The sequence below is a fragment of the Pseudomonas sp. LAMO17WK12:I5 genome, from assembly GCF_900215165.1.
Taxonomy (GTDB): Bacteria; Pseudomonadota; Gammaproteobacteria; order Pseudomonadales; family Pseudomonadaceae; genus Aquipseudomonas; species Aquipseudomonas putida_A.
In genome coordinates, this window is sequence record NZ_OBDS01000010.1 from 240,349 (window position 1) to 322,914 (window position 82,566).

An 82,566-nucleotide genomic window follows, 5' to 3' on the forward strand; every position below is an offset into this window, starting at 1 on the left:
GGCAACATCATCGTGCGTCAGCGCGGCACCCAATTCCACGCTGGCTACGGCGTTGGCATGGGTAAGGATCACACCCTCTTCGCGAAAATCGAAGGCGTGATCAAGTTTGAAGTAAAAGGCGCCTTCGGTCGTCGTTACGTGAGCGTTGTCGCGGCTTAATCGCGAGATCGCTGGAAGAGCCCTGTCTTGCGACGGGGCTTTTTCGTTTGTGGGGTGAGTCTCTTGCAAAACTGTTTGTATGGGCTGTCGGCGTGCGATGCAGGTCGTGTTTTGGGGTCGCTGCGCTCATTTTTGCAAGAGTCTTATGTCTTGATTGTTTTTCGGCTCGTCCGTATGGCGAGAGGCGTTGAGTTATGAAGTTTGTAGACGAAGTATCGATCCGCGTAAAAGCTGGCGACGGCGGCAATGGCTGCATGAGTTTCCGTCGGGAAAAATTCATTGAAAACGGCGGCCCGAACGGCGGTGACGGCGGTGACGGCGGTTCCATCTACATGATGGCCGACGAAAACCTCAACACCCTGGTCGACTACCGTTACACCCGGCACTTCGATGCCGAGCGTGGCTCCAACGGCGGCAGCACCGATTGCACCGGCAAGAAGGGTGAAGACCTGATCCTGCGCGTGCCGGTCGGTACCACCGTGATCGACTCGGCCACCCAGGAAGTAATTGGCGACCTGACCAAGGCCGGCCAGAAGCTGATGGTGGTGCAGGGCGGTTGGCACGGTCTGGGCAATACCCGTTTCAAATCCAGTACCAACCGTGCGCCGCGCCAGACCACTCCGGGTAAGCCGGGTGAGCAGCGTGACCTGAAACTGGAAATGAAAGTGCTGGCTGACGTCGGTCTGCTGGGCTTGCCGAACGCCGGTAAAAGTACCTTTATCCGTTCGGTGTCGGCGGCCAAGCCGAAAGTCGCCGACTACCCGTTCACCACGCTGGTGCCGAACCTGGGTGTGGTCAGCGTTGATCGCTGGAAAAGCTTCGTCATCGCCGACATTCCGGGGCTGATCGAAGGTGCGTCCGACGGTGCCGGACTTGGCATTCGCTTCCTCAAGCATTTGGCGCGTACGCGTCTGTTGCTGCACCTTGTCGACATGGCGCCGCTGGATGACACCAGCGCACCGGACGCGGCTGAAGTGATCGTCAACGAGCTGGTCAAATTCAGTCCGTCGCTGGCCGAGCGTGATCGCTGGCTGGTGCTGAACAAGTGCGACCAGATTCTCGAGGAAGAGCACGAAGAGCGCGTCAAGGAAATCGTTGATCGCCTGCAGTGGGAGGGTCCGGTCTACGTGATCTCGGCCATCGCCAAAGAAGGCACCGAGCGCCTGACGCGCGACATCATGCGTTATCTGGAAGATCGTGCCGATCGCCTGGCTAACGACCCGGTGTACAAGGAAGAGCTTGCCGATCTCGATCAGCGCATCGAAGACGAAGCCCGTGCACAGTTGCAGGCGCTGGATGACAAGCGTGCTCTGCGTCGCAGCGGCGTGAAGTCGGTCCACGACATCGGCGACGATGACTGGGACGAAGAAGATGTGGATGATGAAGACGGTCCGGAAATCATTTACGTGCGCGACTGATTCGTTGCAGTAAACTTAAGCGCCGCTCAATCGAGCGGCGTTTTAGTATCTGGAAATCGATCGTTGGTCACCAATAGCCACGATTAACGTCACGGGCAGCGCTGGGTCGCGCTGTCCTCAAGCTAAGGTTGAAGATGATGCGGAGCAAAGTGACAGGTGCGCAGCGTTGGGTCGTGAAGATCGGCAGCGCTTTGCTGACAGCTGATGGCAAAGGGCTGGATCGTGCGGCAATGAGTGTATGGGTCGAGCAGATGGTCGCCCTGCATGAGGCGGGTGTCGAGTTGGTGCTGGTGTCCTCCGGGGCAGTGGCTGCCGGCATGAGCCGCCTGGGCTGGACCGCACGACCCAGTGCGATGCACGAGCTCCAGGCCGCTGCTGCAATCGGCCAGATGGGCTTGGTGCAGGCCTGGGAGTCGAGCTTTGCCGAGCATGGCCGGCACACCGCGCAGATTCTCCTGACTCACGATGACCTGTCCGACCGCAAGCGCTACCTCAACGCCCGCAGCACCCTGCGTGCGCTGGTCGAGCTGAAAGTCATCCCGGTGATCAACGAAAACGACACCGTGGTCACCGACGAAATCCGTTTCGGCGACAACGATACGCTGGCGGCGCTGGTGGCCAATCTGGTCGAGGCTGATCTGCTGGTGATCCTCACCGATCGCGACGGCATGTTCGACGCCGATCCGCGCAACAATCCTGATGCGCAACTGATTTACGAAGCGCGCGCCGATGATCCGACCCTGGATGCGGTGGCGGGCGGCACCGGTGGCGCACTGGGGCGCGGTGGTATGCAGACCAAGCTGCGTGCGGCGCGGCTGGCGGCGCGCTCCGGGGCGCACACGATCATCGTTGGTGGGCGTCTGGAGCGAGTACTCGATCGCCTGAAGGCTGGCGAGCGCATCGGTACGCTGCTGTCGCCTGAGCGCGGCATGCTGGCGGCGCGCAAGCAGTGGCTGGCCGGGCATCTGCAGACTCGCGGCACGCTGGTGCTGGACGAAGGCGCGGTGTCGGCGTTGTCGCAGGGCAACAAGAGTCTGTTGCCGGTCGGCGTCAAATTGGTCCAGGGCAGCTTCCGGCGTGGCGAGATGGTGGTCTGCGTGGCGCCGGACGGTCGTGAGATTGCCCGTGGCCTGGCCAACTACAGTGCGCTTGAGGCGCAAAAAATCATTGGTCAGTCGTCAGATGCAATTGTCGGCGTGCTGGGCTACATGGCTGAGCCGGAACTGGTTCACCGTGACAACCTGATTCTGGTCTAAGGGAAAATACGCATGCGCATGGCTAAAGGATTGTTGGGTCTGCTGATGGCGCTGCCATTGCTGGCCTCGGCCGAGGAAATCGGTCAGGTGTCGACGGTGTTCAAGTTCGTCGGCCCGAATGACCGGATCGTGGTCGAGGCTTTCGATGATCCGAAGGTCGACGGTGTGACCTGCTACCTGTCTCGCGCCAAGACGGGAGGGGTGAAGGGTGGTCTGGGTCTGGCCGAGGATCGCGCCGAGGCGTCGATCGCCTGTCGTCAGGTCGGTCCGATCAAGTTCAAGGGCGAACTGAAGGATGGTGATGAGGTGTTCAAGGAGCGCACATCGCTGGTGTTCAAGACCATGCAGGTGGTGCGTTTCCTCGACAAGAAGCGCAATACGCTGGTGTACCTGGTTTACAGCGATCGCGTGATCGAAGGCAGCCCGCAGAATGCGGTAACCGCGATTCCGATCGTGCCGTGGGTACCCGTCCAGCAGTAACAACGCAAATCCGGAATGTGGGAGCGGGCTTGCTCGCGAAGAGGTCGTGTCAGTTGCTAGAGATGTCGGCTGACAGATTGCATTCGCGAGCAAGCCCGCTCCCACTTTTTTGAGTGCGGGATTCACCAAATCGCAGGCAATAAAAAACCGACCCTAAGGTCGGTTTTTTAATGACTACGTCGATTAAGCAGCTTCTTTCAGTGCCTTGACGTGGCCATTCAGACGGCTCTTATGACGAGCAGCCTTGTTCTTGTGGATGATGCCTTTATCGGCCATACGGTCGATAACTGGCACAGCCAGAACGTATGCAGCTTGAGCTTTTTCAGCGTCTTTTGCGTCGATGGCCTTAACTACATTCTTGATGTAGGTACGAACCATGGAACGCAGGCTGGCGTTGTGGCTGCGACGCTTCTCAGCCTGTTTTGCACGTTTTTTGGCGGAAGGTGAGTTGGCCACCGTCGAGCTCCTCGAAAGACTTTTTAGGAAATAGCAAACAAAATAGGCCGCGAATCATGCCGATGAAGAGAAGTCTTGTCAAGGGCGCTTGAAACGTTCCGCTAAGTGGTAGGTGTAAAGAGGCGGGATATTTATTTCCGGCGCTTGACCTGTAAACTCGCGAGCTTTGGCTCTGTGCTGTTGCGGCGCAGAGTATCGCACAAGTAGGCGCATTGTTCGCCTGCTGTTTATCGACAGGCACACATTCCCTCAATGAATCTGCTCAAATCGTTGGCCGCCGTCAGCTCTATCACCATGCTTTCCCGGGTTCTCGGGTTCGTCCGTGACACGCTCATCGCTCGCACGTTCGGCGCCGGAATGGCCACGGACGCCTTCTTCATTGCCTTCAAATTGCCCAACCTGCTGCGGCGAATCTTCGCCGAGGGCGCGTTCTCGCAGGCCTTCGTACCGATTCTGGCGGAATACAAGAGTCAGCAGGGTGAAGAGGCGACCCGTACCTTTATTGCTTATGTATCGGGCCTGCTGACGCTGGTGCTGGCGCTGGTTACCGCGCTGGGCATGATCGCCGCACCGTGGGTGATCTGGGCCACGGCGCCGGGTTTTGCCGACACGCCGGAAAAATTCCAGCTCACCTCCGACCTGCTGCGGGTGACGTTCCCTTATATATTGCTGATCTCTCTGTCCTCGCTGGCCGGGGCGATCCTCAATACCTGGAACCGCTTTTCGGTGCCGGCGTTCGTGCCGACCCTGCTCAACGTCAGCATGATTGTGTTCTCGCTGTTCCTCACGCCGTATTTCGATCCGCCGGTGATGGCCCTCGGCTGGGCGGTACTGGTCGGTGGTCTGGCGCAGTTGCTCTATCAACTGCCGCACCTGAAAAAGATCGGCATGCTGGTGCTGCCGCGCTTGAATCTGCGCGATAGCGGCGTCTGGCGAGTGATGAAGCAAATGCTGCCGGCGATCATCGGTGTCTCGGTCAGCCAGATTTCGCTGATCATCAACACCATTTTTGCCTCGTTTCTGGTCGCCGGCTCGGTGTCGTGGATGTATTACGCCGACCGTTTGATGGAATTGCCGTCCGGTGTGCTCGGCGTAGCGTTGGGCACCATTTTGCTGCCGACGCTGGCCAAGACTTATGCGAGCAAGGATCGCCACGAATATTCGCGGATCCTCGACTGGGGGCTGCGCCTGTGCTTCGTGCTGGTGTTGCCGTGTGCACTGGCTCTGGGAATTCTCGCCGAGCCACTGACCGTCTCATTGTTCCAGTACGGTCAATTCAGCGCGTTTGATGCGTCCATGACCCAGCGTGCGCTGATTGCCTATTCTGTCGGTCTGCTCGGAATTATCGTGATCAAAGTGCTGGCGCCGGGCTTTTACGCGCAACAGAACATCCGCACCCCGGTAAAAATCGCAATCTTCACACTGGTGTGCACACAGCTGTTCAACCTGATGCTGATCGGCCCGCTGGCTCACGCCGGGCTGGCGCTGGCGATCAGTGCCGGTGCCTGTCTGAATGCCGGGCTGTTGTTCTATCAACTGCGCAAGCAAAAGATGTATCAGCCGCAACCAGGCTGGTACACATTTGGCTTCAAACTGGTGGTGGCAGTGGCGGTGATGTCGGCGGTATTGCTGCTGGGCATGCATTTCATGCCGGCCTGGGATCAGGGGCACATGCTGGAGCGCTTTCTGCGTCTGGGGGCGCTGGTGGTTGCTGGTGTGGTGGCGTATTTCGGTATGTTGCTGCTGCTCGGTTTCCGTCTGCGCGACTTCAATCGCAAGGCTTTGAGCTGAGGTTTCAGCCTTTATAACCGGGCACGGGCCGGCAGTTTTGTCGGCTCGATCACTTTGCGTTACGGTGTTGCCTGTCGTCGACCGTCGGGTGTGGTTATAATCGACCACTTTATGAGCAAGAAGCGCGTTATGCAGCTGGTTCGAGGCCTCCACAACTTGCGCCCCCAGCATCGGGGCTGCGTCGCCACTATTGGCAACTTTGACGGTGTTCACCGTGGTCACCAGGCTATCCTGGCCCGGCTGCGTGAGCGTGCGCTCGAGTTGGGCGTACCCAGCTGCGTGGTGATTTTCGAGCCGCAGCCACGGGAATTCTTTGCCCCGGAGACCGCTCCGGCGCGTCTGGCCCGCTTGCGTGACAAGCTGCAGCTGCTGGCCGCCGAAGGCGTCGACCGGGTGTTGTGCCTGGCTTTCAATCAGCGCCTGAGCAAGCTCAGCGCCAGTGAATTCGTCGATACCATCCTCGTGGACGGTCTCGGCGTGCAGCATCTGGAGGTCGGTGACGATTTCCGCTTCGGCTGCGATCGCCTCGGCGATTTCGATTTTCTGCTGCAGGCCGGCCAGGTCCACGGGTTTACCGTGGAAGCCGCGCAAACCGTCGAGCTGGACGGCATTCGCGTCAGCAGCACTCAGGTGCGCAACGCGTTGGCCGCGGCCGATTTTGCCTTGGCCGAACGCTTGCTCGGCCGCCCGTACCGGATCGCCGGTCGCGTGCTGCACGGTCAGAAACTGGCCCGGCAACTGGGTACGCCCACTGCCAACATTCAACTCAAGCGCCGTCGCGTACCGTTCACCGGGGTTTACCTGGTGGATGTGGACATCGACGGCAAGACCTGGCCTGGCGTCGCCAACATCGGCGTGCGGCCTACGGTCCAAGGTGATGGCAAAGCCCACCTTGAAGTTCATCTACTGGATTTTGCCGGCGATCTGTATGACCGGCGTCTGACGGTGGTTTTCCACCAAAAGCTGCGTGAAGAGCAGCGTTTCGCCTCCCTGGAGGCACTGAAAACGGCGATCAACGCGGATGTCGCCGCCGCCCGTGCACTAGCCGCACCTAGCGCCCATCGCTAATGAAGAGCCTTAAATGACCGACTATAAAGCCACGCTAAACCTTCCGGACACCGCCTTCCCAATGAAGGCCGGCCTGCCACAGCGCGAACCGCAGATCCTGCAGCGCTGGGACAGTATTGGCCTGTACGGAAAGTTGCGCGAGATTGGCAAGGATCGTCCGAAGTTCGTCCTGCACGACGGCCCTCCGTATGCCAACGGCACGATCCACATCGGTCACGCACTGAACAAGATTCTCAAGGACATGATCATCCGCTCGAAGACCCTGTCGGGCTTCGACGCGCCGTATGTCCCGGGCTGGGACTGCCACGGCCTGCCGATCGAGCACAAGGTTGAAGTGACCCACGGCAAGAACCTGGGCGCGGACAAGACCCGCGAGCTGTGCCGTGCCTATGCCACCGAGCAGATCGAAGGGCAGAAGAGCGAATTCATCCGTCTCGGCGTGCTGGGTGACTTCGCCAACCCGTACAAGACCATGGACTTCAAGAACGAGGCCGGTGAAATCCGCGCCCTCGCCGAAATCGTCAAGGGCGGTTTCGTGTTCAAGGGTCTGAAGCCGGTGAACTGGTGCTTCGATTGCGGTTCGGCGCTGGCCGAAGCCGAAGTCGAGTACGAGAACAAGAAGTCCTCGACCATCGACGTGGCGTTCCCGATCGCCGACGAAGCCAAACTGGCCGCCGCGTTCGGTCTGCCGTCGCTGAGCAAACCCGCTTCGATCGTGATCTGGACCACCACCCCGTGGACCATCCCGGCCAACCAGGCATTGAACGTTCACCCTGAGTTCAATTACGCCCTGGTTGATATCGGCGACAAGCTGCTGGTGCTGGCTGAGGAGCTGGTTGAATCCTGCCTGTCGCGTTACGGCGTTGAAGGCTCGGTCATCGCGACCACCACCGGTAAAGAGCTGGAACTGATCAACTTCCGTCACCCGTTCTACGACCGCCTGTCGCCGGTGTACCTGGCCGACTACGTCGAACTGGGCGCCGGCACCGGTGTGGTTCACTCCGCCCCGGCCTACGGTGTGGACGACTTCGTGACCTGCAAGAAGTACGGCATGGTCAACGATGACATCCTCAATCCGGTACAAAGCAACGGCGTGTACGTGCCGTCGCTGGAGTTCTTTGGCGGCCAGTTCATCTGGAAGGCCAACCCGGCCATCGTCGAAAAACTCACCGAAGTCGGTGCGCTGCTGCACACCACCGTCATCGAACACAGCTACATGCATTGCTGGCGCCACAAAACCCCGCTGATCTACCGCGCCACCGCGCAGTGGTTCATCGGCATGGACAAGGAGCCGGTCAGCGGCGACACCCTGCGCGTGCGCTCGCTCAAAGCCATCGAAGACACCAAGTTCGTTCCGGCCTGGGGCCAGGCGCGCCTGCACTCGATGATCGCCAACCGTCCGGACTGGTGCATCTCCCGTCAGCGCAACTGGGGCGTGCCGATCCCGTTCTTCCTGAACAAGGAAAGCGGCGAACTGCACCCACGCACCGTCGAGCTGATGGAAGAAGTCGCCAAGCGCGTTGAAGTCGAAGGCATCGAAGCCTGGTTCAAGCTCGACGCCGCCGAACTGCTGGGCGACGAAGCGCCGCTGTACGACAAGATCAGCGACACCCTCGACGTGTGGTTCGACTCGGGCACCACCCACTGGCACGTGCTGCGCGGTTCGCACCCGATGGGTCACGAAACCGGCCCGCGCGCCGACCTGTACCTGGAAGGTTCCGACCAGCACCGCGGCTGGTTCCACTCGTCGCTGTTGACCGGTTGCGCTATCGACAACCACGCGCCGTACCGCGAGTTGCTGACACACGGTTTCACCGTCGATGAGTCCGGCCGCAAGATGTCCAAATCCTTGGGCAACGTGATTGCGCCGCAGAAAGTCAACGACACCCTGGGCGCCGACATCATGCGTCTGTGGGTCGCGTCGACCGACTACTCCGGCGAAATGGCCGTGTCCGAGCAGATCCTGCAGCGCAGCGCGGACGCCTATCGTCGCATCCGTAACACCGCGCGCTTCCTGCTTTCCAACCTGACCGGTTTCAACCCGGCCACCGACCTGCTGCCGGCTGAAGACATGCTCGCACTGGATCGCTGGGCGGTGGATCGCACGCTGCTGCTGCAACGCGAATTGCAAGAGCACTACGGCGAATACCGTTTCTGGAACGTCTACTCGAAGATCCACAACTTCTGCGTGCAGGAGCTGGGTGGTTTCTACCTCGACATCATCAAGGATCGCCAGTACACCACCGGCGCCGACAGCAAGGCTCGTCGCTCGTGCCAGACCGCGCTGTTCCATATCTCCGAAGCGCTGGTACGCTGGATCGCGCCGATCCTCGCGTTCACCGCCGACGAGCTGTGGCAGTACCTGCCGGGCGAGCGCAACGAATCGGTGATGCTCAACACCTGGTACGAAGGTCTGACCGAGCTGCCGGAAGGCTTCGAGCTGGGTCGCGCGTACTGGGATCGCATCATGGAAGTGAAGGTAGCGGTCAACAAAGAGATGGAAATCCAGCGTGCGGCCAAAGCCGTCGGTGGCAACCTGCAAGCCGAAGTGACGCTGTTCGCCGAAGAAGCGCTGAGCGCCGACCTGGCCAAGCTGAGCAACGAACTGCGCTTTGTCCTGATCACTTCGACTGCCAGCGTGGCACCTTTCGTTCAGGCACCTGCGGACGCGGTAGCCACCGAAGTCAGCGGCCTGAAACTGAAGATCGTCAAATCGGCCTTCCCGAAATGCGCGCGTTGCTGGCATTGCCGCGAAGACGTCGGCGTGAACCCGGAGCATCCGGAAATCTGCGGCCGTTGCGTCGACAACATCAGCGGCGCCGGCGAGGTTCGTCACTATGCCTAACGCCGTTGGCCGTTTCGGACGGCTGAGCTGGCTCTGGTTGAGTTTGCTGGTTCTGGTCATCGACCAGGCCAGCAAGTTCTACTTCGAAGGCAAGCTCGAAATGTTCCAGCAGATCGTGATCATTCCCGATTACTTCAGCTGGACCCTGGCCTACAACACCGGTGCGGCGTTCAGCTTCCTGGCCGACAGCTCCGGCTGGCAACGCTGGCTGTTCGCCCTGATCGCGATTGTGGTCAGTGCGGTGCTGGTGGTCTGGCTCAAGCGTCTGGGGCGCAACGATACCTGGCTGGCTGTCGCTTTGGCGCTGGTGCTGGGCGGCGCGCTGGGCAATCTGTATGACCGCATTGCCCTGGGCCATGTGATCGACTTCATTCTGGTGCACTGGCAGAACCGCTGGTACTTCCCGGCGTTCAACTTTGCCGACAGCGCCATCACCGTCGGTGCGGTGATGCTGGCACTGGACATGTTCAAAAGTAAGAAAACCGGAGAAGCCGTTCATGACTGAACAGGTATTGGCTGAGCAACGCATCGGCCAGAACACGGAAGTCACTTTGCACTTTGCATTGCGCCTGGAGAACGGCGACACGGTCGACAGCACGTTCGACAAGGCTCCGGCGACCTTCAAGGTCGGCGACGGCAACCTGCTGCCGGGTTTCGAAGCGGCATTGTTCGGCTTCAAGGCCGGCGACAAGCGTACGCTGACCGTCGAGCCGGAAAACGCTTTCGGCCAGCCGAACCCGCAAAACGTACAGATCATCCCGCGTTCGCAGTTCGTCGACATGGAGTTGTCGCCGGGTTTGCTGGTGATCTTCAATGATGCGGCCAATACTGAGCTGCCGGGTGTGGTGAAAGAGTTCGATGACGCGCAAGTGACCATCGACTTCAACCACCCGCTGGCCGGCAAGACGCTGACCTTTGACGTCGAGATCATCAACGTCAAAGCGATCTGAGTAACACTGCAAAACCACTGTGGGAGCGGGCTTTTGTGGTGAGGGGATTTATCCCCGATGGGGTGCGAAGCGCCCCCGAATCTGATCACCGCGATTCAGAACCGGAAAGCGTTGACTGTTTTGACGATTGCTTCGCAATCGATCGGGGATAAATCCCCTCGCCACAACAGGCTCGCTCCCACAATGTTTTCAACCGTTTTCGCTATTTCTTGCGCGCAAGACACGAGGCACAGCATGCAAATCAAACTCGCCAACCCCCGTGGCTTCTGCGCCGGTGTGGACCGGGCGATCGAAATCGTCAACCGCGCCCTGGAAGTTTTCGGGCCGCCGATCTACGTGCGTCATGAAGTGGTGCACAACAAGTTCGTGGTCGAAGACCTGCGCAGCCGTGGCGCGATTTTCGTCGAGGAACTGGATCAGGTGCCGGACGACGTCATCGTGATCTTCAGTGCCCACGGCGTTTCTCAAGCCGTACGCAGCGAAGCCGCCGGCCGTGGCCTGAAAGTTTTCGACGCCACTTGCCCGCTGGTGACCAAGGTGCACATCGAAGTCGCGAAATACAGCCGCGACGGACGTGAGTGCATCCTGATCGGCCACGCCGGTCACCCGGAAGTCGAAGGCACCATGGGCCAGTACGACGCCAGCAATGGCGGCGCGATCTACCTCGTCGAAGACGAGAAAGACGTCGCCGAACTGCAAGTGCGTGACCCGGAAAGACTGGCGTTCGTGACCCAGACCACCCTGTCGATGGACGACACCAGTCGGGTGATCGATGCCCTGCGCACACGTTTCCCGGCCATCGGTGGCCCGCGCAAGGACGACATCTGCTACGCCACGCAAAACCGTCAGGATGCGGTCAAGCAACTGGCTGACGAATGCGACGTGGTGTTGGTGGTGGGCAGTCCGAACAGCTCCAACTCCAACCGTCTGCGCGAACTGGCCGAACGCATGGCCACGCCGGCCTACCTGATCGACGGCGCCGAAGACCTGCAGAAGAGCTGGTTCGAGGGTGTCGAGCGCATCGGCATCACCGCCGGTGCTTCCGCGCCGGAAGTGCTGGTGCGCGGCGTGATCCAGCAATTGCAAGCCTGGGGCGCGACCGGTGCCGATGAACTGGCCGGCCGCGAAGAGAACATCACCTTCTCGATGCCGAAAGAGCTGCGCGTCCGCTCGATCTGACGCTCTTCGCCTTCAGGCACAGCGCCTGCTCAGCCTTCGCGCTGGTCAGGCGCACCCGGCCGGTTGCCGCCAGCACCACCTGGCGCTGGCTGACCGGCTCGTGTACCGAGCAGATATGTAACGTCCCTGCCTGAAACGCCCGCCCGGGCATCAGCGGTTGTCCAAGACTGCTGAAGCGCACGTAACGACTGACCAGCCAATTGCCGACGATCGGTGTCCGCCCGTCACTCGCATGTTCCACCAGCAGCGGATTGCTGCTGTCCAGCGACCCCTTGCCGCTGATATCCAGAATGATCCGCCAGCCCTGACTCCAGTCGCCGTTGATGCCATGGATAACCACGCTCTGATTGCGGGTGATGGCCAGGGTGCGGGCGTTGCGAATTCCGTCGAGCAGCGACTGCGCTGCCTGGTCGCGCTGAGTCGACTCGGTGAAGGTGGCGAACGCCGGGCTGACCAGCGACAGAACAATTGCGCCAATCGCCAGTCCCATAAGCAATTCGATCAGGCAGAAACCCTGTTGCGGCATGACAACTCCCTCCGTGGAGCATGAAGCCCGGCGCGATCCTTTTCGCCGGGCAGGGCAAATCAACCGACGCGGGCCGGTTGAATGTTCTAGTTTGTAGAAGCAGGTATAGCCGACGGCAACGGAGGGCATCGATGGATCATCATACAAAAGGTTTCACGCTGCCCGAGTTGTTGGCTGCGGTAGCGGTGATGGTGATCCTCATCACCCTGGCGGTGCCGGGCTTCACCCGCTCGATCCAGAGCAGCAAGGCCGACACCGAAATGGGCGACCTGCAGCGCGCCATCAACTATGCCCGGCTGGAGGCGATTGATCGCGGCGTGACCACGCGCTTGCGCCCGAGCGCCGGCGGCAGCGTGTGGACCGGCGAATTGTCGGTCTACGACAGTACTGGCACACCGGCCAATGTATTGCGGGTTGTTCCAGCGATGAGCAGCGGCGCGACTCTGACGCTACCCTCAGGAGTGACCGCACTGGATTTCAATAATCTGGGTGGCCTGGCGGCGCCGTCGACAGCGGTGGTCATCAGTTACGTACTGGGAACGCAAAGCAGGACGCTGAACGTGTGTCTGAATGGACGAATTCAATTGGGTGGAAGTTGCGGATGAGGGCAGGGAGCACACAGGCACAGGAGGGCATGTCGCTGATCGAGGTGCTGGTCGCGTTGCTGATTCTGACCGTCGGGATATTGGGCGCGGCAGCTGTTCAAGTGAATGCGCTGAAGTACACCGACAGTTCGCGGATGACCAGTCAGGCGAGCTTTATCGCCTACGACATGATGGACCGCATCCGCGCCAACGCCGCCGCCGATTACACGGTGACACCGCCGACCTCGGGCAACCTCAGTGTCGCCCGCGATCAGGATCTCTACGATTTTACCACCAACATCGTCAATTTCGGCGGGCCAACCGCCACCGGCACGATCACCCGCAATCAGCGGGTGTACACCATCACCATCAACTGGAATGACTCACGGGCCGCGAATGCCACCGGTACCACGCGCAGTTTCGTCCTGACCAGCCGTGCAACGGTCGATCCGGTGGCCACGCCATGAAGCACTCCAATCGTGGTTTCGGCCTGATCGAAATGCTTATCGCCCTGGCCCTTGGGCTGATCATCGTGCTGGGGGTGGTGCAGACGTTTCTCGCCGCTAAAAACACTTACGTCAGTCAGAACACCGCTGCAGCGATGCAGGAAGATGCGCGCTTCGTATTGAGCAAGATGATTCAGGAACTGCGCATGGTCGGCATGTTCGGCTGTCTGGGCACGATTACTGACGCGAGCTCGGCGGGGGATTTCAACGCGGCGCAGATCATCCCGATCAGTTGGGACAACAGCAACCTCAAGCTGACTCTGGTTACCGCCGATGTCGGCGGCAGTGGTGGCACGCCGACCTGGACGGTGGTCTCCGATTGCCGCAACAGTGCCACGGCCTATACCGGATTGCGTGCGGCGGCGAGCGGGCAGATCGCCTTTCCGATCCGCCGCTTGATCTACAGCTTCAGCAACAACCAGATTCTCATGGGCACCGGCAGCGGTACCCCGACCCAGCAGGTGTTGGTGAACAACGTCAGCGCGTTCACTGTCATGTTCGGTCTGGCGACGTCCGCCACTGATGTCGCGGCGTCCTCCTACAGCGCCAACCCCAGCGATCCGGCGCGCATCCGCAGTGTGCGCCTGAGCCTGACTCTCACCGACCCGAACAACCGGGTGGCCAATCAAACCTTCAACGTGGTTGCCGCGTTGCGCAACCGCTTGCAATGAGGGCCGGGCCGATGAAGATGACTTTCAACCAGCGGCAAAACCAGCGCGGCATGGTGTTGCTGGTCAGTCTGGTGTTTCTGTTGCTGCTGACCTTGATCGGGCTATCGTCGATGCAGAGCGCCAACCTGCAGGAAAAAATGGCCGGCAGTGTCAGCCTGCGCAATCAGTCGTTCCAAACCGCCGAGGCGGCGTTGCGTATCGGCGAGAGTGCGGTGCAACTCGACAGTTATTCGCTGGCGGTGTGCGCCAGTACCACGCAATGTGCGCCGCCGGCGGAGTCTTCTGTGGTCAGCGCGGCGGGGTTCAATTCGACTTCCGGAGTTACGTGGATCGCTGCCGGTAACGGCTTTTATGGTGTGCAGAACATTGGCACCACCCTGACCGCGGTCAACGTGCCGAGCAACACTTCGGCGACGCTGTATCGAGTTACGGCAGTCGGCATCGCCGGTACTTCGCGCAGTGTGGTGGAGAGCGTCTATGCGAAGTATTAAGCGCTGCTGGACGTTATTGACCGGCATGCTGCTGAGCTTGTATCTGGCGGCACCGGCCTACGCGTTCACGCCGTCCGACTCGCCACTGTTGAGCGCTGCAGCGGTGCCGCCCAACGTGATGTTGCTGATCGATGATTCCGGCAGTATGAACAGCATTATTTATGCGCCAGGATTCGACCCCGGCGTTGATCGCACACCCGCCCGGCAGTGCAACGCGTTGCTCGGACTGTGCCTGAGTTCTACTGCCATCACTGGTGATTCGGTGTTTCTCTCGAGCCTGCCGACCTCGGGTTGTTCCGGTGGGGCCTATGCCTTTTACAACAACAGTATCGCGCCGCTATGCCTGAAACTGCCGGATCCGGTGGGTGGCGGCAACACCCGCTACACCGGGGACTACATCGCCTACGTTGTCGGGCTGGCGATCAACAACGGCACCCGCGACTTCACCAACGGGGCAATTCCCAACGACTATCGGATCAACGTCGCGCGCAATGTGTCCACCGCGCTGGTCACCAGCAACCGTACCTTGCGCATGGGCCTGTCGACCTTCAATCCGGCCACCAGTAACAATTCGGGCAATGGCGGATATATCGCGCGATCGATCAGCGACCTGTCCCCGGTCTCCGGCAGCGTGACCCAGGCGCAGGCCGACGCCAACTACAACGCGCTGATTTCTTCGATCAACGGTTTGAGCGCCGTGGCCAATACGCCGCTGGCAGAAACCTATTACGAAATCACCCGCTACATGCGTGGCATGGCGCCTTACTACAACAGTACGCCGGCGACCTACACCAGCCCGATTCAGTACCGCTGCCAAAAGAACTACGGCGTGGTGATCACCGACGGTTTGCCGACCTACGACCGCACGTTTCCCACCAATGATCCGTTGGGTGGCAGTCGCCTGCCGAACTGGGACGGTATCAACAATGACGGCAACAACCTCAATGGCGATAACGAGGGTGACACGCTGTATCTGGATGACATTGCCAAATTCGCCTTCGACATCGACATGCGTTCCACGGGGACTGACGCCGCTGGCAAAAGCTGGAATGCCGTGGATTTTCCCAAACAGAACATGAACACCTACACCGTGGGTTTTACCGCCGACAACGACATGCTGTCGGACGCCGCCGCTTACGGGCAGGGCAGGTATTACCAAGCCACCGACAGCGCCGGTCTCAACACCGCGCTGTCCTCGGCGTTGAGCGACATCACTTCCAAGGCCGGTTCCGGCGGCAGCGGGGTCACCAGCGGTACCACGCTGGCCAGTGGCACCAGTTATTTCCAGACCAGCTACGATCCCAAGGACTGGCGCGGGACGATCAAGTCTTTCGGCTTCACCTCGGCCGGCGCGGTGAATACTTCGACAGCCCTGTGGACCACCGATACCACGATCGTGCCGGGCGCGACCGCTCCAACCTATCAATCGTGGAACACCTCCAGTAACGCCGCCGTCACCCTGGCCTATGGCAACTTTTCCGCAGCCCAACAGACGACGCTCAGCCAGAGCCTGCCCACCGGTATCAGCGGCAGCGATCTGGTGGAGTGGAGCAAGGGCACCAACAAGACCGGGCTGAAAGTGCGCAGCGTATTGCTCGGCGACATCATCAACTCGCCGCTGGTGCTGGCCTCGCCCAGCGACAAAACCGCCTCCGACCTTTCGGGTGACACCACCTACACTACGTACCTGACCACCAAAGCGGCGAACATGAATTCGAATCTGGTGGTGAATGCCAACGACGGTTTCGTCAACGTGATCAACTCGGCTAACGGCACCCGGCGTTATGCCTACATGCCGTCCAGCGTGTTGCCGTCGCTGCGGCTGATTGCCGACCCGGCTTACATCAATGGCGTCAGCCACAAGTTTCTGGTGGACGGTCAGGTCGGTGTGTATGACGCGCAAATCAACAGCGCCTGGAAAACCCTGGCCATCGGCGGTACCGGTGCTGGCGGCAAGACTTTCTATGCGCTGCAACTGTTCGACGCGTCGGCGGGCAATGTGCTCAATGCCCTGTGGGAAGTCAGTGCACCTGCCACGGCTAACACCGCCAACGCATTCAATGATCTGGGTTACGCCTATGCCCGGCCGGAAGTGGCACGCTTGGCCGATGGTCGCTGGGCGGCGTTCATTGCCAATGGTTATGGCAGCAGCTCCGGGGTGGCGGCGTTGTATGTGCTGGATGTGCGTGACGGTTCGTTGATCAAGAAGATCGTGATCGACAGCACCGAAACCACCAATGGCCTGTCGTCGGTGAAGCTCAAGGTCAATTCGTCGAACGTGGTGCAGGCCGCTTACGGCGGTGACTTGAAGGGTCGCTTGTGGAAATTCGATCTGAGCGCGACATCGACCGACAGTTGGGGCGTGGCGTTTTCCGGTAAGCCGCTGTTCACCACGGCGGGCGGGGCGACTCAACCGATCACCGCGCAGCCGCTGCTGGCGGACAATTCGCTGGGGGGCAAACAGATCTTCGTCGGCACCGGCAAATTCAACGAGACCGCCGACAAGACCAACAAGGATCTGCAGGCATTTTATTCGGTGTGGGATGCCGACGGCGGTTCCGGGCAACTGACGGTCAGCAGCCTGCAGGCGCAGGCAGTGACTGGAGTGTTCTCCGGCAGCACCGGGCAGTTCATCACCACCAGCCAGAACGACACGACCTATCCGGGGGAGAAGGGCTGGTACCTGCCATTGGTGTACAACAACGTGCTGACCGGCGAGCGGGTGATCAATCAGGCCAGTCTGGTGCTCGGACGCATCGTGTTTACCACCGCCAGTGTCGACACCACCGACCCGTGTGCCAGTTTCGGCACCGGCAAACTGGTCGAACTCGATGCGTTCAGCGGTAAGATGCTCAACTACGCGGTGCTCGACACCAACGCCGATGGCGTGGTCGACAGCAACGACACGTTTTCCAGCGGCGTGGTGTTCACCGGCGGGATCCCCACCCTGAACGCCATCGTCAATGGCGCGACGCGCAAGATCGTCAACGATTCCAGTGGCACTGTCACCACACTGGTGGAAAAATCCGGCGGCGGCAGCCGGCGTATCATGTGGCGACAAATACAGTAAGTGAGAGTTTGAGGCATGCGCAGATTCAACCGAGGTTTCACCCTGATCGAAATCATGATCGTGATTGCGATCATCGGGATCATCATCACCATCGCCGCACCGAGCTACACCGAATACCTGAAAAAGGGCCGACGTGCCGAAGTGGTGTCGCTGCTCTCGGAGCAGGCGCAGAGCCTCGAGCGTTTCTATACCAAAAACAACGTCTACACCGGTATCACTGGTCTGAGCGCGGGCAATGATTTCTATACCATCACCCCGACGATCGCTGATCAGACCTTCCTGCTGACGGCCACCCGCAAGGCCGGCACTGCCATGGCCACCGACAAGTGCGGGGACTTCACCCTGACCAACACCGGCGTCAGAAGCATGAACAACGCTACCACCGGGCTGACCACCAAGGATTGCTGGGGCCGCTGAGGTACCTTCTTAAGGGCGCCTTTTTGCGCCCACTGTCTTTTTTACGGTTGGATCAAACATGACCAGGCAACAGCAAGTGGTGATTGTCGGTGGCGGGGTGATTGGCCTGCTGACCGCCTACAACCTCGCCTCCGAAGTGCGCAGCGTGGTGCTGCTGGATCGCTCGAACGTCGGCCAGGAATCGTCCTGGGCGGGCGGCGGTATCGTTTCACCGCTGTACCCGTGGCGCTACAGCCCGGCAGTCACCGCGCTGGCGCATTGGTCGCAGGATTTTTATCCACAGCTGGGCGAGCGGCTGTTTGCCGATACCGGGGTTGATCCCGAAGTGCACACCACCGGCCTGTATTGGCTGGATCTGGAGGATGAAGCCGAGGCGCTGGCTTGGGCCGAGCGGAAAAACCGTCCGCTGCGGGCTGTGGATATCTCGGCGGCGCACGACGCAGTGCCGGTGTTGGGCGGCGGGTTCTCCCGGGCGATCTACATGGCCGATGTGGCCAATGTGCGTAACCCGCGTCTGGTCAAATCATTGAAAGCCGCTTTGCTGGCGCTGCCGAACGTGACGATTCACGAGCAATGCGAAGTCAGCGGGTTTGTTCGCGAAGGCGAGCGGGTGGTTGGCGTCGAGACGTCCAAAGGCGTGATCAGTGGCGATCAGGTGGTGCTGACGGCCGGGGCATGGAGCGGTGATCTGCTCAAGACGCTGGACCTGACGCTGCCGGTGGAGCCGGTCAAGGGCCAGATGATTCTCTACAAATGCGCAGCGGATTTCCTGTCGAGCATGGTGCTGGCCAAGGGGCGTTATGCGATTCCGCGTCGCGACGGGCACATTCTGATCGGCAGTACGCTGGAGCACGAAGGCTACGACAAGACGCCGACCGATGTCGCGTTGCAGAGCCTCAAGGCTTCGGCCGTCGAGCTGCTGCCGGCGCTGGCGGAGGCCGAAGTGGTGGGGCACTGGGCCGGTTTGCGCCCGGGCTCGCCTGAGGGAATCCCGTATATCGGCCGCGTGCCGGGGTTTGAGGGGGTGTGGCTGAACTGCGGGCATTACCGCAATGGCCTGGTGCTGGCGCCGGCGTCGTGTCAGTTGTTTGCCGATATGATGTTGGGGCGTGCGCCGATTATCGATCCGGCGCCGTATGCGCCTGCAGGTCGCATTTAGTCAGATATTTCTCTGTAGCCTGGCAGATCGCTTTCGCGAGCAGGCTCGCTCCCACAGTTGATCTTTGTCGATCACAAAATCCAATGTGGGAGCGGGCTTGCTCGCGAAGGGGCCCTCAATCCAGACCGAGTTTCTTCAGCCGATAACGCATCGACCTGAACGACAAACTCAAGCGCTGCGCCGCCGCCGTGCGATTCCAGCGCGTTTCCTCCAGCGCCTGCAGGATCAGCTTGCGCTCGACGTTCTCCAGATAATCCTCAAGGTTGTCGATTTGCGTCAGGTCGGCAATACCGTCCTCGACTGCGCAATTGCCTTCGCTCAAGCGCAAATCCGCAGCCTCGATCACCTGGTTTTCGCACAGCGTGTGCGCGCGTTCGAGGACATTCTCCAGTTCTCGCACATTTCCGGGAAAACGATAACGCTTCAGTGCTTCAAGCGCTTGCGGGTGCAATTGGGCTGCCGGCTGGCCACTGTTGCTGGCCAGACGCTGGAGCATGTGCGTGGCCAGCACTTCGATGTCGTCGCGCCGTTCGCGCAGGGACGGCACGCGCAGTTCGATCACATTCAAGCGGTAATACAGGTCCTGGCGAAAGCGCCCGGCGGCGACTTCCGCTTCCAGGTCTTTGTGTGTGGCGCACAGAATGCGCACATCGACCACGGTTTCTTGCTGGCCGCCGACGCTGCGCACGGCTTTTTCCTGAATCGCCCGCAGCAGCTTGACTTGCATCGACAGCGGCAGATCCGCCACTTCATCGAGAAACAGGGTGCCGCCGTGCGCGGCCTGAAACAGCCCCGGTTTGTCGTCCACCGCGCCGGTAAAGCTGCCTTTGCGATGGCCAAAAAATTCGCTCTCCATCAGCTCTGAAGGGATCGCCCCGCAGTTGACCGGTACAAACGGCTGTTGCGCGCGCGGCCCTTGTTCGTGGATCAACCGCGCGACCAGCTCTTTGCCGCTGCCCGATTCGCCGCTGATGTAGACCGGTGCCTGACTGCGCGCCAATTTGTCGATCTGTTTGCGAAGGTCGCGCATGGGCTGCGAGTCGCCAAGCAGGCGCCGATCTATCGACGATACAGCGCCACCCGCCGCCGGCATGCGCAGTGCGGTGCTGACCAGTTCACGCAGGCGCGTGAGATCAACCGGTTTGGTGAGGAAGTCGAAGGCCCCGGCCTTCAACGCATTAATCGCGGTTTCCAGGCTGCCATACGCGGTGATCATCGCCACCGGCAGTTGTGGATAACGTTGCTGGATGTGCTGCACCAGGTCCAGCCCCGTGCCGTCGGGCAGGCGCATGTCGGTCAGGCACAGGTCGAACGCATTGCGCTGCAACAGTGCCTGGGCTTCGCCGAGGTTGCGAGCACTGAAGGTGTCGAGTTTCATCCGTCCCAGGGTGATTTCCAGGAGTTCGCGGATATCCGGTTCGTCGTCGACGATGAGGATTTTTTGCCGTGGGCTCGTGTTCAACTTTGTTTCCGTCCGTGAGCAAAGGTGATGCGAAAGCAGCCGCCGCCTTGGCGTGGTTTGAAGTCTAGGCGCGCCTGGTTGCTTTCGCACAGCTCACGGGACAGATAAAGCCCAAGGCCGGTGCCTTGGCTGCTGGTGGTGAAGAACGGTTCGAACAGATGCGCCTGCTGATCGGACGGGACACCGGGGCCGTTGTCCTGCACTTCGAGCACCGCCAGCTGGCTGTCGGGGTCGACGAACAGCGCCAGCCAGACTTCGGCCTGCTGGTGCAGCAGGGCGCTGTGCCGCCAGCCGTTGCGTAACAGATTGTCGAGAATCTGCGTGAGCTGGTCGGGATCCATCAACGTGATGAAGTCCCCGGAATTGATCCGCAAATGAATCGACTGGCGCTCGCTCGCCTGCTCGCGGCTCTCGGCAACAAAGTGTTCCAGCCACGGTTTGAGATCCAGCCGTTGCGGAGCGCTTTGCTGGCGGCGCGACAGTTGTAGGACGTTTTCGATGACTCGGTTCATGCGCTGGGAGTGGTCTTGAATGATCTGCGTCAGACGCCGATCGGCGCTATCGAGTTCCTCGGACTCCGCCAATAGCTGCGCGGCATGACTGATGGCGCCCAGTGGATTGCGGATTTCATGGGAGATGCCGGCAGTCAGACGCCCCAGTGCGGCGAGTTTGAGCTGCTGGGCTTGCTGAGCGATTTGCGCCAGATCTTCGAGGAACACCAGGGTTTGCTGGTTGGGACTCTGGTCGAGGGCGATGAAGCTGGGTTGCAGTTCCAGGCCGTTGCCGGGGATCTTCAGGCTCTGCGGGCGCAGGGTCGGGTTGCTCAGCCACAGCTGCAGACGCTCGACCAATGCCGGCGAGTAGTCGCTGATCAAATGCCCTTCAAGATGCGACTGGGCCAACAGATTTTTCGCGCTGTGATTGGCCAGCTGTACCCGGCGCTGTTCGTCGAGCACCAGGATGCCGGTGCGCATGCGTTGCAGAATCAGGGCGTTGAGGGCTTCAAGACTGGTGACTTCGCTGGCACGCTGTTCGGCGAGATTTTCGCTGACTTCCAGACGCCGGATCAGGCCCTGGACCAGCAACGATGCGGCAAAACACAAAGCGCCGAGGGTCCCGGCTTGCAGATAGTCATTGGCGCTCAGGGGGTGACTGAAGCCCAGCAGAAAGCTGGAGCCGACAATGCCGAGTGCGCCGATGGCGGCAATCAGCAGGCCGATGCGCCGGCGCAGCAGGGTGTTGGCGATCGCCACCGAGACAATCAACAGGTTGCCGATGGCGCTGGCCACGCCGCCCGCCGCGTAGAACAGGCCGCACAGCAACAGCACATCGACCAAGGCCAGGGTGAACAACTGCGCCGGGCGGCGGGTGTTCTCCAGGAACACCACCAGCAGAATGTTCAGCACCAGATACAACCAACTGCCGCTGCGCAGCAGATCGTCGTCGGCCGACGTCAGCAGGCGGTTGTCCATGTTGCTGGAGATCAGCAACACCAGGGTGATGCCGACGCTTAAACGGTAGAGGTGATAAAGGCGCAGCAGGCGCTGCGCCTGTTTACTGTCGGCGTTGGCGGCCTCAGCGATCACTGGTGCCCGGGCCTTGCTCAAGGTGAGCCTGGCTGCAATACCACTGTTGTTGAAGGTTCAGCGCGCGGTCGCGCGGCAGGTGCACGCCGCAATGGGCGCAGCGCACCATCGGCGCGGCGTCATGCTCGCGGGGCGACTGGGCGGAAGCGGCGGGCGCCTTGAATTTGCGCCACAGCCATACCGCAGCGAAAATCAGGACAATCCAGAACAGTAAACGAAGCATGATGGGCGGCTTTTCGGCTAATGATTCGGCAGTTTAGCCAAGGCGCCGGCAAGCGCACAGACTATTAATGCGCAGCCATGAAAAAGGGAGATCCGCAGATCTCCCTTTTTTGTAACGTCCGGTGTGATCAGTCGAACACGCCGAAGGTCATGTAGCTGAACCACGAACGGTCATCGTTGTTGCCTTCAGCCTCGTGATGTTCTTCCTCGATCACGTCACCGTTTTCGTCTTTAGGCTTGAGCTCGTTCGGGATTGCGTCTTTCGCGTCCTGGAACTGCTTCTGCACGTCCTGGTTGGCGCGGGTTTCTCCCGGCGGCAGCGGTGGACGCGATTCGATCAGGCCCAGCGTCGCCTTGCTCAGGAACGAACGGTTGTCGGCTTCGGCGACCGATGGCACGAACTGACCGTCCTGCAGGCTTGGGTGGTTCGGGTAGTTGAGCTTCAGGGTTTCCAGACTGGTGGCGGCCAGATCGTCCAGGTGCAGACGCTGGTAAGCCTCGGTCATCACCGCCAGGCCGTCGCCGACCGATGGGGTTTCCTGGAAGTTTTCCACTACATAACGGCCACGGTTGGCGGCGGCGACGTAGGCCTGACGAGTCAGGTAGTAGTCGGCTACGTGGATTTCGTAGGCCGCCAGCAGGTTGCGCAGGTAGATCATGCGCTGCTTGGCGTCCGGCGCGTAGCGGCTGTTCGGGTAGCGGCTGGTCAGCTGTGCGAACTCGTTGTACGAGTCGCGGGCAGCGCCGGGGTCACGCTTGGTCATGTCCAGCGGCAGGAAGCGCGCCAGCAGGCCGACGTCCTGGTCGAAAGAGGTCAGACCTTTCAAGTAGTACGCGTAATCCACGTTCGGATGCTGCGGATGCAAACGAATGAAACGCTCGGCGGCGGACTTTGCAGCTTCCGGCTCGGCGTTCTTGTAGTTGGCGTAGATCAACTCCAGCTGTGCCTGATCGGCGTAGCGACCGAACGGATAACGCGACTCCAGGGCCTTCAGCTTGGCTGTGGCGCTGGTGTAGCTGTTGTTGTCCAGGTCAGTCTGAGCCTGCTGATACAGCTCGGCTTCGCTGAGGTTTTCGTCTACGACTTCCTTCGATGAGCAAGCAGCGGTCAATGCGAGGATGGCGATCAGCAGCAGGTGTTTCACTTGCATGGCGGCTTGCGTCCCTATGACGGCCGCTGTCTTGGGCGGGGCCGTCCTGTTATGATGAGCGCCCCGTTGAAAAGCCTCGGGGCAAAAGACGCCGTATTTAACCACAAGCGCGCAGCCGAAACCAAAGGCTGTGCCGACGCCAGTCAGAGCATGTCCGATAAAATTGAACTTCGCGCAGAGGTGCCGTCCGATTTGGGCGGCCAACGCCTCGATCAAGTCGCCGCCCAACTCTTCGCTGAGCACTCACGCTCGCGCCTTTCCGCCTGGATCAAAGAAGGTCGCCTGACTGTGGACGGGGCGGTCATCCGCCCGCGCGACATCGTGCATGGCGGTGCCATTCTTGAGCTGACTGCCGAGCAGGAAGCCCAGGGCGAGTGGATCGCCCAGGACATCGAGCTCGACATCGTTTATGAAGACGACGACATCCTGGTGATCAACAAGCCTGCGGGCCTGGTGGTGCACCCGGCTGCCGGCCACGCTGATGGCACCTTGCTCAATGCCTTGCTGCACCACGTGCCGGACATCATCAATGTCCCGCGCGCCGGTATCGTGCACCGCCTGGACAAGGACACCACCGGTCTGATGGTGGTGGCCAAGACCATTCAGGCGCAGACCAAGCTCGTTGCCCAGTTGCAAAGCCGCAGTGTCAGCCGGATCTACGAGTGCATCGTGATCGGTGTCGTGACCGCCGGGGGCAAGATCAACGCCCCGATCGGCCGTCATGGTCAGCAGCGCCAGCGCATGGCAGTGATGGAAGGCGGCAAGCCGGCCGTCAGTCATTACCGCGTGCTGGAGCGTTTCCGGTCCCACACGCATGTGCGGGTCAAACTGGAAACCGGCCGGACCCACCAGATTCGTGTGCACATGTCGCACATCAACTTCCCGTTGGTCGGCGACCCGGCGTACGGCGGTCGTTTCCGCATTCCGCCTGCCGCGAACCCGACCATGGTCGAGTCGCTCAAGCACTTCCCGCGTCAGGCCCTGCACGCGCGCTTCCTTGAGCTGGATCATCCGACCACCGGTGAGCGCATGAGCTGGGAATCGCCGCTGCCGGAAGACTTCGTCTGGCTGCTGACCCTGCTCAAGCAGGATCGCGAGGCATTCGTCGGATGAACTGGCTGACGCCGGACTGGCCTGCGCCGGCCAGCGTCAGCGCCTGTGTCACCACCCGCGAGGGAGGTGTCAGCGAGGCGCCGTTCGACAGCCTCAATCTGGGCGATCATGTCGATGATCGCCCGGAAGCAGTCGCCGAGAATCGTCGGCGTCTGACCGAACACTTCTCGATAAAGCCTGCCTGGTTGCAGCAAGTACACGGGACTGCCGTGGCTCATGCTGATCCGGGCGTGGTTGCCACCGCCGATGCCAGTTGGACGGCGACTCCCGGGATTGCCTGCACGGCGATGACCGCAGATTGCCTGCCGGCGTTGTTCTGCAACCGTGCCGGTACTCGCGTCGCGGCGGCTCACGCTGGTTGGCGCGGTTTGGCGGCGGGCGTACTGGAAGCCACTCTCGATCATCTCGACACCGCTGCGGCGGACGTACTGGTCTGGCTCGGTCCGGCCATTGGCCCGAAGGCCTTTGAAGTCGGCCCGGAAGTCCGCGAAGTCTTCGTCAATCAATTGCCGGAAGCGGCATCCGCCTTCGCCCCCAGCCACAATGCTGGCAAGTTCATGGCTGACATCTATCTGCTGGCGCGCCTGCGTCTGGCTGAACGGGGTGTCACTGCGGTTTATGGCGGCGGTTTCTGCACTGTGACCGATCCACGCTTCTTTTCTTACCGCCGTGCGTCGCGCACTGGCCGTTTCGCCTCCCTTGTCTGGCTCACCCGCTAGACTTGCCTGACCTGAATCAACTCGCTGACGCTTGAATCTCCCAGAATCGACCGCATCTACAGTGGTATCTGGCAGGTTTCTTTATTCAGGATGGTTTTTAGGTCCGGCCTGCTCAAAAGGAAGGTGACCCATGCGTATAGACCGTTTAACCAGCAAATTACAGTTGGCGTTGTCCGACGCCCAATCCCTGGCCGTTGGCCACGATCATCCGGCCATCGAGCCGGCGCATTTGATGCAAGCCATGCTTGAACAGCAGGGTGGTTCGATCAAACCCCTGTTGATGCAAGTCGGCTTCGACGTCAACAGCTTGCGCAAAGAGCTGACCAAAGAGCTCGACCAATTACCGAAAATCCAGAACCCGACCGGCGACGTCAACATGTCGCAGGATCTGGCGCGCCTGCTCAATCAGGCTGATCGTCTGGCCCAGCAGAAGGGCGACCAGTTCATTTCCAGCGAGCTGGTGCTGCTCGCCGCGATGGACGAGAACAGCAAACTCGGCAAATTGCTGCTCGGCCAGGGCGTGAGCAAAAAAGCCCTGGAAAACGCGATCAACAACCTGCGCGGTGGTGAGGCGGTAAATGACGCCAACCACGAAGAGTCGCGTCAGGCGCTGGATAAATACACCGTCGACCTGACCAAGCGTGCCGAAGACGGCAAGCTCGATCCGGTGATCGGCCGTGACGACGAAATTCGCCGCACCATTCAGGTTCTGCAGCGCCGCACCAAGAACAACCCGGTGCTGATCGGTGAACCTGGCGTGGGTAAAACCGCGATTGCCGAAGGTCTGGCCCAGCGCATCATCAACGGCGAAGTGCCGGACGGCCTCAAGGGCAAACGTCTGCTGTCGCTGGACATGGGCGCGCTGATTGCCGGTGCCAAGTATCGCGGTGAGTTCGAGGAGCGCCTGAAAGCGCTGCTCAACGAGCTGTCGAAGCAGGAAGGGCAGATCATTCTGTTCATCGACGAACTGCACACCATGGTCGGCGCCGGTAAAGGCGAAGGCTCGATGGATGCCGGCAACATGCTCAAACCGGCACTGGCGCGCGGTGAGCTGCACTGTGTCGGCGCAACCACGCTCAACGAGTACCGCCAATATATAGAGAAGGATGCGGCGCTTGAGCGGCGTTTCCAGAAAGTCCTGGTGGACGAGCCGAGCGAAGAAGACACCATCGCCATCCTGCGTGGCCTCAAGGAACGTTATGAGGTTCACCATAAAGTGGCGATCACCGACGGTGCGATCATCGCCGCGGCCAAGCTCAGCCATCGTTACATCACTGACCGGCAGTTGCCGGACAAGGCCATCGACCTGATTGACGAGGCCGCCAGCCGTATTCGCATGGAGATCGACTCCAAGCCGGAAGTGCTGGATCGTCTGGAGCGTCGCCTGATTCAGCTCAAGGTTGAATCTCAGGCCCTGAAGAAAGAAAGCGATGAAGCGGCGATGAAACGCCTGGAAAAACTCCAGGAAGAAATCGTTCGCCTCGAGCGTGAGTATTCGGATCTGGAAGAAATCTGGAACTCGGAAAAAGCCGAGGTACAGGGTTCGGCGCAGATTCAGCAGAAGATCGAGCAGTCGCGTCAGGAACTGGAAGCGGCGCGCCGTAAAGGCGACCTCAACCGCATGGCCGAATTGCAGTACGGGGTGATCCCGGATCTGGAGCGCAGCCTGCAAATGGTCGACCAGCACGGCAAGAGCGAAAACCAGTTGCTGCGCAGCAAGGTGACCGAAGAGGAAATCGCCGAAGTCGTTTCGAAGTGGACCGGTATTCCGGTGTCGAAAATGCTCGAAGGCGAGCGCGACAAGCTGATGAAGATGGAAAGCCTGTTGCATCAGCGTGTGATTGGTCAGGACGAGGCGGTGGTCGCGGTCGCCAACGCGGTACGGCGCTCGCGTGCCGGACTGGCGGATCCGAATCGTCCGAGCGGCTCGTTCATGTTCCTCGGCCCGACCGGTGTCGGTAAAACCGAGCTGTGCAAGGCGCTGGCCGAATTCCTCTTTGATACCGAAGAGGCAATGGTGCGGATCGACATGTCCGAGTTCATGGAGAAACATTCCGTGGCGCGGCTGATCGGGGCGCCACCAGGCTACGTGGGTTACGAGGAGGGCGGTTACCTGACCGAAGCGGTGCGCCGCAAGCCTTACTCGGTGATCCTGCTGGACGAGGTCGAGAAGGCGCATCCGGATGTATTCAACATCCTGCTGCAAGTGCTTGAGGATGGACGGCTGACCGACAGCCACGGACGCACGGTGGATTTCCGCAATACCGTGATCGTCATGACCTCGAACCTCGGTTCGTCGCAGATCCAGGAACTGGTCGGTGATCGTGAGGCCCAGCGTGCAGCGGTGATGGACGCGCTGACGTCGCACTTCCGTCCCGAGTTCATCAACCGGGTCGACGAAGTGGTGATCTTCGAGCCACTGGCGCGGGATCAGATCGCGGGGATTACCGAGATCCAGTTGGGCCGTCTGCGCAGTCGTCTGGCCGAGCGCGAGCTGAAGCTGGAACTGAGCCCGGAAGCGATGGACAAGCTGATTGCCGTGGGTTACGACCCGGTTTATGGCGCACGTCCTCTCAAGCGTGCGATCCAGCGCTGGATCGAAAACCCGTTGGCGCAGTTGATCCTGTCGGGGCATTTCCTGCCGGGCGATACAGCAACCGGCAATGTCGTGAACGACGAAATCGTTTTCGACTGAGCGGCAACGCCAATGAAATAAGGAAGGCCTCGCTTTGCGAGGCCTTTTTTTCGTTAGGCTGTTGAAGTCTAAGGAAAAGGCTTGTAAAGTGCGCCCCGCAGTCAGTCACCCGCAGCATCTCAGCTCACTGAGCTGAAATCTGAAATAAGTTGCAAATCATTAACTTGAAAGCGATTTAGGGGGTTGACAGAGGTGTTCTAGGTTGTAGAATAGCGCGCCTCAGACACACGAACGCAGCGATGCGAACGGAAGTCTAAGAGCTGTAAGTTTCACCGTTGTAAATTGAAATATGTAGTTCCGTGATAGCTCAGTCGGTAGAGCAAATGACTGTTAATCATTGGGTCCCAGGTTCGAGTCCTGGTCACGGAGCCAATTTCAAACCGGGGTATAGCGCAGTCCGGTAGCGCGCCTGCTTTGGGAGCAGGATGTCAGGAGTTCGAATCCCCTTACCCCGACCATTTTTGGGTCGTTAGCTCAGTTGGTAGAGCAGTTGGCTTTTAACCAATTGGTCGTAGGTTCGAATCCCACACGACCCACCATTTTTGAAACCAGGTAACACTGGGATCGAATCTTAAGATCAGAGGCCAAAAGCGCTGATCGAAGAAGGCGATCTTTGAAAGGTCGCCTTTTTTTTACCGGGGTATAGCGCAGTCCGGTAGCGCGCCTGCTTTGGGAGCAGGATGTCAGGAGTTCGAATCCCCTTACCCCGACCATATTAAAAATCCTCGTATCGAAAGATACGGGGATTTTTTTTGTCCCCGCGAAAGACAATTCCCTTCAAGTCATCGTACAACTTGCCGATAGCCCGCTAACGAGAGGGGACTGCCGCTGTTCGCCCCTTCACTCTGGCCAATACAAGAATAAGGGCGTCCGTCATGTTGCTTCGTCAGTTGAATATTGCTCCCCGTGCCGCACTGGGTTTTGCCCTGATCGCGGTCCTGGTGGCGTTGCTTGGGGTATTCGCCTTGGGGCAGATGTCGAGCATCCGTGACAGTGAGGTCGCGGTCGAGAGTCAGTGGCTGCCAAGCATTCGCGGTGGTGACGAGATTCGCGAGCTGATGCTGCGGATCCGCACGATTTCCCTGCGCATGGCGCTTGATCAGGATCCGAAGAACGTCGCGACTTACCGCAGCCAGATGGATACCCGCGACAAGGAGCTGAGCGAGAAGATCGCCGCCTACGACAAACTGGTCACCACGGCTGAAGGCCAGCAGCTCTATGACCAGTTCAAAACAACCTTCGCCGCGTACCGCACCGGCATCGCGCAATCCTTCACCCTGGCCAATCAAGGCAAGCGTGACGAACTGACCAAATTGTTGCTGGTTGATATGAAAACCGTGGTCGACGGCTCCGGCAAGCAGCTCAATGACCTGGCGGATCTGTTCGCCAAACAGGTTGCTGCGGAGAGCCAGAAATCCGCTGACCACTACCAGACCTCACGCACCATCGTCAGTCTGTTCATCGCGCTGGCGGCGCTGGCCACGGTGGCGCTGGCGATGTTGCTCACCCGCAGCATCGTCCGTCCGCTGAGCAGCGCCGTCAGCGCTGCCGAAAGTGTGGCCCAAGGCGACCTGACCCGACCGATCGAAACCCACGGTAACGATGAAGTCAGCCGTTTGCTCAAGGCGCTGGCAACCATGCAGCAGAACCTGCGGGAAACGCTGCAAGGCATCAGCGGTTCGGCCACGCAACTGGCGACCGCTGCCGATGAGCTCAACGCGGTGACGCTCGACAGCACACAAGGCCTGCAGCAGCAGAACAACGAAATCGAACAGGCCGCCACGGCGGTCAATGAAATGACCACGGCGGTTGAAGAAGTCGCGCGCAACGCGGTGTCGACGTCCGATGCCACCCGTCAATCCAGTGAGTCGGCGCAACTGGGGCAGGCGCGGGTCGGTGACACCGCGTCGGCCATCAATGCGCTGGCCAGCGACGTGCAGCACACCGGCGAGTTGGTGCAATCGCTGGCCAACCAGTCACAGGACATCGGCAAAGTGCTGGATGTGATCCGTGCGATTGCCGAGCAGACCAACCTGCTTGCGCTCAACGCGGCCATTGAGGCAGCACGCGCAGGGGAGAGCGGACGCGGTTTTGCGGTGGTTGCCGATGAGGTGCGGGCGCTGGCCTATCGCACTCAGCAATCGACGCAGGAGATCGAGCAGATGGTGCAGGGCATGCGCAGTGGCTCAAGCCTGGCGCTGGACTCTATGCAGGCCAGCGCTGCACGGGCCACGACCACGCTGGCGTTGGCCGAGCGCGCGGGGGAGGCGCTGGAAACCATCACCGCGTCAGTGCATGAGATTCATGAGCGCAATCTGGTGATTGCCAGTGCGGCGGAGGAGCAGGCGCAAGTCGCGCGGGAAGTGGATCGTAATCTGGTGAATATTCGCGACCTGTCGGTGCGTTCGGCAGCGGGAGCCGATCAGACCAGCGCGTCGAGTCACCAACTGTCGCAACTGGCCAACGCGCTGCAAGGCATGGTGCGGCGCTTCCAGCTCTGATGTGCAGAGATCGATTGCTGGATTTTTGAGCTGCGCAAAACAATGTGGGAGCGGGCTTGCTCGCGAAAGCGGTGTATCAGTCGACATGAATGTTGAATGACACGGCCTCTTCGTGAGCAAGCCCGCTCCCACAGTTTTAGATCAGTGCAGCTTCAAGCGTGGCTCGGTGCCGCGACCGATCTTGCTGCCCAGCATCAGCATCGCCGTGCGGAACGGTCCGTACAGTGCCATCTGGTGCATGCGGTACAGCGACACGTAGAACATCCGCGCGAGCCAGCCCTCGAGCATCACACTGCCGGTCAGGTTACCCATCAAGTTACCCACAGCCGAAAAACGCGACAGCGAAATCAGCGAGCCGTAGTCGGTGTACTTGTACTCCGGCAGGGTTTTGCCCTCGATGCGCAGCTTCAGCGACTTGGCCAGCAACGAAGCTTGTTGGTGCGCGGCTTGCGCACGCGGCGGCACGTTGCGATCCGAACCCGGTTGCGGGCAGGCGGCGCAGTCACCGAAGGCGAAAATGTTTTCGTCGCGGGTGGTCTGCAACGTCGGCAGCACTTGCAGTTGATTGATACGGTTGGTTTCCAGACCGTCGATGTCCTTGAGGAAACCCGGCGCGCGAATCCCGGCAGCCCAGACTTTCAGGCTGGCCTTGATCACGTTGCCATCGGCGGTGATCAGGCTGTCGGCGGTCACTTCGCTGACCGAAGCGTTGGTCATCACGTTGACCCCGAGTTTCTCCAGAGTCTTGTGCACCGGGCCGCTGATGCGCTCCGGCAGGGCTGGCAACACCCGTGGGCCGGCTTCGATCAGGGTGATGTGCATGTTCTCCGGTTTGATCCGGTCGAGGCCGTAAGCGGCCAGCTCATGCGCCGCGTTGTGCAATTCTGCCGCCAGCTCGACGCCTGTGGCGCCGGCACCGACGATGGCCACGCTGATCTGCTCGACCACATCGGTCTGCCCGGCATGCGCGCGCAGGTAGTGGTTGAGCAACTGCTGGTGGAAGCGTTCGGCCTGTTTGCGGGTGTCGAGGAACAGGCAGTGCTGCGCTGCGCCCTGGGTGCCGAAATCGTTGGTGGTGCTGCCGACGCTGATCACCAGCGAGTCGTAGGCCACTTCACGCGCGGGAACCAGTTCCACGCCGTTCTCGTCGTAGGTGGCCGCCAGCTGGATTTTCTTCTGCGCGCGATCAAGCCCGCTCATGCGCCCCAGCTGGAACTCGAAGTGGTTCCATTTCGCCTGGGCAACATAGTTGAGTTCGTCTTCGGAAGAGTTCAGCGATCCGGCGGCCACTTCGTGCAGCAGGGGCTTCCAGATGTGCGTGAGGTTCGCGTCGACCAGCATCACACTGGCCGTGCCGCGCTTGCCCAGAGTCTTACCCAGACGGGTAGCCAACTCCAGACCGCCGGCGCCGCCGCCGACAATGACAATACGATGGGACATAGGGATCACTCGCAAGGTTTTTAAAGGAAATCGGTGCAATCACCTTCGCGAGCGCAATGCTGCTCATAGCGTCAGGTAACTGATAAGTCGGCTCAGCAGGCCCAGACCAATGGTCACTGCCAGCACCAGCACCAGGAGCATCCACGGCCGAAAAGGCCGGCGCTCGACACGGTGTTGGGACAGTTGCAGGTACTCTTCGACATGCTTTTGGTCTTCGGGGTTCAGGCGGCTGGTCATAAAGGCCTCGTCAGGTAGACGTTGCTGAATGTGCAGAAGCTACAGCGGTTTTCAACCGGGGTTGAACGCAGCATAGCCGCTGTCCGGAACCGGTTCGACAGACACACCGTCGTCGAGGCGAATGATCCCGCTTTGTAACACCCGCGCGGTTATTCCGCCATGCCCGCGCACCGCTTGAAAGGTGCCGGGACCGAGGTTGTTTTGCAGGCGCGCGCAGGGCTGGCACCAACCGGTGGTCTCGAATATGGCCTGACCGATACGAAAGCGCCGACCCTTCAGACTAAACAGATTGATACCGCTGATGACCAGATTGCGCCGCAGGTCTTCAGGCCGCACGGGTTGATCTTCAGGTCGGCCCATCAGCGCGCTGATGACCGCCAGGTGTTCGAACTGAATCAACGTTACTTGCCGCGCGTTGCGCACGCCGGGGCGGGCGTGGTCACCGGTCAATCCGGCTTCGAGCCGTGCCTCGACGGCGTCGAGCTCGATCATCGGGCCGCGAGACTCGGGGCGCACGCCGATCCAGCGTACGCGGCCAGTCTGCGGGACGTCGGCAATCAACTGCTGCAGCGGCGTCACAGGCTGATCCCGACATCGAAGACGATACTGCGACCGAGGTTGCTGCGCAGAAAGTCCGGCGCATCGGGATGGGCGAACAGCACCCGGGCGAAGGTCGGGCCGACCAGCGACAGCGAGCGCCAACCCTGACGCAGATATTCGGTGGGCGGAGGGAAGTGGCTGTTGAGGTCCAGCACCTCGCGCTTGAGGCTGGCGAAGGCAATGATGTCCAGTTCGCCCAGGTCCATGCCGCGTTCCTTGTAGTTGTGCGCTTTTTTGCGCAAGGTCGGCGCCAGTCGCAACAGGAACTCATTGGCCGGGATCCGCCGTGGCTTGGCTTCACGGCGCACCAATTGGCTGAGGGAAAACGCACTGCGCCGGCGTTGCAGTTCGTCGCGCCATTCGTCGTTGAGTCGGCGCCCTTCATCAAGAACGAAGAACACCTCGAAATTGGCGTCGCGAAACAGCACGTCCGGCGGCTCGCCGGCGGGGGCGAACTCATCGACACGGTAGGGAATGTTCAAGCCTTGCAGCAGGCGCTGGCAGACCCAACGCTCACGCTCCCATTTGCGGGCATTGGACAGGAACGCGTTGGCTTGCTCGGCCGCAATGGTCAGCAGGCGTAAGTAATCTGAGTCATCCATAGGCCAAGCTTAGCGTTCAAATGCGACAAGCAGAAAGCTTTGCATCGGCTGATGCCCGGAAGAGGGCGGTGTAGACTCCGATGAAGGAATTAAACCCATGGAGAAGGTAAGGGATTCATGATCGGTGCAGAACTGCTGTCGTCGACGAGCCTGACACTCGGCTGGCTGATTTACCTGCCGGTGTTGTTGTGGGCGATCTGTCGTACGCCGTGGGTCGAGTTGTTCACTGACAGTCGCCGCCAGCATCTGCTGTTCGGCACGGTGTTCGCCTTGTTTCTGCTGTGGATGGTGCGCAGGGATTTCGACACCGGGGTTTCTTATCACTTCATCGGTATGACCGCCGTGACGTTGCTGCTCGACTGGCCGCTGGCGATCATCGGAGGGCTGGTGGCGCAGCTCGGGCTGGTGTTGCTCGGACGTCAGGATCTGGCGGCGGTCGGGGTCAACGGTACGTCGCTGATCCTGTTGCCGGTTTTGATCACCGAGTGTGTGGCGATCCTCGTCGAGCGTGCCCAGCCGCGTAATCCGTTTGTGTATATCTTCTGTTCCGGGTTCTTTGCCGCAGCGTTGTCCGCATTGCTGTGTCTGACGCTGAGTCTGGGCCTGCTGTGGTACGACGGTCTGTTCGCCATGCCGGAATGGCTGGAAGACTTCATCGGCTACCTGTGGCTGCTGATTTTCCCCGAAGCCTTTATCAACGGCATGGTGATCAGCGCGCTGGTGGTGTTCAGCCCCGAGTGGCTGGAAACCTTCAACCGCACCCGCTACCTTTCGGCGCCGTGGAAGGACGACGATCCCAAGTCTTGATCCACATCAAATCCGTCATCCACGCGGCATTTCATGCTCGGCCAAATTCCTTCAGGAGCAGCGGCATGAGTGTTTACGAGTGGGCGAGGCAGGAGACGCGGCAGAGTCTGGACATGGCGCTGGAGGTGGGCTTCGATCCGGGCCTGAGTTTGCGCGCCTTGCTCAGCGCGGTGGTGCAACAGAGCAAGACGGTGCGCAACGCCGAAGACCTGGCCGACGAGTTGCGCTTTCTCGCGGAAAACCTCGACGACGATCAGGACTACGGCTTCATGCGGCCCTGATCGCGATCAGTGACGCGGGTCGAAATCGCCGGAGAACATTTCGTCTTCGGCATCCGGGGCGACCGGAATCTTGTGCTCTTCGGACGCCCAGGCGCCGAGGTCGATCAGCTTGCAGCGATCGGAGCAGAACGGGCGGAATTTGTTCTCGGGGGTAAATTCCACGGGGGCGCCGCAGGTTGGGCATTCGACGGTGGTAGGGCTCATGACTGGCCTCCGGATAAAGTCAGGTAAAAGTGATGCAGGCGCTCGACTTCGCTGTGCAACCAGGCGAGGTCGCGGTCGTTGACGACCACATCATCGGCACGGCTCACGCGGTCTTCACGGCTTGACTGGGCCTTGAGGATCGCCTGGACCTGCTGTTCGCTGGTCTGGTCACGCTGCAAGGTGCGTTCGATCTGCAGTTGTTGCGGGGCGTCGATCACCAGGATGCGCTGGGTCATCGCGTATTGCCCGGATTCGATCAGCAGCGGCGACACCAGAATCGCATAAGGCGATTTTGCCAGCGCCAGATGGTGAGCGATTTCCTCGGCGATCAATGGATGCAGCAAGGCTTCGAGCCAGCGGCGTTCTTCAGGCACTTCAAAGATCAATTTGCGCAGGGCCGCACGGTCCAGCGTGCCATCGGCTTGCAGGACGCCGGGGCCGAAGTGTTCGGCAATTTTCGCCAGTGCCGGACGCCCCGGCTCGACCACCCAGCGCGCCGCGTGGTCGGCGTCGACCACATGGATCCCGAGATCGATGAAGTGCTGGGCCGCGGCGCTTTTACCGCTGCCGATGCCGCCGGTCAGGCCGAGAATCCAGGGTTTTTCCACAGGGGTATTCATTTCAAACCGACAAACTGCCAATAGAAGTCGGTTATTTGACCACCCCAGAGCAAGGCAATCCAGCCGGCAATTGCCAGATACGGGCCGAAGGGCATCGGCGTCGAGGTTTTCTGCTCACGCAGACGCAGCAGAATCACTCCGACAATCGCCCCCACCAGCGATGACAGCAGGATCGTCAGCGGCAGAATCTGCCAGCCGCCCCAGGCCCCGAGCAGCGCCAGCAGCTTGAAATCGCCGTAGCCGATGCCGTCCTTGCCGGTCAGCAGCTTGAACAGCCAGAACACTGACCACAGCGCCATGTAACCGGCCACCGCACCCCACAACGCCGCGTGCAGCGAGACGAACAGCCCGAAACTGTTGACGATCAGCCCCAGCCACAACAACGGCAACACCAGCACATCGGGCAGCAGTTGATGTTCGGTGTCGATCAGGCTCATCGCCAGCAGCCCCCAGGTAAGGACGATCAACAGGCCCGCCGGCCAGCCGAAACCCAAATGCCAGGCAACAAATGCCGAGAGCAGGCCGCAGGCCAGTTCGGTCAGGGGATAACGTTTGCTGATGGGCGCGGCACACGCCGAACAGCGTCCGCGCAGCACCAGGTAACTGAGCAGCGGAATGTTTTCCCAAGCCCGAATCCGGTGGCCGCAGTGTGGGCACTGGGAGTGCGGCAGCATCAGGTTGTAGGTCGGCAGTGGTGTTTCGCTCGGCAGGCCGAGGACATCCTGCGCCTGCTGGCGCCAATCGCGCTCGAGCATTTTCGGCAGGCGCCAGACCAGTACGTTGAGGAAACTGCCGACCACCAGACCCAACAGCAGGGCGGTGCACACAAAGGCCAGCGGATACAGACTGAAGAGTTCGTCGATAGGCATGTCAGATCGCTGAGCCAAGCTGGAAGATCGGCAGGTACATGGCCACGACCAGCCCGCCGACGATGACCCCGAGCACCACCATGACGAACGGCTCCATCAGGCTGGTGAGGTTGTCGACCATGTTATCCACTTCCTCTTCATAAAAACCGGCGACGTTGTCGAGCATGTCATCCAGCGCGCCCGATTCCTCACCGATGGCGGTCATCTGCACCGCCATGTTGGGGAAGACTCCAGTGCTGCGCATTGAGAAATTCAGCTGCATGCCGGTGGCGACGTCCTGACGGATGCGCAGCACCGCGCGTTTGAACACCACGTTACCGGTGGCACCCGCCACCGAATCCAGTGCCTCCACCAGCGGTACGCCAGCGGCAAAGGTAGTCGACAGAGTGCGGGCGAATCGCGCCACCGCCGATTTGTACATCAGCGTGCCCACCAGCGGCAGCTTCAGCAGCCAGGTGTCTTTGCGGTCGCGCAATGCCTGGGACTTCTTCAGCGCATGGCGGATGCCGAACACCGCCGCGATCAGCGCACCAAGCACCGCCCACCACCATTGCTGCATGAACTCCGAGAGACTGATCACCATCAGGGTGAAGGCCGGCAATTCGGCGCCGAAGCCGGAAAATACCGATTGAAACTGCGGCACCACTTTTACCAGCAGAATCCCGGTGACGACCATTGCCACCAGCACCACGGCGCTGGGGTAGGTCAGGGCTTTCTTGATCTTGGCCTTGAGTGCTTCGCTTTTTTCCTTATAGGTCGCGACCCGTTCGAGCAACGTATCGAGGGCGCCGGATTGCTCGCCGGCATCCACCAGGTTGCAATACAGCTCATCGAAATACTGCGGCTTCTTGCGCAGTGCGGCGGCGAAGCTGTTGCCGGCGGCCACTTCCTGCTTCACCTCGTCTACCAGTTTGCGCATCGCCGGGTTGTCGAAGCCTTCGCCAATGATGTCGAACGACTGCAGCAGCGGTACGCCGGCTTTCATCATGGTTGCCATCTGCCGGGTGAACAGGGCGATGTCCTGGGCCTTGATGCGTTTGCCGAGGCTGAGCAGGGAGGTGGATTTCTTCCGTACCTTGCCCGGATTGATTCCTTGCTTGCGCAGTTGAGCCTTGATCAGCGCGGGGTTCTGCCCGCTCAACTCGCCCGTGACTTTGCTGCCTTTGCGATCCGTGCCTTCCCAGGCGTAGATGCTGATTTTCGCTGCCTTGACCGCCATGTTCAGTCCTTGGTGACCCGGTTGATTTCTTCCAGGCTGGTGATGCCTTGCATGGCCTTGTGCAGGCCCGAGGTGCGCAGGTCGTCGAAGCCGTCGCGACGCATCTGGCTGTCGATTTCCAGCGAATTGCCTTCGGCCATGATCAGCCGTTGCAGGTCAGGAGTGTTTTTCACCACTTCGTAAATCCCCACGCGTCCCTTGTAGCCGCCGTTGCAGAGGTCGCAACCGACCGGCTCATAGATCGTGAAACTGCCGATCTGTTCCGGCGGGAAACCTTCCTTGATCAGTGTTTCGCGGGGGATCTCGATCGGTTTCTTGCAGTGGCTGCACAGCTTGCGCGCCAGGCGCTGGGCGATGATCAGGCTGACCGAGGTGGCGATGTTGAACCCGGGAATGCCCATGTTGTGCAGACGGGTCAGGGTTTCGGCGGCGCTGTTGGTGTGCAGCGTGGACAGCACCAGGTGGCCGGTCTGCGCGGCCTTGATCGCGATTTCGGCGGTTTCCAGGTCGCGGATTTCCCCGACCATGATCACGTCCGGATCCTGCCGCAGAAACGAACGCAGGGCCTGAGCAAAATCCAGCCCCTGTTTCGGATTGACGTTGACCTGGTTGATGCCTTCCATGTTGATTTCCACCGGGTCTTCGGCGGTGGAAATGTTGATGTCGACGGTGTTGAGAATATTCAGGCCGGTGTACAGCGATACGGTTTTCCCCGAACCCGTAGGCCCGGTAACCAGAATCATCCCTTGAGGCTGCTTGAGCGCTGCCATGTACAGCTCTTTCTGCGCCGGTTCGTAGCCCAATGCATCGATGCCGATCTGCGCGCTGGACGGATCGAGGATCCGGATCACCACTTTTTCGCCCCATAGGGTCGGCAAAGTGTTGACCCGGAAGTCGATGGACTTGGTCTTCGACAGGCGCATCTTGATCCGCCCGTCCTGGGGTTTGCGCCGTTCCGAGATGTCGAGGCTAGCCATGACTTTCAGGCGTGCGGCGATTCGCCCGGCCAACTGGATCGGCGGTTTGGCCACCTCGCGCAGGATGCCATCGGTGCGCACCCGCACCCGGAAGGTCTTTTCGTAAGGTTCGAAGTGCAGGTCAGAGGAGCCACTCTTGATCGCGTCGAGCAGCATCTTGTGCACGAAACGCACGACCGGCGCGTCATCGGCGTCGAGTCCGCCGATGGCGTCCTGGCGGCTGTCGTCGACGGACTCGACATCCACGCCGTCGAGATCGACGTCGGCCATTTCTTCGAGGCCGCTGGCGTGGGTGTCGAAGAATTTCTCGATGGCCTCGGTGAGCTTGTCGTCCTCCACCAGAATGGCTTCGGTGCTCAGCCCGGTGCTGAACTGAATGTCATTGATCGCCTGATGATTGCTCGGGTCGGAAATGCCCACGAACAGCTTGTTGCCACGGCGCCACAAGGGCAGGGCGTGATGCTGGCGCACCAGTTTTTCACTGACCAGGCCTTTGGGCTGGGTTTCCTTGTCCAGGCAATTGAGGTCCATGAAGGCCATACCGAAATGCTCGGAAGCGATCTCGGCCACCTGTGAGCTCTTCACCAGTTTGTTCTGCACCAGGTAGCTGACCAGCGACAGCCGATTGCGCTGCGCCTGTTGCCAGGCCTGCTGGGCGCTTTTTTCCGTAAGCAGTTCGGCCTGCACCAATTGCTTGGCCAGACCGCTCAGAGCGATGTCATTCATGGGGATTCCGGATGCTGACAGTTCATGACTTATAGCCTAGTCAAGTGACAGCGCCAAACACGCCCGGTACAGGTGACAAAAAGTGTCAGATAGTGCGGTTACGGGTTGTAGGAAAGCGCGACACGGCACCTTTATGCCGAGCGCATGGGGTCTGCAAGCGGTTGGCACGGCCTATGCTGAGCCCTTTGCAGATCATGAGATTCCGACTCATGCATGGAGAGCCTGTCTATGAACAACCAAAAAGGTTTCACTCTGATCGAGCTGCTGATCGTGGTGGCGATCATCGGGATTCTGGCGACGATTGCCTTGCCGCAGTATTCGAAGTATCAGGCGCGATCAAAAGTGACTGCGGGGCTGGCGGAGATCAGTGCGATGAAGGTGCCGTTTGAGGACACCATCAATCAAGGTACCGCTCCGGATATAACCGCTGTGAATGGCGGTACAACCACCACCTCCAACTGTACGGTGGCGGTTACAGGCACAGCGGCGACGGGGGCGGGCAGCATCAGTTGCACGCTGCTCAACGCGCCGGGACCGGTGCTGGGCAAAACCATCACGCTTACTCGTTCGGGCGCTGCTACGGGTAATACCTCTGGTGTGTGGACCTGTGCCACGACAGTCAATCCCGATTACTCGCCAAAAGGCTGCACTGCCAGCGGCACTTGATGCGATGGCCTGATTGGCAAGTGCCCCGCTTTGCGGGGCATTTTTTTGTCTTTTGACGCTGGAAAAAAGCTTCAAGCATTTCAGCGTGTTAGGAACTTTCCGAAAAGCCGCAACTTGCATGTCGATAATGCACTTGTCATGCAAATTGCATGATTTCGAAAATTTACTGAATTCGTAACTATTTGATTTACAACGATTTATTGTCTTTCGAAAAGTTGGCACAGCCTTCGCAATATACCCAGTAACCCTGCTGACAAGACAACCAGCAGACTTTCCAGAAAAACAGGAGTTACTCGTATGAAGAAGTTCGCTATCACTGCCGCTGCTGCTACCGCGCTGACCCTGACCATGGCTTCCGGTGCTTTCGCACAATCCACCCAGGCTACTCAGGCTCCAATGACTCTGGCTGCTGGTGAAATGACCAAGGCTAAAGAAGCTACTTCCGATACCTGGATCACTACCAAAGTCAAAAGCGACCTGGTAACCGAAAAAGGCATTCCTGGTACCGACATCAAAGTCGAAACCAACAAAGGTGTGGTTTCCCTGTCTTCTGACGTCGCTGTCACCGAAGCTCAGAAAACCACCGCTGTGAACATCACCAAGAAAATCAAAGGCGTCAAAGCGGTCTCCGCTGACGGCCTGAAAGCCGAGTAAGGCATGACTTCTCGCCTGGACCGGGAGAAGGCGCGACAGACGGGCCGAGCAATACGTCTGCCGCAACTTTAGAGTTCATGCGAACGGTCACACGGATGTGACCATTACGGGCCCCGGCACTTGTGTCGGGGCCTGTTCTATTTTCAGGTGATAAAAAACGAAATGTGGGAGCGGGCTTGCTCGCGAATGCGGTTTGTCAGCAGGCATATTCATTAACTGACCCACCGCATTCGCGAGCAAGCCCGCTCCCACAGGGATATAGGTTTTGGTTCAATTACCGCGCTTGCTGTTGATCTGCCGCAGGCGATTGCCTTCAAAGCGCAGGTATTGATACATGCCGTTGCTCGGGCCGTAGGTCCATTCCTCGACCTGAAATTCTTCGCGGCGGTTGGCGCTGCGCTTGTAGCCGAGGACATCGCGGCTGACCGGTTCGCCACACTTCTGCAGTACTTCGCTGGCGCGGTCACCGAGGCTGACCAACTGACTGCCACAACGCAGCGTGTCAGAGGCCAGAGCCGGGCTGGCGGCGAGCACCAGCATCAGCGCAAGCAGCCACTTGTGGTTCATCATTCGGCGTCCAGGTGCATTTGCGTCACCACTCGGCCATCGCTCTCGGCTTCGCCCAGATTGGCATCGATGAAGTACACCCGATCATCGGCCAGTTGACCTTTGTCGACCAGATAGTCCTTGATGCTGCTGGCGCGTTCCTGACCCAACTGCCGCAGCAGTACATCGCTGGAACTCCAGAACTTGATCACACCATCACGCATTTTCGCCGTGCGTTCTTCCTTGCCCAGATCTTTCCATTCGGCCGGTGGCTGGGTTTTCAGTCGAGTACGGTAAATGCCTTCGAGCAGCGGGCCTTTCTCGTTCTCCGGCACTTGCAACAGGGAAGCCTGGGCCGGCACCTTGTCGCCACGGCGCTGGAGCATCTTGTAGTAGTTGTACTGGTATTCGCGCTCCAGACGCTGCTCGGCAATCAACGGGCCGTCGCTGCTCTGTGCGGCAGTGCCTTCGATTTCCAGACGCAGGGCCGGACGTTCCTTGAGGGCCTTGGACAGTTTATCCAGCGCCGACTCGGCATCCTTGCTCAGGTCGCTCGAACCCGGGGCAAAGGACACGGTACCGAGGTCTTCGGAGCCGCCACCGTTGATCAGCCCGCCAATCATCTTGAACGGTGCGGCGGCGGCCTTGACGATCAGGTTGCGCAGGGTCTGCCAGACAATCGGCATCACGCTGAACTGCGGGTTGTTGAGGTCGCCGGTCACTGGTAGTTCGATGGAGATCTTGCCGTCTACGTCCTTGAGCAGGGCAATCGCCAGTTTCAGCGGCAGGCTCACGGCATCCGGGCTGTCGACTTTTTCACCGAGTTGCAGTTGCTCGACCACCACTTTGTTTTCAGCCTTCAACTGGCCCTTGGTGATCAGGTAATGCAGGTCGAGGTTGAGCCGGCCCTTGCGGATGCGGTAACCGGCGAACTTGCCGGAGTACGGGGTCAGGGTGGTCAGCTCGACGCGTTTGAAACTGGTGGCGATGTCGAGGCTGGCCATCGGGTCGAATGGATTGACCGCGCCTTTGATGGTCACCGGGGCATAGCGGTCGACCTTGCCCTTGATGTCGACGCTGGCCGGTTTCGCCTGACGACTGTCGATGGTGCCGATCTGGCCGTTGAGCTGTTGGACCGCCGTAGCGAAATTCGGCGTCAGGCTGAAATCGGCGAAGTTGGCCGAGCCATCGTTGATTGCAATCGCGCCGATGTGAATGCCCAGTGGTTTGTCTTTGCTGGCCGGTTTCGCCGCAGCGGTTTTCGCACCATTGTCGGCGGGCTGCGGGATCAGCAGGTCGTCGATGTTGGTGGTGCGGTCGTCGTTGATCATGAATCGCGCGTACGGCTGGAACAGGATCACTTTGTCGATCGACAGGCTGTCACCGTGTTGATAGTTGATGCCTTCAACCACCACTTGCTGCCACTTGAGGAAGTCGCGGGTTTTCAGGGTGTCGAGGGTGTGCAGTTGATCGATCTGCGCGCGCCCGGTCACGCCGAGTGCGAGCGGTTCGGTGCTCTTGAGGTTGACCTTGAGGTCGCTGCCAAGCATGCCGCTGCGCAGTTCCAGGCGAATGAACGGATTGATGTAGGACTGCGCGACACGCAGGTCGATGTCCTGGGTTTTCACATTGAGCTGGGCGGTGACCGGCGCGAGGTTGACCACGCCGTCGGCGTTGATCTTGCCTTGCTTGCCCAGGCCGCTGTCGAGCCTGACCTTGAAGGGCGAACCGTTGAGGCTGTCGAAATCCTGCAGATCAATGTTCAGCGGCGTCACATCCAGCGCCACCGGCGGGTTGGCCGAACGGTCGGCGAGATGCACGGTGTAGTTGCGTAGCTGGACGTCTTTGAGCAGCACTTGCCAGGGCTTGCTCGGCGCGGCCGGCGCTTTTGGCGAGTCGGCGGCGGCCGGAGTGGTCTTGGGTTCGGCGGCGGCCTTGGCGGCAGGTTTCGATGGCTGGCTGGCGAACAGTTTCTGCCAGTCAAGCTGGCCGTCGGCTTCGAGCGCAGCCCAGGTTTCCAGTTTGTTGCTGCGGATCTTGCCGACTACCACTTGCTGTTTGGCCAGGTCCAGCGAGGTTTCGCTGACGTCCAGTCGTTCAAGTTTCGCCAATTGGCGTCCGTCCGGCGCCTTGATCGCGAACGGCGCAATGCTCACCGCGACGTTGTTCAGCTGTAGTTCGGTTTCTTTCGACAGATTCAGTTTGTACTCGGTGCTGAGATTCAGCACGCCGTCTTCGAGCACCAGCGGCACCGCGTCACGCACATAGGGCCAGAAGGATTTCATCTTGCCGTCGGTGACTTTCAGTGTGCCTTCGGAGGTGAACGGGATCAGGCTGAAGTTGCCCTTCCAGTCGATCTGCCCACCGGCCGGGCCGGCGGCGACCAGTGTCATGTCGGCGTTGTCGTCGGGCAGAGTGCTGAGGTTTTTCAGCTCGAAGTCGAGCTTGTCGTAGATGAACTCGATCGGTTCACTCGGACGGGCGTCCTGGAAATGTACATTGCCACCGGCCAGCTGGATGCGATCGATGCGCAGCGGGAACGGCTTGGCATTCGGATCGGCCGGGGTCGGTTCGCTGGCGGGAATTTTGAACAGGCCCAGCAGATTGAGCTGGCCGTCCTTGGCGAAGAGGATTTCGGTCTTGGGCTTGTCCAGCTCGATATCGGCCAAGTGCAGCGCTTTGGTCCACAGGCTGTCGAGTTGCAGGTTGGCGTACAGCCGCTCGAAGCCGACTTGCTCCTTGCCCGGCTCACCGACGACCAGCCCCCACAGGGTGACTTCAAGGCTGAACGGATTGAGTTCGATGCGCTGGATATGCGCGGGCACCGTGGCGTAGTTGGCCAGTTGCTGGTTGGCGATACGCAGGGCGATGCCCGGCAAAATCAGAAACCCCAGCAGGCTGTAGAGGGCCAGAGCAGTCAACAAGGCGCCAATCGCGCGAATCAATCCTTTGGGCATGTGCGGCGTCATCTCTGAATCGGAGTGCCTTGGAGTATGGCACGCGATTCTGGTTCCGAAGTACCTCGTGGGGGGCAGGATTGTTCAGATTGTTCTGCAGCAACACAAAACCCTGTGGGAGCGAGCCTGCTCGCGAAGGCGTTCTATCAGTCACCCTGTCTGGTGGCTGATACACCGCTTTCGCGAGCAGGCTCGCTCCCACAGTGGGCAGCTGTCAGCCACAGAGGAGGGTTACAACTGCAGGATCAGGGTTTTCAGCGGTGGCTGTTGGTCCAGCGACGGGAAATCCGCGCCCGGAGTCATCACGCTCCATTCGCGCACCGGTCGCCCGGCTTTCTCGGCACAACGCAGGACCTGTTCGCGCCAGTCGTCCATGCTGACTTTTGCCAGGTTGTTGCAGCAGATCAGCACGCCGTTGTCAGCGGTGGTCAGCAGCGCCGGCTTGAGCAGGCTCTGATAGTCGCGCAGCAGGTCGACGGTGCCGAAGGCGCTCTTGGCCCAGGCCGGTGGATCGAGCAGCACCAGATCGTATTGGCGCTGGTCGAGGCGCTGATAGCTCGGCAGTTTCTGCCCGCGCCGCTGGCTGATCGGCAGGCCGGCGAGCTGACGGATCGCCGGGAAGTAATCGGACTGGATGAATTGCATCTCGGGCAATTGCGGGTTGAGCAGGCCGTTTTCTCGGCCGACTGCCAGATTGCCTTCGGCGAAGTCGAGGTTACACACCTCACGCGCACCACCGGCAGCGGCGCTCAGGCCGACGCCACAGGTGTAGGCAAACAGGTTGAGCACGCTTTTGCCCTTGGCGTGGTCCTTGACCCAGCCACGGGTGTTGCGCAGGTCGAGGAACAGCAGCGGATCCTGCCCGGCATGCCGCCCGCGCACGCGATAGTTCAGGCCCCATTCGTGGCCGACCAGATCCGCCAGCGCGGCGTCGTCGGCCTTGTAGACGCTGTCTTCGCGATCGATGCGCGAGTTGCCGCGGGAGCGGTCGTTGTAGACCAGCAGAGTTTCAAAGCCCAGGGTCTGATTGACCATGGCGTGCAGTTGCAGCAGGTCGTCACGCTCCAGTGTCTGGTGAAAACTCTGCACCAGCAATTGCGGACCGTAGCAGTCGACGGTCAGGCCACCGGCGCCTTCCTGGCTGCCGTGGAACAGCCGATAGCAATCGGTGCCCTGGCTGTGCAGCTCAGCGAGCAGGTCCTGGCGTTTATCGAGGGCGGCGCGCAGCGCCTGATTCAAGGAAGACATGCGTGCGCCTTGCTGGTGAGAATGGGGGCGCGGGAGTTTAGCAGCTTGGCGGGCAATCGAGTTGCGCCCTTCGCGAGCAGGCTCGCTCCCACACAGGATCTATGCTGCAAATCAAATCTCCTGTGGGAGCGAGCCTGCTCGCGAAGCTTTTAGGTCAGCAGTCCCATTCGGCGTTTGGCCCGTTGCACCGACCCGTTGCGCATCGCCCAGCGCAGCATCGGCGCGCTGCGCTTCACGCTGGCTCGGATCAACTGGCGTTGCAGCGGATTCTGCCGTATGCCGAACATGGCGCTTGCCCAGTCCGGCAGCAGGTCGATGCCGGCCTTCATCATCAGATCGCCAAACGGGCGGGCCAGCACGCTCGGGGCTGGCGCGTCGAGCAGCAGGCGCAGAACTTCGCGGCTGCGGTCATCACAGAGCAATTGCGGGCGCATGCGTTGCAGATAGTCGGCCACGGCCTGCCGCGATTTCGGCACGTCCCGCGCACCCAGGCGCTCGGCGACCACGGCGATTTCCGCGTAGTAACGATCCTGATCCGCCGCCGACAAATGCGGGTTGCGGTAACGCAGATGCGCGGTGAGGAAGTTGCTGACCTCGGCCACATGCACCCAGGTCAGCAGGTCCGGATCGCTGGCGGCATACGGCCGGCCATCCGGTGCGGTACCGACCACTTGCAGGTGAATGGTGCGCACTTTGTCGATCAGCCATTCGGCGTCGCGGCGCGAGCCGAAGGTGGTGCCGGAGACAAACTGACTGGTGCGGCGCAAACGTCCGAGCATGTCCTGACGAAAATTCGAATGATCCCACACCCCGGCCAGCGCCAGCGGATGCAGGGCTTGCAGCAACAACGCGCTGATGCCGCCGATCAGCATGCTGCTGAAATCGCCATGCACTTGCCAACTGACCGAGTTCGGCCCGAACAGCCCGGGATCGCCCTTGGGGTTTTCCAGGTCGAGCTGACCGAGGGACAGCCCGGTCAGGCTCATGAGTTGGTTTTCGATGCGGCTGCGGATGAATTCCATGACAACTCATTGGTGGTGGACGGGCGCGGCCGGTTGACCGCGCCGGGGACGTTACTGATTCAGGCGTTTGTCGATCAACCCTTGTACTACGCTCGGGTCGGCCAGGGTCGAGGTGTCGCCGAGGCTGTCGAGTTCGTTGCAGGCGATTTTGCGCAGGATCCGCCGCATGATCTTGCCTGAACGGGTTTTCGGCAAGGCCGGCGCCCACTGGATCAGGTCCGGTTTGGCGAAGCTGCCGATCTCCTTGCTGACGTGGGCGAGCAGTTGTTTCTTCAGCTCATCGCTCGGCTCGACGCCGTTCATGGGCGTGACGAAGGCGTAGATGCCCTGGCCTTTGACGTCGTGCGGGTAACCGACCACGGCGGCCTCGGCAATGCTGTCGTGCAGCACCAGCGCGCTTTCCACTTCGGCGGTGCCGATGCGGTGGCCGGAGACGTTGATCACGTCGTCGATGCGCCCGGTGATCCAGTAATCGCCGTCCTCGTCGCGGCGTGCGCCGTCACCGGTGAAGTAGTAGCCGGGGTAGGGCTTGAAGTAGGTGTCGACCATCCGTTGCGGGTCGCCGTAGACGCTGCGGATCTGCGCCGGCCAACTGGATTTGATCGCCAGCACGCCGCTGCCGGCGCCTTTGATCTCCTTGCCGTGTTCATCGAGCAGCACCGGTTGCACGCCGAACATCGGCTGCGTGGCGCAACCCGGTTTGATGCGTTGTGCACTGACCAAGGGGCTGAGCATGATCCCGCCGGTCTCGGTCTGCCACCAGGTATCGACAATCGGGCAGCGCTGCTCGCCGACCACGTTGAAGTACCATTCCCACGCTTCCGGGTTGATCGGCTCACCGACGCTGCCGAGCAATCTGAGGCTCGCGCGCGAAGTTTCCTGCAGCGGCCCGGCACCTTCGCGCATCAGCGCACGTAGGGCGGTCGGTGCGGTGTAGAAAATGTTCACTTTATGTTTGTCGATCACCTGCCAAAAGCGCGAGGTGCTCGGGTAACTCGGCACGCCTTCGAAGATCAGGGTGGTCGCGCCGTTGGCCAGCGGGCCGTAGACGATGTAACTGTGGCCGGTCACCCAGCCGACGTCGGCGGTGCACCAGAACACTTCGCCATCGCGGTAATCGAGCACGTATTTGAAGGTCATCGCCGCCTGCAGCAGGTAGCCGCCGGTGGTGTGCAGCACGCCTTTGGGTTTGCCGGTGCTGCCGGAGGTGTAGAGGATGAACAGCGGATCCTCGGCGTCCATCGGCTCAGGCGGGCAATCATCGCTGACGTCGCGCACGGCCTGGTGATACCAGAGGTCACGGCCTTCGACCCAATCGACTTTGCCTTGGCTGCGCTCGACTACAACGACGGTGCTGACGTCCGGGCAGTTTTGCAGGGCCTTGTCGACGTTGTGCTTGAGCGGCACGAATTTGCCGCCGCGCACGCCTTCATCGGCAGTGATCACCGTGCGGCAGTCGGCGTCGAGGATGCGGTCACGCAATGAATCCGGGGAGAAACCGCCGAACACCACCGAATGAATCGCGCCGATCCGCGCGCAGGCGAGCATGGCGTAGGCCGCCTCGGGGATCATCGGCATGTAGATGCACACCCGATCACCTTTTTTCACCCCACGGCTTTTCAGCACATTGGCCAGGCGGCAGACGTGATGGTGGAGTTTTTTGTAGGTGATCTGTGCTGATTCGGCCGGGTCGTCGCCTTCCCAAAGGATCGCGGTCTGCTCGCCGCGCTGGGCGAGGTGGCGGTCGATGCAGTTGTAACTGACGTTCAGTTGGCCGCCGGCAAACCAGGCCGCTTCACCGGTTTTCAGGTCGTAGCGCTGAACGGTCTGCCACGGTGTGCTCCAGTCGAGGAAGCGCGTGGCCTGTTCGGCCCAGAAGGCGCTGGGGTGTTCAATCGATTCGCGGTACAGGCGCTTGTAGTCGTCCTGACTCAACTGCGCAGCCCGGCGGACGGCATCGGCTTTGGGGAACGTGCTGATATCGAACATGACGGTTCCTTATTCTTGTTGTGCGAAGAATAAAGATGCGCCGAGAGGACCAAGGGTTCAAGCCGCATCAGGAATCTGATGGCTGGTATTGAATTCAGATGTACCCAAAACAACTGTAGGAGTGAGCCTGCTCGCGATAGCGGGGTGTCAGTCAACATCAATGCTTAAAGACATACCGCTATCGCGAGCAGGCTCACTCCTACAAGGGAATTTGCTTGCCCACAGGATTCTGGTTGATCCAAATCCTGTGGGTTTTGCTTTCAAATCAACCGCGGTGACGACCGCGGAAGTAGTTGATCAGGCCCTGGGTAGAAGCATCGTCAGCAACGGTTTCATCGCTGCCGACCAGACGGTTGTAAACGCCTTTGCCCAGTTCCTTGCCCAGTTCCACGCCCCACTGGTCGAAGGCGTTGATGCCCCAGACCACGCTCTGCACGAACACTTTGTGCTCATACATGGCGACCAGCGCGCCGAGACGCCGTGGGCTGATGCGCTCGACCACAATGGTGTTGCTCGGACGGTTGCCCGGGATCACCTTGTGCGGTGCGAGTTTGTGCACCTGCTCTTCGCTCATGCCTTTTTCGCGCAGTTCGGCTTCGGCTTCCGGCAGGGTCTTGCCGAGCATCAGCGCCTGGCTCTGCGACAGGCAGTTGGCGTACAGCCACTGATGGTGGTCGGAGACCGGGTTGAAGCTGACGATCGGCACGATGAAATCGGCCGGGATCAGCTGGGTGCCCTGGTGCAGCAACTGGTGATACGCGTGTTGACCGTTGCAGCCGACGCCACCCCAGATCACCGGGCCGGTATCGGTCGACACCGAGGTGCCGTCCTGACGCACGCTCTTGCCGTTGGATTCCATGTCCAGCTGTTGCAAGTGCTTGGTGATGTTACGCAGGTAGTGGTCGTACGGCAGGATCGCGTGGCTTTGCGCGCCCCAGAAGTTGCCGTACCAGACGCCGAGCAGGGCCAGCAGCACCGGCATGTTCTGTTCGAACGGTGCGCTCTGGAAATGCTGGTCCATGGTGTAGGCACCGGACAGCAGTTCCTTGAAGTTGGACATGCCGATGGCCAAAGCAATCGGCAGACCGATGGCCGACCACAGCGAGTAACGACCGCCTACCCAGTCCCACATCGGGAAGATGTTTTCTTCACGGATGCCGAACGCAACGGCCGCAGCGTTGTTGCTCGATACCGCGATGAAGTGGCGATACAGCTCGGCTTCCGAACCACCCTGAGCCAGATACCAGGCGCGGGCGGCCTGAGCGTTCTTCAGGGTTTCGAGGGTGTTGAAGGATTTCGACGAAACAATGAACAGTGTGGTTTCGGCGCGCAACTTTTGCGTCAGTTCGTGGAACTCACTGCCGTCGATGTTCGCCAGGTAATGGCAACGCACGCCTTTCTGCGCGTAGGACAACAGCGCTTCGGAGACCAGCTCCGGGCCGAGGAACGAACCACCGATGCCGATGTTGACCACGTCAGTGATCGGCTTCTCGGTGTAACCACGCCACAGACCGTCGTGGATGCGGCCGACCAGATCCGTGATCTGGTTCAGCACCTTGTGCACTTCCGGCATCACGTTGACGCCGTTGACCGACAGCTTGTCGCCGACCGGACGGCGCAGGGCTGTGTGCAGCGCCGGGCGGCCTTCGGAGGCGTTGACGATTTCGCCGTCGAACAGCGCTTTGATCGCGCCTTTCAGATCGACTTCATTGGCCAGACCCACCAGCAGGTTGCGGGTTTCGGCGTTGATCAGGTTCTTCGAATAATCGAGAAACAGTCCGCAGCTGCTGAGCGTGAATTGATTGAAGCGCTGCGGATCGGCGTTGAAGGCTTCGCGCATGCTGAAATCCTGCATGGCTTGGCGGTGATCTTTCAACGCTTGCCAGGCAGGCAGAGCGGTAACGTCATGAGGAGTGCGGTAGTACGCCATCGCTGCGGTTTTCCTTTTTACTTGAACGGCCTTTTGAACACAGAACAGACCGATACGCCATGTTTGGGCGAGGGTCAAATGCGTCGACACGATTTTTCAACGCAGGGCGAATACAGTAAACCTCGCGCTGCGATCTGTCTTGACTTCTTCTGACCTGTTCCCTGTACTTTTTTAACATCAATACCGGGAACGGGCCGACCAACGGAAGGGGAGTGACGCGTCGAAGCGGCTCAGGCCACCTGAACCGGAATGGCGTTGCTGGTGTGGCTGAGCTCATTGCCCGGTGCCATGTACAGCATGCGCGGCTTGAAATTGACCAGTTCCGCTTCGCTGTAATGGGCGTAGGCGCAAATGATCACGCGGTCGCCGACCTTGGCTTTGTGCGCGGCTGCGCCATTGACCGAAATCATCCGCGAACCTTCTTCGCCACGAATCGCGTAGGTGGTGAAGCGCTCGCCATTGTCGACGTTATAGATCTGGATCTGCTCGTACTCACGGATGCCGGACAAGTCCAGCCACTCGCCATCGATGGCGCAGGAACCTTCGTAATCGAGTACCGCGTGAGTGACTTCGGCGCGGTGCAGTTTGGCCTTGAGCATGATGGCGTGCATGAGGGATTTCCCGGGTTGGAAGCAAACGGCGGGCAGTGTGCCCGAAGGCTTTGGGGGCGGCAATATGGTCTGTGTGGACACCAGAAACCACTGTGGGAGCGAGCCTGCTCGCGAAAGCGTCGGAACAGTCGACATCGTTGTCAGCTGACAGATCGCATTCGCGAGCAGGCTCGCTCCCACAGGGGTATTGCGCTGTTTTTTAAGTCGGGCTATCGAGGTTCAGGTGCAGGTTGTCGATCAACCGCGTGGTGCCGAGGAACGCCGCCACCAGAATCACCAGATCGCGGTCTTCTGCCGTCGCCGGACGCAAGGTCAGGGCATGACGGATTTCCAGGTAATCCGGACGCAGGCCGGCGGCTTCCAGCTGTTGCACCTGGGCTGCGATCAGCGCCGGGTAGTCGCGCTCACCGTGTTTGATCGACTCGGCAATCGTGCTCAGGGTGCGGTAGACCACTGGCGCCACCGCGCGTTGATCTTCGCTGAGGAAGCCGTTGCGCGACGACAGCGCCAGGCCATCGGCCGCACGCACGGTGGGTTCGCCGATGATCTGGATCGGCATGTTCAGGTCATGCACCAGCGCGCGGATTACCGCCAGTTGCTGGAAGTCTTTCTGGCCGAAGATCGCCAGATCCGGCTGAACCATGTTGAACAGCTTGCTGACCACCGTCGCCACGCCCTCGAAGTGCCCCGGGCGGCTGGCGCCGCACAGGCCTTCGGACAGTTGCGGAACGCTGACCCGGGTCTGCCCGGCCATGCCGTCGGGGTACATCTCTTCGACGGTCGGGGCGAACAGCAAGTGGCAGCCGGCTTGCAGCAGCTTTTCCTGATCCGCCGCCAGGGTGCGCGGGTACTTGTCGAGGTCTTCACCGGCGCCGAACTGCAGCGGGTTGACGAAAATGCTCGCGACCACGAAATCCACGCGCTGAGTGGCTTTGGTGATCAGCGCGATATGGCCGCTGTGCAGGTTGCCCATGGTCGGCACGAAGCCGATGCGCTTGCCTTCACTGCGGGCGCGCGCCACGGCGGCGCGAAGTTCGCGTACGGTTTTAACGGTGTTCATGCAGAGAATCCGTGTTCGATCCCAGGGAAAGTAACGCCTTTGACTTCGTTGACGTAGGCCTTCAGTGCGGACTGGATGCTGTCCTGACCCTGCATGAAGTTCTTGACAAATTTCGGTACGCGGCCAGTGATCGACAGGCCGAGCATGTCGTGCAGCACCAGTACCTGGCCGTCGGTATCGCTACCGGCGCCGATGCCGATGACCGGAATCTTCACCGCCTGGCTGATTTCGGCGGCCAGTTCGCTCGGCACGCATTCGAGCAGCAGCATGGCGACGCCAGCCTGCTCGAGCGAGATCGCGTCGGCACGCATCTGCCGCGCCTGGTTCTCGTTGCGGCCCTGCACTTTGTAGCCACCAAGAATGTTCACCGCTTGTGGCGTCAGGCCCATGTGCGCGCAGACCGGCACACCGCGCTCGGCCAGCAGGCGGATCGACTCCGCCAGCCACAGCGCACCTTCGACCTTGATCATGTGCGCGCCGGCCTGCATCAGCGTGGCGCTGTTGGTCAGGGTTTGCTCAATAGTGGCGTTGGCCATGAACGGCAGGTCGGCCAGGATCAGGGCGTCGGTGTTGCCGCGTTTGACGCAGGCGGTGTGGTAGGCCATTTCTGCGATGGTCACCGGCAAGGTGCTGTCGTGCCCTTGCAGAACCATGCCGAGGGAGTCGCCCACCAGCAGCACTTCGACACCGGCCTCGTTGCAGGCGTGGGCGAAGGTCGCGTCATAGCAGGTCAGCATGGTGATCTTTTCACCTTTCTGCTTGAGGCTCTGGAGCGTGGTCAGGGTGATGGCTGGCATGTAAAAAATCCTCGTTCAGGCGCTCTGGAAACTACTGCGAGTAACGCGCGTGATTCTTCGTCTACTCAGGCGCACGCTCTTTTGTCGTGCTTATAAGGCCTGGATTGCGCCCGTATGTGCCGGGTTGGCGGCAGCGGGACGCCTATAGTCGTGAGGAGCCAAGCGGAAGTCAATTGCGTGTGTTACCGCATTGTTACGAGGGGAGTGTTACCGGCGTTACTGATGCGATTCAGCGGCGCGGCGGGGCTGATTGGCGGGTTTTTTGTCCGACAAAAAATAAGAATTGGAATACTCGATGTGGGAGCGGGCTTGCTCGCGAAAGCGGTGGGTCTGTTGACTGATTGAGTGACTGACACGACGCTTTCGCGAGCAAGCCCGCTCCCACAGGAGGTGTGGTTTCAAGCGTGCGCGAGGCGTTCGAGGCCTACGAACGGGCAGGCGGCGAGCAGATCGGACAGCGCGCGGCCATCGGCCAGGCGCAGGTCTGCGGGAGCCAGTTCGGCCAGCGGATACAGAACGAACGCCCGTTCTTGAATCTGATAATGCGGGACTTTCAGGCGTGGCTCGTCGATCAGGCGATCGCCGAACAACAGGATGTCCAGATCAAGCGTGCGCGGGCCCCAGCGTTCGAGGCGTTCGCGGCCCTGGTCGTTCTCGATGGCTTGCAGCGCATCGAGCAAATCGAGCGGCGCGAGATCACTGTCGAGGGCGGCGACCGCGTTGGTGTAACGCGGTTGTCCCGGCAGCAGTGAATCGCTTTGATAGAACGCCGAAACACCAGCAAGGGAAGTCTGCGGCAAATGCCCCAGCGCGCTGAGCGCGCTGCGCAATTGTTCGGCCGGGTCAGCGAGGTTGCTGCCCAGGCCAATATAGATGCGTTCCATGCCTTATTCGCCCGATGCGCTCGGAGCTCCGGCGCGCTTGCGCTTGGAACCGCTGCTGCGGCGACGTTTGCGCGGCGCGCCGCTGGCGTCATCACCCTTGCCGCTGAGTTCGCGAATCATCTCGCGACGCTCGCTGTCGTTGGCGTCCTGATAATCCGTCCACCATTCGCCCAAGCCATCGGTCTGCTCGCCAGCGCTTTCACGTAACAGCAGGAAGTCGTAACCGGCGCGGAAACGTGGATTGTCCAGCAGCAGGTCGGCGCGCTTGCCGCTGCGGCGTGGCAGGCGTTCCTGCATGTCCCAGATCTCGCGGATCGGCATGGTGAAGCGCTTTGGAATGGCGATGCGCTGGCACTGTTCGGCGATCAGCTCGTGCGCACCTTCCTGCATCGCCGGAATCGGCGGCATGCCACGCTCTTGCAGACGCAACACGCGGGCCGGCAGGGCAGGCCAGAGCAGGGCGGCAAACAGGAATGCCGGGGTTACCGGTTTGTTCTGCTTGATGCGCAGGTCGGTGTTGGTCAGCGCTTCGCTGATCAGCGTGTGGGTGTATTCCGGGTTGTGCTCCAGTGCGTCGGCACTGGCCGGGAACAGCGGGGCGAACAGTTGCAGATCGACCAGCATCTCGAACGTGATCGCGCCGTGGCCGGAGAGGAACAGCTTGAGCACTTCCTCGAACAGACGGGCCGACGGGATCTCGCGCAGCATCGGCGCCAGTTCGCGAATTGGCTGCACGGTGTGTTTTTCGATGCCGAAATTCAGCTTGGCGGCGAAACGCACGGCACGCAGCATGCGCACCGGGTCTTCCTGGTAACGCTGCTTCGGATCGCCGATCAGGCGGATCAGGTGATTGCGGATGTCGTGTACGCCGTTGGCGTAATCGAGAATGCGCTCGCTGACCGGATCGTAATACAAGGCGTTGATGGTGAAGTCGCGGCGTTGCGCGTCTTCTTCCAGGGTGCCGTAGACGTTGTCGCGCAGAATCCGCCCGCTCTCGTTGCGCGAAGACTGGTTGCTGTCCTCGTCGTCTTCATTGACCGGGTGATTGGCGCGGAAGGTCGCGACTTCGATGATTTCGCGACCGAAATGAATGTGCACCAGTTTGAAGCGGCGACCGATGATCCGCGCATTGCGGAATTCGGCACGGACTTGCTCGGGGGTGGCGCTGGTGGCGACGTCGAAGTCCTTGGGCGTGATGCCCAACAGCATGTCACGCACGCAACCACCGACCAGATAGGCTTGGTAGCCGGCGCCCTGCAAGCGTTCGACGATATTGACCGCATAGCGGCTGAATTGCCCCTTCTGCAGCGAATGTTGGCCGCTGTTGAGCACTTCAGGGGTGCTGCGGATGTGTTGCGTACGACGCACGGGAGTTCGGAATGACTGGAACAGCTTCTTCAGCATGGGATGCACTGTTTGAAGGAATGTTCGGCCATACCAAAGAATGACCGCATGATGGGCGCAGATTCTAGCATTTAGTCGGGGGATGGTGTAGGACGCAGCGGATTTGCGCTGTAAGTCGCAGGCTAAAGGCTTTGGGGGCGGGTTTTTGCGGGGGGGAAGAAACTACAAGGGGAGCCGAAGCTCCCCCAGAAGTAGTTGCGTGCTCTTTTTATTATTGATTCGGGCTTCTTGTTTTTGTTGAGTGCCCTCGCCATGAAGCTTTTCCTTCATGACCCTCCCAATCGGGAGCCAAGAGCAAACGGATTGCTTTGGTCGCTGTGTTGCAGTGATCTTGCGATCCAACCAGTACAGGCTCTGTCTTAGGACAGTTTTTGTTGTTCTCGGCCTGGTCGTGGGGCTAGCCCCAAATACAACGCCTCTCCAAAAGAATCAGTTAGCTGCGCCTCTCGCCGTCTTGTTTTTATTGTGCGTGAGTCGATTCGTCTTATTTTTATTGTCTTGTGCATTGCTTGTTATTGTTCTTGTACCAAACATATAGCAGGTGCCGTGCCAACTTTTGCGAAGCCCAATAAAACAAGGGGTTAGGTCGATATAACGGTTTTCTCGGGGCGAAAAAAAGCCGGGGTTTCGTTACCGATAACCCCGGCTTCTGTTACGTGAAAGGACTGAGGTAACAGTTTTTTCACATCTTCAAGCGTTACGCGCGCACTCGACAGGTAACGTTCAGCTCTCGCTGGCGACCCCGGTCTTGCGCCGTGGAATGCCCAGGCGCTGACGGCGTTCCCACAGGCACTTGCGGCTGACGCCCAGTTTGCGCGCCAGTTCGGTCTCGGTCATGTGGTCCTGGTGTTCGAGGACGAAGTGCTGGAAGTAGTCCTCCAGCGACAGGTCTTCGGTCGGCTCATGGCTGCTGTTGCTGGCGTTACCGGCCGTTTGTGGCGGCAGGCCGATGAACTCGTCGTCCTCCAGATCGCTCAGCTCGATATCGATGCCCAACAGGTCGGCGGAGATTTCCGGGCTTTCGCTCAGGATCACTGCACGCTCCACCGCGTTTTCCAGCTCGCGCACGTTGCCCGGCCAGGAATAATGCCGGATGGCCTGTTCGGCATCGGCGGCAAATTTCAGGTCGGTACGGTTGATGCGCGCACTCTGGCGAGCGAGGAACGCCGTGGCGATTTCGTTGACGTCGGCGCCACGTTCACGCAGGGCCGGCAATTTCAGGGCAATTACGTGCAGGCGGTAATACAGGTCTTCACGGAACTGGCCGATTTTCGCCAGGCTCTTGAGGTCACGGTGGGTCGCGGCGATCAAACGCACATCGACCTTTTGCGACTGCACCGACCCCACGCGGCGAATCTCGCCTTCCTGCAGCACGCGCAGCAGACGGGCCTGGGCTTCGAGCGGCAGTTCGCCGATCTCGTCGAGGAACAGCGTGCCGCCGTCCGCCGCTTCCACCAGACCGGCGCGACCGGCGCTGGCGCCAGTGAACGCGCCTTTTTCGTGGCCGAACAGTTCGGACTCGATCAGGCTTTCCGGAATGGCAGCGCAGTTCACCGAAATCATCGGTGCCTTGGCACGCTTGGACAGGTTATGCAGGGCGCGGGCCACCAGCTCTTTACCGGTGCCGGACTCGCCCTGGATCAGGACATTGGAATCGGTCGGTGCGACCTTGCGGATCTTGCTGTACAGATCCTGCATCGGCGGGCACGAGCCAATGATGCCGATCTCGCCGTTGCTGTTGTCGACAGACGACTTGCCGCTGCCATTGGCTGCTTTGCCGGCAGGCACTTCGCTGGCGGCAGGCGCCGACTGGTGATCACGCAGGATTCGCGCGACCGCCTGGAGCATTTCATCGTGATCGAAAGGCTTGGCGATGTAGTCCACCGCGCCCATCTTCATCGAGTCGACCGCCGAGCGCAGGCTGGCGTAGCTGGTCATGATCAGCACCGGTTTGCCCTGGCCAAGCTTGATCAGCTCGGTGCCGGGGGCGCCAGGCAGGCGCAGGTCGCTGACGATCAGATCGAATGTGGGAATACTGAAGCGTTCTTGTGCTTCCTGCACAGAACCGGCTTCGCTGACCTGATACTGGTTGCGTTCCAGCAGGCGGCGCAAGGCGGAGCGGATAATGGTTTCGTCTTCGACGATCAAAATGTGCGGCATTGATTCGATACTCTCGACGGTCTCAGTTCACAGCGGACGTCGCTTCGACATGACGCGGTAAGGTCACCCGGATACGGGTGCCGCGCTGGCTTTGTACATCAGCCGGGCTGTCGATGGTGATTTGTCCATAATGCTCTTCAACGATGGAATAGACCAGTGCAAGGCCCAGACCGGTACCTTCACCCGGATCCTTGGTGGTGAAGAAAGGTTCGAACAATCGGTCCATGATGTTCTGCGGAATACCACTGCCTTCGTCTTCGACGATCAGATCGACCGTGTGTTCGCCGGCTTCACTCTTGACCCGTACGGCACTGTGCGGCGGCGAGGCGTCGCGGGCATTGGAGAGCAGATTGATCAGCACCTGGGCGAGGCGCTGCGGATCGCCTTCGACCCAGTGATCGGGGTCGCACAGGTTGTAGAACTGCACTTCGAAGTTGCGCCGGTTCAGCGCCAGCAGGCCAATCGCGTCCTGCGCGACTTCGGCCAGACAGACGGGTTCGTCGCTGTGCTGGTGGCTGCCGGCATGGGCGAAGCTCATCAGCGATTGCACGATGCGCGACACGCGCTTGGTCTGTTCGAGAATCTGCCCGCTGATCTCCGTCAGCTCGCCATCTTCTTCACGCTCTTCGCGCAGGTTCTGCGCCAGACAGGCGATGCCGGTGATCGGGTTGCCGATTTCATGAGCCACACCTGCCGCCAGTCGACCGATGCTCGCCAGACGTTCTGAGTGCACCAGTTTGTCTTCGAGCATCTGCGTTTCGGTCAGGTCTTCCACCAGCAGCACCAGGCCGCTGTTGCCCGGGGCCAACGGTTCATCGATCGCCGCTTTGTGCAGATTGAGCCAGCGGGTCTGGCCGTCGAGGGCCAGGTGCTGTTTGTGCAAGTGTTCGTCGGGCAGGTTGATGAAGCCTTGCAGCAATTGCTTCCACGGATTGGCGATGGTGCTCAGGCGCGAACCCACCACCCGTTGCGCGGCGATGCCGGTGAGTTCTTCCATGGCCTTGTTCCACATCAGGATCTCTTGATCCTTGGCCAGCGAGCAGACGCCCATGGGCAATTCCTGCAAGGTCTGGCGGTGGTAGCGGCGCAGGGCATCGAGTTCGGCGGCCAGCCCGGTGAGGCGCGAGTGGTAATCCTCGAGGCGGCTTTCGATGAAGTGGATGTCTTCGGTCACATAGTTTTCGCCGCCGGCCTTGTACGGCAGGAAGGTTTCGACCATGTCCTGCGCCACACTCGGGCCCATCAGGCCGGAGAGGTTGGCTTCGATCCGGTCGCGCAAGCGGCGCAGCGCATAAGGACGGCGTTCGTCGAACGGCAGATAGAGATCGCGCAGGGCCTGTTCGACTTCTTTCTGCGCTGCCTTGGCGCCCAGCGGTTTGGCCAGTTGCGTGGCGAATTCCTGGGGTGAAGCAGCGTGCAGTTCGCGGCGTTGCGGGCGACGCACGTTATCCACCGCGCAGGCTTCGGCGGCGCTGGCTTCTTCAGGGCTGGCGTTGGTGAACAGCGAGATCAGGGTGAACATCAGCACGTTGGCCGCCAGCGAGGCGATGGCCGCCATGTGCCAACTGGTGTCGTCCAGCACGTAAATCATGTTCAGCAGCGGAATGTAGAAACCCTGCAGATTGCCGACCAGCGGCAATAGCATGGTCACCACCCACACCAGAATCCCCGCCAGCAGGCCGGCGATAAAGCCGCGCCGGTTGGCGGTCGGCCAGTACAGCACTGAGAGCACGCCGGGCAGGAACTGCAAGGTGGCGACGAAGGCGACGATGCCGAGGTTGGCCAGATCCTGCCCGGCGCCGAGCATCAGGTAAAAGCAGAAACCGGCCATGATGATCGCGACGATCAGCGCCCGGCGGGTCCACTTCAGCCAGCGGTAGATATTGCCTTCGGCCGGTGGCTGGTACAGCGGCAGCACCAAGTGGTTCAGCGCCATGCCCGACAGTGCCAGGGTGGTGACGATGATCAGGCCACTGGCCGCCGACAAACCGCCGACGTATGCCAGCAAGGCCAGCGGTTTGCTGTTGGCGGCAATGCCGATGCCGAGGGTGAAGTATTCCGGATCGGTGGTGGCGCCGAGTTTCAAGCCGGCCCAGAGAATCAGCGGCACCGCCAGGCTCATCAGCAGCAGGAACAGCGGCAGGCCCCAGCTGGCGCTGACCAGCGAGCGCGGGTTGAGGTTTTCGGTGAAGGTCATGTGGTACATGTGCGGCATCACGATCGCCGAGGCGAAGAACACCAGCAACAGCGTGCGCCACGGCCCTTCCTGCAGCGGCGTGTGCAACGCGGCGAGGGCGGTCTGGTTTTGCAGCAGCCACAGTTCAAGCTGTTGCGGGCCGTCGAACACGCCGTACAGCGCATAGAGGCCGACGCCGCCGAGGGCTATCAGTTTGATCACCGATTCGAAGGCAATCGCGAACACCAGCCCTTCGTGTTTCTCGCGGGTGGCGATATGCCGGGAGCCGAAAAAGATCGTGAACAGAATGATCAGCGCACAGAACGCCAGCGCGACGCGGCTCTGGATCGGCTCGCCGGTCAGGATGCCGATGGAGTCGGCCACGGCCTGAATCTGCAACGCCAGCAGCGGCAGTACGCCGATCAGCATGAAGATCGTGGTCAGCGCGCCGGCCCAGGTGCTGCGGAAGCGGAAGGCGAACAGATCCGCCAGCGACGACAATTGATAAGTGCGGGTGATTTTCAGGATCGGATACAGCAGCACCGGCGCCAGCAGAAACGCGCCGGACACCCCGAGGTAGCTGGAGAGAAAGCCGTAGCCGTACTGATAGGCCAGGCCCACGGTGCCGTAAAATGCCCACGCACTGGCGTAGACCCCCAGCGACAGGGTGTAGGTCAACGGGTGGCGAATGATCGCTCGCGGGATCATGCCCCGTTCGCTGATCCAGGCGACGCCGAACAGCACCGTCAGGTACGCGGCGCTGACCAGGATCATCTGGGTCAGGCTAAAGCTCATCGGCATCTTTTTGGCTCTGCAGGATGAAGGTCACGACAATCAGGATCAACCAGAGCAGATACGGCCGATACCAGGCGCCCGTGGCGTCGATCCACCAATCCATGATGGCTGGTGAAAACAGATAGATTCCCACGACCAGAAGCAGGACCAAGCGATAGATGTACATCCCGGCCTCTCTTTTTTATGCGCGTGCCCGAAAACGTGCGGCGATGGTAACGGATGGGCGCGCCACTGCAAGTGTCGTCATTGCAGTTGCGCTTCGGGCAGGGTCAGTGTGCGCGGGATCTTCGATGCATCCCAGTGGGCTGCGCCCCATTTCAGCAATTCCTCGGGTGTGGCATGGGCCAGTTCGGCACCGGGGTTTTGTCCCAGCGCTCGCAGGGCCCGCAGCAGCAAAGGAGTGGCCTGATCCGCCTCAAGCGGCGGCGAACGGTAGGATTTGCCGAGCTTGTTGCCGTCCGGCTGCGTGATCAATGGCAAGTGCAGATAGCGCGGCTGACGCAGGCCCAACAGTTCTTGCAGGTAGAGCTGGCGTGGCGTGGAGTCGAGCAGGTCGGCACCGCGCACGATGTCGGTGATGCCTTGCCAGGCGTCATCCAGCACCACGGCCAGTTGATAGGCGTAGAGGCCGTCGCGGCGGCGAATCACGAAATCGCCGACGTCGCGCCCCAGATGCTGGCGGAACTCGCCCTGCACGCGGTCGATGAAGTGGTATTCCAGTTCCGGCACGCGCAGGCGGATCGCCGCGTCTTGCTGCTCATGCCCGGCATTGCGGCACAAGCCCGGGTAAATGCCGTGATACGGCTCCAGTTGCTTGCGCGAACAGGTGCAGGCGTAGGCCAGGCCGTGATTGAACAGACTGTTGAGGACTTCGGCGTAGGCGTCGTGCCGGTCACTCTGGCGCACCATTTCGCCGTCCCATTCGAAACCGTAGCTTTCCAGCGCTTTGAGAATGGCCGCCTGCGCGCCGGGCTCTTCCCGGGGTGGATCGAGATCTTCCATACGCACCAGCCAGCGCCCGCCGACCGCGCGTGCGTCGAGATAAGAGGCGAGGGCGGCAACCAGCGAACCGAAGTGCAGGTGGCCACTGGGGGTCGGGGCGAAGCGGCCGATGTAGGCGGAAGCGGTTTTGGCAGTCATGTGGACAATATAACTTTTCAGGATTCGCGCAGATTACCCCTGTGGGAGCGGGCTTGCTCGCGAAAGCGTCGGCTCAGACATCTTTGATGTTGAATGACACACCGAATTCGGGAGCAAGCCCCCTCCCACCAAAAGCGCAAACAGGGCAAAAGGTAGAAGCATTACCCTTGTGGGAGCGGGCTTGCTCGCGAAAGCGTCAGTTCAGACAACCTGGATGTTGAATGGCCGGCCGCATTCGGGAGCAAGCCCCCTCCCACAAAAGCAAGGCATAAAGGGCAAAAGGCAAAAGGCAGAAACAAAAACGGAGCGTTCGCACGCTCCGTTTTTCGTTCAGGTCGAGATTACTTGCCGACCTGCTTTTCCTTGATTTCCGCCAGGGTCTTGCAGTCGATGCACAGATCCGCAGTAGGACGGGCCTCGAGGCGCTTGACGCCGATTTCGATGCCGCAGGACTCGCACCAGCCGTACTCTTCGTCCTGGATCAGTTCGAGGGTCTTGTCGATCTTCTTGATCAGTTTGCGCTCGCGATCGCGGGCGCGCAGCTCGAGGGCGAATTCTTCTTCCTGGCTGGCACGGTCGGCCGGGTCAGGGAAGTTGGCCGCTTCGTCTTTCATGTGATCAACAGTACGGTCGACTTCCTGCATCAAGTCCTGTTTCCACTTGTTCAGGATCTTGGTGAAGTGCGCGCGCATCGGGGCGCCCATGTACTCCTCGCCTTCCTTCGGAACGTAAGGTTCGAAGCCGCTGATCGTCACTTGCTGCTGTTGCTTTGCTTGGGTGGGCATGAAATGGACCGCCTCTACTCTTGTAATCCATTGCGCAGGATTGCTCCATCACCGACACCTGCCGGCCCTGCGGCTGCAAGCGGGCGAACTTACCAGATCAATTCGGCCTGCGCTACTCCCGGATGTCGAGGCCCCGGCGGGTGGCGCTTGCAGAAGTCTGGCAAGCCATGTCTGACAGTGATGGAGACCTGATCAATCTCTGATTTTAGTCAATCCTGGAGCGTACGCGCATATCGTTACAGTCCAGCGTTCTTGAGGCTGTGACCGCGACGGGTTCTCGCTCGTTCCGGCAGATGGGTAGAATCGTCTCTTTTTCCCCGTCGAAGGAAAACCAATGGCTCAGCCTTACAGTGCGCGCAGTCGTGCGATCGAACCGTTCCATGTGATGGCGCTGCTGGCGCGGGCCAACGAACTGCAGGCCGAAGGTCACGACGTGATCCACCTGGAAATCGGCGAGCCGGACTTCACCACGGCCGAGCCGATCATCCGTGCCGGGCAGGCTGCGCTGACGGCGGGCAAGACCCGCTACACCGCCGCGCGGGGTATTCCCGAGTTGCGCGAGGCGATTTCCGGGTTCTATCAGACACGTTACGGTTTGAACATCGATCCACGACGGATCCTGATCACGCCGGGTGGCTCCGGTGCGCTGTTGCTGGCCAGTGCCTTGCTTGTCGATCCCGGCAAACACTGGCTGCTGGCGGATCCGGGCTACCCGTGCAACCGGCACTTCCTGCGTCTGGTCGAAGGCGCGGCACAACTGGTGCCGGTCGGGCCGGACGTGCGTTACCAACTGACTCCGGATCTGGTGGCGCGGCACTGGGACCACGACAGCGTTGGTGCCTTGGTGGCGTCGCCAGCCAACCCCACCGGGACTATCCTGACCCGCGATGAACTGGCCGGGTTATCCACAGCGATCAAGGCGCGGCACGGGCATCTGGTGGTGGACGAGATCTACCACGGCCTGACTTACGGCACCGATGCCGCCAGCGTGCTGGAAGTCGATGACAGCGCCTTTGTCCTCAATAGTTTCTCCAAATATTTCGGCATGACCGGTTGGCGTCTCGGCTGGCTGGTGGCGCCGGATGCGGCCGTCAGTGAGCTGGAAAAACTCGCGCAGAATCTCTATATCAGCGCGCCGAGCATGGCGCAGCATGCCGCACTGGCCTGTTTCGAGCCGGACACCATCAGCATTCTCGAAGAGCGCCGCGCCGAATTTGGCCGCCGCCGCGACTTCCTGCTGCCGGCGTTGCGCGAGTTGGGTTTCAATATCGCCGTCGAGCCTGAAGGGGCGTTTTACTTGTACGCCGATATCAGCCAGTTCGGCGGTGATGCCTTCGCGTTCTGCCGGCATTTCCTCGAAACCGAGCACGTCGCCTTTACCCCGGGGCTGGATTTCGGTCGTTATCAAGCGGGCCATCATGTGCGTTTTGCCTACACGCAAAACCTCCCTCGCTTACAGGAAGCGGTGGAACGCATCGCTCGCGGTTTGAAGAGCTGGCAAGCCTGATGCGTTTTTATCCGGCTCTGGAAGAGGCGCGGCTGATTCGCCGCTATAAACGTTTTCTGGCTGATGTTGAAACGGTCAATGGCGAGCTGTTGACCCTTCACTGCCCGAACACCGGTTCGATGCTCAACTGCCAGGTCGAGGGCGGGCAGGTGTGGTTCAGTCGCTCAAACGACCCGAAGCGCAAACTGCCCGGCACTTGGGAAATCGGGGAAACGCCGCAGGGCCGGCTGTTCTGCGTGAATACCGGCCGCGCCAACGCCTTGGTTGAGGAGGCGCTGCAAGCCGGAGTCATCAGCGAGTTGAACGGCTTTACGACGCTTAAGCGTGAAGTGGCGTACGGTCAGGAAAAGAGCCGTATCGATTTTCGCCTCGAATACCCGAGTGGCCCGACCTACGTGGAAGTAAAAAGCGTCACGTTAGGCTTCGAGGGAACCAACGTGGCCGCGTTTCCCGATGCGGTCACCCAGCGCGGTGCCAAGCACCTGCGTGAACTGGCGCATTTGGCCCGTGACGGTATTCGTGCGGTGCAGTTGTATTGCGTCAATCTCAGCGGGATCGAGGCGGTGCGGCCGGCCGAGGAAATCGATTCGGCCTACGCCGATGCCCTGCGTGAAGCGGTGGCGTGCGGGGTCGAGGTGTTGGCCTACGGCGTGTGTTTGAACCACGAAGAGATGGTGATCGACCGGCGGCTGGACGTTTTGCTCAACGGTTAAATATCTATCCACAACCCTTTGGCATCTTCGCGGCAGGGGATGGCGGTCAGGGATTGCCCGGCGCAGGGCCCGGCGACGCATTCGCCGTCCTCGATCAGAAACAGTGCGCCGTGGGTGGCGCACTGGATCAGGCTGTTGCTCGGGTCGAGAAACTGGTCGGGGTGCCATTCCAGACCGACGCCGCGATGCGGGCAACGGTTGAGATAAACATAGGCCTGACCATTGCGGCGCACGGCAAACAGTTTATTGCCGTCGATGTCGAAACCGCGGCTGCCGGCCTCAGTGAGATCGGCGCCGGCGCACAAAAACTTCATGGCTATCCTCAAATGTCAGCTCGTTTCAGGAAATGTCCGAGCTTGACGTTTAAATGCAAACAATTATCAAATGGCCGCCTTCGCCCACTGCGCGCAACCGCCGTCAAGGATACTTGGCCTGCAGTTGCGCTGCCCGGGAAATCTGTTCAAGGAAAGCTGCGTATGCGCTTGAGTACTCGCGTTGTTGTGCTGTGTGTCGGATTGCTTGCGAGCCTGCAAGCGGTAGCGGCTGATTTGCCACAACGTTGGGTCAGTGCCGGTGGCGCGCTTTCAGAATGGGTGAGTGCGTTGGGCGGCGAATCTAAACTGGTCGGCGTCGACACCACCAGCCAGCATCCGCAATCGCTGAAGATGCTGCCCAGCATCGGCTATCAACGCAGTCTCTCGGCAGAAGGCATTCTCAATCTGCGCCCGGACATCCTCATCGGTACCGAAGAAATGGGCCCGCCACCGGTTATCGCTCAAGTGAAAAGCGCCAAGGTACAGGTCGAACTGTTCTCGGCGCAGCCGGATCTGTCGACCCTGGAAAAAAACATCACGCATCTCGGGCAGTTGCTCGGCGCGCAAGCCCAGGCGGCGCAGTTGCTGGAAAGTTATCAACAGCAGCTAACTGCGCAGAAAGCCCGAGTCGCCGAGTTGCAGGCCAGACATAAAACGCCCGGCGTGCTGGTGCTGATCGGGCATGCTGGCGGCAAGCCATTGATTGCCGGCAAGGACACTGCCGCCGACTGGCTGCTGCAACAGGCCGGCGGACATAACCTGGCGACGCATACCGGTTACAAGCCGTTCTCCGTGGAGTCGCTGGCCGGGCTCGATCCTGAGGTGCTGGTGCTTGCTGATCGCGCGTTGAGCGGTGAGGCGGCAAAAGCGGCATTGTTCAAGGAAAACCCCATTCTCAATTCAAGCCGCGCGGCCAAGGCCGGACGGGTGCTGGAGCTGGATCCGACGCTGCTGGTCGGCGGGCTCGGGCCGCGTTTACCGGCGGCACTGAAGAATTTGTCTGACGGCTTCTACCCGACGGCGAGCGGCCAATGACCGTACTGCTCAAACCACGAAGCCTGTTTATCGGCCTGACGCTCCTGTGTTTGCTGGCCATCTGGCTGTCCTTGGCGTTGGGGCCGGTGGGCCTGCCGCTGTTCGATACGTTACGCGCTGCATTGCGCATGCTCGGTGTGCCGTTGGCGCCGGACGGTCTGGAGCAGGCCGAGCTGATCCTCGGGCAGATCCGTCTGCCGCGGACCTTGCTCGGCCTGGCCGTCGGCGGTGTACTGGCGCTATCGGGTGTGGCGATGCAGGGATTGTTTCGCAATCCGCTGGCCGATCCCGGGTTGGTCGGGGTCTCCAGCGGCGCGGCACTCGGGGCGGCGATTGCGATCGTCGGCGGTTCGTTTTTTGGCGGTTTGCCGGAGTGGTTCGGGCCGTATCTGTTGTCGGCGTGCGCGTTTCTCGGTGGGCTGGGAGTGACAGCGCTGGTCTACCGACTTGGGCGACGCAACGGCCAGACCAATGTCGCGACCATGCTGCTGGCAGGGATTGCCCTGACGGCGCTGGCCAGCTCGGCAGTCGGGTTGTTCACCTATCTGGCAGATGACGCGACTTTGCGCACGCTGACGTTCTGGAATCTGGGCAGCCTCAATGGTGCGAGTTATGCGCGTTTGTGGCCGTTGCTGATTATCAGCACTGGCGTTGCGCTGTGGTTGCCGCGCCGCGCCAAGGCACTGAATGCGTTGTTGCTCGGGGAGTCCGAAGCCGGGCACTTGGGGATCGATGTCGAACGGCTCAAGCGTGAATTGGTGTTCTGCACGGCGTTGGGTGTTGGCGCCGCGGTAGCGGCAGCCGGGATGATCGGTTTCGTCGGGCTGGTGGTGCCGCATCTGGTGCGTCTATTGGCCGGGCCCGATCACCGGGTGTTGCTGCCAGCGTCAGTCCTGGCCGGGGCGAGCCTGTTGTTGCTGGCGGATCTGGTGGCGCGGCTGGCGCTGGCGCCGGCGGAATTGCCGATCGGCATTGTTACCGCATTTATCGGTGCACCGTTCTTTCTTTATCTGCTGTTGCGAGGACGTGCCTGATGCTGCGTGCGCACAATCTGCAGATCCGTCGCGGGCGCAAGACCGTCCTCAGCGACGTCACTTTGCAACTTGAATCGGGTGAGGTGCTGGGTGTGCTCGGGCCGAACGGTGCCGGCAAAAGCACCTTGCTCGGTGCCCTGTGCGGTGAGCTTGCGGCCAGTGAAGGTGAAGTGTTGCTCGACGAAAAGGCGCTGAGTCACTGGACAGGTACGCAGCGCGCCCAGCGTCTGGCGGTGTTGCCGCAGGTGTCGACGCTGGATTTTGCCTTTCGCGTGGAAGAAGTGGTCGGCATGGGCCGCTTGCCGTATCAAAGCGGTCGGGTGCGCGACGACGAAATCATTGCGGCAGCGCTGGACGCTGCGGATGCCGGGCATCTGAGCGGGCGCAGTTATCTGGCATTGTCAGGCGGCGAGCGCCAGCGTGTGCATCTGGCGCGGGTGCTGGCGCAGTTATGGCCGGGGCAGGTCGGGCAAACCTTGTTGCTGGATGAGCCGACCTCAATGCTCGATCCGTTGCACCAACATACGACGCTGCAAGCGGTGCGTGAATTTGCCGACCGTGGCGCAGCAGTGCTGGTCATCCTGCATGATCTGAATCTGGCGGCGCGCTATTGTGACCGGGTGTTGCTGCTTGAGGGCGGGCGCCCGGTGGCGCTGGGTACACCGCAGCAGGTCTTGCGACCGGACGCGCTCAAAGCCGTGTTCGGTCTCGAAGTATTGGTGCAGCCGCACCCGGAGCGTGGGCATCCGCTGATCATCGCCCGCTGATTTCTCATCGAGGTGATGGTATGCGCGGGATCTGGTTGTTAGCGGTGTTGTGGCTGACGGGGTGTCAGCATGTTGCTGCGCCACCACCAGTCAGCGGTGAGATACGCGATCTGCACAGCGGCCAGGTGTTGACGGCGCAGGAACTGCTGGCGCGTCTGGCCAAGCCGCAACAGCTGATCATTGGCGAGCAACATGACAACGCCGATCATCACGCTGTGCAGTTATGGCTGTTGCAGGCGCTGGGTGAGCAGCGGCCCCAAGGCAGCCTGCTTTTGGAGATGCTCACGCAGGATCAACAGCCGAAGGTTGATCAGGTTCGTCATGCGGCAACGCCGCCTAGCGATCTTGCCGCCGCGTTGGTCTGGCAGGATGGCTGGGACTGGAATCTTTATGGACCGATCGTTCGGTTCGCCCTCACGCAAGGCTATCCGCTGTTGGCGGCCAATCTGGATAACAGCGAAATCCGCGCGTTCTATCGTCAGCCGCCAGTCCTGAGCGGTGTTCGCAGCAATGCGGCCTCGGTGAAAGCCAGGCTGCTTGAGCAGATCAGCGATTCACATTGCGGCTTGCTGCCCAAATCACAGATGCCGGCGATGCTCGCGGTTCAGCAACAGCGCGATCGGCGCATGGCCGAACGTTTGCCGGCAGCGCCGACGCCCGCCTTGTTGTTGGCGGGTGCCTGGCATGCGCGCAAGGATGTTGGCGTGCCGCTGCACGTTCTGGATCTGGGCGCATCCCAGGCGCCAACGGTGCTGATGCTGGCCGAGCAGGGTGCCGAGGTTACTGTGGCGATGGCCGATTACGTCTGGTACACCCCGGCCACGCCCGCGCAGGATTACTGCGCACAGATGCGCAAACAATTTGGCCAATGACTTTTCCACAGGCAAAAAAAGACCCGGTAAAAACCGGGTCAAATAACCGTGATTAGCCTGATGAGGAGATAATCTGAGAGTCCGAACCAAGGGCTTTTCAGAATATCGACTGATCTCGCGACCAGTTGTGATAATCATAGCGATTCTCATTAGCGAGTCAACCACTGTTTTTCCATTTACTTGATTTAGTCGTACAAATGGCCGGAATGTCCCGGAAACAGGGGGCTTAACGCGCAGCCTTGATCGCATCCAGTTGCGTAATTTGCTGATTGAGCTGGCCAATACGCCGGGCCATGCTCTCAATCAGACTGTGGGCAATTTTCGGATTGTTGCGGGTCATGCTCAGAAACTGTTCGCCTGGAATCAGCATCACCGTGCTTGGCTCGCGGGCGATGACAGTGGCATTGCGCGGTTCACCGGTGAACACCGCCATGGCGCCGAAAATCTCGTCCTTGGGCACGTCGCCAACCTTGTGTCCATCCACGAACGCTTCGGCATGCCCCTCGATGATCACGAAGACGTGATCGGCGGCATCGCCCTGCTGGATCAACACCTCACCGCTTTCGACCCGTTTGAAGCCATTGGTGCTGCGAAACTCCCGTGGCTTCAGTTCGGCCACCGCGTGTGCCAGCAGCGCCATCTGCCCCAGCAGATACTCAAGCCACTGCTCGGCCCGGCCCGGTTCGGCATACAAATGCTGGAACAGATCGGTTCGCCGATAGGGCAGCAAGCGCGATGGTCCGTCGCTGCGCAGACGGCAGTCGGCCCAGGCGTCACCTTGCTGCAGACCGAGCAGATCGCCTTCCTGCCAGTAAAAGAGCGCACGACCGCCGATATAGCCGTGGATCACGCCTTCTGTCAGCAGAAACAGCTGATCGTGTGGGAGCTGCTCCATCAGGTCGTCAGAGATTTCTGGCTCAAAGGCTGGCCCGCATGGCGCAAGGCCTTCCAGCCAGCGCGCGGGCAAGCTCTGCAAGCGATTGATCAGTGCATCGACCGGTGCCGATTGTTCTCCGAGCAGATACATGGCCGTCAGTGCCTGTTCAGTTCTTGTGGCGCGAGGAAATGGCTTCGAGCTGCTTGTTCAAGGCGTCTTTGCGTTCGGCCGGGATGTCGTTCCAGTGCACATCCATCAGCGCCCCTTCGATCGCGTACAACAACACCTTTGATGCGCGAAACCCGCGGGTACGCACGGCCCGATAGGCGTCCACCGCCCCCAGGCGACGCAAGTCCGAGGCGCTGTGGATGCCCACGGCATGCAGCCACTGCGCCGACGTCTTGCCAAGATTCTTCAGGTGTTGCAGTTCATCATTCATCAAGCCTCCTTGCGACGGCCGAATGGTGCGTGGGCGATCTTCTCAGGAGTGTAGCCATCAGTAGGAAAAGCGTGGTTGTTTGGTCGGATTAGACGCAAACGCTTCTAAGAAAGGGGCTGCGAACGCAGAAAGGAGGGAAGAAACGCGGAAATAATGTGGGAGCGGGCTTGCTCGAGAAGGGGGGCTGTCAGCCACCAGATGTAACGACTGACACTACGCCTTCGCGAGCAAGCCCGCTCCCACAGGGGAAAGGCGTCGGGTCAGAGAAAGATAAAAATTATCAGCGAGTGCGATAGCGCAGGCGGGTGCCGAAATTCATCGACATCAGGATCTCGTCCGCACTCAGTTCCGGCGGGAAGTACGCGCCGGAAATCTGCGCATGGGCCAGGCTCGCGCCTTCGAGCGATGAATTACGGAAATCGATGCCACGCAAATCGGCAGAGCGGAAATAGGCGTCCCGGAAATCCACGCCATCGGCGTTCAGTTCACGCAAGTCGAGACCACGGAAGTCGCCACCGACCATGTCGATCGGGCCGTCGTTCGGGCGTTCCTTGTTGAAGCCTGCGATGTCGTCTTTGTGCAGCAGGGCATAAAGCGGGGTGTCGAGAAGTTTCGGCTGGCTCATGTCACATCACCTGTTGGTTTTATGACGCCAGTATAGTGCCACTATTTGACGGCCGTGAAGCAAGCGAGGGCTTCACGGCCGAAATAGTTTCTTACAGGCCTGGCAGGCGCTGACGGATCTGTGCGACTACGGTGTCGAGGGTCCCGCTTTCATTGGTCTGCACGCGCTTGCTGCGCAGAATCTCTTCTGGCGTCAGTGCTTCGCGGCTGGACTGCTGGGCCTCGATTACCGCCAGCGTGGCGTCGGAAGGGTCCTTTTTGTCAGCCTGACGAATCGCCAGCCAGCTCTCGATCACGGCTTGCGGTGCGTTGCAGTCGAGAATCAGGAACGGCGTGCCGGTGGCCTCGGCCACTTGAGCGGCGTTGTCGCGTTGCTCGCGCTTGAGGTAGGTCGCATCGATCACCACCGGGAAACCGGCGTGCAGGATCACTCCGGCAATCTCATGCAGGCGGGCATAGGTGGCAACGCTGGCGTCGGCGCTGTAAATCCCGGCCTGCACGTCGTTAGCTACGGTCTGCTCACCGAACAGGCGCTTGCGCTCGACGTCGGAACGCAGGCGAATCGCGCCCAGCGCTTCGACCAGACGCATCGCCACGTGGCTCTTGCCGACAGCCGATACGCCGTGGGTGATGGCCATGAAGCGCGAAGGAATGGTGCTGTAGCTTTCCGCCAGGTTGGCGTAGTTGCGGTACTGGCGCAGGGTGGTGGCGCGCTGCACCGGGGTGGCATCCGCCGGCATGCTGAACAGCGCGACTTTGGCGCGAACCAGTGCGCGGTAGGCTTTATAGAAGTTCAGCACTTCCAGGCCTTGATAGTCGCCGGTCAGCTCCAGGTACTGACTGATGAAGCGGCGGGCGAGGGATTTCAGGCCACGGTCTTCCAGGTCCATCGCCAGGAAACCGGTGTCGGCCCAGACGTCGGTGAAGCGGAACGGTTCGTTGAACTCGATGCAGTCGAAGATCACCACTTTGCCATTGATGACAGTGGCGTTGCCCAGGTGGATGTCACCGTGGCATTCGCGAGTGAAACCCTCGGCCTTGCGCTGGCTGAACAGAGCCTTGAGACGATCGAAGCTGCTTTCGGCCCAGGCTTGCAGGGCTTCGAGTTGCAGCAGATCGTTTTTGTCGCTGAGGAACGGCAGGATCTGCTCGAAGTTCTGGCGCACCGGGGCCATCACGCTGTCCGGGGTCCCGGCCTCGTGTTCGGCCGGGACTTTTGGCGCACTGAGGTGGAATTTGGCGATCTGCTCGGCCATTTCATCAATGTGCTGGGTGGTCAACTCACCGTTGGCTTGCAGGGTGCTGAGCAGGCCGGTCTGCGGGAATTGACGCATCTTCAGCACATATTCGATCACCGGGCCGTCGCCACCCAGTTGTGGCGCCTCGACGCTGCCGGTCACCGGCAACACGTCCAGATACAAATCATCGGTCAGACGTTGGTTCAGACGCAGTTCTTCAGCGCAGAAATGTGCGCGCGACTCCAGGCCAGTGAAGTCGAGGAAGCCGAAATTCACTGGCTTCTTCACTTTATAAGCAAACGGGCCGGTGAGGATCACCCACGAGATATGGGTTTCGATGACCTGGAACCCTTCGACGGGGTGCGGGTAGAGGGCCGGGTTTTGCAGGGCAGCGATCAGGGACTGGCTCACGGGCGATCCTTCAGAGACTGGGAAATTCGAGGTCGCCATTATGGCCGCTCGCCAGCCTGACGCAAACCTCGGAGCGCTCCTGTTGAGTATGAATAAAGTGCGTATAATCCGCCGCCATGACTCGAACTCGATCCCCCCGTACCAAGAAAAAACCAGTCTCCAAGGGCCTCAGCCCGTGGTTGAGCTGGGCCATTAAACTCAGCCTGGTCGGCCTTGTGGTGCTGGCCGGCTTCGCCGTTTACCTCGATGCCGTGGTGCAGGAGAAGTTCTCCGGCAAGCGCTGGACCATCCCGGCCAAGGTCTACGCGCGTCCGCTGGAGCTGTTCGTCGGACAAAAGCTGAGCAAGGATGATTTCCTCACCGAACTCGACGCCTTGGGCTATCGCCGCGAAGCCGTGAGCAATGGCCCAGGTGCCGCCGCCGTCAACGGCAATACCGTTGATCTGAATACTCGCGGCTTCCAGTTCTATGAAGGCCTGGAAAAAGCCCAGCCAGTACGCGTGCGTTTCTCTGGCGACTATGTGGCCGAGCTCTCCGGGCTCAACGGCGGTAAATTGTCCGTGGTGCGGCTTGAGCCGCTGATGATCGGCGGCATCTACCCGAAAAACCTCGAAGACCGCATCCTGATCAAGCTCGATCAGGTGCCACCGTACCTGCTGGAAACCCTGGTAGCAGTGGAAGACCGGGACTACTACAGTCATTGGGGCGTGTCGCCGAAGTCGATTGCCCGGGCCATCTGGGTCAACACCTCTGGCGGCAAGATGACCCAGGGTGGTAGTACGCTGACCCAGCAACTGGTGAAGAACTTCTACCTCACCAACGAGCGCAGCCTGAGCCGCAAGCTCACCGAAGCGATGATGGCGATGCTGCTGGAGCTGCACTACGACAAGAAGGAAATTCTTGAGGCCTACCTCAACGAAGTCTTCGTCGGGCAGGACGGTCAGCGTGCGGTGCATGGCTTTGGTCTGGCCAGTCAGTTCTTCTTCGGTCAGCCACTGTCGGAGTTGAAACTGCATCAGGTAGCGTTGCTGGTCGGCATGGTCAAAGGTCCGTCCTACTACAACCCGCGCCGCAACCCCGAGCGTGCGCTGGAGCGGCGTAACCTGGTGCTCGACGTGCTTGAGCAGCAAGGCGTGGCGACTGCCGAACAGGTCGAAGCGGCGAAGAAAATGCCACTGGGTGTGACCACGCGCGGCAAGCTTGCCGACAGCTCGTTCCCGGGCTTTATCGATCTGGTCAAACGCCAGTTGCGCGAAGACTATCGCGACGAGGACTTGACCGAAGAAGGCTTGCGGATCTTCACCAGTTTCGACCCGATTCTGCAGATGAAGGCCGAAGCGTCGGTGAATGACACCTTTAAACGCCTGGCTGGACGCAAGGGCTCCGATGACGTGGAAGCGGCGATGGTCGTGACCAACCCGGAAACCGGCGAAGTGCAGGCGATGATCGGTAGTCGTCAGGCCAGTTATGCCGGTTTCAACCGGGCGCTGGACGCCGTGCGGCCGATCGGTTCCCTGGTCAAGCCAGCGGTGTATCTGACCGCACTGGAAAAACCGAGCCGTTACACGCTGACCAGTTGGCTGTCGGATGATCCGCTGTCGATCAAAGGCGCGGACGGCCAGGTGTGGAAGCCACAGAACTACGACCGTCGCTCCCACGGCACAGTCTTCCTCTATCAAGGGCTGGCGCATTCGTACAACCTGTCGACCTCGCGCCTGGGTCTGGAAGTCGGTGTGCCGAATGTGCTCAAGACCCTTGCGCGTCTGGGCGTGACCCGGGAATTCCCGGCGTTCCCGTCTATGTTGCTGGGTGCTGGCGGCATGACCCCGATCGAAGTGGCGACCATGTACCAGACCCTCGCCAATGGTGGTTTCAACACACCGATGCGCGGGATTCGCAGTGTGCTGACCGCCGATGGCGAACCACTCAAGCGTTATCCGTTCCAGATCGAGCAGCGTTTCGATCCGGCGTCCATCTACTTGATCCAGAACGCCATGCAGCGTGTGATGCGTGAAGGTACCGGCAGCTCGGTTTACAACGTGCTGCCCAAGACCCTGACGCTGGCCGGCAAGACCGGTACCAGTAACGATTCGCGTGACAGCTGGTTCGCCGGTTTCAGTCAGGATCTGCTGGCGGTGGTCTGGCTGGGCCGTGACGACAACGGCAAGACCCCGTTCACCGGGGCGACCGGTGCGCTGCAGGTGTGGACCAGTTTCATGCGCAAGGCCGATCCGCTGCCGCTGGACATGCCGCAGCCGGACAACATTGTGCAGGCGTGGGTCGATTCGCGTACCGGGCAAGGCTCCGATGCCAACTGTCCGGGGGCGGTGCAGATGCCGTATATTCGCGGCAGCGAACCGCCACCCGGCGCCGCGTGTGCAAGCGAAACGCCTGCCTCGCCGGAGTCGGTGATGGATTGGGTCAAGGGCTGGATGAATTAAGCAAAGAGGGTTTCAAGTGAACAAGTGGTTGATTCCAGCGGTGACTGCCGTGGCTTTGCTCAGTGGCTGCTCTACCGTACAGCGTGGTTCGATCCCAGTGGTGGACGCCGGCACAGCCGTGTCCAACAGCGAACGGCTGTCGGCCAACGGCGGTTTCCGCAAGACGACAGTCACACGCCCAGTCCAGGGCCAGGCGCAATCCCAGGCCATCCCGCAAGGCGATACCGGCGTGGTGGTGATGGTGCCGGGTGGTGGCGCCACAACATCGGCGCCGATCAGCTCCTCGCCGATCGTTCCGGGCCCGGCTTCCGGCGGAATCACCGCAGGGCCGTACAACCCGTCGCCGGTCGAGTCGGCACCGATCAACTCCGGCAGCTACAGCATGCCTTCGACGCCAAGCGGGATTCCTTCGGCCAGCAGTGGCGGTGGTCTGTCGGCGGACGAACAGCTCGATGGCCCGGTGCTCGCCTTGCTGACCACTGCGCAACAGCAGCAGGCCGGTGGCGACCTCAACGGTGCGTCTTCCAGCCTCGAGCGTGCTCAGCGTGTAGCCCCGCGTGAGCCGCAAGTGCTCTATCGTCTGGCGCAAGTGCGCATGGCCCAAGGCGACGCGCCACAGGCCGAGCAGTTCGCCCGTCGTGCGCTGACCATGGCCAACGGTCGTCCGGACTTGCAGGCCAACCTGTGGGAGATCATCGCGCAGTCCCGTGAGAAACAAGGCGATTCCGCCGGCGCAGCGCTGGCTCGTCAGAAGGCCAAGGTTTCGCTGTGATGGATTCCCGTTTCCCGAAAATCGCCGATCAGTTGCTGCTGATCGAGCGTGAACTGCGCGCGCAGGGTTGGTGGGATGACGTTCAGCCATCGGCCGAAGCCCTGAGCAGTGTCGAACCGTTTTCGGTCGACACGCTGGATTTCGAGCAATGGCTACAATGGATCTTCCTGCCGCGGATGAAGATGATCCTTGAGCAGGACTTGCCGTTGCCCAATGCTTCGGGCATTCAGGAAATGGCTGAAATGGTCTTCGCCCAGCGTAATCTGCAAGGCAAGGATCGACAGCTGCAGGTGCTGCTCAAAGAGTTTGACCTGCTGATCACCGCCTCGCGCTAAGCCTCTGTAGGAGCTGCCGCAGGCTGCGATCTTTTGATCTTGCTTTTGAAAACAGCATCAAAAGATCGCAACCTGCGGCAGCTCCTACAGGTGCTTATTCGCAGTTTTGCGCAATCTGCTTCTGTGCTTCGATGATGCGCTCCTGACGCTGCGCATCGTCCAGTCGCCGCAATTGCCCATCCACTTCTTCCCGCAAACGCGGATTGTTCTGCAATTGCGCCAGGTTCGTCCGTGCCTGTTCGCAAAATGCCTTGAGCTGCGCCTGCTGCTCCGCCACCTGTTTCTTCACCTTGTCGTCGATGGCTTTCTGATCGCCCAGCGCACCACTGCCAGGCATGGCGGCAGGTTTCGTTGGGGGCGAGGAGGGCGTCTGCACAGTCGTCGCCGGCAGCCCTTGCGGTGGCTGCGCATCGAAGTGCGTGACGCCCTGGGCATCTACCCATTTGTAGATTTGAGCGGCCGAGCACCAGGGGCTGAGGCCGATCAGCAGAGTTAACAGAAGCGTTCGCATGCTGATTCCTTGGCAAAATTGCGCAATTGACGCTAACAGAGTAGCTGTTTTCAGGTTTTTTCTTGCGTTCTCATGTGCTTACCCACAATTAAGCACATTGACGGCTTGACTTGGAGAGGGCGAAACAGAAGAATCCAAAGTCCGCTGTAGAGGGACTGCCAGAAGCAGACCCACTCGGTAGATCATGAGGCGCATATCCGCGTCGACCTGTTACACCCGCAACGCGTTACCTCGCGCTGGGTGGGAAAGGCCCGCAACACTTGGGACGATCCCAATACTTGCTCAGTCAGTGCTGACGTAGTCGGCGACCACCGTCGCTCATGCTCTGCCGAGAAGTAAACCTATTAAGACCCGCCCCTTTTGTGTGGACGGTATTCTGGCGTTTTAGAGGTGAACAACGTGGAGCTTTTATCTGGCGGTGAGATGCTCGTCCGCTTCTTGCGTGACGAAGGCGTCAAATATATCTACGGGTACCCGGGTGGTGCTCTTCTTCATGTTTACGATGCCCTGTTCAAAGAACCGGAAGTGACCCACATCCTGGTTCGTCACGAACAAGCGGCTACCCATATGGCTGACGGCTATGCCCGTGCCACCGGTAAAGCCGGCGTGGTATTGGTGACATCAGGTCCTGGCGCCACAAACGCCATCACCGGTATCGCCACCGCCTATATGGATTCGATTCCAATGGTGATCATTTCCGGTCAGGTGCCAAGCACCATGGTCGGCACCGACGCGTTCCAGGAAACCGACATGATCGGTATCTCCCGGCCGATCGTGAAGCACAGCTTCATGATCAAGCACGCCTCGGAAATCCCGGAAGTCATGAAGAAGGCCTTCTACCTGGCGCAATCCGGTCGTCCGGGCCCGGTCGTGGTCGATATCCCGAAAGACATGACCAACCCGGCCGAGAAGTTCGAATACATCTTCCCGAAAAAAGCCAAGCTGCGTTCCTACAGCCCGGCCGTCCGCGGCCACTCCGGGCAAATCCGCAAGGCGGCAGAAATGCTCCTGGCAGCCAAACGCCCAGTGCTCTATTCCGGTGGCGGCGTGATCCTCGGCAACGGTTCCGCACCGCTGACCGAACTGGCGAAAATGCTCAACCTGCCAGTGACCAACACCTTGATGGGCCTGGGCGGTTTCCCTGGCACCGACCGGCAGTTCATCGGCATGCTCGGCATGCACGGCAGCTACACCGCCAACCTGGCGATGCACCATGCCGACGTGATCCTGGCTGTCGGCGCGCGTTTCGATGACCGTGTGATCAACGGCGCGGCGAAGTTCTGCCCGAACGCCAAGATCATCCACATCGACATCGACCCGGCTTCGATCTCCAAGACCATCAAGGCCGACGTGCCAATCGTTGGCCCGGTGGAGAGCGTCCTGACCGAAATGGTCGCGATCCTCAAGGAAATCGGTGAGACCCCGAACAAGGAGTCCGTTGCCAGTTGGTGGAAGCAAGTCGATGAGTGGCGTGGTGATCGCGGCCTGTTTCCTTATGAAAAGGGCGACGGCAGCCTGATCAAACCGCAGACCGTGATCGAGACCCTGTGCGAAGTGACCAAGGGCGATGCCTTCATCACCTCCGACGTGGGCCAGCACCAGATGTTCGCGGCGCAGTACTACACGTTCAACAAGCCGAACCGCTGGATCAACTCCGGTGGTCTGGGCACCATGGGCTTCGGTTTCCCGGCGGCCATGGGCATCAAGTTGAGCTTCCCGGATGACGACGTTGCCTGCGTCACCGGTGAAGGCAGCATCCAGATGAACATCCAGGAGCTGTCGACCTGCCTGCAATATGGCTTGCCGGTGAAAATCGTCATCCTGAACAACGGTGTTCTGGGGATGGTTCGTCAGTGGCAGGACATGAGCTATGGCAGCCGCCACTCGCACTCTTATATGGAGTCGCTGCCTGACTTCGTCAAACTGGCTGAAGCCTACGGTCACGTCGGCGTGCGCATCACCGATTCGAAGGATTTGAAGTCGAAGATGGAAGAGGCGTTCGCCATGAAAGATCGTCTGGTGGTGATCGATATTTCGGTCGATACCAGCGAGCACGTCTATCCGATGCAGATCAAAGACGGCTCCATGCGCGATATGTGGCTGAGCAAGACGGAGCGTACTTAATCATGCGGCACATTATTTCCCTGCTTCTGGAAAACGAACCCGGCGCTTTGTCTCGCGTAGTCGGCCTGTTCTCGCAGCGCAACTACAACATTGAAAGCCTGACGGTGGCGCCAACCGAAGACCCGACGCTGTCGCGTCTGACGCTGACCACTGTCGGCCACGATGAAATCATCGAGCAGATCACCAAAAACCTGAACAAGCTGATCGAAGTGGTCAAGCTGGTGGACCTGTCGGAAAGCGCTCACATCGAGCGCGAGCTGATGCTGGTCAAGGTCAAGGCCACTGGCGCCCAGCGCGCCGAGATCAAACGCACCACCGATATTTACCGTGGACAGATCGTCGACGTCAGCGCCAGCGTGTATACCGTTCAACTGACCGGTACCAGCGACAAGCTCGACAGCTTCATTCAGTCCATCGGCACCGCATCGATTCTGGAAACTGTCCGTAGTGGCGTGACCGGCATTGCCCGCGGCGACAAAGTACTCAGCATCTAAACCAAATTAGCGAATGGCCTGAACGGCCTGGATATATAGGGGAAATTCATGAAAGTTTTCTACGATAAAGACTGCGACCTGTCGATCATCCAGGGCAAGAAAGTTGCCATCATCGGTTACGGTTCCCAGGGCCACGCCCAAGCGTGCAACCTGAAAGATTCCGGTGTCGACGTAACCGTCGGTCTGCGTAAAGGTTCGGCTACCGTTGCCAAAGCCGAAGCTCACGGCCTGAAAGTGACCGACGTGGCCGCCGCTGTTGCCGGCGCCGACCTGGTCATGATCCTGACCCCGGACGAATTCCAGTCCCAGCTGTACAAGAACGAAATCGAGCCGAACATCAAGAAAGGCGCCACCCTGGCCTTCTCCCACGGTTTCGCGATCCACTACAACCAGGTTGTTCCGCGTGCCGACCTCGACGTGATCATGATCGCGCCGAAAGCGCCGGGTCACACCGTGCGTTCCGAGTTCGTGAAGGGCGGCGGTATCCCTGACCTGATCGCGATCTACCAGGACGCTTCGGGCAACGCCAAAAACGTTGCACTGTCCTACGCAGCTGGCGTGGGTGGCGGTCGTACCGGCATCATCGAAACCACCTTCAAGGACGAGACCGAAACCGACCTGTTCGGCGAACAAGCCGTACTGTGCGGCGGTACCGTTGAGCTGGTGAAAGCCGGTTTCGAAACTCTGGTTGAAGCTGGCTACGCGCCGGAAATGGCCTACTTCGAATGCCTGCACGAACTGAAGCTGATCGTTGACCTCATGTACGAAGGCGGTATCGCCAACATGAACTACTCGATCTCCAACAACGCCGAATACGGCGAGTACGTGACCGGTCCGGAAGTGATCAACGCCGAATCCCGTCAGGCCATGCGCAACGCCCTGAAACGTATTCAGGACGGCGAATACGCCAAAATGTTCATCAGCGAAGGCGCGACCGGCTATCCTTCGATGACCGCCAAGCGTCGTAACAACGCCGCTCACGGTATCGAAATCATCGGCGAGCAACTGCGCTCCATGATGCCGTGGATCGGTGCCAACAAGATCGTCGACAAAGCCAAAAACTAAGTCGTCATCCTTGTACGAAAAACGCGGCCTCGGCCGCGTTTTTTCGTTTGAAACCGATGGTTCTGGTATAAAGCTGCATCGTTTGTGGCCGAACCGTCGTCACAGGCACCTGTCGAAACTTTCCAAACCGTTGCAAGGTAATGTCCATGAGCGAACGTCCCGAAGAGCCGAACCAGGCTTCTGACGCCGAAAGCCTGCTGCCCATCGATGAACATGTCGAGGAAGGGCACGACGCGGAAGGCCGTAAAGTCCGGCATCGTGGTATCTATCTGCTGCCGAATCTATTCACCACTGCGAACCTGTTCGCAGGGTTTTATTCCATCATCAACTCGATGAGTGCCCAGGCTGCCTTGAGCGCCGGTGACTCTGCGAATGCGAGCAAGTATTTCGCCTTCGCCGCGATCGCGATTTTCGTGGCCATGGTGCTCGATGGTCTTGATGGCCGTGTAGCGCGCATGACCAATACGCAAAGTGCCTTCGGCGCCGAGTATGACTCGTTGTCGGACATGGTCGCGTTCGGTGTAGCGCCGGCGCTGCTGGCCTTTGGCTGGGCATTGGGCGACATGGGCAAGGTCGGCTGGATGGTCGCCTTCATCTATGTCGCCGGTGCAGCATTGCGTCTGGCGCGTTTCAATACCCAGGTCGGTACGGCGGACAAGCGCTATTTCATTGGTCTGGCCAGCCCGGCGGCTGCAGGCGTGGTGGCGGGTATCGTCTGGGCGTTCAGCGATTACGGCATTCAGGGTTCGAAGATGTCGTTCCTGGTCGCCTTGATGGTGGCGGCTGCCGGCATGTTGATGGTCAGCAACATCAAGTACAACAGCTTCAAGGAGCTGGACTTGAAGGGGCGCGTGCCGTTCGTGGCGATCCTCGCCGTGGTGCTGGTGTTCGCCGTGGTGTTCAGCGATCCACCGCGAATTCTACTGCTGGTGTTCCTCGGTTACGCCGCTTCCGGCCCTGTGCAATACCTGTTGCGTCTTCGTCGTCACAAAAACGCCGAATGATGTAATTTCCCGCATACTCCGCAGTCTATGGGTGCATCTGTCCTCCAAAACTGCGGAGTTGCCATGCTGATCAAAATCCCCAAAGCGTCCGACTGCCATGAGTCGGATGTCACGCCTGAATCCATTTATCTTTCTCGTCGCCAATTGCTCGGAGCTACCGCTGCCGGTATCGCCGTGAGCAGCCTGCCGCGTTGGGCCACTGCCGGGGATGCGTCGCGTTATGTCGATGTCGAGCCGGGCAGGGCGCCTGCCTGGTTTGCTGAGAAGCTCCCTTCTACCAAGTGGGGCGCCGTCAACGTCAAGGATGAGGCGATCACGCCTTATAAAGACGCGACCCATTACAACAACTTCTATGAGTTCGGCACCGACAAGGGTGATCCGGCGGCCAATGCCGGTTCGCTGAAAACCGAGCCGTGGAGCGTTGTCGTCGATGGGGAAGTGGGTAAGCCCGGGCGTTACGCGCTGGAAGACTTCATGAAGCCGTACCAGTTGGAGGAACGTATCTATCGCCTTCGCTGTGTTGAGGCGTGGTCGATGGTCATCCCGTGGATCGGCTTTCCGATCTCTGCGCTGCTCAAACAGGTCGAACCCACCTCCAACGCCAAGTACATTCGCTTTGAGACTCTGCAGGATCCCAAAAGCATGCCGGGTCAGCGCTCAGGTTTCGCCCTGATCGACTGGCCATATGTAGAAGGCCTGCGCTTGGACGAGGCGATGAGTCCGCTGGCGATTCTGGCGGTTGGCATGTATGGCCGTGAGTTGCCGAATCAGAACGGTGCGCCGCTGCGCCTGGTAGTGCCGTGGAAGTACGGCTTCAAGAGTGTGAAGTCCATCGTGCGTATAAGTCTGGTCAGCGAGCAACCGAAAACTACCTGGCAGAGCATCGCGGCAGATGAGTACGGGTTTTATGCCAACGTGAATCCGACGGTTGATCACCCGCGCTGGACTCAGGCACGGGAGCGGCGTCTGCCGAACAGTCTGTTCAAGCCGAATGTGCGTGATACACAGATGTTCAACGGCTATGCGGATGAAGTCGCTTCTTTATATACAGGGCTCGATCTGCGGAAGAACTACTGATGCGATATCCGTTCTGGCGTGTAGGCGTTTTTATCGCTGCGGCGATTTGGCCATTGCTCTGGTTTTATCAAGCGTTCGCCGATTTGCTCGGGCCGGATCCTGGCAAAGTCCTGGTTGATCGATTGGGGCTGGGGACGTTGGTATTGCTGTTGATTACATTGAGCATGACGCCGTTGCAGAAATTGACGGGGTGGGCGGGCTGGATTGCTGTGCGCCGTCAGTTGGGACTTTGGTGTTTTGCCTATGTGGTTCTGCATTTGTTCAGCTATATGGCGTTTATCCTCGGCTTCGACTGGTCGCAGTTGGGCGTGGAGTTGCGTAAGCGGCCGTACATTATTGTGGGGACGTTGGGTTTCCTTGGTCTGTTGGCGTTGGCGGTGACTTCCAATCGCTACAGTCAGCGCCGTTTGGGTGTGCGCTGGAAGAAATTGCATCGGTTGGTGTATGTGATTCTGGGGCTGGGATTGCTTCATATGTTGTGGATCGTGCGTGCTGATCTCAAGGAGTGGGCGATCTATGCCTTTGTGGGGGCGGCGCTTTTGCTGCTGCGGGTGCCTGCCGTTGCGCGTCGAATTCCGCGCTTGCTGACTAAAAAGCAGGTTTTGCAATAAAACTGAAATTAACGGTTGACGGCAGATTCAGGAGGTCTATAATTCGCCCCACTTCCGGCGCAGTCGAAACGGAAAACTCCTTGAGATTCAACGAGTTACGCAGTTTTCGGCAGCGACTTGCTTCAGTTCATCGAAGCCTGGAAAGAGTTGAAAGAGCGGTGATGTTTGGCTCTTTTGACGGTTCGATCTTCTCGGTCGAAAGCGGAGAAAAAGAGGTGTTGACAGCAGCGTGTAACGCTGTAGAATTCGCCTCCCGCTAACGAGAGATCGGAAGCGCAAGTGGTTGAAGTTGTTGAAGAATTCTTCGAAAACTTCTGAAAATAATCACTTGACAGCAAATGAGGCTGCTGTAGAATGCGCGCCTCGGTTGAGACGAAAGATCTTAACCAACCGCTCTTTAACAACTGAATCAAGCAATTC

77 protein-coding genes, 4 tRNA genes and 1 pseudogene (1 of these 82 only partly in view) are annotated in these 82,566 nt (G+C 60.1%); 45 read left to right on the top strand and 37 right to left on the bottom strand.

All coding sequences use genetic code 11. The features are described from left to right. The 4 genes from rpmA to CRO59_RS19485 form a co-directional block, all read left to right on the top strand. A protein-coding gene (gene rpmA, locus CRO59_RS19470; protein WP_003228360.1) for a 50S ribosomal protein L27 crosses the window boundary here: on the top strand, window positions 1–159 show its 3' portion. The gene continues 99 nt to the left of window position 1, outside the view; only the last 159 of its 258 coding nucleotides appear in the window; its start codon lies off the left edge, out of view; the stop codon is at window positions 157–159. A 194-nt stretch (window positions 160–353) separates the two neighbouring features. Beyond that, on the top strand, window positions 354–1,577 hold the full coding sequence (gene cgtA, locus CRO59_RS19475) for an Obg family GTPase CgtA (RefSeq protein ID WP_097089258.1): 1,224 nt from the start codon (window positions 354–356) through the stop codon (window positions 1,575–1,577). A gap of 137 nt (window positions 1,578–1,714) precedes the next feature. Continuing rightward, complete coding sequence (proB, locus tag CRO59_RS19480) at window positions 1,715–2,833, top strand: glutamate 5-kinase (RefSeq protein ID WP_027612826.1); 1,119 nt, start codon at window positions 1,715–1,717, stop codon at window positions 2,831–2,833. A 12-nt stretch (window positions 2,834–2,845) separates the two neighbouring features. After that, entirely contained in the window at window positions 2,846–3,313 is a 468-nt protein-coding gene (locus CRO59_RS19485) for a CreA family protein (protein WP_003228353.1), read from the top strand. Window positions 3,314–3,496: 183 nt separating this feature from the next. On the opposite strand, the gene rpsT is transcribed toward CRO59_RS19485, so the two are convergent. Next, window positions 3,497–3,769, bottom strand: coding sequence for a 30S ribosomal protein S20 (gene rpsT / locus CRO59_RS19490; protein ID WP_003228351.1), 273 nt, complete (start codon window positions 3,767–3,769; stop codon window positions 3,497–3,499). A gap of 252 nt (window positions 3,770–4,021) precedes the next feature. On the opposite strand from rpsT, the gene murJ reads away from it, so the two are divergent. The 6 genes from murJ (at window position 4,022) to ispH (ending at window position 11,602) form a co-directional block, all read left to right on the top strand. Beyond that, window positions 4,022–5,560, top strand: a complete 1,539-nt coding sequence (murJ, locus tag CRO59_RS19500) for a murein biosynthesis integral membrane protein MurJ (RefSeq protein WP_097089255.1) — start codon at window positions 4,022–4,024, stop codon at window positions 5,558–5,560. Between the two features lie 129 nt (window positions 5,561–5,689). Further along, entirely contained in the window at window positions 5,690–6,628 is a 939-nt protein-coding gene (gene ribF / locus CRO59_RS19505) for a bifunctional riboflavin kinase/FAD synthetase (protein WP_003228347.1), read from the top strand. Between the two features lie 13 nt (window positions 6,629–6,641). After that, window positions 6,642–9,473, top strand: a complete 2,832-nt coding sequence (gene ileS / locus CRO59_RS19510) for an isoleucine--tRNA ligase (protein ID WP_027612823.1) — start codon at window positions 6,642–6,644, stop codon at window positions 9,471–9,473. After that, complete coding sequence (gene lspA / locus CRO59_RS19515; protein WP_007963824.1) at window positions 9,466–9,978, top strand: signal peptidase II; 513 nt, start codon at window positions 9,466–9,468, stop codon at window positions 9,976–9,978. Before ileS ends, lspA begins: the two co-directional genes overlap by 8 nt. A gap of 7 nt (window positions 9,979–9,985) precedes the next feature. Continuing rightward, window positions 9,986–10,423, top strand: a complete 438-nt coding sequence (fkpB, locus tag CRO59_RS19520) for an FKBP-type peptidyl-prolyl cis-trans isomerase (RefSeq protein ID WP_177325639.1) — start codon at window positions 9,986–9,988, stop codon at window positions 10,421–10,423. A 234-nt stretch (window positions 10,424–10,657) separates the two neighbouring features. Beyond that, window positions 10,658–11,602 carry a 4-hydroxy-3-methylbut-2-enyl diphosphate reductase gene (gene ispH, locus CRO59_RS19525; RefSeq protein WP_097089253.1) on the top strand — a complete coding sequence of 315 codons (945 nt, stop codon included), beginning with the start codon at window positions 10,658–10,660 and terminating at the stop codon, window positions 11,600–11,602. Here the strand turns inward: ispH and CRO59_RS19530 are convergent. Then, window positions 11,559–12,128, bottom strand: a complete 570-nt coding sequence (locus CRO59_RS19530; protein ID WP_097089252.1) for a GspH/FimT family pseudopilin — start codon at window positions 12,126–12,128, stop codon at window positions 11,559–11,561. The two genes, ispH and CRO59_RS19530, sit on opposite strands and share 44 nt — an antisense overlap. A gap of 131 nt (window positions 12,129–12,259) precedes the next feature. Here CRO59_RS19530 and CRO59_RS19535 point away from each other — a divergent pair, with 131 nt between their 5' ends. The 7 genes from CRO59_RS19535 to thiO are packed head-to-tail and all read left to right on the top strand — an operon-like array spanning window position 12,260 to window position 19,026. Further along, window positions 12,260–12,733 carry a GspH/FimT family pseudopilin gene (locus tag CRO59_RS19535; RefSeq protein ID WP_097089250.1) on the top strand — a complete coding sequence of 158 codons (474 nt, stop codon included), beginning with the start codon at window positions 12,260–12,262 and terminating at the stop codon, window positions 12,731–12,733. After that, complete coding sequence (pilV, locus tag CRO59_RS19540; RefSeq protein ID WP_097089249.1) at window positions 12,730–13,179, top strand: type IV pilus modification protein PilV; 450 nt, start codon at window positions 12,730–12,732, stop codon at window positions 13,177–13,179. Before CRO59_RS19535 ends, pilV begins: the two co-directional genes overlap by 4 nt. Then, complete coding sequence (locus CRO59_RS19545; RefSeq protein WP_097089247.1) at window positions 13,176–13,889, top strand: PilW family protein; 714 nt, start codon at window positions 13,176–13,178, stop codon at window positions 13,887–13,889. Before pilV ends, CRO59_RS19545 begins: the two co-directional genes overlap by 4 nt. Window positions 13,890–13,900: 11 nt before the next feature. Next, window positions 13,901–14,380 carry a PilX N-terminal domain-containing pilus assembly protein gene (locus CRO59_RS19550; protein ID WP_027612816.1) on the top strand — a complete coding sequence of 160 codons (480 nt, stop codon included), beginning with the start codon at window positions 13,901–13,903 and terminating at the stop codon, window positions 14,378–14,380. Next, on the top strand, window positions 14,367–17,450 hold the full coding sequence (locus CRO59_RS19555; RefSeq protein WP_097089245.1) for a pilus assembly protein: 3,084 nt from the start codon (window positions 14,367–14,369) through the stop codon (window positions 17,448–17,450). Before CRO59_RS19550 ends, CRO59_RS19555 begins: the two co-directional genes overlap by 14 nt. 15 nt (window positions 17,451–17,465) lie before the next feature. Next, the gene (locus CRO59_RS19560; RefSeq protein ID WP_097089243.1) at window positions 17,466–17,867 is read left to right on the top strand and encodes a type IV pilin protein; all 402 of its coding nucleotides are present in this window, start codon (window positions 17,466–17,468) and stop codon (window positions 17,865–17,867) included. A gap of 58 nt (window positions 17,868–17,925) precedes the next feature. After that, on the top strand, window positions 17,926–19,026 hold the full coding sequence (thiO, locus tag CRO59_RS19565; RefSeq protein WP_097089241.1) for a glycine oxidase ThiO: 1,101 nt from the start codon (window positions 17,926–17,928) through the stop codon (window positions 19,024–19,026). 115 nt (window positions 19,027–19,141) lie between these two features. Here the strand turns inward: thiO and CRO59_RS19570 are convergent, their stop codons facing one another. The 4 genes from CRO59_RS19570 to CRO59_RS19585 all read right to left on the bottom strand — a co-directional run bounded on the left by CRO59_RS19570 (window position 19,142) and on the right by CRO59_RS19585 (window position 23,447). Further along, window positions 19,142–20,488, bottom strand: a complete 1,347-nt coding sequence (locus CRO59_RS19570; protein WP_097089238.1) for a sigma-54 dependent transcriptional regulator — start codon at window positions 20,486–20,488, stop codon at window positions 19,142–19,144. Next, on the bottom strand, window positions 20,485–22,074 hold the full coding sequence (locus CRO59_RS19575) for a PAS domain-containing sensor histidine kinase (RefSeq protein WP_097089237.1): 1,590 nt from the start codon (window positions 22,072–22,074) through the stop codon (window positions 20,485–20,487). Before CRO59_RS19575 ends, CRO59_RS19570 begins: the two co-directional genes overlap by 4 nt. Next, window positions 22,064–22,297 (bottom strand): PP0621 family protein, encoded by a 234-nt coding sequence (locus CRO59_RS19580; RefSeq protein WP_097089235.1) that lies wholly within the window; start codon window positions 22,295–22,297, stop codon window positions 22,064–22,066. Before CRO59_RS19580 ends, CRO59_RS19575 begins: the two co-directional genes overlap by 11 nt. 127 nt (window positions 22,298–22,424) lie before the next feature. After that, window positions 22,425–23,447: an outer membrane protein assembly factor BamD gene (locus CRO59_RS19585; protein WP_027612809.1), complete on the bottom strand. Its 1,023-nt coding sequence runs from the start codon at window positions 23,445–23,447 to the stop codon at window positions 22,425–22,427. A 150-nt stretch (window positions 23,448–23,597) separates the two neighbouring features. Between CRO59_RS19585 and rluD the strand changes: the two genes are divergently transcribed. The 9 genes and pseudogenes from rluD (at window position 23,598) to CRO59_RS29310 (ending at window position 30,475) form a co-directional block, all read left to right on the top strand. After that, on the top strand, window positions 23,598–24,560 hold the full coding sequence (gene rluD / locus CRO59_RS19590) for a 23S rRNA pseudouridine(1911/1915/1917) synthase RluD (protein ID WP_007963852.1): 963 nt from the start codon (window positions 23,598–23,600) through the stop codon (window positions 24,558–24,560). Next, window positions 24,557–25,279, top strand: coding sequence for a peptidoglycan editing factor PgeF (gene pgeF / locus CRO59_RS19595; RefSeq protein ID WP_097089232.1), 723 nt, complete (start codon window positions 24,557–24,559; stop codon window positions 25,277–25,279). The genes rluD and pgeF overlap by 4 nt, the downstream gene beginning before the upstream one ends. A gap of 130 nt (window positions 25,280–25,409) precedes the next feature. Then, the gene (gene clpB, locus CRO59_RS19600) at window positions 25,410–27,974 is read left to right on the top strand and encodes an ATP-dependent chaperone ClpB (protein ID WP_097089230.1); all 2,565 of its coding nucleotides are present in this window, start codon (window positions 25,410–25,412) and stop codon (window positions 27,972–27,974) included. Window positions 27,975–28,270: 296 nt separating this feature from the next. Continuing rightward, window positions 28,271–28,346: transfer RNA gene (locus CRO59_RS19605), tRNA-Asn, on the top strand. Window positions 28,347–28,355: 9 nt separating this feature from the next. After that, a tRNA-Pro gene (locus tag CRO59_RS19610) sits at window positions 28,356–28,432 on the top strand. Window positions 28,433–28,437: 5 nt separating this feature from the next. Beyond that, window positions 28,438–28,513: transfer RNA gene (locus CRO59_RS19615), tRNA-Lys, on the top strand. 97 nt (window positions 28,514–28,610) lie between these two features. Further along, a tRNA-Pro gene (locus CRO59_RS19620) sits at window positions 28,611–28,687 on the top strand. A gap of 162 nt (window positions 28,688–28,849) precedes the next feature. Next, window positions 28,850–29,620, top strand: a pseudogene (locus tag CRO59_RS29305) (MCP four helix bundle domain-containing protein); the annotation flags it as partial. Then, the gene (locus tag CRO59_RS29310) at window positions 29,612–30,475 is read left to right on the top strand and encodes a methyl-accepting chemotaxis protein (protein ID WP_371917823.1); all 864 of its coding nucleotides are present in this window, start codon (window positions 29,612–29,614) and stop codon (window positions 30,473–30,475) included. The pseudogene CRO59_RS29305 and the gene CRO59_RS29310, both read left to right, overlap by 9 nt. Window positions 30,476–30,616: 141 nt before the next feature. Here the strand turns inward: CRO59_RS29310 and CRO59_RS19630 are convergent, their stop codons facing one another. The 4 genes from CRO59_RS19630 to CRO59_RS19645 form a co-directional block, all read right to left on the bottom strand. After that, entirely contained in the window at window positions 30,617–31,915 is a 1,299-nt protein-coding gene (locus tag CRO59_RS19630) for an NAD(P)/FAD-dependent oxidoreductase (protein ID WP_047600277.1), read from the bottom strand. A 63-nt stretch (window positions 31,916–31,978) separates the two neighbouring features. Then, window positions 31,979–32,152 carry a DUF3094 family protein gene (locus tag CRO59_RS19635; RefSeq protein ID WP_003228304.1) on the bottom strand — a complete coding sequence of 58 codons (174 nt, stop codon included), beginning with the start codon at window positions 32,150–32,152 and terminating at the stop codon, window positions 31,979–31,981. Window positions 32,153–32,203: 51 nt separating this feature from the next. After that, the gene (locus tag CRO59_RS19640; RefSeq protein WP_096795222.1) at window positions 32,204–32,731 is read right to left on the bottom strand and encodes an MOSC domain-containing protein; all 528 of its coding nucleotides are present in this window, start codon (window positions 32,729–32,731) and stop codon (window positions 32,204–32,206) included. Next, window positions 32,728–33,354 (bottom strand): DUF1780 domain-containing protein, encoded by a 627-nt coding sequence (locus CRO59_RS19645; protein ID WP_025108806.1) that lies wholly within the window; start codon window positions 33,352–33,354, stop codon window positions 32,728–32,730. The genes CRO59_RS19640 and CRO59_RS19645 overlap by 4 nt, the downstream gene beginning before the upstream one ends. Before the next feature lie 117 nt (window positions 33,355–33,471). Between CRO59_RS19645 and CRO59_RS19650 the strand changes: the two genes are divergently transcribed. Next, window positions 33,472–34,161, top strand: coding sequence for an energy-coupling factor ABC transporter permease (locus CRO59_RS19650; RefSeq protein WP_027614113.1), 690 nt, complete (start codon window positions 33,472–33,474; stop codon window positions 34,159–34,161). Window positions 34,162–34,226: 65 nt separating this feature from the next. Beyond that, window positions 34,227–34,442, top strand: coding sequence for a hypothetical protein (locus CRO59_RS19655; protein WP_003228298.1), 216 nt, complete (start codon window positions 34,227–34,229; stop codon window positions 34,440–34,442). Between the two features lie 6 nt (window positions 34,443–34,448). Here CRO59_RS19655 and yacG read toward each other — a convergent pair whose 3' ends face one another. Genes yacG through pilB form a run of 5 tightly spaced genes read right to left on the bottom strand, consistent with a single transcriptional unit; the run spans window position 34,449 to window position 39,057 of the window. Then, window positions 34,449–34,646: a DNA gyrase inhibitor YacG gene (yacG, locus tag CRO59_RS19660; protein ID WP_003228296.1), complete on the bottom strand. Its 198-nt coding sequence runs from the start codon at window positions 34,644–34,646 to the stop codon at window positions 34,449–34,451. After that, a complete protein-coding gene (gene coaE, locus CRO59_RS19665) occupies window positions 34,643–35,266 on the bottom strand; it encodes a dephospho-CoA kinase (protein ID WP_086792846.1) in 624 nt (207 codons plus the stop codon). Before coaE ends, yacG begins: the two co-directional genes overlap by 4 nt. Further along, window positions 35,263–36,135 carry an A24 family peptidase gene (locus CRO59_RS19670; protein ID WP_097089227.1) on the bottom strand — a complete coding sequence of 291 codons (873 nt, stop codon included), beginning with the start codon at window positions 36,133–36,135 and terminating at the stop codon, window positions 35,263–35,265. The genes coaE and CRO59_RS19670 overlap by 4 nt, the downstream gene beginning before the upstream one ends. A 1-nt stretch (window position 36,136) precedes the next feature. Next, window positions 36,137–37,354, bottom strand: a complete 1,218-nt coding sequence (locus CRO59_RS19675) for a type II secretion system F family protein (protein WP_097089224.1) — start codon at window positions 37,352–37,354, stop codon at window positions 36,137–36,139. A gap of 2 nt (window positions 37,355–37,356) precedes the next feature. Then, the gene (gene pilB, locus CRO59_RS19680; protein ID WP_097089222.1) at window positions 37,357–39,057 is read right to left on the bottom strand and encodes a type IV-A pilus assembly ATPase PilB; all 1,701 of its coding nucleotides are present in this window, start codon (window positions 39,055–39,057) and stop codon (window positions 37,357–37,359) included. Window positions 39,058–39,285: 228 nt separating this feature from the next. Here pilB and CRO59_RS19685 point away from each other — a divergent pair, with 228 nt between their 5' ends. Together CRO59_RS19685 and CRO59_RS19690 are read left to right on the top strand one after the other, a co-directional pair. Beyond that, complete coding sequence (locus tag CRO59_RS19685) at window positions 39,286–39,723, top strand: pilin (protein ID WP_097089220.1); 438 nt, start codon at window positions 39,286–39,288, stop codon at window positions 39,721–39,723. 297 nt (window positions 39,724–40,020) lie between these two features. Further along, window positions 40,021–40,377 carry a BON domain-containing protein gene (locus tag CRO59_RS19690; protein WP_007963876.1) on the top strand — a complete coding sequence of 119 codons (357 nt, stop codon included), beginning with the start codon at window positions 40,021–40,023 and terminating at the stop codon, window positions 40,375–40,377. A gap of 270 nt (window positions 40,378–40,647) precedes the next feature. On the opposite strand, the gene CRO59_RS19695 is transcribed toward CRO59_RS19690, so the two are convergent. The 16 genes from CRO59_RS19695 to dksA form a co-directional block, all read right to left on the bottom strand. Next, the gene (locus CRO59_RS19695) at window positions 40,648–40,944 is read right to left on the bottom strand and encodes a DUF2845 domain-containing protein (RefSeq protein ID WP_027614107.1); all 297 of its coding nucleotides are present in this window, start codon (window positions 40,942–40,944) and stop codon (window positions 40,648–40,650) included. Continuing rightward, on the bottom strand, window positions 40,944–43,892 hold the full coding sequence (locus tag CRO59_RS19700; RefSeq protein ID WP_097089218.1) for a DUF748 domain-containing protein: 2,949 nt from the start codon (window positions 43,890–43,892) through the stop codon (window positions 40,944–40,946). The genes CRO59_RS19695 and CRO59_RS19700 overlap by 1 nt, the downstream gene beginning before the upstream one ends. A 219-nt stretch (window positions 43,893–44,111) precedes the next feature. Further along, a complete protein-coding gene (locus CRO59_RS19705) occupies window positions 44,112–45,128 on the bottom strand; it encodes a class I SAM-dependent rRNA methyltransferase (protein WP_097089216.1) in 1,017 nt (338 codons plus the stop codon). Window positions 45,129–45,277: 149 nt separating this feature from the next. Then, window positions 45,278–46,150, bottom strand: coding sequence for an oxygenase MpaB family protein (locus CRO59_RS19710; RefSeq protein WP_097089213.1), 873 nt, complete (start codon window positions 46,148–46,150; stop codon window positions 45,278–45,280). Window positions 46,151–46,201: 51 nt separating this feature from the next. Then, window positions 46,202–48,139, bottom strand: a complete 1,938-nt coding sequence (gene acs / locus CRO59_RS19715) for an acetate--CoA ligase (RefSeq protein ID WP_097089212.1) — start codon at window positions 48,137–48,139, stop codon at window positions 46,202–46,204. A gap of 265 nt (window positions 48,140–48,404) precedes the next feature. Beyond that, complete coding sequence (gene pgi / locus CRO59_RS19720; RefSeq protein ID WP_027614102.1) at window positions 48,405–50,069, bottom strand: glucose-6-phosphate isomerase; 1,665 nt, start codon at window positions 50,067–50,069, stop codon at window positions 48,405–48,407. A gap of 230 nt (window positions 50,070–50,299) precedes the next feature. After that, complete coding sequence (gene panD / locus CRO59_RS19725; protein ID WP_007963888.1) at window positions 50,300–50,680, bottom strand: aspartate 1-decarboxylase; 381 nt, start codon at window positions 50,678–50,680, stop codon at window positions 50,300–50,302. Between the two features lie 199 nt (window positions 50,681–50,879). Further along, a complete protein-coding gene (gene panC / locus CRO59_RS19730) occupies window positions 50,880–51,740 on the bottom strand; it encodes a pantoate--beta-alanine ligase (protein ID WP_097089210.1) in 861 nt (286 codons plus the stop codon). Then, the gene (gene panB / locus CRO59_RS19735) at window positions 51,737–52,537 is read right to left on the bottom strand and encodes a 3-methyl-2-oxobutanoate hydroxymethyltransferase (RefSeq protein ID WP_097089208.1); all 801 of its coding nucleotides are present in this window, start codon (window positions 52,535–52,537) and stop codon (window positions 51,737–51,739) included. Before panB ends, panC begins: the two co-directional genes overlap by 4 nt. 398 nt (window positions 52,538–52,935) lie before the next feature. Further along, complete coding sequence (gene folK / locus CRO59_RS19745) at window positions 52,936–53,421, bottom strand: 2-amino-4-hydroxy-6-hydroxymethyldihydropteridine diphosphokinase (RefSeq protein ID WP_097089206.1); 486 nt, start codon at window positions 53,419–53,421, stop codon at window positions 52,936–52,938. A 3-nt stretch (window positions 53,422–53,424) separates the two neighbouring features. Further along, window positions 53,425–54,825, bottom strand: coding sequence for a polynucleotide adenylyltransferase PcnB (locus CRO59_RS19750; protein ID WP_007963895.1), 1,401 nt, complete (start codon window positions 54,823–54,825; stop codon window positions 53,425–53,427). 723 nt (window positions 54,826–55,548) lie between these two features. Next, the gene (locus tag CRO59_RS19755) at window positions 55,549–56,985 is read right to left on the bottom strand and encodes a sigma-54 dependent transcriptional regulator (protein WP_097089204.1); all 1,437 of its coding nucleotides are present in this window, start codon (window positions 56,983–56,985) and stop codon (window positions 55,549–55,551) included. A gap of 22 nt (window positions 56,986–57,007) precedes the next feature. Then, on the bottom strand, window positions 57,008–59,962 hold the full coding sequence (locus CRO59_RS19760; protein ID WP_027614096.1) for a sensor histidine kinase: 2,955 nt from the start codon (window positions 59,960–59,962) through the stop codon (window positions 57,008–57,010). Next, window positions 59,946–60,122, bottom strand: a complete 177-nt coding sequence (locus CRO59_RS19765; RefSeq protein ID WP_003176118.1) for a hypothetical protein — start codon at window positions 60,120–60,122, stop codon at window positions 59,946–59,948. Before CRO59_RS19765 ends, CRO59_RS19760 begins: the two co-directional genes overlap by 17 nt. 77 nt (window positions 60,123–60,199) lie before the next feature. Beyond that, window positions 60,200–61,096 carry a tRNA glutamyl-Q(34) synthetase GluQRS gene (gene gluQRS, locus CRO59_RS19770; RefSeq protein ID WP_097089202.1) on the bottom strand — a complete coding sequence of 299 codons (897 nt, stop codon included), beginning with the start codon at window positions 61,094–61,096 and terminating at the stop codon, window positions 60,200–60,202. Window positions 61,097–61,437: 341 nt separating this feature from the next. Then, complete coding sequence (gene dksA, locus CRO59_RS19775) at window positions 61,438–61,881, bottom strand: RNA polymerase-binding protein DksA (RefSeq protein WP_027614094.1); 444 nt, start codon at window positions 61,879–61,881, stop codon at window positions 61,438–61,440. A 334-nt stretch (window positions 61,882–62,215) separates the two neighbouring features. Between dksA and CRO59_RS19780 the strand changes: the two genes are divergently transcribed. Both CRO59_RS19780 and sfsA read left to right on the top strand, forming a co-directional pair. Next, window positions 62,216–63,388 carry a pyridoxal phosphate-dependent aminotransferase gene (locus CRO59_RS19780; RefSeq protein ID WP_097089200.1) on the top strand — a complete coding sequence of 391 codons (1,173 nt, stop codon included), beginning with the start codon at window positions 62,216–62,218 and terminating at the stop codon, window positions 63,386–63,388. Next, window positions 63,388–64,101 carry a DNA/RNA nuclease SfsA gene (gene sfsA, locus CRO59_RS19785; protein WP_097089198.1) on the top strand — a complete coding sequence of 238 codons (714 nt, stop codon included), beginning with the start codon at window positions 63,388–63,390 and terminating at the stop codon, window positions 64,099–64,101. The genes CRO59_RS19780 and sfsA overlap by 1 nt, the downstream gene beginning before the upstream one ends. Here the strand turns inward: sfsA and CRO59_RS19790 are convergent. Then, window positions 64,098–64,415 carry a Rieske (2Fe-2S) protein gene (locus tag CRO59_RS19790; protein ID WP_097089196.1) on the bottom strand — a complete coding sequence of 106 codons (318 nt, stop codon included), beginning with the start codon at window positions 64,413–64,415 and terminating at the stop codon, window positions 64,098–64,100. The genes sfsA and CRO59_RS19790 overlap by 4 nt on opposite strands. A gap of 162 nt (window positions 64,416–64,577) precedes the next feature. On the opposite strand from CRO59_RS19790, the gene CRO59_RS19795 reads away from it, so the two are divergent. From CRO59_RS19795 to CRO59_RS19810, 4 genes are read left to right on the top strand one after another with little or no spacing between them, the layout of a single operon-like run. After that, entirely contained in the window at window positions 64,578–65,450 is an 873-nt protein-coding gene (locus CRO59_RS19795) for a hemin ABC transporter substrate-binding protein (RefSeq protein WP_097089194.1), read from the top strand. 50 nt (window positions 65,451–65,500) lie between these two features. Next, the gene (locus tag CRO59_RS19800; protein ID WP_177409019.1) at window positions 65,501–66,484 is read left to right on the top strand and encodes an iron ABC transporter permease; all 984 of its coding nucleotides are present in this window, start codon (window positions 65,501–65,503) and stop codon (window positions 66,482–66,484) included. Next, window positions 66,484–67,251: a heme ABC transporter ATP-binding protein gene (locus CRO59_RS19805; protein ID WP_097089191.1), complete on the top strand. Its 768-nt coding sequence runs from the start codon at window positions 66,484–66,486 to the stop codon at window positions 67,249–67,251. Before CRO59_RS19800 ends, CRO59_RS19805 begins: the two co-directional genes overlap by 1 nt. A gap of 20 nt (window positions 67,252–67,271) precedes the next feature. Continuing rightward, the gene (locus tag CRO59_RS19810) at window positions 67,272–68,123 is read left to right on the top strand and encodes a ChaN family lipoprotein (RefSeq protein WP_097089189.1); all 852 of its coding nucleotides are present in this window, start codon (window positions 67,272–67,274) and stop codon (window positions 68,121–68,123) included. A 226-nt stretch (window positions 68,124–68,349) separates the two neighbouring features. On the opposite strand, the gene CRO59_RS19815 is transcribed toward CRO59_RS19810, so the two are convergent. The 4 genes from CRO59_RS19815 to CRO59_RS19830 form a co-directional block, all read right to left on the bottom strand. Then, a complete protein-coding gene (locus CRO59_RS19815) occupies window positions 68,350–69,150 on the bottom strand; it encodes a Crp/Fnr family transcriptional regulator (protein WP_097089187.1) in 801 nt (266 codons plus the stop codon). Window positions 69,151–69,166: 16 nt separating this feature from the next. Beyond that, complete coding sequence (locus tag CRO59_RS19820; protein WP_003228231.1) at window positions 69,167–69,439, bottom strand: TfoX/Sxy family protein; 273 nt, start codon at window positions 69,437–69,439, stop codon at window positions 69,167–69,169. Window positions 69,440–69,719: 280 nt separating this feature from the next. Then, on the bottom strand, window positions 69,720–70,064 hold the full coding sequence (locus CRO59_RS19825; RefSeq protein WP_007963914.1) for a pentapeptide repeat-containing protein: 345 nt from the start codon (window positions 70,062–70,064) through the stop codon (window positions 69,720–69,722). Between the two features lie 91 nt (window positions 70,065–70,155). Then, on the bottom strand, window positions 70,156–71,712 hold the full coding sequence (locus CRO59_RS19830; protein WP_097089185.1) for a bifunctional aminoglycoside phosphotransferase/ATP-binding protein: 1,557 nt from the start codon (window positions 71,710–71,712) through the stop codon (window positions 70,156–70,158). Window positions 71,713–71,828: 116 nt separating this feature from the next. On the opposite strand from CRO59_RS19830, the gene mrcB reads away from it, so the two are divergent. The 3 genes from mrcB to CRO59_RS19845 are packed head-to-tail and all read left to right on the top strand — an operon-like array spanning window position 71,829 to window position 75,260. Further along, window positions 71,829–74,153 (top strand): penicillin-binding protein 1B, encoded by a 2,325-nt coding sequence (mrcB, locus tag CRO59_RS19835; protein WP_097089183.1) that lies wholly within the window; start codon window positions 71,829–71,831, stop codon window positions 74,151–74,153. A 16-nt stretch (window positions 74,154–74,169) separates the two neighbouring features. Beyond that, complete coding sequence (locus tag CRO59_RS19840; RefSeq protein WP_096797538.1) at window positions 74,170–74,925, top strand: hypothetical protein; 756 nt, start codon at window positions 74,170–74,172, stop codon at window positions 74,923–74,925. Further along, on the top strand, window positions 74,925–75,260 hold the full coding sequence (locus CRO59_RS19845) for a YqcC family protein (protein WP_097089181.1): 336 nt from the start codon (window positions 74,925–74,927) through the stop codon (window positions 75,258–75,260). Before CRO59_RS19840 ends, CRO59_RS19845 begins: the two co-directional genes overlap by 1 nt. Window positions 75,261–75,354: 94 nt before the next feature. Here the strand turns inward: CRO59_RS19845 and CRO59_RS19850 are convergent, their stop codons facing one another. Next, window positions 75,355–75,771 carry a DUF4124 domain-containing protein gene (locus tag CRO59_RS19850; RefSeq protein ID WP_097089179.1) on the bottom strand — a complete coding sequence of 139 codons (417 nt, stop codon included), beginning with the start codon at window positions 75,769–75,771 and terminating at the stop codon, window positions 75,355–75,357. Window positions 75,772–76,170: 399 nt separating this feature from the next. On the opposite strand from CRO59_RS19850, the gene CRO59_RS19855 reads away from it, so the two are divergent. The 6 genes from CRO59_RS19855 to msrQ all read left to right on the top strand — a co-directional run bounded on the left by CRO59_RS19855 (window position 76,171) and on the right by msrQ (window position 82,146). After that, window positions 76,171–77,895 (top strand): acetolactate synthase 3 large subunit, encoded by a 1,725-nt coding sequence (locus CRO59_RS19855; protein WP_027614081.1) that lies wholly within the window; start codon window positions 76,171–76,173, stop codon window positions 77,893–77,895. A 2-nt stretch (window positions 77,896–77,897) separates the two neighbouring features. Then, a complete protein-coding gene (gene ilvN, locus CRO59_RS19860; protein ID WP_003205610.1) occupies window positions 77,898–78,389 on the top strand; it encodes an acetolactate synthase small subunit in 492 nt (163 codons plus the stop codon). 48 nt (window positions 78,390–78,437) lie between these two features. Continuing rightward, window positions 78,438–79,454, top strand: coding sequence for a ketol-acid reductoisomerase (ilvC, locus tag CRO59_RS19865; protein ID WP_007959661.1), 1,017 nt, complete (start codon window positions 78,438–78,440; stop codon window positions 79,452–79,454). A gap of 146 nt (window positions 79,455–79,600) precedes the next feature. Next, window positions 79,601–80,458 (top strand): CDP-diacylglycerol--serine O-phosphatidyltransferase, encoded by an 858-nt coding sequence (gene pssA, locus CRO59_RS19870; protein WP_027614080.1) that lies wholly within the window; start codon window positions 79,601–79,603, stop codon window positions 80,456–80,458. A gap of 63 nt (window positions 80,459–80,521) precedes the next feature. Beyond that, complete coding sequence (msrP, locus tag CRO59_RS19875; protein WP_027614079.1) at window positions 80,522–81,535, top strand: protein-methionine-sulfoxide reductase catalytic subunit MsrP; 1,014 nt, start codon at window positions 80,522–80,524, stop codon at window positions 81,533–81,535. After that, window positions 81,535–82,146 (top strand): protein-methionine-sulfoxide reductase heme-binding subunit MsrQ, encoded by a 612-nt coding sequence (gene msrQ / locus CRO59_RS19880; RefSeq protein WP_097089177.1) that lies wholly within the window; start codon window positions 81,535–81,537, stop codon window positions 82,144–82,146. Before msrP ends, msrQ begins: the two co-directional genes overlap by 1 nt. Window positions 82,147–82,566 lie beyond the last annotated feature (420 nt).

Excerpts from the sequence above, each read along its gene's own strand:
- cgtA (WP_097089258.1), top strand. The coding sequence starts at position 354 with ATGAAGTTTGTAGACGAAGTATCGATCCGCGTAAAAGCTGGCGACGGC.
- proB (WP_027612826.1), top strand. The coding sequence starts at position 1,715 with ATGCGGAGCAAAGTGACAGGTGCGCAGCGTTGGGTCGTGAAGATCGGC.
- CRO59_RS19485 (WP_003228353.1), top strand. The coding sequence starts at position 2,846 with ATGCGCATGGCTAAAGGATTGTTGGGTCTGCTGATGGCGCTGCCATTG.
- murJ (WP_097089255.1), top strand. The coding sequence starts at position 4,022 with ATGAATCTGCTCAAATCGTTGGCCGCCGTCAGCTCTATCACCATGCTT.
- ribF (WP_003228347.1), top strand. The coding sequence starts at position 5,690 with ATGCAGCTGGTTCGAGGCCTCCACAACTTGCGCCCCCAGCATCGGGGC.
- ileS (WP_027612823.1), top strand. The coding sequence starts at position 6,642 with ATGACCGACTATAAAGCCACGCTAAACCTTCCGGACACCGCCTTCCCA.
- lspA (WP_007963824.1), top strand. The coding sequence starts at position 9,466 with ATGCCTAACGCCGTTGGCCGTTTCGGACGGCTGAGCTGGCTCTGGTTG.
- ispH (WP_097089253.1), top strand. The coding sequence starts at position 10,658 with ATGCAAATCAAACTCGCCAACCCCCGTGGCTTCTGCGCCGGTGTGGAC.
- CRO59_RS19530 (WP_097089252.1), bottom strand. The coding sequence starts at position 12,128 with ATGCCGCAACAGGGTTTCTGCCTGATCGAATTGCTTATGGGACTGGCG.
- CRO59_RS19535 (WP_097089250.1), top strand. The coding sequence starts at position 12,260 with ATGGATCATCATACAAAAGGTTTCACGCTGCCCGAGTTGTTGGCTGCG.
- pilV (WP_097089249.1), top strand. The coding sequence starts at position 12,730 with ATGAGGGCAGGGAGCACACAGGCACAGGAGGGCATGTCGCTGATCGAG.
- CRO59_RS19545 (WP_097089247.1), top strand. The coding sequence starts at position 13,176 with ATGAAGCACTCCAATCGTGGTTTCGGCCTGATCGAAATGCTTATCGCC.
- CRO59_RS19550 (WP_027612816.1), top strand. The coding sequence starts at position 13,901 with ATGAAGATGACTTTCAACCAGCGGCAAAACCAGCGCGGCATGGTGTTG.
- CRO59_RS19555 (WP_097089245.1), top strand. The coding sequence starts at position 14,367 with ATGCGAAGTATTAAGCGCTGCTGGACGTTATTGACCGGCATGCTGCTG.
- CRO59_RS19560 (WP_097089243.1), top strand. The coding sequence starts at position 17,466 with ATGCGCAGATTCAACCGAGGTTTCACCCTGATCGAAATCATGATCGTG.
- thiO (WP_097089241.1), top strand. The coding sequence starts at position 17,926 with ATGACCAGGCAACAGCAAGTGGTGATTGTCGGTGGCGGGGTGATTGGC.
- CRO59_RS19580 (WP_097089235.1), bottom strand. The coding sequence starts at position 22,297 with ATGCTTCGTTTACTGTTCTGGATTGTCCTGATTTTCGCTGCGGTATGG.
- CRO59_RS19585 (WP_027612809.1), bottom strand. The coding sequence starts at position 23,447 with ATGCAAGTGAAACACCTGCTGCTGATCGCCATCCTCGCATTGACCGCT.
- rluD (WP_007963852.1), top strand. The coding sequence starts at position 23,598 with ATGTCCGATAAAATTGAACTTCGCGCAGAGGTGCCGTCCGATTTGGGC.
- pgeF (WP_097089232.1), top strand. The coding sequence starts at position 24,557 with ATGAACTGGCTGACGCCGGACTGGCCTGCGCCGGCCAGCGTCAGCGCC.
- clpB (WP_097089230.1), top strand. The coding sequence starts at position 25,410 with ATGCGTATAGACCGTTTAACCAGCAAATTACAGTTGGCGTTGTCCGAC.
- CRO59_RS29310 (WP_371917823.1), top strand. The coding sequence starts at position 29,612 with ATGCAGCAGAACCTGCGGGAAACGCTGCAAGGCATCAGCGGTTCGGCC.
- CRO59_RS19630 (WP_047600277.1), bottom strand. The coding sequence starts at position 31,915 with ATGTCCCATCGTATTGTCATTGTCGGCGGCGGCGCCGGCGGTCTGGAG.
- CRO59_RS19635 (WP_003228304.1), bottom strand. The coding sequence starts at position 32,152 with ATGACCAGCCGCCTGAACCCCGAAGACCAAAAGCATGTCGAAGAGTAC.
- CRO59_RS19645 (WP_025108806.1), bottom strand. The coding sequence starts at position 33,354 with ATGGATGACTCAGATTACTTACGCCTGCTGACCATTGCGGCCGAGCAA.
- CRO59_RS19650 (WP_027614113.1), top strand. The coding sequence starts at position 33,472 with ATGATCGGTGCAGAACTGCTGTCGTCGACGAGCCTGACACTCGGCTGG.
- CRO59_RS19655 (WP_003228298.1), top strand. The coding sequence starts at position 34,227 with ATGAGTGTTTACGAGTGGGCGAGGCAGGAGACGCGGCAGAGTCTGGAC.
- yacG (WP_003228296.1), bottom strand. The coding sequence starts at position 34,646 with ATGAGCCCTACCACCGTCGAATGCCCAACCTGCGGCGCCCCCGTGGAA.
- coaE (WP_086792846.1), bottom strand. The coding sequence starts at position 35,266 with ATGAATACCCCTGTGGAAAAACCCTGGATTCTCGGCCTGACCGGCGGC.
- CRO59_RS19670 (WP_097089227.1), bottom strand. The coding sequence starts at position 36,135 with ATGCCTATCGACGAACTCTTCAGTCTGTATCCGCTGGCCTTTGTGTGC.
- CRO59_RS19675 (WP_097089224.1), bottom strand. The coding sequence starts at position 37,354 with ATGGCGGTCAAGGCAGCGAAAATCAGCATCTACGCCTGGGAAGGCACG.
- pilB (WP_097089222.1), bottom strand. The coding sequence starts at position 39,057 with ATGAATGACATCGCTCTGAGCGGTCTGGCCAAGCAATTGGTGCAGGCC.
- CRO59_RS19685 (WP_097089220.1), top strand. The coding sequence starts at position 39,286 with ATGAACAACCAAAAAGGTTTCACTCTGATCGAGCTGCTGATCGTGGTG.
- CRO59_RS19690 (WP_007963876.1), top strand. The coding sequence starts at position 40,021 with ATGAAGAAGTTCGCTATCACTGCCGCTGCTGCTACCGCGCTGACCCTG.
- CRO59_RS19695 (WP_027614107.1), bottom strand. The coding sequence starts at position 40,944 with ATGAACCACAAGTGGCTGCTTGCGCTGATGCTGGTGCTCGCCGCCAGC.
- CRO59_RS19700 (WP_097089218.1), bottom strand. The coding sequence starts at position 43,892 with ATGACGCCGCACATGCCCAAAGGATTGATTCGCGCGATTGGCGCCTTG.
- CRO59_RS19705 (WP_097089216.1), bottom strand. The coding sequence starts at position 45,128 with ATGTCTTCCTTGAATCAGGCGCTGCGCGCCGCCCTCGATAAACGCCAG.
- CRO59_RS19710 (WP_097089213.1), bottom strand. The coding sequence starts at position 46,150 with ATGGAATTCATCCGCAGCCGCATCGAAAACCAACTCATGAGCCTGACC.
- acs (WP_097089212.1), bottom strand. The coding sequence starts at position 48,139 with ATGTTCGATATCAGCACGTTCCCCAAAGCCGATGCCGTCCGCCGGGCT.
- pgi (WP_027614102.1), bottom strand. The coding sequence starts at position 50,069 with ATGGCGTACTACCGCACTCCTCATGACGTTACCGCTCTGCCTGCCTGG.
- panD (WP_007963888.1), bottom strand. The coding sequence starts at position 50,680 with ATGCACGCCATCATGCTCAAGGCCAAACTGCACCGCGCCGAAGTCACT.
- panC (WP_097089210.1), bottom strand. The coding sequence starts at position 51,740 with ATGAACACCGTTAAAACCGTACGCGAACTTCGCGCCGCCGTGGCGCGC.
- panB (WP_097089208.1), bottom strand. The coding sequence starts at position 52,537 with ATGCCAGCCATCACCCTGACCACGCTCCAGAGCCTCAAGCAGAAAGGT.
- folK (WP_097089206.1), bottom strand. The coding sequence starts at position 53,421 with ATGGAACGCATCTATATTGGCCTGGGCAGCAACCTCGCTGACCCGGCC.
- CRO59_RS19750 (WP_007963895.1), bottom strand. The coding sequence starts at position 54,825 with ATGCTGAAGAAGCTGTTCCAGTCATTCCGAACTCCCGTGCGTCGTACG.
- CRO59_RS19755 (WP_097089204.1), bottom strand. The coding sequence starts at position 56,985 with ATGCCGCACATTTTGATCGTCGAAGACGAAACCATTATCCGCTCCGCC.
- CRO59_RS19760 (WP_027614096.1), bottom strand. The coding sequence starts at position 59,962 with ATGCCGATGAGCTTTAGCCTGACCCAGATGATCCTGGTCAGCGCCGCG.
- CRO59_RS19765 (WP_003176118.1), bottom strand. The coding sequence starts at position 60,122 with ATGTACATCTATCGCTTGGTCCTGCTTCTGGTCGTGGGAATCTATCTG.
- gluQRS (WP_097089202.1), bottom strand. The coding sequence starts at position 61,096 with ATGACTGCCAAAACCGCTTCCGCCTACATCGGCCGCTTCGCCCCGACC.
- dksA (WP_027614094.1), bottom strand. The coding sequence starts at position 61,881 with ATGCCCACCCAAGCAAAGCAACAGCAGCAAGTGACGATCAGCGGCTTC.
- CRO59_RS19780 (WP_097089200.1), top strand. The coding sequence starts at position 62,216 with ATGGCTCAGCCTTACAGTGCGCGCAGTCGTGCGATCGAACCGTTCCAT.
- sfsA (WP_097089198.1), top strand. The coding sequence starts at position 63,388 with ATGCGTTTTTATCCGGCTCTGGAAGAGGCGCGGCTGATTCGCCGCTAT.
- CRO59_RS19790 (WP_097089196.1), bottom strand. The coding sequence starts at position 64,415 with ATGAAGTTTTTGTGCGCCGGCGCCGATCTCACTGAGGCCGGCAGCCGC.
- CRO59_RS19795 (WP_097089194.1), top strand. The coding sequence starts at position 64,578 with ATGCGCTTGAGTACTCGCGTTGTTGTGCTGTGTGTCGGATTGCTTGCG.
- CRO59_RS19805 (WP_097089191.1), top strand. The coding sequence starts at position 66,484 with ATGCTGCGTGCGCACAATCTGCAGATCCGTCGCGGGCGCAAGACCGTC.
- CRO59_RS19810 (WP_097089189.1), top strand. The coding sequence starts at position 67,272 with ATGCGCGGGATCTGGTTGTTAGCGGTGTTGTGGCTGACGGGGTGTCAG.
- CRO59_RS19815 (WP_097089187.1), bottom strand. The coding sequence starts at position 69,150 with ATGTATCTGCTCGGAGAACAATCGGCACCGGTCGATGCACTGATCAAT.
- CRO59_RS19820 (WP_003228231.1), bottom strand. The coding sequence starts at position 69,439 with ATGAATGATGAACTGCAACACCTGAAGAATCTTGGCAAGACGTCGGCG.
- CRO59_RS19825 (WP_007963914.1), bottom strand. The coding sequence starts at position 70,064 with ATGAGCCAGCCGAAACTTCTCGACACCCCGCTTTATGCCCTGCTGCAC.
- mrcB (WP_097089183.1), top strand. The coding sequence starts at position 71,829 with ATGACTCGAACTCGATCCCCCCGTACCAAGAAAAAACCAGTCTCCAAG.
- CRO59_RS19845 (WP_097089181.1), top strand. The coding sequence starts at position 74,925 with ATGGATTCCCGTTTCCCGAAAATCGCCGATCAGTTGCTGCTGATCGAG.
- CRO59_RS19850 (WP_097089179.1), bottom strand. The coding sequence starts at position 75,771 with ATGCGAACGCTTCTGTTAACTCTGCTGATCGGCCTCAGCCCCTGGTGC.
- ilvN (WP_003205610.1), top strand. The coding sequence starts at position 77,898 with ATGCGGCACATTATTTCCCTGCTTCTGGAAAACGAACCCGGCGCTTTG.
- ilvC (WP_007959661.1), top strand. The coding sequence starts at position 78,438 with ATGAAAGTTTTCTACGATAAAGACTGCGACCTGTCGATCATCCAGGGC.
- pssA (WP_027614080.1), top strand. The coding sequence starts at position 79,601 with ATGAGCGAACGTCCCGAAGAGCCGAACCAGGCTTCTGACGCCGAAAGC.
- msrP (WP_027614079.1), top strand. The coding sequence starts at position 80,522 with ATGCTGATCAAAATCCCCAAAGCGTCCGACTGCCATGAGTCGGATGTC.
- msrQ (WP_097089177.1), top strand. The coding sequence starts at position 81,535 with ATGCGATATCCGTTCTGGCGTGTAGGCGTTTTTATCGCTGCGGCGATT.